104 protein-coding genes (2 of these 104 cut by a window edge) are annotated in these 115,343 nt (G+C 41.8%); 39 read left to right on the top strand and 65 right to left on the bottom strand.

Features of this window, described 5'->3' with window-relative positions:
• A protein-coding gene (locus L3V25_RS03010; RefSeq protein ID WP_237294010.1) for a DUF4238 domain-containing protein crosses the window boundary here: on the top strand, positions 1-224 show its 3' portion. It extends 754 nt beyond the left edge of the window; the window shows 224 of its 978 coding nt (coding positions 755-978); its start codon lies beyond the left edge, outside the window; it ends in the stop codon at positions 222-224.
• Positions 225-294: 70 nt separating this feature from the next.
• On the opposite strand, the gene L3V25_RS03005 is transcribed toward L3V25_RS03010, so the two are convergent.
• The 6 genes from L3V25_RS03005 to L3V25_RS02980 form a co-directional block, all read right to left on the bottom strand.
• Positions 295-1,500: a CBS domain-containing protein gene (locus L3V25_RS03005; protein WP_237294009.1), complete on the bottom strand. Its 1,206-nt coding sequence runs from the start codon at positions 1,498-1,500 to the stop codon at positions 295-297.
• A gap of 94 nt (positions 1,501-1,594) precedes the next feature.
• On the bottom strand, positions 1,595-2,125 hold the full coding sequence (locus L3V25_RS03000; RefSeq protein ID WP_237294008.1) for a GNAT family N-acetyltransferase: 531 nt from the start codon (positions 2,123-2,125) through the stop codon (positions 1,595-1,597).
• Positions 2,126-2,283: 158 nt separating this feature from the next.
• Positions 2,284-3,228, bottom strand: a complete 945-nt coding sequence (locus L3V25_RS02995) for a hypothetical protein (RefSeq protein WP_237294007.1) — start codon at positions 3,226-3,228, stop codon at positions 2,284-2,286.
• A 95-nt stretch (positions 3,229-3,323) separates the two neighbouring features.
• Entirely contained in the window at positions 3,324-3,806 is a 483-nt protein-coding gene (locus L3V25_RS02990; RefSeq protein WP_193000809.1) for a DUF1456 family protein, read from the bottom strand.
• Positions 3,807-3,928: 122 nt separating this feature from the next.
• Complete coding sequence (locus L3V25_RS02985; RefSeq protein ID WP_237294006.1) at positions 3,929-4,339, bottom strand: hypothetical protein; 411 nt, start codon at positions 4,337-4,339, stop codon at positions 3,929-3,931.
• Between the two features lie 189 nt (positions 4,340-4,528).
• Positions 4,529-5,572: a phospholipase A gene (locus L3V25_RS02980; RefSeq protein WP_237294005.1), complete on the bottom strand. Its 1,044-nt coding sequence runs from the start codon at positions 5,570-5,572 to the stop codon at positions 4,529-4,531.
• Positions 5,573-5,806: 234 nt separating this feature from the next.
• Here L3V25_RS02980 and L3V25_RS02975 point away from each other — a divergent pair, with 234 nt between their 5' ends.
• Positions 5,807-6,397, top strand: coding sequence for an outer membrane beta-barrel protein (locus L3V25_RS02975; protein ID WP_237294004.1), 591 nt, complete (start codon positions 5,807-5,809; stop codon positions 6,395-6,397).
• A 37-nt stretch (positions 6,398-6,434) separates the two neighbouring features.
• Here L3V25_RS02975 and guaD read toward each other — a convergent pair whose 3' ends face one another.
• The 12 genes from guaD to gcl all read right to left on the bottom strand — a co-directional run bounded on the left by guaD (position 6,435) and on the right by gcl (position 22,739).
• Complete coding sequence (guaD, locus tag L3V25_RS02970; RefSeq protein WP_237294003.1) at positions 6,435-7,745, bottom strand: guanine deaminase; 1,311 nt, start codon at positions 7,743-7,745, stop codon at positions 6,435-6,437.
• Between the two features lie 56 nt (positions 7,746-7,801).
• Entirely contained in the window at positions 7,802-8,677 is an 876-nt protein-coding gene (xdhC, locus tag L3V25_RS02965; protein ID WP_237294002.1) for a xanthine dehydrogenase accessory protein XdhC, read from the bottom strand.
• Positions 8,678-8,857: 180 nt separating this feature from the next.
• Positions 8,858-11,278 (bottom strand): xanthine dehydrogenase molybdopterin binding subunit, encoded by a 2,421-nt coding sequence (xdhB, locus tag L3V25_RS02960; RefSeq protein WP_237294001.1) that lies wholly within the window; start codon positions 11,276-11,278, stop codon positions 8,858-8,860.
• On the bottom strand, positions 11,271-12,767 hold the full coding sequence (gene xdhA / locus L3V25_RS02955) for a xanthine dehydrogenase small subunit (protein ID WP_267135401.1): 1,497 nt from the start codon (positions 12,765-12,767) through the stop codon (positions 11,271-11,273). The genes xdhB and xdhA overlap by 8 nt, the downstream gene beginning before the upstream one ends.
• A gap of 224 nt (positions 12,768-12,991) precedes the next feature.
• Positions 12,992-14,740 (bottom strand): sodium:solute symporter family protein, encoded by a 1,749-nt coding sequence (locus tag L3V25_RS02950; RefSeq protein WP_237294000.1) that lies wholly within the window; start codon positions 14,738-14,740, stop codon positions 12,992-12,994.
• 317 nt (positions 14,741-15,057) lie between these two features.
• Positions 15,058-16,257, bottom strand: a complete 1,200-nt coding sequence (locus tag L3V25_RS02945) for an aromatic amino acid transport family protein (RefSeq protein WP_237294338.1) — start codon at positions 16,255-16,257, stop codon at positions 15,058-15,060.
• Positions 16,258-16,585: 328 nt separating this feature from the next.
• Positions 16,586-17,476, bottom strand: coding sequence for a lipid kinase YegS (gene yegS, locus L3V25_RS02940; RefSeq protein ID WP_237293999.1), 891 nt, complete (start codon positions 17,474-17,476; stop codon positions 16,586-16,588).
• A 13-nt stretch (positions 17,477-17,489) separates the two neighbouring features.
• Entirely contained in the window at positions 17,490-18,098 is a 609-nt protein-coding gene (locus L3V25_RS02935; RefSeq protein ID WP_237293998.1) for a MarC family protein, read from the bottom strand.
• Between the two features lie 36 nt (positions 18,099-18,134).
• Complete coding sequence (locus L3V25_RS02930) at positions 18,135-18,752, bottom strand: TetR/AcrR family transcriptional regulator (RefSeq protein WP_237293997.1); 618 nt, start codon at positions 18,750-18,752, stop codon at positions 18,135-18,137.
• A 398-nt stretch (positions 18,753-19,150) separates the two neighbouring features.
• Positions 19,151-20,047, bottom strand: a complete 897-nt coding sequence (locus tag L3V25_RS02925) for a 2-hydroxy-3-oxopropionate reductase (RefSeq protein ID WP_237293996.1) — start codon at positions 20,045-20,047, stop codon at positions 19,151-19,153.
• A gap of 57 nt (positions 20,048-20,104) precedes the next feature.
• Positions 20,105-20,881: a hydroxypyruvate isomerase gene (hyi, locus tag L3V25_RS02920; protein ID WP_237293995.1), complete on the bottom strand. Its 777-nt coding sequence runs from the start codon at positions 20,879-20,881 to the stop codon at positions 20,105-20,107.
• An 82-nt stretch (positions 20,882-20,963) separates the two neighbouring features.
• The gene (gene gcl / locus L3V25_RS02915; protein WP_237293994.1) at positions 20,964-22,739 is read right to left on the bottom strand and encodes a glyoxylate carboligase; all 1,776 of its coding nucleotides are present in this window, start codon (positions 22,737-22,739) and stop codon (positions 20,964-20,966) included.
• Positions 22,740-23,155: 416 nt separating this feature from the next.
• Here gcl and aceB point away from each other — a divergent pair, with 416 nt between their 5' ends.
• From aceB to L3V25_RS02900, 3 genes are all read left to right on the top strand, one after another.
• Complete coding sequence (gene aceB / locus L3V25_RS02910) at positions 23,156-24,760, top strand: malate synthase A (RefSeq protein WP_226981027.1); 1,605 nt, start codon at positions 23,156-23,158, stop codon at positions 24,758-24,760.
• 81 nt (positions 24,761-24,841) lie between these two features.
• The gene (locus L3V25_RS02905; RefSeq protein ID WP_237294337.1) at positions 24,842-25,273 is read left to right on the top strand and encodes a heme-binding protein; all 432 of its coding nucleotides are present in this window, start codon (positions 24,842-24,844) and stop codon (positions 25,271-25,273) included.
• A 98-nt stretch (positions 25,274-25,371) separates the two neighbouring features.
• On the top strand, positions 25,372-26,106 hold the full coding sequence (locus tag L3V25_RS02900; protein ID WP_237293993.1) for a GntR family transcriptional regulator: 735 nt from the start codon (positions 25,372-25,374) through the stop codon (positions 26,104-26,106).
• A 145-nt stretch (positions 26,107-26,251) separates the two neighbouring features.
• Here L3V25_RS02900 and L3V25_RS02895 read toward each other — a convergent pair whose 3' ends face one another.
• Entirely contained in the window at positions 26,252-27,064 is an 813-nt protein-coding gene (locus tag L3V25_RS02895) for a hypothetical protein (RefSeq protein ID WP_237293992.1), read from the bottom strand.
• A gap of 788 nt (positions 27,065-27,852) precedes the next feature.
• Positions 27,853-29,001, bottom strand: a complete 1,149-nt coding sequence (gene add, locus L3V25_RS02890) for an adenosine deaminase (RefSeq protein WP_237293991.1) — start codon at positions 28,999-29,001, stop codon at positions 27,853-27,855.
• 199 nt (positions 29,002-29,200) lie between these two features.
• Between add and L3V25_RS02885 the strand changes: the two genes are divergently transcribed.
• The 6 genes from L3V25_RS02885 (at position 29,201) to L3V25_RS02860 (ending at position 32,542) form a co-directional block, all read left to right on the top strand.
• Complete coding sequence (locus L3V25_RS02885) at positions 29,201-29,455, top strand: type II toxin-antitoxin system prevent-host-death family antitoxin (protein WP_237293990.1); 255 nt, start codon at positions 29,201-29,203, stop codon at positions 29,453-29,455.
• On the top strand, positions 29,448-29,717 hold the full coding sequence (locus tag L3V25_RS02880; RefSeq protein WP_237293989.1) for a Txe/YoeB family addiction module toxin: 270 nt from the start codon (positions 29,448-29,450) through the stop codon (positions 29,715-29,717). The genes L3V25_RS02885 and L3V25_RS02880 overlap by 8 nt, the downstream gene beginning before the upstream one ends.
• A 139-nt stretch (positions 29,718-29,856) precedes the next feature.
• Positions 29,857-30,348 (top strand): hypothetical protein, encoded by a 492-nt coding sequence (locus tag L3V25_RS02875; RefSeq protein ID WP_237294336.1) that lies wholly within the window; start codon positions 29,857-29,859, stop codon positions 30,346-30,348.
• 213 nt (positions 30,349-30,561) lie between these two features.
• A complete protein-coding gene (locus L3V25_RS02870; RefSeq protein WP_237293988.1) occupies positions 30,562-30,831 on the top strand; it encodes a PTS sugar transporter subunit IIB in 270 nt (89 codons plus the stop codon).
• Positions 30,832-30,842: 11 nt separating this feature from the next.
• On the top strand, positions 30,843-32,099 hold the full coding sequence (locus L3V25_RS02865; protein WP_237293987.1) for a PTS ascorbate transporter subunit IIC: 1,257 nt from the start codon (positions 30,843-30,845) through the stop codon (positions 32,097-32,099).
• A complete protein-coding gene (locus tag L3V25_RS02860) occupies positions 32,096-32,542 on the top strand; it encodes a PTS sugar transporter subunit IIA (RefSeq protein ID WP_237293986.1) in 447 nt (148 codons plus the stop codon). Before L3V25_RS02865 ends, L3V25_RS02860 begins: the two co-directional genes overlap by 4 nt.
• Before the next feature lie 147 nt (positions 32,543-32,689).
• On the opposite strand, the gene L3V25_RS02855 is transcribed toward L3V25_RS02860, so the two are convergent.
• The gene (locus L3V25_RS02855) at positions 32,690-33,673 is read right to left on the bottom strand and encodes a rhodanese-related sulfurtransferase (RefSeq protein ID WP_237293985.1); all 984 of its coding nucleotides are present in this window, start codon (positions 33,671-33,673) and stop codon (positions 32,690-32,692) included.
• A 252-nt stretch (positions 33,674-33,925) separates the two neighbouring features.
• On the opposite strand from L3V25_RS02855, the gene L3V25_RS02850 reads away from it, so the two are divergent.
• From L3V25_RS02850 to L3V25_RS02840, 3 genes are all read left to right on the top strand, one after another.
• Entirely contained in the window at positions 33,926-34,348 is a 423-nt protein-coding gene (locus tag L3V25_RS02850) for a hypothetical protein (RefSeq protein ID WP_237293984.1), read from the top strand.
• A 351-nt stretch (positions 34,349-34,699) separates the two neighbouring features.
• Positions 34,700-35,029, top strand: a complete 330-nt coding sequence (locus L3V25_RS02845; RefSeq protein WP_237293983.1) for a hypothetical protein — start codon at positions 34,700-34,702, stop codon at positions 35,027-35,029.
• A 13-nt stretch (positions 35,030-35,042) separates the two neighbouring features.
• Complete coding sequence (locus L3V25_RS02840; protein WP_237293982.1) at positions 35,043-35,630, top strand: hypothetical protein; 588 nt, start codon at positions 35,043-35,045, stop codon at positions 35,628-35,630.
• A 56-nt stretch (positions 35,631-35,686) separates the two neighbouring features.
• Here the strand turns inward: L3V25_RS02840 and astE are convergent, their stop codons facing one another.
• From astE to slyA, 7 genes are all read right to left on the bottom strand, one after another.
• Entirely contained in the window at positions 35,687-36,685 is a 999-nt protein-coding gene (gene astE / locus L3V25_RS02835; protein ID WP_237293981.1) for a succinylglutamate desuccinylase, read from the bottom strand.
• An 18-nt stretch (positions 36,686-36,703) separates the two neighbouring features.
• Complete coding sequence (astB, locus tag L3V25_RS02830) at positions 36,704-38,044, bottom strand: N-succinylarginine dihydrolase (protein ID WP_237293980.1); 1,341 nt, start codon at positions 38,042-38,044, stop codon at positions 36,704-36,706.
• Positions 38,045-38,054: 10 nt separating this feature from the next.
• Positions 38,055-39,527: a succinylglutamate-semialdehyde dehydrogenase gene (gene astD / locus L3V25_RS02825; protein ID WP_237293979.1), complete on the bottom strand. Its 1,473-nt coding sequence runs from the start codon at positions 39,525-39,527 to the stop codon at positions 38,055-38,057.
• A complete protein-coding gene (gene astA / locus L3V25_RS02820) occupies positions 39,527-40,576 on the bottom strand; it encodes an arginine N-succinyltransferase (protein WP_237293978.1) in 1,050 nt (349 codons plus the stop codon). Before astA ends, astD begins: the two co-directional genes overlap by 1 nt.
• Positions 40,577-41,009: 433 nt before the next feature.
• Positions 41,010-42,038, bottom strand: a complete 1,029-nt coding sequence (locus L3V25_RS02815; RefSeq protein WP_237294335.1) for a DUF2955 domain-containing protein — start codon at positions 42,036-42,038, stop codon at positions 41,010-41,012.
• A 15-nt stretch (positions 42,039-42,053) separates the two neighbouring features.
• Positions 42,054-43,112 (bottom strand): HlyD family secretion protein, encoded by a 1,059-nt coding sequence (locus L3V25_RS02810; protein ID WP_237293977.1) that lies wholly within the window; start codon positions 43,110-43,112, stop codon positions 42,054-42,056.
• A gap of 25 nt (positions 43,113-43,137) precedes the next feature.
• Positions 43,138-43,602 (bottom strand): transcriptional regulator SlyA, encoded by a 465-nt coding sequence (slyA, locus tag L3V25_RS02805; protein WP_237293976.1) that lies wholly within the window; start codon positions 43,600-43,602, stop codon positions 43,138-43,140.
• 234 nt (positions 43,603-43,836) lie between these two features.
• On the opposite strand from slyA, the gene L3V25_RS02800 reads away from it, so the two are divergent.
• Together L3V25_RS02800 and L3V25_RS02795 are read left to right on the top strand one after the other, a co-directional pair.
• Positions 43,837-46,188 (top strand): glucose/quinate/shikimate family membrane-bound PQQ-dependent dehydrogenase, encoded by a 2,352-nt coding sequence (locus L3V25_RS02800; RefSeq protein ID WP_237293975.1) that lies wholly within the window; start codon positions 43,837-43,839, stop codon positions 46,186-46,188.
• Positions 46,189-46,438: 250 nt separating this feature from the next.
• Positions 46,439-48,382 (top strand): diguanylate cyclase, encoded by a 1,944-nt coding sequence (locus L3V25_RS02795; RefSeq protein WP_237293974.1) that lies wholly within the window; start codon positions 46,439-46,441, stop codon positions 48,380-48,382.
• 74 nt (positions 48,383-48,456) lie between these two features.
• Here L3V25_RS02795 and L3V25_RS02790 read toward each other — a convergent pair whose 3' ends face one another.
• From L3V25_RS02790 to L3V25_RS02755, 8 genes are all read right to left on the bottom strand, one after another.
• Positions 48,457-49,473 (bottom strand): hypothetical protein, encoded by a 1,017-nt coding sequence (locus tag L3V25_RS02790; RefSeq protein ID WP_237293973.1) that lies wholly within the window; start codon positions 49,471-49,473, stop codon positions 48,457-48,459.
• Positions 49,457-49,741, bottom strand: coding sequence for a type VI secretion system PAAR protein (locus L3V25_RS02785; protein ID WP_237293972.1), 285 nt, complete (start codon positions 49,739-49,741; stop codon positions 49,457-49,459). The genes L3V25_RS02790 and L3V25_RS02785 overlap by 17 nt, the downstream gene beginning before the upstream one ends.
• Before the next feature lie 62 nt (positions 49,742-49,803).
• Positions 49,804-51,849 carry a type VI secretion system tip protein TssI/VgrG gene (gene tssI / locus L3V25_RS02780; protein ID WP_237293971.1) on the bottom strand — a complete coding sequence of 682 codons (2,046 nt, stop codon included), beginning with the start codon at positions 51,847-51,849 and terminating at the stop codon, positions 49,804-49,806.
• 154 nt (positions 51,850-52,003) lie between these two features.
• On the bottom strand, positions 52,004-52,522 hold the full coding sequence (locus L3V25_RS02775; protein ID WP_027694943.1) for an Hcp family type VI secretion system effector: 519 nt from the start codon (positions 52,520-52,522) through the stop codon (positions 52,004-52,006).
• 287 nt (positions 52,523-52,809) lie between these two features.
• Positions 52,810-53,862 (bottom strand): Gfo/Idh/MocA family oxidoreductase, encoded by a 1,053-nt coding sequence (locus L3V25_RS02770; RefSeq protein ID WP_237293970.1) that lies wholly within the window; start codon positions 53,860-53,862, stop codon positions 52,810-52,812.
• Positions 53,863-53,883: 21 nt separating this feature from the next.
• Positions 53,884-55,293, bottom strand: coding sequence for an efflux transporter outer membrane subunit (locus L3V25_RS02765; protein WP_237293969.1), 1,410 nt, complete (start codon positions 55,291-55,293; stop codon positions 53,884-53,886).
• Complete coding sequence (locus tag L3V25_RS02760) at positions 55,293-57,281, bottom strand: MacB family efflux pump subunit (RefSeq protein WP_237293968.1); 1,989 nt, start codon at positions 57,279-57,281, stop codon at positions 55,293-55,295. Before L3V25_RS02760 ends, L3V25_RS02765 begins: the two co-directional genes overlap by 1 nt.
• A gap of 2 nt (positions 57,282-57,283) precedes the next feature.
• Positions 57,284-58,450, bottom strand: coding sequence for an efflux RND transporter periplasmic adaptor subunit (locus L3V25_RS02755; RefSeq protein WP_237293967.1), 1,167 nt, complete (start codon positions 58,448-58,450; stop codon positions 57,284-57,286).
• Between the two features lie 359 nt (positions 58,451-58,809).
• On the opposite strand from L3V25_RS02755, the gene L3V25_RS02750 reads away from it, so the two are divergent.
• From L3V25_RS02750 to dctM, 3 genes are read left to right on the top strand one after another with little or no spacing between them, the layout of a single operon-like run.
• Entirely contained in the window at positions 58,810-59,757 is a 948-nt protein-coding gene (locus L3V25_RS02750) for a TRAP transporter substrate-binding protein (RefSeq protein ID WP_237294334.1), read from the top strand.
• 40 nt (positions 59,758-59,797) lie between these two features.
• Positions 59,798-60,496 carry a TRAP transporter small permease gene (locus L3V25_RS02745; RefSeq protein WP_237293966.1) on the top strand — a complete coding sequence of 233 codons (699 nt, stop codon included), beginning with the start codon at positions 59,798-59,800 and terminating at the stop codon, positions 60,494-60,496.
• A complete protein-coding gene (gene dctM / locus L3V25_RS02740) occupies positions 60,496-61,779 on the top strand; it encodes a C4-dicarboxylate TRAP transporter large permease protein DctM (RefSeq protein ID WP_237293965.1) in 1,284 nt (427 codons plus the stop codon). The genes L3V25_RS02745 and dctM overlap by 1 nt, the downstream gene beginning before the upstream one ends.
• Before the next feature lie 123 nt (positions 61,780-61,902).
• Here the strand turns inward: dctM and L3V25_RS02735 are convergent, their stop codons facing one another.
• The 3 genes from L3V25_RS02735 to zigA form a co-directional block, all read right to left on the bottom strand.
• Positions 61,903-63,741 carry a hypothetical protein gene (locus L3V25_RS02735; protein WP_237293964.1) on the bottom strand — a complete coding sequence of 613 codons (1,839 nt, stop codon included), beginning with the start codon at positions 63,739-63,741 and terminating at the stop codon, positions 61,903-61,905.
• A 510-nt stretch (positions 63,742-64,251) separates the two neighbouring features.
• Complete coding sequence (locus tag L3V25_RS02730; RefSeq protein ID WP_237293963.1) at positions 64,252-64,920, bottom strand: DUF1826 domain-containing protein; 669 nt, start codon at positions 64,918-64,920, stop codon at positions 64,252-64,254.
• Positions 64,917-66,122: a zinc metallochaperone GTPase ZigA gene (gene zigA / locus L3V25_RS02725; protein ID WP_237293962.1), complete on the bottom strand. Its 1,206-nt coding sequence runs from the start codon at positions 66,120-66,122 to the stop codon at positions 64,917-64,919. The genes L3V25_RS02730 and zigA overlap by 4 nt, the downstream gene beginning before the upstream one ends.
• Positions 66,123-66,332: 210 nt before the next feature.
• Between zigA and L3V25_RS02720 the strand changes: the two genes are divergently transcribed.
• A complete protein-coding gene (locus L3V25_RS02720; protein WP_237293961.1) occupies positions 66,333-66,479 on the top strand; it encodes a type II toxin-antitoxin system HicA family toxin in 147 nt (48 codons plus the stop codon).
• A gap of 59 nt (positions 66,480-66,538) precedes the next feature.
• On the top strand, positions 66,539-66,952 hold the full coding sequence (locus L3V25_RS02715) for a type II toxin-antitoxin system HicB family antitoxin (protein ID WP_237293960.1): 414 nt from the start codon (positions 66,539-66,541) through the stop codon (positions 66,950-66,952).
• Positions 66,953-67,014: 62 nt separating this feature from the next.
• Here L3V25_RS02715 and cpdB read toward each other — a convergent pair whose 3' ends face one another.
• Both cpdB and L3V25_RS02705 read right to left on the bottom strand, forming a co-directional pair.
• A complete protein-coding gene (cpdB, locus tag L3V25_RS02710) occupies positions 67,015-68,976 on the bottom strand; it encodes a 2',3'-cyclic-nucleotide 2'-phosphodiesterase (protein ID WP_237293959.1) in 1,962 nt (653 codons plus the stop codon).
• Between the two features lie 143 nt (positions 68,977-69,119).
• On the bottom strand, positions 69,120-69,965 hold the full coding sequence (locus tag L3V25_RS02705) for a DUF6279 family lipoprotein (protein ID WP_237293958.1): 846 nt from the start codon (positions 69,963-69,965) through the stop codon (positions 69,120-69,122).
• Between the two features lie 109 nt (positions 69,966-70,074).
• On the opposite strand from L3V25_RS02705, the gene L3V25_RS02700 reads away from it, so the two are divergent.
• The 4 genes from L3V25_RS02700 to L3V25_RS02685 all read left to right on the top strand — a co-directional run bounded on the left by L3V25_RS02700 (position 70,075) and on the right by L3V25_RS02685 (position 72,734).
• Complete coding sequence (locus L3V25_RS02700; protein WP_237293957.1) at positions 70,075-71,007, top strand: M14 family metallocarboxypeptidase; 933 nt, start codon at positions 70,075-70,077, stop codon at positions 71,005-71,007.
• A gap of 45 nt (positions 71,008-71,052) precedes the next feature.
• Positions 71,053-71,568, top strand: a complete 516-nt coding sequence (locus L3V25_RS02695) for a DUF2301 domain-containing membrane protein (RefSeq protein WP_237293956.1) — start codon at positions 71,053-71,055, stop codon at positions 71,566-71,568.
• 161 nt (positions 71,569-71,729) lie between these two features.
• A complete protein-coding gene (locus L3V25_RS02690) occupies positions 71,730-72,119 on the top strand; it encodes a hypothetical protein (protein ID WP_237293955.1) in 390 nt (129 codons plus the stop codon).
• A 78-nt stretch (positions 72,120-72,197) separates the two neighbouring features.
• Entirely contained in the window at positions 72,198-72,734 is a 537-nt protein-coding gene (locus L3V25_RS02685; protein ID WP_237293954.1) for a CueP family metal-binding protein, read from the top strand.
• A gap of 61 nt (positions 72,735-72,795) precedes the next feature.
• On the opposite strand, the gene L3V25_RS02680 is transcribed toward L3V25_RS02685, so the two are convergent.
• The gene (locus L3V25_RS02680; RefSeq protein ID WP_237293953.1) at positions 72,796-73,188 is read right to left on the bottom strand and encodes a carboxymuconolactone decarboxylase family protein; all 393 of its coding nucleotides are present in this window, start codon (positions 73,186-73,188) and stop codon (positions 72,796-72,798) included.
• Between the two features lie 60 nt (positions 73,189-73,248).
• Entirely contained in the window at positions 73,249-73,605 is a 357-nt protein-coding gene (locus L3V25_RS02675) for a MerR family transcriptional regulator (RefSeq protein ID WP_237293952.1), read from the bottom strand.
• A 204-nt stretch (positions 73,606-73,809) separates the two neighbouring features.
• On the opposite strand from L3V25_RS02675, the gene L3V25_RS02670 reads away from it, so the two are divergent.
• Positions 73,810-75,105, top strand: coding sequence for a serine hydrolase (locus L3V25_RS02670; protein WP_237293951.1), 1,296 nt, complete (start codon positions 73,810-73,812; stop codon positions 75,103-75,105).
• Between the two features lie 166 nt (positions 75,106-75,271).
• Complete coding sequence (locus L3V25_RS02665) at positions 75,272-75,670, top strand: MAPEG family protein (protein ID WP_237293950.1); 399 nt, start codon at positions 75,272-75,274, stop codon at positions 75,668-75,670.
• A gap of 99 nt (positions 75,671-75,769) precedes the next feature.
• Here L3V25_RS02665 and L3V25_RS02660 read toward each other — a convergent pair whose 3' ends face one another.
• Positions 75,770-76,642: a 5'-methylthioadenosine/S-adenosylhomocysteine nucleosidase gene (locus L3V25_RS02660; RefSeq protein ID WP_237293949.1), complete on the bottom strand. Its 873-nt coding sequence runs from the start codon at positions 76,640-76,642 to the stop codon at positions 75,770-75,772.
• Positions 76,643-76,970: 328 nt separating this feature from the next.
• Between L3V25_RS02660 and L3V25_RS02655 the strand changes: the two genes are divergently transcribed.
• Entirely contained in the window at positions 76,971-77,996 is a 1,026-nt protein-coding gene (locus L3V25_RS02655; protein ID WP_237293948.1) for an amidohydrolase family protein, read from the top strand.
• Positions 77,997-78,132: 136 nt separating this feature from the next.
• Here L3V25_RS02655 and L3V25_RS02650 read toward each other — a convergent pair whose 3' ends face one another.
• Both L3V25_RS02650 and L3V25_RS02645 read right to left on the bottom strand, forming a co-directional pair.
• Positions 78,133-78,648 (bottom strand): methylated-DNA--[protein]-cysteine S-methyltransferase, encoded by a 516-nt coding sequence (locus L3V25_RS02650; protein WP_237293947.1) that lies wholly within the window; start codon positions 78,646-78,648, stop codon positions 78,133-78,135.
• Between the two features lie 4 nt (positions 78,649-78,652).
• Complete coding sequence (locus tag L3V25_RS02645) at positions 78,653-79,573, bottom strand: AlkA N-terminal domain-containing protein (protein WP_237293946.1); 921 nt, start codon at positions 79,571-79,573, stop codon at positions 78,653-78,655.
• 94 nt (positions 79,574-79,667) lie between these two features.
• On the opposite strand from L3V25_RS02645, the gene L3V25_RS02640 reads away from it, so the two are divergent.
• The 4 genes from L3V25_RS02640 (at position 79,668) to L3V25_RS02625 (ending at position 81,436) form a co-directional block, all read left to right on the top strand.
• The gene (locus tag L3V25_RS02640; RefSeq protein WP_237293945.1) at positions 79,668-80,201 is read left to right on the top strand and encodes a YaeQ family protein; all 534 of its coding nucleotides are present in this window, start codon (positions 79,668-79,670) and stop codon (positions 80,199-80,201) included.
• Positions 80,202-80,297: 96 nt separating this feature from the next.
• Positions 80,298-80,654, top strand: coding sequence for a hypothetical protein (locus tag L3V25_RS02635; protein WP_237293944.1), 357 nt, complete (start codon positions 80,298-80,300; stop codon positions 80,652-80,654).
• 14 nt (positions 80,655-80,668) lie between these two features.
• A complete protein-coding gene (locus L3V25_RS02630) occupies positions 80,669-80,929 on the top strand; it encodes a glutathione S-transferase N-terminal domain-containing protein (RefSeq protein WP_237293943.1) in 261 nt (86 codons plus the stop codon).
• 144 nt (positions 80,930-81,073) lie between these two features.
• Positions 81,074-81,436, top strand: coding sequence for a glutathione S-transferase N-terminal domain-containing protein (locus L3V25_RS02625; RefSeq protein WP_027694973.1), 363 nt, complete (start codon positions 81,074-81,076; stop codon positions 81,434-81,436).
• A gap of 63 nt (positions 81,437-81,499) precedes the next feature.
• On the opposite strand, the gene L3V25_RS02620 is transcribed toward L3V25_RS02625, so the two are convergent.
• Together L3V25_RS02620 and L3V25_RS02615 are read right to left on the bottom strand one after the other, a co-directional pair.
• Positions 81,500-82,345: a hypothetical protein gene (locus L3V25_RS02620; RefSeq protein WP_237293942.1), complete on the bottom strand. Its 846-nt coding sequence runs from the start codon at positions 82,343-82,345 to the stop codon at positions 81,500-81,502.
• Between the two features lie 86 nt (positions 82,346-82,431).
• Positions 82,432-83,343, bottom strand: coding sequence for a DUF808 domain-containing protein (locus L3V25_RS02615; protein WP_237293941.1), 912 nt, complete (start codon positions 83,341-83,343; stop codon positions 82,432-82,434).
• Positions 83,344-83,671: 328 nt separating this feature from the next.
• Here L3V25_RS02615 and nhaC point away from each other — a divergent pair, with 328 nt between their 5' ends.
• Complete coding sequence (gene nhaC, locus L3V25_RS02610) at positions 83,672-85,108, top strand: Na+/H+ antiporter NhaC (protein ID WP_237293940.1); 1,437 nt, start codon at positions 83,672-83,674, stop codon at positions 85,106-85,108.
• Positions 85,109-85,249: 141 nt separating this feature from the next.
• On the opposite strand, the gene L3V25_RS02605 is transcribed toward nhaC, so the two are convergent.
• The 5 genes from L3V25_RS02605 to L3V25_RS02585 form a co-directional block, all read right to left on the bottom strand.
• Complete coding sequence (locus L3V25_RS02605) at positions 85,250-85,576, bottom strand: DUF4198 domain-containing protein (protein ID WP_237293939.1); 327 nt, start codon at positions 85,574-85,576, stop codon at positions 85,250-85,252.
• A gap of 269 nt (positions 85,577-85,845) precedes the next feature.
• Positions 85,846-86,700, bottom strand: a complete 855-nt coding sequence (locus L3V25_RS02600; protein ID WP_237293938.1) for a GGDEF domain-containing protein — start codon at positions 86,698-86,700, stop codon at positions 85,846-85,848.
• Positions 86,701-86,920: 220 nt separating this feature from the next.
• The gene (locus L3V25_RS02595; RefSeq protein WP_237293937.1) at positions 86,921-87,769 is read right to left on the bottom strand and encodes a DmsC/YnfH family molybdoenzyme membrane anchor subunit; all 849 of its coding nucleotides are present in this window, start codon (positions 87,767-87,769) and stop codon (positions 86,921-86,923) included.
• On the bottom strand, positions 87,769-88,434 hold the full coding sequence (locus L3V25_RS02590) for a DMSO/selenate family reductase complex B subunit (protein WP_237293936.1): 666 nt from the start codon (positions 88,432-88,434) through the stop codon (positions 87,769-87,771). Before L3V25_RS02590 ends, L3V25_RS02595 begins: the two co-directional genes overlap by 1 nt.
• Positions 88,431-90,902, bottom strand: a complete 2,472-nt coding sequence (locus tag L3V25_RS02585) for a DmsA/YnfE/YnfF family dimethyl sulfoxide reductase (RefSeq protein WP_237293935.1) — start codon at positions 90,900-90,902, stop codon at positions 88,431-88,433. The genes L3V25_RS02590 and L3V25_RS02585 overlap by 4 nt, the downstream gene beginning before the upstream one ends.
• A gap of 145 nt (positions 90,903-91,047) precedes the next feature.
• On the opposite strand from L3V25_RS02585, the gene L3V25_RS02580 reads away from it, so the two are divergent.
• The 3 genes from L3V25_RS02580 (at position 91,048) to L3V25_RS02570 (ending at position 95,531) form a co-directional block, all read left to right on the top strand.
• Entirely contained in the window at positions 91,048-91,683 is a 636-nt protein-coding gene (locus L3V25_RS02580) for a molecular chaperone TorD family protein (RefSeq protein WP_237293934.1), read from the top strand.
• A 4-nt stretch (positions 91,684-91,687) separates the two neighbouring features.
• Positions 91,688-92,203, top strand: a complete 516-nt coding sequence (napF, locus tag L3V25_RS02575) for a ferredoxin-type protein NapF (protein ID WP_237293933.1) — start codon at positions 91,688-91,690, stop codon at positions 92,201-92,203.
• A gap of 211 nt (positions 92,204-92,414) precedes the next feature.
• The gene (locus L3V25_RS02570) at positions 92,415-95,531 is read left to right on the top strand and encodes a DUF748 domain-containing protein (RefSeq protein WP_237293932.1); all 3,117 of its coding nucleotides are present in this window, start codon (positions 92,415-92,417) and stop codon (positions 95,529-95,531) included.
• A gap of 99 nt (positions 95,532-95,630) precedes the next feature.
• Here L3V25_RS02570 and L3V25_RS02565 read toward each other — a convergent pair whose 3' ends face one another.
• On the bottom strand, positions 95,631-96,173 hold the full coding sequence (locus tag L3V25_RS02565) for a TetR/AcrR family transcriptional regulator (protein WP_237293931.1): 543 nt from the start codon (positions 96,171-96,173) through the stop codon (positions 95,631-95,633).
• 88 nt (positions 96,174-96,261) lie between these two features.
• On the opposite strand from L3V25_RS02565, the gene L3V25_RS02560 reads away from it, so the two are divergent.
• Both L3V25_RS02560 and L3V25_RS02555 read left to right on the top strand, forming a co-directional pair.
• A complete protein-coding gene (locus L3V25_RS02560) occupies positions 96,262-97,335 on the top strand; it encodes an alcohol dehydrogenase family protein (RefSeq protein ID WP_237293930.1) in 1,074 nt (357 codons plus the stop codon).
• A 235-nt stretch (positions 97,336-97,570) separates the two neighbouring features.
• Positions 97,571-99,088, top strand: coding sequence for an EAL domain-containing protein (locus L3V25_RS02555; RefSeq protein ID WP_237293929.1), 1,518 nt, complete (start codon positions 97,571-97,573; stop codon positions 99,086-99,088).
• A gap of 9 nt (positions 99,089-99,097) precedes the next feature.
• Here L3V25_RS02555 and L3V25_RS02550 read toward each other — a convergent pair whose 3' ends face one another.
• The gene (locus L3V25_RS02550) at positions 99,098-99,316 is read right to left on the bottom strand and encodes a DUF6500 family protein (protein WP_237293928.1); all 219 of its coding nucleotides are present in this window, start codon (positions 99,314-99,316) and stop codon (positions 99,098-99,100) included.
• A gap of 250 nt (positions 99,317-99,566) precedes the next feature.
• Positions 99,567-101,936, bottom strand: coding sequence for an ATP-binding protein (locus L3V25_RS02545; RefSeq protein ID WP_237294333.1), 2,370 nt, complete (start codon positions 101,934-101,936; stop codon positions 99,567-99,569).
• A 302-nt stretch (positions 101,937-102,238) separates the two neighbouring features.
• Between L3V25_RS02545 and L3V25_RS02540 the strand changes: the two genes are divergently transcribed.
• Positions 102,239-105,070 carry an FAD-binding and (Fe-S)-binding domain-containing protein gene (locus L3V25_RS02540; RefSeq protein ID WP_237293927.1) on the top strand — a complete coding sequence of 944 codons (2,832 nt, stop codon included), beginning with the start codon at positions 102,239-102,241 and terminating at the stop codon, positions 105,068-105,070.
• A 168-nt stretch (positions 105,071-105,238) separates the two neighbouring features.
• Here the strand turns inward: L3V25_RS02540 and L3V25_RS02535 are convergent, their stop codons facing one another.
• The 9 genes from L3V25_RS02535 to L3V25_RS02495 form a co-directional block, all read right to left on the bottom strand.
• The gene (locus L3V25_RS02535; RefSeq protein ID WP_237293926.1) at positions 105,239-106,555 is read right to left on the bottom strand and encodes a hypothetical protein; all 1,317 of its coding nucleotides are present in this window, start codon (positions 106,553-106,555) and stop codon (positions 105,239-105,241) included.
• A gap of 83 nt (positions 106,556-106,638) precedes the next feature.
• Positions 106,639-107,052: a hypothetical protein gene (locus L3V25_RS02530; protein ID WP_237293925.1), complete on the bottom strand. Its 414-nt coding sequence runs from the start codon at positions 107,050-107,052 to the stop codon at positions 106,639-106,641.
• Between the two features lie 61 nt (positions 107,053-107,113).
• Positions 107,114-108,223 carry a glycosyltransferase family 4 protein gene (locus L3V25_RS02525; protein ID WP_237293924.1) on the bottom strand — a complete coding sequence of 370 codons (1,110 nt, stop codon included), beginning with the start codon at positions 108,221-108,223 and terminating at the stop codon, positions 107,114-107,116.
• Between the two features lie 50 nt (positions 108,224-108,273).
• Entirely contained in the window at positions 108,274-109,479 is a 1,206-nt protein-coding gene (locus tag L3V25_RS02520; RefSeq protein WP_237293923.1) for a glycosyltransferase family 4 protein, read from the bottom strand.
• 14 nt (positions 109,480-109,493) lie between these two features.
• The gene (locus tag L3V25_RS02515) at positions 109,494-110,717 is read right to left on the bottom strand and encodes a glycosyltransferase (RefSeq protein ID WP_237293922.1); all 1,224 of its coding nucleotides are present in this window, start codon (positions 110,715-110,717) and stop codon (positions 109,494-109,496) included.
• Between the two features lie 2 nt (positions 110,718-110,719).
• Positions 110,720-110,908 (bottom strand): hypothetical protein, encoded by a 189-nt coding sequence (locus L3V25_RS02510; RefSeq protein WP_237293921.1) that lies wholly within the window; start codon positions 110,906-110,908, stop codon positions 110,720-110,722.
• A complete protein-coding gene (locus tag L3V25_RS02505) occupies positions 110,901-112,283 on the bottom strand; it encodes a capsular biosynthesis protein (RefSeq protein WP_237293920.1) in 1,383 nt (460 codons plus the stop codon). The genes L3V25_RS02510 and L3V25_RS02505 overlap by 8 nt, the downstream gene beginning before the upstream one ends.
• Entirely contained in the window at positions 112,280-113,491 is a 1,212-nt protein-coding gene (locus tag L3V25_RS02500; protein WP_237293919.1) for a capsular biosynthesis protein, read from the bottom strand. Before L3V25_RS02500 ends, L3V25_RS02505 begins: the two co-directional genes overlap by 4 nt.
• Positions 113,488-115,343, bottom strand: the 3' portion of a protein-coding gene (locus L3V25_RS02495) for a polysaccharide biosynthesis tyrosine autokinase (protein WP_237293918.1). 253 nt of this gene lie beyond the right edge of the window; only the last 1,856 of its 2,109 coding nucleotides appear in the window; its start codon lies off the right edge, out of view; the stop codon is at positions 113,488-113,490. Before L3V25_RS02495 ends, L3V25_RS02500 begins: the two co-directional genes overlap by 4 nt.

Genomic DNA, 115,343 nt, shown 5'->3' with positions numbered 1-115,343 from the left:
TGGACGTGTACTACCCAATTTCACCTCAGTATTCATATATAATTACTGAATCTCACCGATTTGAAAGCGGCTTAATCGAAATAGATGAATCAGTAGCCATTGAATTCAACAAAAAAATCGCCATTAATGCAAATAACCACATTTTCTCATTGAACGAACAAGATATTAAAAACTATAAGTCCTTTGTTGGCGGCGCCCTACGGAAAATTAAAGAGTACTCCTAATTCACACTTAACACTCATACATTCAACGGATTTTATAAACAGTATCAGCTTACTATCCGCTCTTAATACCCTACGATTTCTGATTCACTGAATACAGCGCGCCAATCAGATCCGACTGAGTAATGATGCCACATAACTTCTGCTCAGCATCCAATACCGGAATATGGTGTAAGCCGATATCGGAAAGCAAAGGCACCAGTGCCACGATATGATCGGTATCTTTCACGGCGATTACATCCGTTACCATCAAATCTTTTACTTTATTATTCACTTCTTTTCGGTGCTTACGTTTTACCAGCATGCGGTTCAAGTGTTTCAATAACCCTGCATAGCTTGGTACGGACAAGTTTTTCAAAAAGTCGACACTAGAGATCACGCCAAGTAATTCACGTTCCTCATTCACCACGGGTAGCATGCTGATTTTATGCTTGTGTAAGATCTTCCACGCCATGCCAAGTGGCATATCTTCCCCTACCGTGATGACATCGGCAGACATAATATCTCGACTTAAAATTTCACCACTACGGCGTTGATAAGCGAGTTTCTGTGCTTGTTGGTAAATCGATTCTAATTCTTCTTGGCTGACCGCTAATACACTGTCAAAACTGTTAATGGCCTGCATTAAATCTTCGGATTGCAAACCCAAACGCTTCAGCGGAGTTTGATTATTATGCAGATGTACAGGATCATAATTTGGTTTAGCTGGCAGCCAGCGCCTTTTCATAATCAAGCGATTGAGTATCTGACTCGCGATAAAAAACACCACTATGTTAATCAGAATGGGATAGAGAATATTGATCTCGACATCGGTATGTTGCGCGGCAAGAACAGGCACTAAAGCGGTGGCTGCTGCCGGAGGGTGCATACATTCTAAGATGTACATCACCATCAACACGCAAGCGATGGTTGACGCGGCTAGCAAAGCTAAATCAGACATGAAAAACGTTAAAACAAAACCAATCACCGCCGACATGGAATGCCCCACCAAAAACGGCCAAGGCTTAGCTAATGGACTACTCGGTAGAGCAAACAAGATAACAGAAGAAGCGCCCATCGAACCAAGCAACACCAACATGGCATCTTGATCTTGTACTTGCTGGCTCACCAACACCACGATAAAAATAGCAATGAATGCAGTTAATGCGACTTTCATTCGCTCAGCAAGAGGAATGGTTGAAATTGCCTGACTACTGGCATGATTAATACCAAGTTGTAGCAATAAGCGAGAAAAGACTTTTTGACTATGAGAAGAAAGCTTATGAACGAGAGAGTGCATTTAAATGTATCAATTTATGAATGAAACACCATCTTATACAATCCAGCAACACATCATCAACAACAATGTACAAGAAACGACTAGTCGTTCACTATTACAGCCTCGTTTTGCTGTATATGACGGTATTATCAAGTTCACCGGAGGGTAGTCGGCGTGCATTATATAGCGTCCCTTCTAGCTGATAACCTACACGTTCAGCAACCGCACAGCTTTTTGTATTACTTGCCGCAGCTCGAATCTCAACCCTTTGTGCTTTTAAATTCTCAAATGCATGAATCTCCAACGCTTGTACTGCTTCAGTGATATATCCAAACCCTACACAAGAGCTACGCAACCAATAACCAATTTCAAAATAAGGGACGCCTTTATCTCGAATAATCAGTCCAATCATGCCAACAAACTTTCCTGAATTTTTATCTAACAGGGAGTAGCGCAATTCATTTTCAAAATTATCGAAATCAACCATGGCTTGCTTGGTCGCTTCTATCGATTGTTCTTCAGTTAAAGCAAAAGGCACCCAATCAAGAAACTGACTCAGTTCAGCCTGACTTTCTAAGATCGCTTCAAGCATGGCGGGTTGGTCTTTTAAACGAGGAGGGCTTAGATAGAGTCTTTCAGTTTCCATACCGGTCTAGTCCTATTCCCATACAGATGTTATCGGATTCAATGCTTCAATTTGCCATGTTTTGAAACATAGTACTGTGATGATATTAGGAAAGTGGTTATTAGATTAAAAATGACAATTTTAATGAGTGGCTGCATTAAAAAATAACAGCCACTTATCTATCCCACAAACCACTCGGCATTGGGATCATTATCTTGCACCCATTGCGGGTTTTGTCTTGCTTCGAAATATAACTGCAAGCCGTAATAATTTAAGTAACATTGCGGGCCACCTAGGTGAGCAAATGCATCAAAAAATGCGTCTTCTTGCTGGCATAATACCGGTAATGTCATGATCTGGTTTTTAAGTGCCCATTGGATGGATTCCACTGTTGCGACACCATCTCCCACATGAACGGCTTCTATTCGGGAGTAGTCCCCGGCGAAACTGGCTTGTCTTTCGATCTCTTGTTGATCGTCCAGTTGTTGGCGAACTTCATCAAGAATTTTGTCTCGTTGATAGCCAATAATTGCTTTATTGAGTTTGGCAATTCTTAGCGCGTAATCGAGTTTTTCTGGCCCTAGTAGGCCAACTAAGCTTGGCAATAACTCTTTATCCAAACGCAATGATTTGATCAGGTGTTCGATACAAGTATTAAGCGACATATAACGCACGCCATCGAATTCGAAGCCGTAGGTTTCATCTTCCCCTTCTACCGGAATGCTATCAATCGCGACGGTCCAGCCTTGATAAGAAAGGCGATCTCGGGCGATTTCATACATCTTCCAAGCACTTTCGCCAAAGCCACCAAGTAATGCGCCTGAGAATTCAGATTCTTGCAGTTCTTGTTCGGTCCAATTTTGTCCGATAGCAAGGTGATCTGAATACTTATCCATTAGAGAACGCTTAACGTGATCTCGCACCGCCCAAATCGAAGATACGTCACTGGCAACTCGAACGGCCGCACATTCCTCACAAGCAGGAATGCTCATTGGTTCATGGGCTAAGAAATGAATATTTTTCGGGTTTCTAGGTAAATCAAAAGCCTTGGCAGATGGCTCGCCACAAAACCAACAGGTATGTCTGAAATTGAATGGGATATCGATGTAGGTATATTGAGACATAAGAAAAACCATTGATAGACTGAAATGACAAAGGGCTGAAGTAACCTGAAAAGTGCAGATTATCAGCCCTTAAATTTAGATCCAAGTACTGGTTCTTAGTCTTCAAACTCAGCAGTATGTTCTGGGCGCAATTGACGCTGCACACCAAACAAGAAGTTACGTAAAATTTGGTCTTTACACTCACGGTAATGTTTGTTGTCCGGCTTACGGAAAAATGCGCTTAGCTCGTGCTTGCTTAAATTGAAATCGACCAATTTCAACGTCTCTAAAATATCTTCAGCTTTCATGTTCAATGCAATACGCAACTTCATGAAAATCATATTGTTAGTTAAACGGTTTTCCGGTTGAGGCTGCTCACCTTCTCGCTTACCGCGTTTAGTGTTAATTAAACCATTTAGGAAAATTGCTAACTCTTTATCGGTACACTTTACAAAATCCGCATCTTCTTCTTTCTTTAGCCAAGCGCTTATTTGTGAACGTGAAACTTCATGATCAGCAGCGGCGTAGATGGCAATCATCTCTGCATCTTTAAAATCAAAAGCGTAGCGGATACGGCGTAAAATGTCGTTATTAGTCAAAATCGTTCCTAAGGTTAAATAGTCATTTCAATAAATAAGGGCTGCACATCTGGCAGCCCTAGAATACTCATTCATTTTAGCAGAGTTACAGATAGCCACCTATCTATATTCTCTATCGACCCCTATTTCGCCGTTACTGTCACCATAACTAATTTACCATCGACACGAACGGGGCCATCTTCTTTGGCACCAAGTGTGTACTCAAAAACGCCTGTTTTCATGCCACCTGCTTCACCATGAAGCATCAGCATTAACATATCCCCTGACTTTACAGGCTCAGTTAAGATCGCCGTGACATCATGGTTCTCACCACTTTTCACAGGAGAATAGCCGACAACAGGACCGGGCTTCATGTTTTTATCGGTTCGATGTACCACCAGCCAACCATTGTCATCAGCATGAATTTTCTTCGCAGTGACAGTGCCACTAGACACATCCTGGTCATCGCCCCAAACACGATTATCCGCCAACGCCAAAGGGGTAACACCAAATAATACCGCAGCTAAACTGATCTTTTGTATAAACTGATTCATATTCAATTCCTTGTTTCTAACAAAATGTAAAGAAACGACGGCTGACTGTTTCTCGTTAATCAATAAGCAATACGTACCAGTTAGAAAGCGGTTCACTTTTTATTCAATTACTTCTCTCTTAAATAAAAAAGGCTCGCTATAAGATGTATAGCGAGCCTTCATCAACAATATTAAATGAGCAATATAAACTTATAAGATCCCTGTAATGGCGATCCCTAAACCTACCCTTTGTTGGTTTTGGTTGTAATCAATTAAGCTACTGCCATAACCCGCTGAATATTTCGCATAACCACGGACTTTGCCCCAAATAGGAAAGGTTAAACCTAACTCGGCATAGCCTTTATGGGTCGAAAAGTTCTCACGACCTAAGAAGGAAAACTCTAAATCATTCCATTTATACACACTGGTTAATTCAAAATGCCCCATGAAGTCTTCAATATCTGGATTGTCATCACCACTTGAATCACTAGGGTCATTTTTCTCGCTTTCAGGAATACGCCACCAAGGTTGCAGTGCAATTAAGAAGTTATCTTTCGCAAAGTAAAATTGGGTATAAACGCGGTTCCAGCTACGAGATAAATCCTGCCTTTGTCCATTTGATTCATGCTCTATACCGACGCCAAAAGCCGTGGTGCCGCCAAATGGTGTCCAAGCAGTTGGAGTCACATAGAAAAGTTCTGGTCGGTAGTTGGTTTCACGAAATGGGCGAGAAATGTCATCAGCATAAACCTGCCAGAATGATTTCAATGTCATGCCAAAGAATAAACCATCGCCTTCAAACATTAGATCCGAATAGTTTAAAGGCACTTTAAAGCTAATTTGAAACTCGGCTTCTGCATGCTCAAGCCCTTCAGACCAATCGGTGCCTTCATAAGCTTTGTCATTGATATTATCGCTGTAAGTCACAGGTAAAAGATAATTCAAACGGTGAGCGGTAATAACAAAAGGTTCAAAGGCGGTTTTACGCTCGGTTTCGAGACGGTTAACCGCTAAGTTTTCTTGTTTGTTATCCGGTGAATCGGTTTGGGAAACCATGTCCAATTGACATTCATCACGGATGCTCTGAACCGTTTGATCGTCTTGTTGCTGTTTGATTTTATCTAATAAACACAAATCATAACCGCTCGACACACTACCTTCTGGCACTTGGCCTGATTGTTCAGGATCTTCTGCCCAAACCAATGGCACACAGCACATATTGAACAACAACACTTGCAGCGAATTCAGTCTCATGACTTATCCTTGTTCACTATTTGAAAACCAAATCAGCATACCAAGTTAAATTAATAATTTATATGAATGACAGCTATTTATCACAAAAACCAAACATTATTTTGCCTATTATTAATAGACAAGTTATGAGGTTAATCGCCACTAAAGCACGGCGGATTTACTTCACTCTTCTTTTCAGGCAGATTAAAGCTTGATGGCAAATTAAACACAATGGAATGTGATTAGGATTTCCCAATGAATAATAGAAACTGGTTATTAGTTGTTGCAGCCGCGACAATGACTTCGACAATGGCTTATGCTGATGTGATTATTACGCCAATGGTTGGCTATACCCTAGGTGGCGAAGTCGAAGATTCCAATGGCAATGAATATGACTTAAAGGGAAGCGAAAGCTACGGTTTGTCCATTGAAGTACCGGTTGAAAATGGCCAGATCGGACTGTTCTATTCCTATCAAGATAATGAGTTGGAATCTTTGGATTATGACTCATCAATCCAATATTTGATGATACAAAGTCGCTTAAATATGCCAATCAATAATGATGCATTAGGTTATTTAGGTGTCGGCTTGGGTGGCTCTTATACCGATGTGGATTGGGCAGATAACAAGTATGGTTTTGCAGCAAGTATTTACGCCGGATTAGAGTACAAATTTACCGACAACATTGCGGTAACCGGGCAAATACGTTGGTTAGGCACAATTGTCGATAACGATTCGCAAAGTGCCTGTTATGCAAACCAAAGCTCAAGCAATTGTTATATTAAATTTGAGTCAGACTGGATGAACCAATTCCAGTCTAACGTTGGTATGGTGTTTCGTTTTTAAAGGTTTTCTATTCAACAGACGTTTATACCCAAGTAACTTAGGTATAGGCCTTATAAGCTAAATCACCATAAATATACGTCGCATGTACGGTTCGGTCATCACCTAGGCTCATTAGCACGAATAGCTTCTCTTCCAAGGTTTTGGCCTGCTGCATGCGAAACTTCATTAACGTGGTAGCACTAGGTTCTAGCACTACAAAGTCTGCTTCTTTCCCAACTTCTAAACTACCAATTTTATCATCGAGATATAAAGCTTTTGCGCCGCCTAGAGTCGCTTGATAGAGCGATTTCACCGGGTGTAGTTTCTTTTGTTGTAGCTGCATAATTTTGTAGGCTTCACTCATGGTTTGCATTAGTGAAAATGACGTGCCCGCCCCCACATCCGTACCCATTCCTACTCGAATGCCAAACTCTTCAATGCGGTTTAAATCAAACAAACCTGAGCCTAAAAATAAGTTAGAGGTTGGACAAAACGCAATCGCAGAACCTGTATCTGACAAACGCTGACATTCACAATCCGATAAATGTACTCCGTGAGCAAAGACCGATCTTGGGTGCAATAATCCGTGGTGATCATACACATCCAAATAGCCTTCTCGCTCTGGGAATAAAGATTTCACCCATTCGATTTCTTGTTTGTTTTCCGATAAATGCGTGTGCATGTAGACACTAGGGTATTCTTGCAGCAACTTACCCACCATATCGAGCTGTTCTGGCGAGCTGGTTGGCGCAAAACGTGGCGTTACCGCATAAGATAAACGGCCATTGTCATGCCATTTTTCAATCAGTTCTTTTGAATCTTGGTAACCGCATTCTGGTGTGTCGGTGAGGTAGTCTGGCGCGTTGCGATCCATTAATACTTTACCGGCGATCATTCGCAGATTACGACGTTTGGCTTCTTGGAAAAACACATCAACCGATTGTTTGTGCACCGTACCAAAAACCAATGCGGTAGTAGTACCATTGGTGGCTAGTTCGTCTAAAAATATTTTCGCCACTTTCGCGGCATATTCAGGATCTTTAAAACGCTCTTCTTCGGGAAAAGTGTAGTTTTCTAGCCAATCAAGCAGTTGCTCACCATAAGAAGCAATCATACCGGTTTGAGGATAATGAATATGAGTATCAACAAATCCTGCTGTGATGATTTTATCTTGATAGTTGACCATCTCTAACTCGCCATTTTGCTTAGCCAGCGTTTCAACATAATCACCTACATCGGTAATCAAACCATTTTCAACCACTAGCAAACCGTCATCAAAATAACGATAAGCCTGCTCGACACCCACTTCACTTGGGTCGGCAATCAGTTGAATAATAGAACTGCGATAACCTGTTTTGACTTGTGACATTCATTGATTCCTTTTCTTCAATCCTTTGCCTATTAGGCGTATTCCTTTTTGAACGCTCAACCTGCTAAGACATTATTCTTTAATGAAAGATGATTTAACGGGCGCTTGGCTTCCAGTGCTTCGCCTTGGTAATGAGCAATTAACTCACCCGCCACCGAAACGGCAATTTCCGCAGGATGCTTTCCTTTTACCATTGAAATCCCAATTGGACATTGCATTTTTTCGATCATATCTTGCTCAAAGCCGCGATGAGCTAATCGCATATCAAACTTTTTGCGTTTCGTTTGAGAACCAATCATGCCGAAATAATTAAACTTATCGTGAGTTAAAATTTCACGCGCTAAATCAAAATCAAGCTGATGATTATGCGTCATCACCAGGTAGTAGCTATTGGCTGGCATGTGCTTAATTTCACCCACCGGATCATCACTGACTAACTTATGAACATTCGGCGCAAGCTGCGTTGGGAACTCGGCTTCACGCTCATCGATCCAGGTGATTTTAAACGGCAAGGTTTGCACAATATTCACTAACGCTTTGGCGACATGCCCTGCCCCAAATAGCACGAGATGATGTTGATTAAAACCAATCGGTTCAAAGCTCAAGGTTGCCATACCGCCACAACATTGCCCTAAGCGTGCGCCTAGATTAAAGCGTTCAATATGGATTTTATTATCCGTTTGCCCATTACAAATTTTCATCAACATTTCACGCGCCATTTTTGTGGCAAGGTGCTCTAAGTGACCGCCACCAATCGTGGCATAAAGCTCTTTGCGAGTGACGATCATCTTAGTTCCTGCGTCACGAGGCACTGAGCCTTTGTCTTCCAATACGGAAACCAAAATACACTCTTCACCTTGTTGCTCTAACAAGGCGAGTTGTTGGATCCAAGAGACTTGGCTTGTTGGTTTATGCGATTGATGATTACCCATACTGCATCCTTACAAATATTGATTACCAAACCGAGTTACGAGAGCTGAGGACGCTCCGCTCGGGAGCCGAAAAGAAACTTTGACAACAAGTCTATCGCTGACAAAAATGTCTCGTGTCTCGTGTCTCGTGTCTCGTGTCTCGTGTCTCGTGTCTCGTGTCTCGTGTCTCGTGTCTCGAAGCTAGGCTTTCACACGATGAGTATCCGTCAACACACTTGTCGCCGTAGTTGTATTACCCGCTCTCGCCTTTTCCATTGCCCATAGCACTCGCTCTGGTGTGGCTGGCGTATCAAGGTGTACAGTGACTCTTTCACCTTCTTGAGTATTCTCAAGGGCTACTGCATGTACGGCATCTTTGAGCGCACTCCATACCGACATGCCTAGCATAAACGGTGGCTCACCGACGGCTTTCGAGTTGAACACGGTATCTTCTGGGTTGCTGCGGTTTTGCACGATATTGGTTCTAAAATCGATTGGCATATCGGCAATGGCAGGAATTTTGTAGCTTGCTGGGCCACTGGTCATTAAGCGCCCTTTTTCATTCCACACCAATTCTTCAGTTGTCAGCCAACCGACACCTTGTATAAAGCCGCCCTCTATCTGACCAATATCTATCGCAGGGTTTAGCGATGCGCCAACATCATGCAAAATATCAGTACGTAGAATTTTGTACTCACCGGTTAAGGTATCGACAATCACTTCTGAGCACGACACGCCATAAGCAAAGTAATAGAATGGACGACCGCGAGCTTTTTCATGATCATAATGAATCTTCGGCGTACGGTAGAAGCCCGTACTCGACAGCGATACTTGGTTGAAATACGCCTGCTGGACAAATTCAGCAAACGGGATCAATTGATCGCGTACTTCCACTACTCCATTGTTGAATATGACTTCTTCTGGAGTCACTTTGTAGTGATTTGCAGCGAACTCAACTAAACGTTCTTTAATCGTCATCGCAGCATTTTGCGCCGCTTTACCGTTCAAATCAGTACCCGATGACGCCGCAGTTGGCGAGGTGTTTGGTACTTTGTCAGTATTGGTTGCCGTGATTTGAATTTGGTCGATATCAACACTGAACTCTTGCGCGACAATCTGCGCCACTTTGGTATTCAAACCTTGCCCCATTTCCGTACCACCGTGGTTCAGGTGAATACTGCCATCGGTATAGATATGAATCAGCGCACCGGCTTGGTTTAAGAAGGTCGCGGTAAATGAAATACCAAACTTCACAGGGGTTAATGCAATGCCCTTTTTCAAGATTGGACTATTGGCATTAAATTCCGCTATTTCTTTACGGCGTTTTTGATATTCACTGGTTTTTTCTAGTTCTTCTGTGATTTCTAGTAAGCAGTTATCTTCTACTTTTTGATAGTAGTGAGTGGTATCACGACCTTCTCCGCCGTAGTAGTTTGCTTTACGAATTTCCAACGGATCTTTCCCAAGATAATGGGCAATTTCATCCATGATGTGTTCAATGGTCATCATGCCTTGCGGGCCACCGAAACCACGGTAAGCGGTATTGGAAGCGGTATTGGTTTTACAGCGATTGCCCACGACCTTGGCATCACCTAGATAATAAGCATTGTCTGAGTGGAACATAGCGCGGTCGACGATGGAGTGTGATAAATCAATCGAATAACCACAATCACCTGAGTTGATTAACTCCGCACCATGAATGCGTCCATCATCATCGAAGCCAATACGGTACTGGTTGTAAAATGGGTGACGTTTACCAGTCATGATCATATCGTCATTACGCCATAAACGAATCTTGGTCGGCTTTTGAGTCAAGCTTGCAATCACCGCGGCAATACAAGCTGGCGCATTGGCTTGAGTTTCTTTACCCCCAAAACCGCCGCCCATACGACGCATATCTACCACCACTTTGTGCATCGCAACGCCTAATACTTCTGCCACCACTTTTTGAATTTCAGTTGGGTTTTGCGTTGAGGTATAAACGATCACCCCACCATCTTCGGCAGGAACGACACTACTGGCTTGAGTTTCTAAATAGAAATGCTCTTGACCACCAATATTCAGCTCACCTTCTAATACGTGTTTGGCTGAAGCGAGCGCGGCTTGATAATCACCACGCTGTTGCACATGGGTTTCATGCACGAAGTGTTTTTTCTCAAGCGCTTCTTTCACATCCAAAATAGCCGGTAGTGGTTCAAATTCGATCTCAGCGGCTAAAGCTGCTTTACGTGCGGTTTCCATATCTTTTGCTGCGACCGCAATGATCGGTTGGCCGTAATATTCCACGACACCATCGGCTAATAATGGATCGCCAGGAAAGACTGCACCGATATCTAACTCACCCGGCACATCTTTACTGGTAATGGCAATCTCAACACCATCAAATTCGTAGCAAGGATCGGTATTGATACTGACAATCTTGGCATGCGCTTCGGTGCTTAAACGGCAATAAACATGCAACTGATTCGGGAACTCTAAACGGTCATCGACATAAATCGCTTCGCCAGACACCTGCTTATCGGCACTATCATGTTTAACGGACTTGCCTACGCCAGTTTTCAGATCTTGCTTATATTGTGCGAGTAGCTCGTCGTAGCTTAATTTTGGAGAATGATTAGACATAAGACGTGACCCTCGTTTCAATGCTGTGTTGCTTAAAGTTATTACTATTTTGCTGTGACATGACCTTAGTTTGTTGCTCTAGGAAAAAACGCAGAAGCATATTGCACGCGGTTTTAGAGCGATATTCTTTACTGGCTCTAAAGTCAGACAGTGGTTCAAAATCTTGCGCCAACTGCGCCATCGCCGCTTCGACTGTCGCTTTATCCCATGTTTTACCTATTAAGGCTTTTTCACATAGATCGGCGCGTTTTGGCGTTGCTGCCATTCCACCAAATGCCACGCGAGCATCCACTACCACATCATTTTCAATGGTGAAATTAAACGCACCGCAGACCGCTGAAATATCATCATCGATACGTTTTGATAATTTATAGGCGCTGAAAAACTGCTTATCATTATTATTTTCAAGAGCATCTGGCTTAGGAATAATGATTTGTTCGATGAATTCAGATTCTTGCTGAACCGTCACTTTGTAATTAATAAAGTATTCATCAATTTGAACTTCTCGAACCTGCTGCCCTTTTCGCAATTTGAGGCGGGCATTAAGCGCAATAAGAAGAGGGGGCGTGTCACCAATAGGAGACGCATTGGCAACATTACCCCCAATAGTGCCTTGGTTACGTACTTGCAATGACGCAAAGCGATGCAGTAAGTGACCAAAATCTGGGTAATATTTCGCGAGTGTGGCGTAACAATCGCTGATCGGCATATTGGCACCAATCACGATATCTTGTTCGGTTTCACGAATGGTTTTCATATCCGCGACGCCAGTAACGTTAATCAGTGTTTCAATTTCACGGTGGAATTGCGTAACTTCTAACGCGAGATCAGTACCACCAGCGACCAATTTTGCTTTTGGATGACGCTCATATAATTCAGCTAATTCATCAGTCGTGGTTGGTGAGAAACTGGTTAAATTGCCCAACACTAGAGGTGCGGTTTTAGATTCAATTTTCTCAAGTTTGGCAATGGTTTGTTGCTCAAGCTCGGCAAATTGATCAAGCAAAGGTTGATCTGAGCTTAGTGATAAAGCCGCATCGACAATCGGACGATAACCAGTACAGCGACAAAGATTGCCCGCCAAGGATTCCATCACATCTTCTTTATCGGCACTTGGTTTGTTCTTACTCAAAGCAAACATCGACATAATAAAGCCCGGTGTACAGTAGCCACATTGCGAACCATGAAAGTCCACCAATGCTTGCTGTACTGGGTGAAGTGATTGTTTGTTTTTAAGATCTTCGACCGTAATTAACTGCTTGCCGTGTAATGACGACACAAAGGTCAAACATGAATTGACACTACGATATTGCAACTTGCCATCCACAAGCTCGCCAAGTACCACAGTACATGCGCCACAATCACCAGAACCACACCCTTCTTTGGTGCCGGTTTTATGTAGCTCGGTACGTAGGTAATTTAACACTGTCATATTTGGTGAAATATTGGTTTCACGCTTCAGTGTTTGATTGAGTAAAAACGTAATCAAAGTGCTTCTCCTGTGCTCACTTATCGGCTATTTGTGAACGGTTTTTTTATCGTACCGTTTAACCTATAGCTCACTTCCTGTACATTGAGTATTGGATTTCCTGACCCAACGGTCAAGTTTTTGCGATCACATTTTTTAAACAATTTTGCAACACTATGATTTTAAGATATAAAAAAACCGCTGATAGACAGCGGTTTTGTTGATTGCTCAATTTTTAAGCAATATTACGATTCTGTAACCGTTTGATGTTGTGCTTTTGAGGCATTCACCAACAACACACCAACAACCAGAACAATCGAACCACATAGTAGGAACAACATACGTCCTGTCATTTCATTTGGTAGTAGCGCCATTGCTAAGACACCAAAACCAGCAGTACAGATTAATCGACCTAGCATAGAGCGTTGTTTAGTATCTAAATCATGTTGCGCTTCGCCGCTTGAAACAACCGGAGTGTTCCAGTTTTCGAATAGTCTTTCTACTTCAGCTTCACGCTCTGGAGTACGACCTCTGTAGAAAAGCATCGTCAGTAGGAAGAAGCCACCGGTAAACACAACGTGTGCTGCTAGGCTTAATGCAACTTTCAAGTCAGACCATTCGCGTCCAGTCAGTGCTTGCTCTAAGCCAAAGAAGTGCTCTACATCGTGTGCTTGTAACGAGATACCGAAAATCCAAGAAACGATACCGCCGACAATCAGAGTTGTCCAAGCTGACCAATCTGGTGTTTTGCGGATCCACATACCTAGTAGTACTGGGATTAACATTGGGAAGCCAATCAAAGCACCCACATTTAACACGATATCAAATAGGCTTAAGTGACGTAATGAGTTAATAAACAAACCGATCGCAATGATAATAAAGCCCATCACGATAGTGGTTGTTTTACTCACTACTACCAATTCCTTTTGTGACGCTTGAGGACGAAGAATCGGGCTATAGAAGTTCATCACAAAGATGCCCGCATTACGGTTTAGACCTGAGTCCATTGAAGACATAGTCGCGGCAAACATGGCTGACATTAACAAGCCCACCATACCCGCTGGCATCATGTGTTGTACGAAAGCAAGGTAAGCAGCATCATTGCCCACAGCGCCATACTCAGTCGCAAAGTTAGGCATAAACGCACCAACATACCAAGCAGGTAGGAACCAAATAACAGGACCAATAATCATCAATACACAAGCAAGACCAGCCGCTTTACGCGCATTCTCACTGTCTTTTGCACATAAATAACGATATGCGTTAATCGAGTTATTCATCACACCAAACTGTTTGATGAAGATAAACACAACCCAAAGAACAAAGATGCTCATGTAGTTCAGGTTGTTACCAACAAAGAAATCACCTTGGAAGTTATTTACAATGTTAGTAATACCACCACCTTGGAAGTAGGCTGCAACGGCACATGTAATAGTTACCGCCATAATAACGAGCATTTGCATAAAGTCAGAAGCAACAACCGCCCAAGAGCCGCCGGTTACAGACATCAGCATAAGCACTAAGCCAGTAACGATAATGGTTGCTTCCATTGGGATATCAAAAACGGCTGCAACAAAGATAGCAAGACCATTTAGCCAAATACCCGCAGAAATTAAGCTATCTGGCATGCCACCCCAAGTGAAAAACTGCTCTGAAGTTTTACCAAAACGTTGACGAATGGCTTCAATCGCAGTCACTACACGAAGCTGACGGAATTTAGGTGCGAAGTACATATAGTTAACGAAGTAACCAAATGCGTTTGCTAAGAATAGAATCACGACAACAAAGCCATCGCTATAAGCGCGCCCTGCCGCACCGGTGAAGGTCCAGGCTGAGAATTGAGTCATGAAGGCAGTAGCACCTACCATCCACCATAACATCTTACCTCCCCCCCTAAAGTAATCACTAGTAGAGGTGGTGAAAGTACGGAACATCCAACCAATCGCAATTAGAAAGAGAAAATAGGCAGCAACAACAATAGTATCGACAGTCATTTCTTTTGACCTTTAAAATAATTAAATTAACTGATTGCTAGACTACCTACTTCGCTAACTCTTTTGTAGTACAAATAGCATTAAACATGATCTAGTGCATACTTTTAACGTGCGACAGATCAAGACCTACAAATAAAAGTATCAACAACTTACAAATATATGTGAAATAGATCCCATTAAAATCAAGCATTTATTGTATGACAAATAAGGTGAAATCATCTTAGAAAATATAAATGTATTGACATAAAAAAATCCGATATCAAGTGATTTTTGATATCGGATTCATCATGAAGTTAAGATTAGGATTGTGGATTAAGCTAGTTAAAGAAAGTCGAAATCAGAATAAATGCGCCAAACAAGAATGAAGCGACTAAAGCAATATTGCCACCACCTGTCGTATAAGCACTTGCTTGTGATGCAACTTTAAAGCTTGGTTTTCGTACATTCCAAACCATGGCTAACGGCCCCCAAATCGCTAGGAAGACCAAAGTAATACCCGCGTAGTCCAACATATTGAGGAACTTGTTTGAAAATAAATTGGTCACTAATAGTGGCAAAATGAAAGTCAGAACAAAAATTAATCCTGCCGTTACCTTACCCTTTTCTAGCTTGGTACGATTGACAAGACCCGCAATCGCATCTTTATTTTGATCAAACAATGCCATCGACACGCCAAGGAACGAGGTCACTAAAGCCAAAGCCGAAAAAACAGCGATGATGGTTTTAAGTGTGCCAGATGATCCGCCAAATGCCGCGATAAGCTGAGAAATGTCATCAAACTGACGAATTTCAGCCGTACCTAGATTGCCGATAATCGCGAAAAGCCAAGTTAGGTAACAAATCAGTGGGATCACAGAGCCAAGCAAAACCATATTGCGCATCTGCTTAGGTGTCGCTTCTTTGTTGTACATAACAAGCGATGGAATCACCACCATAGAAGCAAAACTGGTGAAAATAGTGGTGCTGTGTTTCACCACATCTTTCCATAAAAAGTTTGGCGTTTGCTCTAGAAACTCAATGTGAATATTGGTAAACAGTGTCACGACAACCGTGACCAACATAGTGATCATCAAAATGAACAAAACACGGTTTAGCATATCGATATACGATTTACCCGCGATGATCACCACCGCCATGACAAAGGTAAACACCGTATAACAAATCGATTGAGGAACATCAAAACCAATACCAGCCAATAAGTTATGGAATAGGTCACCAATACCGAGAATGTAAGCGACTAAGATACAAATTAGCAGCATATAAAAGAAGAAGTTGATGACGAATTTGCCACTGGTTCCCAAAGAGAGTTGGGCAACGCTATTCATACCGCCATTTTGATCGGTTTTTGTACAGGCTTCTGTTAGTAATAAAGAGCCATAAGTGGTTCCCACAAAGATCACTAACATCAAAATTAAACTGACCGTAAAGCCAAATTGAGCTAATGCCATTGGAATGCCTAACATTCCGGCACCTAGTGCAGTTCCCGACAAAATCAAAGAACTACCGAATAATTTCATATTCACTGCATCGGTCCTTTTACATTGGTTATCCTATATGACAAAGCATCAGCAGAGTAATCCGCTACTTTTCAAAAAATTAAACATATAGGGTATTTTTTAAGACGCGCAGTGTAACAGAATATTTTGATTTATGAGGAGGAGCAGGCAAAAAGGTGGAATTAAACCCTATTTACCTACTTAAATTTGAAATATTAGTATATGAATCTAGATTTAACATATAAATTAGAGCTAATCATTGCCTGTTAACTTAAATTCAGAATCTATATCCAATTTGAATAGCACCATCATTTACCAAATCAATCAATGAAACAAACCCATTCAAGTATTAGATTATTTCAGCACTTGCTGGTAACACTAATTTGATTGCTTTTGGTACTACTTCAAATCGAATTCGCTTAGTTTCTATCGGTTCACCATCCAAATTAATTGGCATAGGTGATTCAGACTCCCATTCAGCCCACGGCACACTAAACCGCTTTACATATTCACCACTCAATTCTGGATTAAACATTTCTTTTATTGTTTGAATCAAGTTTTCTGCAGGTGTTTCAAGCCAAGCAACCACATCCATTAAGCCATCATTAATTTTCGCATTGGGTGCTAATTGTTGCCCGCCCCCAGCTTGACGGCCATTACATACCGCACTGACAATGACTCGGCCAGTTAATGTTTGATCAGGAATTTTTAAGATTCCATCATTTGGTTTGAAATCTAACGTTCGTAATAACCCATGAAGAGTGTATGCGCCACCGCCGAGAAAGTTTTTTAATTCGACAGGAGTATTTGCTGTCACATAAGCACCAAAGCCGCCACTGGCGACATTCATAAAGTGCTCATCATTGGCTTTAATACAATCGACCGGTACGGCTTGACCGTTTAAGGCTAACGACAAGGCTTGAGAATAATCATTAGGAATGTCGCATGCTGTTGCAAAATCATTAGCAGTGCCAAGTGGTAGAATAGCTAATTCAGGACGCTTAGCTTCTTCGAATTTCATCATTGCATCCACGACTTCTTTCACAGAGCCATCACCGCCGCCAATCATGATTCTTTGGCAACCTTCTTGAATGGCTTCACTGACAAAACGTTCAACATCTCCCCCTTCCCAAGTCACTCGGACATCGATACGTCCTGACTCTCTGGCTTGGAAGATTGCTTGCCGCAACATTTCAATGCCTGCTTTTTTGCCATTTAAAATAAGTCGAATATCCATCACGTACCTCGATTTATTATGAGAACAAAAATGCTTTCACGCCTGATAGCATAAACTGAGCACCCATTGCGATCACAATTACCCCCATATAACTGGTAACCATTTTCTTAACCATAGTTGGCTCTTTTTGTTCTTTAGAAAGCGCAATAAATGCCATCAAAACACCCAATAAAACCAGCATAGCAATCGCTACACCGATCACTGCGGTATAAGGGATTAAAGCATCATGATGGGATGCGGCAACAGTAATGACCCCAGTAATGGTGCCAGGGCTTGCGGCAAATAAAACTAATCCGGTGGTTTTATGGCTGCTTGTCGAATGAATATCTGAGGCAGGAAGCGGCTGTCGTTGTGCAGAAATGATCATCTGGACACCAATCCAAATCAAGATACCCCCACCGGCACATGAAAAAGCAGGTAATGAAATGCCAAAAGCTTGAAGAACCGAAGTGCCCGCGAATGCTGCGATCAGTAATACGGTCGCAATGGTTAACACTGACTTTATCGATTCTTTATATTGTTGAGATTTACTCTGTCCACGCGTGGCATCGGCAAACATTTGCGCACAAATGGCGGGGTTGACCAAAGCAAGTATAGTGATGATGGCTTGGGTATAATGCTGCATAACAACCTTTAAGGTATACGGTAAGTAACGACTATTTTAACTATTGTTAGAATTAACACCACAGCCTTTTAAGATCATTGATGTTAAGAACTGTGCTGCTTCATCGTAATCTTTACGAGCCAATTTCTTTTTATTCATCACCCGACAAATCTGCCAACCGAAGTCCGCATACGTTTGCGTCGCCGCCCAAATAGTAAACATTAAGTGGTGTGGAGAAACTGCATCCATTCTGCCCTGCTCAATCCATGACTGAAACTTCGCAATGATCATTTCTGACTGCTGTTGCAATTCATCTTCAATATCTTTGGGTAAAGACTGCCCGCCCGACATCACTTCATTCGCAAATACTTTGGAAGCATAAGCATGATCGCGAGAGATAATCAGTTTGGTCTTAATATATTCGGTTAACGCTTCGATAGGATCATCAAGCTCTTGAATAGGCTTGGACGATTGCAGTAAGGGCACAGTGACGCTTTCAAGTACCGCGCGATAAAGGTTATCTTTGGAATTGTAGTAGTAATAGATATTTGGCTTAGGAATGTTGGCTTCTTTGGCAATGTCTGCCACTTTGGTTGCCGCGTAGCCATATTTAGCAAAATGCTGGCTGGCCGCTTCAATAATGACGCTTTGATTTCGTTCTCTCACCTTTGCCACTTAGTCACTCCCGTCTTGTTACCAAAATCCGTTGTGATTAGTGTTTTATCATAGCGAGCAAGAAATTCATCCTTTTTTTCCAATCCATTAGCTAGAAATGGGGATGTCGCCAGAAATAATCTTTAAGTCACTTGAGTCTCCAATATAGTCATGGGATTAAAAAGTCCCGAGCGGCATCATTACTTCATTAATCCGTCGCACACAAAACTAAGATTAATTTTTCAGCCACTCGGGGCGCACTAAAGGAGACAAAAAGTGCGGTAAAAACTGAGTCCTTGCGGAATGAAGGTTTATTCCCAAATATAAACCAATCATGCCAGTCCAGTGCAAACACTCAGCTATAACGAAAATAGAAATTCAAAGGTATCTAAAGCCTATTCCTCTAGATACCAACCGTACTACTCACCACGAATATTATGCTTACCACGTGCTTCAATCGCTTTGATTAAGGCAGAGTGATCCCAGTTCGAACCATCCATTTCAGCACACTCGCCAAACAATTGTTGAGCGGTTGCAGTATTCGGTAGATCAAGACCTAATTGCTCAGCGCCGGTTAACGCAAGGTTTAAGTCTTTTTGGTGAAGTGCAATTCTAAAGCCTGGGTCGAATGTGCCTTTCACCATGCGCTCGCCATGTACTTCCAAAATCTTCGAGTTAGCAAAGCCGCCCATTAGTGCTTGGCGTACACGTGCAGGATCCGCGCCGGCTTTTGAAGCAAACACAAAGGCTTCGGATACTGCTTCAATATTTAGCGCTACAATAATTTGGTTAGCGACTTTACAGATTTGACCTGCGCCATTGTCACCCACTAGCGTAATGTTTTGTCCCATCACTTCAAATAGAGGTTTGGCACGTTCAAACGCCGCTTCACTACCCCCGACCATAATCGTTAGCGTGGCATTAATTGCCCCCACTTCACCACCAGAAACCGGTGCATCAAGGTACTCTGCGCCACACTCTTTAATTTGTTTCGCAAACTCTTGAGTTTCAATTGGCGCAATCGAGCTCATATCGATCACCAGCTTACCGGCTGATAAACCTTGCGCGATACCGTTGTCGCCAAATAGTGCATCAGCAACATCTGGTGTATTTGGCACCATAGTAATAATCACATCGGCTTGCTGTGCCGCTTCTTTACCACTATGTACAACGGTCGCACCGCCATCAACGAGCTCTTGAGGTGGCGCAACAAAGTGGTCAGAAACCACAATCGAATAACCGGCTTTCTGCAAGTTAACCGCCATTGGTTTGCCCATGATGCCAGTACCGATAAATGCAATTGTTGGTGTAGTCATAATCTCATCCTTAAAATCTGTTTTTCTTAATTGAGTGAAAATTTAAAATTCATCTTTTTAAGCGAGCTCTTTCATCCAGCTCAATCCTTCGACAGTGGTCGTCTTCGGCTTATATTCACAACCAATCCAACCGTCGTAACCAATGCTATCTAAATGGTTGAACAAGAATGGGTAGTTAATCTCTCCAGTGCCCGGTTCATGTCGACCTGGATTATCCGCCAATTGAACATGTTGAATTTGACCAAGATGCTCACTCAAGGTTGGCGCTAAATCGCCTTCCATGATTTGCATGTGATAAATGTCGTATTGGAAGTTCAAGTTATCACTGCCGACCTTCTCGATGACGTCTAGAGCTTGCTTAGTATTGGTTAAGAAAAAGCCGGGAATATCACGAGTATTGATTGCTTCAATAATCAAACTGATGCCATTTTCTTTCAGTGCTCCAGCGGCAAAGCGCAAGTTGCTCACAAAGGTTTCTTCTGCTTGCTGCGCTGTCACGCCATCTGGCACGATACCGGCAAGGCAATTTACTTGGTTACAATCAAGCGCTTTGGCATATTGAATCGCCTTAGTGACGCCTTGTTGAAATTCTTCTACTCGATTTGGATCAACCGCAATACCGCGATCGCCCGCTTGCCAATCACCAGCTGGTAGGTTGAATAACACTTGTTTTAGGTTGTTCGATTCCAATACACCTTTGATGGTGCTGGCTTCAAAATCATAAGGAAATAGGTACTCTACTCCCTGAAAACCGGCTTGTGCGGCTTGTTCAAAGCGTTGTAAAAAATCCACTTCGGTAAATAGCATTGATAGATTTGCCGCAAACTTAGGCATATCCTTCTCCTTTTTCTGCAACTAAAAATAGATATTCAAACATTGAAGAAGCGGCCAATGTGACAGCCCTTCAATGGTGTCATTACTGGTTAAAAGTAATCGCGGTTGGGGCGTCGTCTTGCTCTCCAGCTAAGCTTTCAAACTCATTGATGCCGTCAATTTCCACACCCATTGCGATGTTGGTCACGCGCTCTAGAATGAATTCAACCACGACAGGCACACGGTGTTTTGCCATCAGTGCTTTGGCTTCTTCAAATGCGGCTGGCGCATCTTCAGGATTACGAACACGAATTGCTTTACAACCTAGCCCTTCCACAACCGCCACATGATCGACCCCATAGCCTTCCATTTCTGGTGAATTTTGGTTTTCAAAAGCAAGCTGTACACAGTAATCAATATCAAACTGACGCTGCGCTTGACGAATCAAACCAAGGTAAGAGTTATTCACTACCACATGGATATACGGCAGATTGAACTGCGCACCGGCGGCCAATTCTTCGATCATAAATTGGAAATCGTAGTCACCTGAAATTGCCACAATCGGACGATTTGGATCCGCCGCGCGAACACCTAGCGCAGCCGGAATAGTCCAACCTAGTGGGCCAGCTTGGCCACAATTGATCCAGTGACGTGGTTTATAAACATGTAAGAACTGCGCCGCGGCAATTTGCGACAAGCCAATGGTGCTGACGTAACAAGTATCTTCACCAAACGCCTTGTTCATTTCTTCATAAACGCGCATTGGCTTCATTGGTACTTCTTCAAAGTGAGTTTTACGCAGCATGCTTGATTTGCGTTCAATACACTCACCAACCCAGCTAGAACGATCTTTTAACTTGCCTGCCGCTTGCATTTCTTTCGCCACATCTAAGAACAGCGTTAATGCGGATTTAGCATCTGACACAATGCCAAGATCAGGACAGAACACGCGGCCAATTTGCGTCGGTTCAATATCCACATGCACAAATTTACGACCTTGGGTATACACATCGACCGAACCGGTATGACGGTTTGCCCAACGGTTACCAATGCCTAATACAAAATCAGACGCTAGCATGGTGGCATTACCGTAACGGTGTGAGGTTTGTAGCCCAACCATGCCAGCCATCAGTTCATGGTTATCTGGAATACTGCCCCAGCCCATTAGCGTTGGAATAACCGGAACATTTAAGATCTCGGCAAGTTCTTGCAACTCAGCACTCGCGCCAGCGTTAATCACGCCACCACCAGATACAATCAAAGGCTTGTCTGATTCAGTTAACATAGTCAGCGCTTTTTCTACTTGGTTGCGGGTTGCGGTTGGTTGATACGGCTCAAGCGGCTCATAGGTATCAATATCAAACTCGATTTCAGCTAGCTGCACATCAATCGGTAGATCGATTAAAACTGGGCCCGGACGCCCTGAACGCATAATGTGAAATGCTTGTTGGAATGCTCGTGGCACTAGCGCGGGTTCTAAAACGGTCGTCGCCCATTTGGTTACTGGTTTAGCAATGGATTCAATATCCACCGCTTGGAAATCTTCTTTGTGCAAACGAGCACGTGGGGCTTGACCGGTAATACATAAAATTGGAATCGAATCTGCTGATGCCGAATACAAGCCAGTGATCATATCGGTGCCCGCTGGGCCAGAAGTACCGATACACACGCCAATATTTTTATCATTGGTTCGGGTGTAGCCTTCTGCCATATGCGAAGCACCTTCCACATGGCGCGCCAGTACATGGTCAATTCCACCAATCTTTTTCATCGCTGCATAAAATGGATTGATTGCCGCACCAGGTACACCAAATGCGATATCCACCCCTTCTCTTTTTAATACTTCTACTGCAGCTTCAATCGCTTTCATTTTAGCCATAACTCAATTCCCTTTCGATATTGTATACAATTAAAAATACATTATTCAGTCTAGACGCGACAATTTGAATTGTGCAAATAAAAAACAAAAATATTTTTAAATAAAGTGCTGATATTGAGTTAAGCCACTGCTTGCAAAGCAATTAAAACTGATCCGACCAAGTGTTGTACATTTTGTTTGAGTGCACAAAACGTTAAATAAACTTTGATCTTTTGTGAAAACGAGGATATACCTAGACAAGAAATTAAAACATTAATGTACACAATATTGTTTAGATAAACACAAATATAAGAAATACGTAGATTAAGATAAAAACTCAAAATCGCCCCAACGCTTTTGGGTTTACCCGTATTGACTGCTCGTACATGTTCATAAAGGAGACGATTATGCACAGCACTGAGGACCGTGAAACAGACATGCAATCCCAGCAATCGCGCGCGATTAATGTGGTTGGTGAATTATCAACAGAACAACAAAAGGCCATTCTTTCTGAACCTGCTTTGGATTTTCTGAATGCCTTAGTGACGAAGTTCAGCGCGCCATTAGAGCAAGCGCTGCACCTACGACGTGAACGTCAAAAGCAATTTGATGCTGGCGAGCTGCCTGATTTCCGTGAAGACACCAAAAACATTCGCGAAGATAAAAGCTGGAAAGTCGCTCCGATCCCGAAAACATTGCAGGATCGTCGAGTCGAAATCACCGGCCCTGTTGAGCGCAAGATGGTCATTAACGCCCTCAATTCAGGGGCAAAAATCTTCATGTGCTGTTTTGAAGATGCATCTTCTCCAACGTGGGAGAACATGCTAGATGGGCAAGTCAATTTACGTGATGCCAATGCTGGCACCATCAGTTACTACGATGAGAAAAAAGATAAACAATATGACCTAGTTGCAGAGCCTGCACAGTTACTGGCTCGACCTCGTGGCTTGCATCTACCTGAACGTCATATTGAGTATAACGGCCAGCCAATTGCCGGTTGTTTAATGGATTTTGCTTTGTACTTCTTCCATAACTACCAAACTCGCGCCCAACAAGGCGAAGGCGTGTATTACTACATTCCTAAGTTAGAAAGTATGGAAGAAGCCAAGTGGTGGGATGATGTGTTCCGCTTTACCGAAGAGTACTTCAAGGTAGAAATCGGCACGATTCGCGCGACTGTATTAATTGAAACTCTTCCTGCGGTATTCCAAATGGAAGAGATGCTGTATGTGATGCGTGATCATATTGTGGCAATGAACTGTGGCCGCTGGGATTACATCTTCAGCTACATCAAAACATTGAAAAATCATAAAGATCGCATCTTGCCAGACCGCCACAGCGTAGGTATGGACAAACCGTTCTTGAACGCTTACAGCCAACTATTGGTGAAAACTTGTCACGCTCGCGGTGCATTAGCGATGGGTGGTATGTCAGCGTTTATTCCAAATTCCGATCCTGCGGTTATGCAGCAGGTATTGACCAAGGTAGAAGAAGATAAGAACCGTGAATCTTCTAACGGTCATGATGGTACTTGGGTTGCTCATCCGAAGTTAGTGGATGTGGCAATGGAGATTTTTGATAACAAATTGGGTGGGCAAGTCAATCAAATGGATTTTGACAGCAGCCATGTAGGTAACATTACTGCTGAACAATTACTCGCGCCATGTGAAGGGCCACGTAATGAAGAAGGCTTACGTAAAAATATTCGTATTGCGCTTTATTACATCGAAGCCTGGATCAGCGGTGTAGGTTGTGTACCAATCTACGGCCTAATGGAAGATGCAGCAACGGCGGAAATCTCGCGCGCTAGCATCTGGCAGTGGATTAAACACGGCGTGAAACTAGACGATGGCCAAGTGGTAACAGAGGAGTATTTCCGAACTCTGTTGGCAGAAGAATTAATTACGATTAAACAAGAAGTTGGCGAGCAACGTTATGCTCAAGGACGATTTGAAGAAACGGCCAAGATGTTCGATACCTTATCGACCCAAGACGATTTTGCAGAGTTCTTGACTCTACCGAGCTACCCGCTTCTTTGTTAATAACCAGTGGTGAGTCACGCTTTCTTTATCGAGCCAAAACGTATAAGAACGCGTGATTCATCCTTATTAATGAGGATCCTGATCATGAGTTTGACACTGCAACAAGCATTAAGTATCACCCAAGGTGCGTTTAGCACCGCATTAGACTTAAAAAGTGCTCCACTCACTGTGGCTGTTTTAGACAGTGGTGGCAAACTGGTTTCCCTACAACGGCAAGACGGCTCTAGCATGATGCGGCCCGATATTGCCATTGCAAAAGCGTGGGGAGCCCTTGCATTAGGATGCTCATCAAGAAAGTTGGCGCAAGATGCCGATGCCCGACCTGCCTTTATTTCAGCCATCAATGTGCTGGCTCATGGCAATATGGTCCCTGTTCCAGGTGGTGTATTGGTTCGTAATGAATCGAATCTGGTTTTGGGTGCGGTTGGGATCAGTGGCGATTTATCAGATTTAGATGAAAAATGTGCTCTGGAAGGCATTTTGCATGCAAAGTTGTATTCATCTGACACTTAGATAAACTAAGGTCTATAATGTACAATTAGAAAGTACATCTTAAGGGCGTTGTTATTATTCGTGTTGTTAACGCCCACCACTTTTCAGTAGATTAGGCCATGACTAAATTAAGTAAGTTATCGAATACCAAAATTCAAGCGAAAGCCAATAATCAAACTCAAGATGATGTGGTGTACTGCCACATCTTTGATGCGATTCTAGAGCAACGCTTACCTCCTAGCACCAAACTTAATGAAGAATCGTTAAGTGAAATCTTTGGTGTTAGTCGAACCATTATTCGTCGTGCATTATTACGTCTTTCTCTAGAGCAAGTCGTTGATATCAAACCTAACCGCGGCGCGACCGTTTCTGCTCCAACCATAGATGAAGCAACCCAAATCCTAAAAGCACGTGAAATTGCAGAGCTTGCGGTAACCGAACTGGCAACCGAAAACGCTAACCCTCAACAAATGCAAGTTTTACGTAATCTTGTTACTAGTGAGAATGAAGCGATTGCCAATGGCGATGTCGGCCGTGGTATTCGTTTATCCGGTGAGTTTCATATTGAGCTCGCTAAAATGGCGAAAAACGCGCCGTTATTGCACTTCTTGCGCAGCCTAGTTTCTCAAACCTCACTGTTGATTGCGCAGTATGAAGGCAGTAATAACAGTAACTGTTCTCAAGATGAGCACACCAACCTACTCAATGCTATTGAAGCCGGTGATAAGCAAACCGCTATTCACCTAATGGAACATCACTTACAGCACATCAAAGCCAATTTAAACTTAACCGATGATGCTACTTCGAGTGATTTACACGTAGTGTTCTCCAATGTGATTCGCTCAAGAGCATAATCAAGCGCTTGTTCAGCAAGGTTCCATAAAATTAGAAAGGCAGAGTGATTAAACTCTGCCTTCAGTAATATTAGTTGAAGTATCGCAAAACCACTCATTGACTTAGAAAAAACAAACCCGCTCCTGTTAGGGTTTGCCCTCACTACTATTTCGCATAGGATCTCTCATTAAGAATTACATTTGTATTTGTAAGCCCTACTAATTCCCTCTGCTTCTTATATTCTTGCACTTTCCACTCAAGGTACGCCTCAGTGTTATCATGCTTATCCCATTGGTTGTCATCATCGACGCCTAGATAATATCTATCCAGAACCTTCCCTTCAATCAGACAGCCTACTTCCCAATCTAATATTAGACTTAATTTCAATATCTTATTGAAATGTTGACTTACCGAAAGTGCTACAAGATCCTCTAACGCTATGCTTGCATCTTTAGAAAGTGGTAGTACTTGATTACAATAAGATTCCAACTCATCAATAGCTACTGTCATTTCTAAAATAATATCTATGAGATAAAAATCATCATGGCTGAGGTAAAAAGATGTATGGTTTAATTGCCACCTGATCTGCTTCTCGAAATCATACTGCTTTAAAAGCCTGAACTCATTGTCTGTTATGAATTGATATAGATCGAGCTTAGAAACTTTCCTTAGCTCGCTATACAACTCAACACGCTTGCTTGAAAGCTTATCTAAGGCTTCTAACTGCCTATCTAAAGTTTTATTCCAACGAGCTTCATAAAGCTGATCATCATGCCTTCTATCTTGCTCTCTTTGAGTCCACCAATAACCAAATATGGCTACAATAGCCGCAAACGAATAAACAAATACTTGCTTGAGTACATCCCTCACATCTTGAAGAGAGAATTTGAACGGATTAATAGTAATAAACCAATATGATGCCACTGAAAATATCAATATTAGTACGGCTATCGTTGCCCATTTCTTCCATTTTTTCATCTAGATAATCCGTTCAATAGAAACATTAATGACCATACATCCAATATGAAATCAGGGTCAATAGTTAATCAATGATAGATGATAGAGATACAAAGAAACTTCACGATATTGGGAGGTGTTGATGTGTCATCGAACTAATATATGGACGTGGAAATTCCTAGCACTGCTCATTCCTTAATCAAGCATTCGATTCATAGTGAACATAAGAGTAAAAGCGACAAAGAACAGCCCTTCCCCTTGATAGATGATGTCACTTGGCAGCAGAAGTCGATATAAGGGGAAGCGGGGATGGGGTTGGTTACGCCCAACTAGTTTGGGGCACAAATAAATCACTCACATCAACCCTCCCCCGCCCTCCCTTGGCTGTAAATCTTGATGCCAAGTATTTTTCATTGGTAAAGGGAGGGAGTTATTTGTGATCGCTTGATGTGTAATGGTATCTGCCTAAAGAAATACATTTCAAATATTCAGCGCGTGATAAGTAGATTCCTGCTCTCGCTTAGGCTCGGCTGGAATGACGCGCTAATAATGTGCGGTGAATCTTGGGTAAGCATTGCAACTAAAAGCAGCAAAGATCAGCTCTTCCCCTTGGTAGATAGTGTTACTTGGCAGCAGAAGTCGATATAAGGGGAAGCGGGGATGGGGTTGGTTACGCCTAACTATTTTAAGGCATAAATATTTTAAAAAAGGCAGCTGATCAATGTGAAGTGATCGCTGCCTTTTTGGTCGAAGAGTTAATTACTCTCCCGTGATTTTTATAACGGTTTTTTATTATAGATGACGTGACATTACTTATAATGTAAACGGCTTTGCAAGCGAGTTTTCAATTCACCATCAGCTAAGCCTGCCGCATGGACTTCTAAATCATGCCAATCTTGAGCAGTAAACGCCTGGTAGGTCTTATCTATTAAACCTTGCTTCACATTATCCGACACAAACGCTGCTTCTAGTGCACATAATGTGACATCTAATAATTCAACACGATTAAAGCCAAATACCGTTTCTGCAATGTGGTATTCCTTCGCGACATCTGTACCAAATAAGCCCGCATCATCAGTATTGACCGACAAACGCACGCCCTTTTCATATAAACGACGTAAAGGGTGATTATCGAGTTTTTGTTCAAACTCCGTGACCAGAATTCGGTTACTAGTTGGTGCCACTTCTAAGGTGATGTTTTCTGCGATCAGTTGCTCAATCAAAGCGTCATCTTTAATGGCCGCAATGCCATGACCAATACGCTTTGCGCCAAATTTTAAGGCATCACGAATACTTTCAGGGCCACGAATTTCACCGGCATGATAAGACTTAGGCAATGGGATGTTATCCACCAGCTCATGAACGTAGATGAAATCTTCAAATTCACCCGCCATTTCGTTACCGGCAATATTGAAACCGGTGACAACTTCACGTGTGTTTTTCGCGATAAAGTCCACACTCAAATCTAGATGCTCTAGGCTTAAATGGCGTACACCACAGCCTTGCAGACGTGTTTCTGTGCCATATTCATCTTTTACTTCATTAATCGCACGCTCAATGCCATCCATGAATTCGTGGTATTTATCTGCGTTCAACGACACTGTGCCATTTTCATCTTCTTCACAACATAAGTGGAAGGCTGATGTGATCATTTCACAGTAGATCATCCCTTGCTGCGCATTACGGCTAAGGTAGTCTTTCATGATCAAGTAGTAGTCATCAGCATCACGAACGAGATCAGCCACAACATCATAAGCTTTTACGAACTCACCAAAGTCAGTTTCATCGTATTGATAACGGCCATTCGGAAACTCCGCTTTGTCATAAGCGCCATCGGCATAGAGAAAATCATCAGGCAATGACACCCCATGTTTTTTAGCCAAGATCAAAGCCATTTCAGGCGTTACAGAACCTTCAATATGTTCATGCAAAATTACTTTAGGAAGCGTCGCAGTCATGATGTTATCTCTATTGATTAAACTATTTATCGCACCTTACCGTTCCATTTTATTAATGCAACCGTAGAGTATTAAAAGTTACGTACTGAAACACAGCAAACGTTTTCGGTAGGTCGCACTGCTAACCTGCGCTATTAACTGTACAGGTTAATCACTCAACGCTATACTTGTTCCATTAAATGTACATGTGGAGATTATTATGAGAATCGTATCGTTTACTGAAGCTAGAAATAGCCTCAAAGCCGTTTTAGACGGTGTCGTTAATGATGCCGACACTACCGTAATTACTCGCAGAGATTCTGAAGATGCCGTGGTTATGTCTCTAGACTATTACAATAGCCTAATGGAAACCGTCCACTTACTTCGTTCCCCTAAAAACGCAGAGCATCTAAACCGCTCAATCGAGCAATATCGTTCTGGAAAAACAACAGAACGAGAGTTAATTGATGAGTAGTCAGCAGCGTTTATTATCGTGGACTGATGAGGCTTGGGGTGATTATGTGTACTGGCAACACCAAGACAAAAAAACACTAAAGCGCATAAATAAACTCATTAATGATGTAAAGCGCTCTCCATTTGAGGGCATAGGTAAACCTGAACCGTTGAAAGAGAACTTATCTGGTTTTTGGTCTCGCCGCATTGATGATACAAACAGACTTGTTTATGCCGTAGACGCTCAAGCTATTACGATAATTTCGTGTCGCTATCATTACTAGGTTTGGCTGTATCATAATTAAAAAGTGTGGATCGTGCTTTTCGTTTATATGTCCTTATAGTGTTTAAAATACTCTGCAATGTAATTTGTGCGTATAATTATATAAATAATAGATTTCACGTTGTATACGGAATTAAATGATGTTTGTGAAAAAAATGGAAGCACCCAAAGACATGCAGATTGGTTCTATTTTTGAAACCAAAAAGCATGGCCCTGTTGTGGTGGTTGAATATTACAATACTCATACTGTCATTATAGCCTTTGAAAATACGGGCAATATCAGATCCACAACAGCAGCAAAACTTCGCAATGGGCAAATCATCGACCGCTCTGTGCCTGCACAATCCTCTATGGTTGGTAAGCAATATGAATCACAAAAGCATGGCCTATTAACGGTAAAGCAAGTTGATTCAGGTAATATTGTGGTGCTAGAAGATGAGAATGGCACTGAAATTAGACTAATACTTGCTGCGGTTCAAAAGCTGCGAGAACGAGCAGCAGAAAACGAAGACAGTAATACCAATGCAGAATTAGAACTACCTACATCACTTAGTGCCTTAACAAAAAGAAATAAAAAAACTAAAGACGTAAACTCCCTTCTTAAGAAAATGCTTACCGACTATGGTAAGTAAACCCATTCTCTTGTTTATGACTTCCCCCAATCTATAACGTTGATCAATGTCACGTTAAGTTGTTCATTTCGAAAGTCACACTAATTTAGCCTTAAATTGCGTGATCTGATTCACAAGGTCATTTTGACTTTGTGAGAGAGATCTATATTGATTCGAGGCAATTTCGCTAACATCCTCCCATCAACACAATAAACCCTATAAGAGATAATAATTATGAAAAAGATTATGGTTGTATGCGGAAATGGTCTTGGTACTTCATTAATGATGGAGATGGCAGTAAAAGAGGTTGTTAATAAAATTGGCTTTTCAGCAGAAGTAGAACACGAAGATTTATCCTCAGCGACATCCACTAAAGCCGATATTTGGGTAGCTGCAACAGATATTGCAACTCAATTAAAAGAAATGGGTAAAGAGAACGTTGTAAGCCTTTCAAATATCTTTGATAAAGAATCAATTGAAGAGCAATTAAAAGCATTCATCTGAGGGGGAATATAATGGAAAACTTTTTTGAATTTATGCTGGGCTTATTAAAAGAGCCAGCAATCATGGTCGGTTTAATTGCTTTTATTGGTTTGGTTGCTCAGAAGGCTGATGTTTCAACAGTTCTTAAGGGTACAATAAAAACCGTAATGGGCTTCCTGATTTTAGGGTTTGGTGCTGGAGCATTAGTTGGCGCTTTAAATAACTTTTCAGTCGTATTTACAGAAGCATTTGGTGTCAGTGGTGTCATTCCCAATAACGAAGCTATTGTTGCTATAGCACAAGAAGCTTTTGGGTATGAGATGGCATTGATCATGTTTTTCTCTTTCATCGTCAATATTCTCCTCGCTAGATTCACACCGTTAAAATATATTTTCTTAACGGGTCACCATACTATGTTTATGTCTATGCTAGTTGCGGTGATTTTATCTACCGCTGGTATCACTGGAACATTGCTGGTAGCCATAGGTTCAATTCTTGTTGGTACGCTGATGGTGATCATGCCGGCACTTGCTCAAAAATATACAGAAAAAGTAATGGGAACCGACCAACTAGCAATCGGGCACTTCTCTACTTTCTCTTACTTAATATCTGGCTTTATTGGTAGTAAATTTGGTGATACTTCTAGAACGACTGAGGACATGAATGTACCAAAGAGCTTGATGTTCTTACGTGACACTCCAGTTGCAGTAGCCGTAACAATGGCTATTTTCTTCTTGTTTGCCTCTCTTTTTGCCGGTGGGGATTTTGTTGAAACAGTATCTGGCGGTCAAAATTGGGTAGTATTTACTTTTATTCAATCGCTTACTTTTGCAGGTGGTGTATACATTGTTCTGCAAGGCGTGAAGATGTTGATTGCGGAAATTGTTCCTGCATTTAAAGGGATCTCTGACAAGTTAGTTCCTGGTGCAAAACCTGCGCTTGATTGCCCAATGGTATTCCCAATGGCACCTAATGCTGTATTAATTGGTTTTTTATCATCATTTGCAGCCGGCATTGTCGCTATGGGTATACAAGGCATGTTTGATTGGACAATTATTGTAGCGGGTGTGGTTCCTCACTTCTTTGTTGGTGGTGCTGCCGGAGTATATGGTAATGCAACAGGCGGTTTACGAGGTGCGATTTTAGGTTCCTTTACACAAGGATTATGTATTTCTTTCTTACCAATGCTTCTACTACCTGTATTAGGAAACATCGGCCTAGAAGCCACTACTTTTGCAGATTTTGACTTTGGTGTTGTTGGTTTAATTCTTGGGTGGATTGTGTCATGAGCTTATTAAGTTTAATTGGCGATAATATCATTATCTCAAATGAAGAAAACTTGAGCGTCAATGCTGCACTTAATATCACTTGTCGCAAGCTTCTTGAGCAAGGAAGTATTGAAGCAACATACCTAGAGGCTATTAAGCAAAAGCATCAGGAAATTGGCGCTTATTATGTATTGGCACCTAAAATTGCGATGCCACATGCTAGGCCAGAAGATGGTGTAAATGAAGCGTCTCTTCAGGTAACGGTATTTAAAAATGGTGCTGATTTTGAATCCGAGGACAATGGGCTGGTTTACTTTGCTGTAACACTAGCGGCAATGGATTCCGATAGCCACATACAAACGATAATGGCACTGTCAGAGCTATTTCAAAATGGCAATGACATTGACGCTATCATTTCAGCTAAGACGGTAGAGGAAATTACTGAGATCTTGAAAAAATACTAATGCTTAGGTTGATAAAGTCTTTCCATATATTAAGAGTACTTGACTCCCCCGAAGAGCATAATTAAGTAGTAGTAGCAAAAAACGCAAGCCTAGAGATGAATTTTTCACTCTAGGCTTGAGTTTATTCGAACTATTTACACTGTAAAATCAGCGCTTAGATTGACGTTGTTCTGCTTTCTTCTGAAGCTTTAATTGACGCTTTTGCTCCATCAGTTTTACCGCATCACCGCCAACATGTTCTTCACCGCGTTGCTTTGCTAATTGAACTTGTTTCTCACGTTCGCGGAAGCGTTCGATTTGCTCATCAGAATGCGTACCAAAACATTTAGGGCAGCTTACGCCTTGTTCAAACTTCTCACTTTGTTTGTCTTCATCGGTGATCGGTAAACGACAAGCATTACAAAGCTCATATTCACTTTTTTCTAATTGATGGTTTACGGCTACTCGACCGTCAAATACATAGCAATCCCCTTTCCATAAGCTGTCTTCTTCAGGGACTTCTTCTAAGTATTTCAGAATGCCGCCTTCAAGGTGATAAACCTCATCAAAGCCTTGTTCTTTTAAGTAAGCAGTCGACTTTTCACAACGAATGCCACCAGTACAAAACATCGCGACTTTCTTATGCTTTTCCGGATCGAGGTTTTCTTTTACATAATCTGGAAATTCTCGGAACGTCTCAGTATTAGGGTTAACCGCTCGTTCAAAAGTGCCAAGTTCGATTTCATAATCATTACGCGTATCCACCACAAAAACTTCTGGATCGGCGATTAAGTTATTCCAATCTTGCGGCTTAACGTAGGTTCCAACGACTTGTTTAGGATCGATCCCTTCTACGCCCATGGTGACGATTTCTTTCTTCAATTTCACTTTAGAACGATTGAAAGGCATCTCTTGGTGATAGGACTCTTTGTAGTTAATGTCAGCTAAGCGATCGTCTTGACCAAACCACGCCAGCAAAGCATCAATCCCCTCACGCGAGGCTGCCACCGTGCCATTAATCCCTTCATGAGCCAGTAATAACGTACCGCGAATGGCATGCTTTTCCATCAATTCTAGTAATGGTGATTGCAGCGATTGATGGTTCTTGAGCTCGACAAATTTATACAGAGCACAGACAACAAATTGACTCATGGAATTCCTTACATAACAAAACAGATACAATTTGGCGTCATTGTACTTGAGAAAGATCTCGACAAATACTTACAGTTTATAAGTCTATTAGGCAATTTTAGCCACTTAAGTAAATTTGCCGTCATAAGTTGTTATAAACTCGTTAATTAACCTCATGCGCTATCGTAATTATTTATAAATGAACTAGAGTTAATCCGTACACCGCATTAAAAGAAAATGAATTTCTTATTTCCATTTCACTAAGGAGTGAATATGACTAAAACAAATTGGTTGAAACCATTCGCCATTGCCTCTTTTTTCGCACTAGCTCTTGCTGCTTGTGATAACAACTCAGCCGATAATGCAGAAGAAAATGTTGATACTGCCGTCGAACAAACCCAACAAATGGCTGACGATGCAGGACAACAAATGGATGAAATGGCAACTGATGTACAAGAGTCAGCATCTGAAGCTTCTGATCAAATGGGTGAGCAACTAGACCAAGCAGGCGATGCAATGTCTGATCAAGCTGATGCAGCAGCCGATAAAGTTGATGAAATGAGCAATGACATGTCAGATCATGCCGATAACGCTCAAGATTCAATGGATGATATGGCAACCGACGCTGGTAACGCGATTGAAGATAAATGTGAAGACATCAAAGAAGGCGTTAACGCTGAAGATACGGATTGTTAATCACTCTCAAGTGAACGTATTGTTCTTTTAAATTCCCCCCTAGGGATAAAAAAAGCCACTGTATGCTGCATTTAGCATCAGTGGCTTTTTTATTACATAAATATTCGTTAATGCAATGTGGTATTTAAAATAAAAATGACATTAAATGATATCAAAAGGATCTAATCCTGTTACTTAAAGGTAAAAGTCATACAAAATTTCAATAAATATGCTGTTATTGCTGGATTATTATCCAAAATATAAATATCGTAGTTGTAACTAATTATTACAAACATTGAAGGTACGATGCTAAGAAGACAAAGTTATTCATTTATTTTATTTATGACCCTCATACTTAGTGGATGCTCTTCTATGGCACATTACGGAAAAAGCAGGGCCTTTACACCAGAAAAACCAAACGACCTAAAACACTTCCACGTAGAAAGTGCTACTGGCTGGATATCGCCCAGAGATAATGATTTACAAGTAACCTATAACCTTTCTACTAAGACTCAACTTGATATAAAAACAGTTAAAGGCAGCCATTTTTGTGAAAATCTAAAAGAATCAATATTAACAGCTATTGATTCAACTAGTGATGATGGATGGAATATTAGCTTCACATACAACTTATATTCACCATCTAATGATTTTATAAAATCTTGTTCAATTAACCATATTACGAATAAACCTTATAGATAACTTTGAGTGAACTATGAAAAAATTACTTTTATTAATATTAATACCTTTACTTCCATCTTGTGCGGCATTTAAACCCCAAGAGCATTATGTAATATTGTCCAATAGTATTTTATTACAGCCTTTAGGTATTAATGCAACTGTATCTAACGATTTTGCATACATAGGAACTGATACATATAGTAAATACTTAAAATATAGTAATACTTCGGGTGGAACAACAAATAAATTTAAAGTGTCATTTTATCTTGATAAAAAACATAACAGACTTATATACATTCAAAGTAAACATTTAAATTCTGGCTATTTTACTCCTAAATCTCATTTATTAAAAAACTCTAAATACGAACAATCAAGCTTCGTTGTTGATAATAAACGTTTCTTTAGACTTGAGAGTGATAAAGTTTACCTCACAGCGGATGAGCATGATTATAACTTAGTAGCCCCTCATGATAGTAAAGGCATATTTCAAGCAAGATTATGCGAGGACTCCGTAGCCTTCACCGAAGGTACACAAACTCTTATGACTATGGGGGTTGTATTTCAATGTAACTCAAAGGCTAATTTTGATGACCTAATTCATCTTAAGAAAGTCACCTTATAACGGATGATAGTCATCGGTTACACTCGTATCCGATGACTTTTGATATTGATTATGATTTATAAAAGCTCATCTAGATTCATCCTCACCAACATCAACCCTGCTCTTAAGCCCGGTCTTACTTTAGGATTAGGAAACAGCACCCACTCTGTCGGCTGTTGCACTCGATAGGTTGTTTCACCATCGACAGCTAATACTTCGCCTTGCTCAAAAGCGGTAAAGTTTTTTACATCGTCACTGAAGTTCATTGCAAAGTTTTCAGATAACTTAGTCAGTTGCTGGGAAACTTGGTATACCTTTAACTTCACGTTGGTTGGTGATGATTGCGGTAAACCTTGGTTCACCAACAGTCTTAAGCCGTTATTAATACCTGCAAATTGTGATAGGTCGTTTTGCCCAAAAGGTTTGGCTTTTCCCAACTCTAAAGTACAGCTATCTGCCCCACAGTATTCACTTGAATAATAAGAGAATGTGGCGCTCGGCGCTTGGTTTAATACGATGGCTTCTACACCTGAGCACGACAACCAATCACACACTTGTCGGCTATATTGAGCACTCTCTTTATATGGCAGTAATGCAAAGCGTACATGATGCGACTCTCGAATCGCAGTGTGCAAATCAAAGTGAAGCTTGCGACCTTTAGCTGGTTCAAAAAACTGCGTAGTTAACGCTTCAAGCTGCGACGCTCTTAAGGTTTCAGCGCACGATGGGTAGTTTTGATAGTGTTGGCTAAATAAGCGATTCAAATCAATATCATTGTAACGCTCGCCATTACGCATTGCCTCTGGGTTGCCCAACATCAGCATCAGTTTTACATTGAGTTTTAGCCTACCATTAAGCAAATCATCCACTAGCTGATCGAGCAATTCTATCGGTGCGGTTTCATTACCATGCACGCCAGCAGACAACAAAACATGCTCTCGCTGGCTCACTTCTCCCTCGTTTGGTTCAATCACCATGACGCCATGATCAAGCCAGTGCCAATTAATCTCCCCTACCGTTCCACTGGTAATAGGAGGCGCTTGCTGTTTTAAAGTACTTGCCAGAAAGTTATCCATAACACTCACACCTTTTTGTTACTGCTGAAATGGATAAATACTGCCTAGTGCGAGAATTTTCGTCAGCTCATCTAATGCCTGACGGTTTTCATTCAGCAATTGAGGATCGGCCAAATCAGTTTCGAGTAGTCGGTCTCGATAAAAACGATCGACCCAAGTATTTAAGCTACTAAACAGATCATCATTCATTAGCACTTGTGGCGTCACCGCTTGCAGTTCTGCTTCGGTTAACACTACCCTTTGGCGCAAACATGCTGGCCCACCACCATTGCGCATGCTTTCTCGTAAATCGAACACTTTCACTTCATCAATGGGTCCGTTCGAACTCAATAATTCCGTGAGGTAATTCCACACATTAGTGCTTTGGCGAGACTCTTCCGGCACCACCAGCATCATCTTGCCGTTGGGTTTTGTTAATAACTGGCTATTAAAAAGGTAGGTACTGACGGCATCTTGTACCGATACTTGCTCTGTCGGCACTTCAATCGAAATAAAGTCGGTTTGTTGTAATGAAAGTTTTTGTCTAATTTCATCAAAAGCCGCGGCTTGATTTAAGAACGCTTGATCATGATGAAATAGTACGTTGCCATTACTCACAGAAATTACATCATTATGAAAAACGCCTTGGTCGATAACTTCTGGGTTTTGCTGCACAAATACCGTTTGTTGTTCAGATAAACCATGTAATCGCGCGACGGCTTGGCTGGCTTCTAAGGTTTGCCTTGCCGGGTAACGAGTTGGCTCAACTTGCCCACCGTAGGCTTGTCTACCATAAACAAAGACCTCAACACCTTTCGCACCGTATTCACTACATAAGCGGTTATGGTTGGCGGCACCTTCATCGCCCATTATCGATTGTTGCGGCAAAGCATCGTGATGAGCAAAGTATTGATCGTTATTAAACATGGCTCGAAGCGTGGCACTCGTCGTATCCGCTTCAATAGCACGGTGGAATTTATTATTGAGATTAGCGACGGTAAAATGTGCTCGACCATCCGATGTATCTGCCGAAGGCGACATAGTAGCAGCATTGGCTGTCCACATTGAAGATGCTGAACTTACTGCCGACAACAATTTCGGCGCTTGTTTAGCAACACTGGCAAGCACTTGTTCATCGGTTCCGCTAAAACCCAGCTGTCTTAACGTCGGAATATGCGGACGCTCTTGCGGCGGTAACACGCCTTGCTTAAAGCCCATATCACTCAGGGCTTTCATTTTCAGCAAGCCTTGTTTGGCTGCCAACTTAGGGTTAGATACGGCATTTTGATTGCTGGTTGACGCCACATTACCAAATGACAAACCTGCATAATGGTGAGTTAGCCCCACTAGACCATCAAAATTGACTTCATACGCTTTCATATCGACATCCTTACTCAAACCTTAAGCCGGGAGATAATTGCTCAGGTAACGCAATGCTGTCACTTTCAAGTGATGCCATTGGCCACGCACAATAATCCGCTGCATAATAAGCACTAGGACGATGATTTCCCGATGCTCCCGTGCCACCAAATGGCGCAGCACTTGAAGCGCCAGTTAACGGCTTGTTCCAATTGACAATACCAGCCCGCGATTCAATCAATAATTGCTCGTAATGATCTCGGTTTGGTGAAATTAATCCCATCGATAAACCGTAGCGTGTGTTATTGGCAATTTGCAGCGCTTGGTCAAAATCTTGATAACGAATAATCGTCAGTAGTGGGCCGAAGTGCTCTTCATCAGCAATACCCTCAACACCGGTAATTTCCATGATCCCCGGAGTCAACAACGCCGCTTGGTCATCCACTTGCGTCATTTCTAGTAGCGAGGTGGCACCTTTATCTAGTAGATCTTGTTGAGCCGCGAGTAATTGTTTCGCCGCGTGCAGAGAAATCACACTACCCATAAACGGCGCAGGATCAGCATTCCACTCACCAACGCCAATGTCTTTACTTACTTCAACTAAGCGCTTAATAAAGGCATCCCCTTGCGCGCCTTCTTTCACCAGTAAGCGACGTGCACAGGTACAACGTTGACCCGCTGAAATAAAGGCCGATTGAATCGTTAAATGCACCGCGGCATCCATATCTTCAATGTCTTCAACAATCAGCGCATTGTTACCACCCATTTCGAGTGCTAACACTTTCTCTGGTTGACCGGCCAATTGGCGATGTAAGTGATAGCCGGTATTTGCACTACCAGTAAACAATAATCCGTCAGTACCGCTATGTGAGGCTAGAGCTTCGCCAGTCGTTCTACCGCCTTGTACCAGGTTAATGACACCATCAGGCAAGCCCGCTTTTACCCACAGTTTTAGGGCTTCTTCGGCCGTCCAAGGCGTCAATTCACTAGGCTTAAACACAATGGTATTGCCAGCCAATAACGCAGGAACAATGTGTCCATTGGGTAAATGCCCCGGAAAGTTATAAGGACCAAATACCGCGAGTACACCATGTGGACGATGGCGTAGTACTGCTTGTCCGTCTGGCATATCCGTCGATTTTTCACCGGTTCTTTCATGGTAGGCTTTCAGTGAAATGGCTACTTTGCCGACCATCGCGCCGACTTCAGTTAAGGTTTCCCAATATGGCTTGCCGGTTTCTTGTGAGATCACTTCTGCCAAATGTTGTTTGTTTTCAGCCAGTAATTGAGAAAAGGTTTCTAATAACTCAATACGCTTCTCAAGTGGCGTTCTCGCCCAACTAGGGAAAGCGGTTCGCGCGGCATTAATCGCCTTATCTACATCCTCGGCTGTCGCTTCTTGACCTTGCCAAATCACCGTATTATTCGCAGGATTGGTTTTATCAAATGACTGACCTGTTGCATTACACCACTGGCCATTAATGAATAGATTTGGATGAGACATTACGAATTCTCCTTTGGAAATAAAGTGACAGCGCGGATCACATCGCCCGCTTTTACGCCTAATGCTTCGGCGGCATGAGGGGGAATACAAATAGCTTGGTCTTCAAATGACACTTGGCCTAATACCGCTCGGTAATTTAAGAAATCTTGATTGGCGAGTAAGTAAACGGGGCTATCTTGCGATATCGCGGGAGATTCAATAGAAGGAGATTGAATAGAAACTGGCCACAGCTCACTGTCTCTGACTGCTCGAATATCTTCAATTCTCGCTTCTAAGGTTGGGCCCGCATCGAAGATATCGACACAACCTTCATATTTCATCCCTTCACTATTTAATATAGCGGCTGCTGGTTCAGTTTGAGGATGGACTTTGCCAATGACCTCTTTCGCTTCTTGGGTTAAGAACTCAACGTACATCGGGTGTTTCGGCATAAGTTCTGCAATAAAGGCTTTTTTACCCATGCCAGATAAATGATCGGCTTCGGCAAAATCCATACTGAAAAAATGACGACCTAGGCTTTCCCAAAATGGTGAGCGTCCTTCCTCATCAGAATAGCCACGCATTTCAGCGATTAATTTGTCGGAAAAACGGTCTTGGAAACTCGCCATAAACAGAAAGCGAGCTTTAGATAATAGATAGCCGTTTTGGCTATGACGATAGTCAGGATCTAAGAAAAGTGTACACAGTTCACTGTAACCGGTGTGGTCATTACTGAGGAAAAGCGTTGGCATGCTTCGATAAACACCCAACTTTTTAGAGGCATGTACCGTCGTGCCTACTCGGTAGTTATACCAAGGTTCATCTAGGCCAATGGCCACTTCAATGCCACTCACCCCCACGACCTTGTTCAATTCGGTATCTTCTAGAACAAACAGGTAGCCTTGCTCTTCAAGCTGAGCGTGTTGATGCCAGGTGTTAAGCATGCGTTCAATTCGTTGCTCTACTCGCTCTTCATTTTGTGGGAGTGAAGTAAAACCAACTCCCGTTTTACTGGCAAGCTCTACAATTGCGGCTCGGTCTTCCAATCTGACCGGTCGAATTATCATCATATTAATATCCTTTTACTGCCAAAATTCCATTTAAAAATACAATTATTCTATTGGTTGTCATTCCTACTTTTAGTCTCTCTACGCTCGAACGCTTAATTAGTCACAAATGTCGCATAAAGAATCAAAATACAAAATATACTATCTACAAAATCCTTATTTGCAGAATTTTAAACATATTTATAACATCTTTTATAAACAGAAGAACTAGCAAAACATGATCGAAAACACAGATCAAAACTTTATATTTTTAGGAATTAAAGAGAGAAAGCACGAATGCAGAAAGGTAAAGTAGATATTAATTTACAATAAATGAATAAGATTTCGTTTGATGGGATTTAAAGCCAAGCCTAGTAGAAAGCTTGCCTTATATTGAGCATCACTTTGCGAAAAATAAAGCAAACAAAGCCCGATAAACAAGGCAAGTTACACCATGCTATGCACCAAAGCGTGTCGCTTCAAAACGATTTAAAAACTTATGCAGGAAAAAGCACACCATTAAAGTGATCACAATCGCCACGCCGATACTACTCATTCGATATAAAGCGCTAAATATCAAATCACCATTAGGGCTTAAATACTGGCCAAATAAGATCCCTAGAGTGGTCATTGCGCCAAAACCGGCACCAGATCCACTCGCCTCTTTGACATGAGCCTGGCTAAAAATCATCAAACCAATCCAAAGAAGTGGCACCACGAAGATCAGCATGTTTGACCAATCATATAAAATTACTTGCACTGCGATACCAAAAGTCACACCAAGAATAGTGCCTATCGCCCGCTTGCGCGCATAACCTAACATTCCATCCCAATTCATCGGGAACAACAGCAATAAGCTGGTCGCCTGAGCTGACATTGAATCTTGTAAATCGAGTACCTGAAAAACAATAAAGGACAAGGTTGCCATGATGGATCCTAGTAAGGCTTCATGACGCATGCGATTAGCATTTTTCTCAACCGCAGGTCTTGCAGCTCTAGGTTCGACATCAGGCCACAAATACATCATTAAATAGGCAATCATTAATGAGGTACAAGACGAAACAATATTATCTGAAATCAGTACCTCGATATTAGTGCTCGGAAAACTAGCAAAGTGCAGCATGATACTTAGGTTGATGACCCCGGTCGCGCCAAATAAAAATAAGCTACCTTTGCTCATTGCCATAAAGCGGTAAAGAAACATCAAAAAAGCCATCAGCGTCATCATGGCTGGGCGATCACCAAGCATGCCTGCGATCAATCCAACTTCAACGGCTGAAACACAAGCAGAAGCCAAAACCTGACGCACCACATGCATATTAACTTGCGGAATCAGACCTAATAATAAGATCGGCGTAACGGTATAAAACACCCCGTTTTGCCAACCGAATATTTTACAGATCAAAAAACCTAATGTTGCGCCCGTGGCGATACGCAAACACTGCCTAACATCATTGGCGTTTAATGGATGGTGGCGAAGTAACAACATACTCACCCGCCCTTAGTAAATGTAGTGCAATAAACTAATGAATTTGATTTGTGCCTTAGCTAATAAAGCAAAGAAACCATTATCAGGAATCAATTGAACCGTGGAACGAGCCCCTGCGGCAGCGGGAAAGTCCAATGGATTTACCAGTTTCAAATGCAAACGTAAACGCTGTGCATCTCGCACCCAGCGGTCTGAAGACGTCGGAGTGGCTAACTGACCATTCGCATCAAACTGACCTGAACTTACCCCAGCATCAATGCTTTCCACTATGGCATCAAATAACTGCCCCGGACGGCCATCAAAAGCCACAACCGCATGGTCACCTTGATGGGTGTAGGCAATGTTCTTTTCACGGAAATCGGCAATGACATCCACATTCTGTGACACCAAAGCTAATGCAGGACTACCGGCACTTTTAAAACTGCCTTCCTGTAAATGTAAGTTAGTGACTAGGCCATCTTTCTCCGCTGTTACTCGGGTATAAGAAAGATTTAATTCCGCTTGTTTTAGGTGATTTTGAGCCTGACGAATACTTAAATTATCTTCACCACCAAGTCCACGGCTGACTTTGATTTTTTCAAGCTCAGCTCTTGCTGCAAGCAAATTAGCGCGTGCCGAGCGTGCACTACTAACCGCCTGATCTCGTTCTTGCTGCGACACACCGTGATTTTTCAATAAATTCACCATGCGGTTCGCTTCGCGGTTTCTCTGCTCACTAATGCTTTCTGCGGCATGAACATTCGCTTTCGCTGCCTCAAGTGCTGCATCTAATTCTTGGTTATTTTGTTTGGCTTGCTCTAGTGATAAGCGCGCTTCATCGACTGCCAACTGAAAAGGCGAAGCATCGATTTCAAATAGCACATCACCTTTTTTTACTGTCTGATTATTATGGACATGTACATTCTCTATGCGCCCACTGACTTGAGGGGCAACTTTGATAATCGATCTCGTCGCCATAGACTCAGTGGTCACTGGCATTTTTAAATCGGCAACTAAGAAATAAATGAATATGAAGGCAAAGCCAAACATGGCGATACGCACAAGTCGTGCAAATTGTTGATCTGGGGACATAACTCTCTCTAATTTGTTAAATATTTTACTCTCGGACTTTTAGCTGCTCTAACGCATTACGGCTTATATGCTCAACCACAAATTCAAATTCTTGCAATTGCTGCTCTGATAACCCTGATAATACTTTTTTACGGACATCGAAAATTCTAGTCTCCATCTGCTTCAAGATGGTTTCCCCTTCCTTAGTCAAACAGACTAAACGGGCTCGCTTATCATTTGGGCACGTCTTACGAATAATCAGTTGCTGTTGCTCTAATTGGTTAAGCGTTCGCATCAATGAGGCCAGTTCTATTTCTAACCCTTCGGCTAAACATTTTTGACTAATGCAATCACCGAGTTGACGCAACTTCCATAAAGCACTCCACCTAGGGTGAGTCAGGCCTAGAGGACTTAATTCAGCATCAGCAACCATTCGCCATAAACGAGTTAAACGACCTAATCGCTCTGCAAGAGGTAAGTTTTGAAGATGTTGTGTTTCAGAAGAATTCATAGCATCCATACCTAGTAAGATAAAAGCAGCCAATTTAGTTAGCAGGCTAACTATTTAAGGATTGATATTATAAATAGTTAGCAAGCAAAGTAAACAGGCAACACAAATAAAACAAACAAGCTATTAACAAGCATTTAAATTATAAGGCTTGATTTATTGACATATCTCACACTTTGTTACACTTTGTATTGAGTTGTTTTTATATTGTGATCTTTATCTATACAGGGAGTTTCTATGAAGTTTTTCTCGCTGCTGTTCATCTTGATTGGTCTATGCCTTGCAATTGGTGGTGTATGGCTGGTGTCATTAGGTGGCAGTTTCTATTATTTATTCGCAGGGCTTGCATTGCTTGCTTCTGGCGTGTGTGTTTGGCAACAAAAGCGCACGGCTTCTCACTATATTTACGCAATTTTTCTACTATTCACTACCTTATGGGCGCTATTAGAATCGGGGATTGATTGGTGGCCCTTAGCTACGCGCATGGGTTTACCATTATTACTGGCGATTCCATTATTGGTCACATTTAAGAAAGCAAACCGCCCTTCAACACTTTCTCTTTTGGTTATTTGGGCTGTCAGTAGTGTGATTACTCTAGGTTCAATTTTTAACACCACACACGATATTGAAGGCAATTTATCCACTGAGATTGTAAGTTCCAATCCAGACATGGGCGGGATAAGCGATGATGCGTGGACAAGCTATGGCCGCAGTAATTATGGACAGCGCTATTCTCCTCTAGAACAAATCACTCCCGACAACGTTGCTCAACTTGAACCTGCATGGCAAATCCAAACTGGAGATGTAAAAGGCCCCAATGACATAGGTGAGACCACTTATCAAGCGACGCCACTTAAAGTGGGTAATACGCTTTATCTCTGTACGCCGCATAACTGGCTTGTCGCATTAGATGCCGATACGGGCAAGAAACAATGGATTTTTGATGCCAAAGTACCTGCTGAAAGTCAGCGTCAACATCAAACCTGTCGCGGCGTGTCTTACCTACCAGCAGAAGATCCATCGGAAAGTATGACGATAGCGGCACAAGAACCAAATATGAGTACTCAGGATCTACCAAGTACTCAATGTGATGCCCAGTTATTCTTACCAACCTCAGATGCACGATTGATTGCCATCGACCCTAAAACTGGTGCTCGTTGTAGTAACTTTGCGAAAGATGGCGTACTCGATCTCATGGCGAACATGCCATATAAACAAGATGGCTATTACTACTCAACCTCCCCTCCTATAGTGACTAACGGTGTGGTCGTAGTTGCGGGCGCAGTCAATGATAACTATGACATCAACTCACCATCTGGAGTGATCCGCGCATACGATGATAAAACCGGTAAGCTAATTTGGAACTGGGATTCCGCCAACCCAGATGACACTGCACCAATTGGTGAAGGTGAAACGTATTCAGTCAGCTCACCAAATAGTTGGTCGGTCGCCAGTGCCGATGAAAAGCTTGGCTTAATTTATTTCCCAATGGGGAACCGTACTCCGGATCAACTCGGCATGTATCGCAATGAGAATGAAGAAAAATATTCAAGCTCTGTGGTTGCACTGGATGCCAAAACCGGACAAGCCAAATGGGTACAACAATTTGTTCACCATGACTTATGGGATATGGATACCCCTGCCCAACCAAGCTTAATCGACCTCAACACTAAAGATGGTGTACAGCCTGGTTTGGTAGTTCCAACCAAGCAAGGTGATGTGTATGTATTAAACCGAGCCACTGGTGAACCGATTCAACCAATCACTGAAAGACCTGCTCCACAAGGTGCAATGGAAGGTGATTTCACATCGAAGACTCAACCTGTTTCAGCGCTTAGTTTTAATCCACCCGCATTGACCGAGTCAAACATGTGGGGCGCCACCTTAATTGACCAGATGATTTGTCGAATTCAATTCAAATCATTGCGTTATGAAGGTCGTTACACGCCACCATCAGAACAAGGTACCATTGTTTACCCAGGTAACTTTGGGGTATTCAACTGGGGCGGCATTGCAGTAGACCCTAAGCGTCAAGTAATGTTTGGTATGCCACTTAACCTCGCTTTCGTTTCTACCGTAGTCGATAAAAAAGCGGCTGGTTTCTCAGAAGAAGGCAGCAATACAGGTGAACATGGCGTTAATGCTAACCATGGAGCACCGTATGCCGTAGAACTAAAACCATTCTTATCTCCACTAGGTGTACCTTGTCAGCAGCCACCGTGGGGCTATGTTGCCGGTGCAAATTTGGTAACAGGCAAAACCGCATGGCAGCACAAAAATGGAACCATCTATGATATGACCCCGCTACCGCTTCCAATCAAAATGGGCGTACCGGGAATTGGCGGACCAATCATTACTGGTGGTGGCGTCGCGTTCTTAGGCGCATCGGTTGATAATTACCTTCGAGCCTACGATCTCACATCTGGTGAAGAACTATGGAAAGGCCGACTCCCTGCGGGTGGACAAGCAACACCAATGACTTACCTAAATAGTAAAGGTGAACAAATGGTCGTGATTGTTGCGGGTGGACACGGCTCAATCGGAACAAAACCGGGGGATTATGTGCTTGCTTATAAATTAGCAAATTAAGTTTGACTGCACCCCCTAGTAAACTAACTATTAAGCAGCCTTGGGGTTGCTTAATTTTTATCTATACGATGCAACTTCAGGCTTTAGAACTCATTCAATAAACTAGAACTAATTAAAAAATCAGGTACATTTGTACTGTCTCTATGATTAAAGGAAGTAATCAACCGTGCAGGAACATTCATTTACACTGCTTTATAAGCCACTCGACCCCAAGCAAACTCCAAAAAAGATCTGGCGGCGGTTCGCCTGGATGTGGCCCTGCTTACTTTTCATTACGGCACTTGCTGGCTACTTCCTATATCAAAATTACACTCATAAGCTAGAAGAACAGATACTACGTGGAGAGAGTAGTTTCATCACAACTACCTCACAGTTGCTGCAAAAAGAAATTCAGCAGCAGATGATGATCTTGCAAATGACCTCAAAATCAAAAGTTCTGTCACACTACTTTATGTCGACAACAGAAGCTGAACGAGAGGAGAACCGCCAGCAAGTTGAAGCTTTATTCATCAATCTTTCTAATACCTTCCAAAGCCATGATCAGATCAGGCTAATAAGCCTAAATGGCCAAGAACTGGCCAAGACTTTATACAACTCAAAATTTGAACAAAGTATTGCTTCTAATGATTTACAAGATTTGTCGAATGCACATTATTTCAAAGCAGTTCAGACGCTCCAACCTAATGAAGCCTACATATCTAAAATGGAACTCAGCTTATACAAAGGCAAATTAGAAAAGCCTTATAAACCTATTTTAAGGTTTGCTAGCCCAGTACTTGATGATAGCGGAAATAAAGTTGGCATATTAATGATCAACTACCTCGCACAAGACTTTCTCAACAGTTTTAGCAACCGTTCTAAAAGCGATATTACTAGCCATGCGATGCTCGCTGATAACCAAGGTTTTTGGTTAAACCATTACAATCCTCAATTAGAATGGGGACGAGACCTCAATCAATTAGAAAAAAACATAAAAACCAAACATCCGCAAGCGTGGCAACAAATTCAAAACCACAGTTCAGGCTCACTCCATACTGATGCGGGATTATTTCGTTTCCAATCCATCGAACCATTTGATTTTGAAGATATTCATTTCTTCCCTGCGGTTAAACGATTAACAATAACCCCAGAATCCATCAATAACACCCATTGGAAACTCATATTATTCATTCCGAATGACTTAATACATAAATCATCCTTCTTTTATCAACCTTTAGGAGTGGGGTTGATTGTCAGTGCTTTGATTCTTATATCGGTACTTTTATATTTATTAATTAACTTATACGAACAAAAACGTTATCAACGTGAGTACAATAAAAGAGCAAATTTAGAGCTAACCGATCTCTATGAAAATGCCCCATGTGGCTATAATACGCTTGATAAGCAGGGTTATATCAAGCGAGTCAATAACACACTATCTCAATGGCTTGGCTATAAAAAACTAGAGTTGTTAAACCAGCATTTCAGTGATTTCTTATCTGATGACAGTAAATTACTGTTTAATCACTTGATTGAAGATTTGAATACTAAAGAGCAAGTAGAAGGCGTCACTTTAGAGTTAATCTGCAAAGATGGCCGTAGTTTCCACGTGTCTTTATCCGCAAGTGGTATTAAAGATCGCAATCGCTTGGTCGTCGCAAGAACCACCGTATTTAATATTTCTGACCGCGTGAAACTGGAAAAGAGACTGGAGAAAATTGCTAATACTGATTCTCTTACCGGCATTCATAATCGCCGTTACTTTTTCGAACAAGCGGAAAACTTTTTCCCACCCCATACATCAGAAGCCCACATGCTATCTGCATTAATGTTTGATATTGATTACTTTAAAAATATTAATGACACGTATGGCCATAAAACAGGTGATCTTGTACTGCAAAGTTTTACTCAAGCTATACAAGAACATACTGAGGAAGGGGACATTTTCGCAAGAATGGGCGGAGAAGAGTTTGCCATTTTATGCCACTTAGACTCACCGCAAGCAACCGTCGATAAAGCTGAAAAATTACGTCAAGTTATTGAAGAACTCACTATCAAAATCAACGATAACACGAGTATTTCCATCACCGTTTCAATTGGCTGTTGCCATCAGCGGGCCGATACAAGTGACATTGACCAGCTCATGCATCAAGCCGATACCGCGCTGTATCAAGCAAAGATTGCAGGTAGAAATCAAGTTGCTTTGCACCAATAAAACAAAAAACCATTGTACCCATTCAGGTGTCAACAATCTGAATGGGTACAACGGCATTAAGGTCTATCAATCACTCAAAATTTATTGAAAAAATAACGGTCCACATAAACAAACTTCACGCTATCTAACTGAGAAAGAGTCAGAGTTTCATGCTGTTTACGTTCCGCTTCCGTTAACTTTTCAAATGCTCGGTCATAGTTATTTTTTGCTTTATCATACGTCGAACCCATACGATCTTGCCCTGCAAAGCTTAAATATAAGCTGAGATACTCTAAGCCTAACCTTTCATCAATAAACTCATCATAACCTTCAGCAGAATGTCCTAATAGGATATTTCCCATCGATGCTAGAGACAATAAATCACCTTGTTGTAATAATTTCACTCGCCATTGATAAGCGGTTTTATAATCACCATCAAGCTCATAATTTTTGATCAACTGTCTATAGGCAGGAATGTAGCCTTTATTCGCCGCTTTGATTAACCACTCATTCATCTCTTCAAAACGATTCGATTGAAAGAAATAAAAGCCCTCACCTTTTTGCAAATTAAGCGCTTGTTCATACATAGCTAATGGTTGTTCAGCCTTTAAAGCTTGTTCAAAATATTCTTCGGCTTTTTCTTCATCACCATGGTCTTGGTTATAAAATTGATAAAGATAAAAATCAGCATCACTCGGTTCGGTTTTTGCCAACTCTAATAACGATTCTAAATAACCTTGTTTCCATTCAGCCTGTTCAGCACGACTCAATAACTCTGGTTGGTTATAAAGCTCAAACATTGCAGATCGATTACCACTTTGGGCTGCTTCTAGTAAATATTGAACCGCCACAGGTTGATAGCGTGATGATGGGTGATAAGTTAATAAACTAATGGCATACAAATACTGGGCATTCACATTCCCCTCTTCTGCTGCATATTGTAGATAGCCTCTTGCTTCTTTATCTTTAAACTGAGCTCTCAGTAACTCACCTTTTTCAAACGCCGCCTTTGGTGTCAGTTGATCAATATCGAATGGCTGCTGAGCAACCACACCGAAAGAGCACAAGATTGAAAGTAGAATGCTGGCACCTAATCTAACCGATATTAACACTTGAACCTCCAATAATAACGCCACCACAATCGACAGCATCCCCAACTCTCGCGGCAGGTTTCCCATCAATCATAACAGTAGAAGAACCGCCTTTTATCATCCTAGGATGTGTTGGGTTTTTAGGTTTATCGTGTGGTGCAAGTGGGTCCCCTTGTCTCGCCACCGCTTTACCATCAATTTTGACGGTTGGTGATCCTGCAATAATTGGGGTCGCAGGAAAACCATCATGATCAGAGCCTAAATCTCCGATTAACGCTGCATTTGGCATATTATTTCCCTTTAATTAGATAGCTGATTTATCGCACACCTCAGCGAGGTATTGAACAATGATTATTTCGCCAACGGACACGGCTTCACCGTACTCACACCTGCGGTTTCCGCGGCTATAAAAGATCTTGCTGCAATTGGGAGTGGTGGCTGCGGAGGAGCAACCGGTTCAATGCCTTTAGGAAGCATGGCTGATTGAGCGCTGTATTTCGAAGCAAAGCCTGCACTACCTCCAGAGTTGATATTCACGCTTGCGCCAACTAAATGAACGCCTGCTGCATCCACTTTTACAAAGCTGCCACCGACTTTTAAAGTCACCTCTGATCCAGCCTCAACAACTAGCTTACCACCACTGGTTAAGCTCACTTCTTTTCCCGCTTCCATAACATGAATGGAGCCGACTTTTTGTTGTATCGATCCTACAACCTCTTGAGACAAATCACCTTTTACATAAGTTGCGCTTTCACCTTCTACCGTCAAATTGTGATTGTTTTTGATCTGAGTGAATTGGTCATTTTCAACCGTTAAATGTTGGTCATTGTTCACATCGGTGATGTGGTCGTTAAGCGTTTCGGATTTAAAGTCTTTCTGCGCATGAACATAGATTTGCTCCGAGCCAGATTGGTCTTCAAAGCTGATTTCGTTAAAACCTTCACCCTGGTGAGATTCACTGCGCCATACGGTTTTGGTTTTGTTATCGGGTAGTGTGTAAGGCGGTAGGTTTTGGGCGTTAAAGGCGCGACCTGTCACAATCGGTTGGTCTGGGTCGCCGTTTAAGAATGAGACAATCACTTCATGGCCGATGCGTGGAATGGCGATTTGTCCGTATTGACTACCCGCCCAGCCTTGAGAAACTTGCACCCAACATGAACTATGCTCATCACCGTTGGAATATCTATCCCACGGAAAATGCAGTTTTACCCGACCATATTCATCGCAGAAGATTTCTTCACCTTTTGGGCCGACAACGTAAGCGGTCATTGGGCCATCGATTTGTGGCCGAGTCATTTGCGGCATACGCCATGTTTTCTCCGCGGGTATCGCTTCAAATTGATTGGCGTAAGTCGTGGGTTTACCGCCTGCGGATTCTTCTAACGCTTGCGGTTGCTCGCCTTGATGAGTACTCGCAATCACTAGCCACTTTTTATTAAAGCTGTCATCGGTGTGTTCGCTTAATTTGAACTTCGCGCCGGTTTGTAGCTGTGGCTCATTACTTTTGCCTTTGGCGGTGTGAGCATATCGGCGCAGGCTATCTAGACGCAGTTGGTTGAACTCTTTACCAATTGCGTCATCTTTAAAACGCCCCGGCGCGTCAAAGTGTTGATAAGTGTCACGCTGGTAGTCTATGCCACTCGCGACCGCTTGTTGGCTAAAGCTGTACTGCGGTTTTTTAAAGCTACTATCACTGCTGTGCGTTTCACTGACTTCAAACTGAGTGGTCGTGCTGAATTCTTTTATATATGGCGTTGAGCTGATACCGCTTGCCATGACGTTATAAGGGACAGGAGAGTCTAGCGAGCTAATGACTTGAGAATCATCGGTGAACAGTACGCTGTGTTTACCTTTAGACTGCTCGATGTGATAGACCATGCCTTCTTCGGCGGCGAGACGGTTTATGAACTCAAGGTCTGTTTCACGATATTGCATGCAAAACTCACGCTGTTTTGGCGTGCGAGTTAGCGCAAAGGCAAAGTTTTGAATATCCATCTCTTTAAATAAGGTGGCGATGATATCCGGCGCAGAAATGGATTGGAAAATACAGCTGTTATGACGCAAGGATAAACGCTCAATTTCAGGTACTAGGGTTAGGGAATAAAAGGTGTGGTGATGACCGGTTTCGCCTTGAGTAAAATTGCGAACAATGCCGTTGATGCGTTGCACTATTTCGCCATCGCGATGCATTACAAGCTCGGCGCTTTTATCGACCATGTCTAAAGCGGTTAAATCGGGACGGCGACTGGCAAGCTCAATTTGATAACGAAAACCATGACACCACGTATCATCAGTTTGTTGAACCGAAGAAAAGTTATCTTGTCCTTGATAGCTTCTCACCACTAACGATTCGTCACTGACGCCATCGACGCGAATACTAAATTGCAGCGTAGCCATGCCCTATCCTTTTAATGTTTAACGCTTTACCGGTTTGCTTTGTTCGCGAACAATCGAGTCACACCCAAAGCAAACAGGTAAATATTGAGACGGTAAATAAACAGAAAAAGCTTGGCAGAAAGCTGCCAAGCTAAATGTTTGGTTATCTAAGCAATTATGCTTCAATAGGCTTACGCCAATCATCACCACCTGAAGTACCTGCATTATTGTGGTCCCAAGTGATTTTGCGGTAAGACATTGATACCGTAATGTTTTGTGTGAAGTCTTTCATTGCTGGATCCTGGCAATGTGGCATTTCACAGTTGATATCAATGATGGTTGCGCCTTCAAGTTTGCTGGTAAAGAAGTTCTCTTGCTTACCTTCGATAGACGTGCGGTACCATTTCAGCTCTACTTCATCGAGCTTTTCGCCAGACGTTAATGCGTTGTACATAAGCGGAACGGCTTTGTTTAAGGCAACCGTAAATTTGAAGGGTTTGTGAACACGTTGGCCTGAAGGTTGACCTGATTGTGGATCGGTTGGAATCGTGACAGTGTGGTCAACATGTTGAACCAGCATCTCATCTTCATGGCCTTCTACGTAAGAATCACCAATAGAATCAGCAGTACATGCGCCAGCAGTGATGTTGCCTTGAGTCGCGCCTTTGATTGATAAATAACATGGAGTTGGCATTACTAATATCCTTTTACGTTGTAGTTAATTAATGAGGTCAAATATTTTCCTCGAGTAACATCAACGGTATTAGCAATTAGTATGCCACTTTATATGTACAATAAAATCAACAGGTTAAATTTAAACAAAAAAGAAAGCCAGGCAACTTTTTGCGTACTACTACGTAAAAAGTTGCCTAGTCATATACCCAAGCAACCACTACCAAAGCAACAAAAAAACCGCCAATAAATAATCTATTGGCGGTTTTGTGTTAGTGGAATGTACCTAAAATAATAAAGGTATTTAACTTAATCTTGTAGGTTTAAAGGCACGTATTCCGCTTTATTGGCAATCGTTTCTAAAACATGCATAACCACCAGCGCTTCATTTTTTTCAACCGGTGGATTTAGTCGTTTCCCTTCAACCCAATCTTTAAAGTCATTATAAAATTGGGTGTAGTGTTGGTAGTCTGCCGGCACTTCTTCGACTCGATCTTTAAAGTGGATTTTGCATAAACCTTCCGGCGTATCATGACCAAAAGTTGCTGAATCTAAAAAGATCCCTTGTTTTAAATCACGCTCTTGTTGGTCAATATCGTATTTCTCTACCGTTGCTTCTGTACCATTAATAATCCAGCGTGGCGGATGCTTAACGATTAACTGAGAATGGCGTACACGAATGCGTAAGTTGCCGTAAATCAGCTTAATATCATAGTAGTCTTCTGGCACCGTATCCGAATAGCTCAAGCCTTCACCAATGTAGAAATTCTTCTGGTTACAGACATCATAAATAATGCTGTCTGGCTCACCGTAAAGGCTGACAATTTGGTCGATAAAATGCACCGCGTGGCCATATACACTGCCAGCATATTTATCACCTCGGTTATCCGCACCATCTGGTCGGTAATGAGTATGGTTCGATTCTATCTCCATCACCTTACCAAGATCTTGATGTTGTAAAATCTGCTTAATCGTCAGGAAATCACTGTCATAACGACGATTTTGATACGGCGTGATTTTAACTTTATGTTGTTCTGCTAATTGATAAAGCTCTTTGGCTTCCGCTAGCGTATTGCAAAATGGCTTTTCAACAATCACATGCTTACCAGCCAAAATGCATTGTTTCGCAAATTGGTAATGAGTGCTTGGTGGTGTTGTCACACTGATCGCTTCTACATCGCTTTTTAATAATTGTTCAATATCATCAAAGCGTTGCGGCTCAGTTTTGGTTTTGTATGGCATCTCAAATGATTTAGAGCCTCGTGTATAAAAACCCACAATCTCAAATTGACCAGAAGCCTCGATAAATGGCATATGGTAACGATTAGTACTTTTTCCATAGCCAATAAAACCTAATTTCATGCTTCCCTCTCTAAACTGCTTTTAAATATTTGAATCATCATCTTGATAAGCATCTATATTCGGTGCGACATCTTGCCCACCGAGTGCTTGATACAAGGCGACTTGAGCGACAAATTGATTATAACGATTCTCTAATAAAGACGCTTTAGCATCTCGGGTATTTTCCTGAGAATCGAGTAAATCCATGATGGTGATTGAGCCATATTTGTAACGTGAAATATAGATCTTTTCAGCTTGCTCTGCGGCATCGTATTGTTCTTGCAAGCGATCTTGTTGATAACTTAACTGCTCACGAGCGGATAGCGCATTCTCTACATCCTGAAACGCTGAATACAATACCTGGCGATAACTGACTATTGAAGATTGATAATCTACATCAGCAATATCCTGGTTGTTTTTCATATCATTCCACTGCAAAAATGGCAGGGTTAAATCGGCACCTAGACTACCAATCGGGTTGGATAGCAATTCTTTTAATTCTTGTGATGAGCCACCTAAAGCGCCAGTTAGCGTTAAGGTTGGTAGATATTCCAAATCGACAGAATCTTTACTGGCGAGGCTAGATTTAATCTCATAAATTGCGGCTTTAACATCCGGCCTTCTGATCAATAAATCCGCCGGCACGCCTGATGACACTTCTGGCAAGGTAATATCCGGTAGTTGCTTGACGGTTTTCGTCATATCAAGCGGCGGTTGATTGAACAAAATCGCAAAGGCATTGTTCGCCTCTACTAGTTGTTGATTGAACTGACTTTGCTGCGCTTGCAAACTGGCGAGACTACGCTTGGCTTCCAATACATCAAGCTTAGTCACTGCACCTAATTGATATTGACGAGTGATCAAATCTAAGGTTTTTTGCGCATCGGCCACATCGGTTTCGCTTAATGCAATACGCTGCTTTAAATAGCCGATTTGCCAATAGAGTGACGCGGTAGTTGCTACCAAACTTTGCGCGGTACTTTCGCGATCTTCAAGGCTTGCCATTGCCGCCCATTTAGCTTGGTCGGTATCGGCAGAAATCTTACCCCATAAATCTAACTCATAACTGACTGATAAATTGGTGCTGTAATTGTCGGTTGAATCGCCGCCATCTAACGGTTTTGAAACTCCAGCAGAAGTAGTTGAGCTTAATTGCGGATACAAATCATCATCGGCTAAGCCCATTTGTAGGCGAGCTTTTTTCACCGTGAAGGTGGCAAGCGTTAAATCATTATTGGTGATCAGCGCTTGATCAATAAACTGATTGAGGATGGGATCATTAAACGCGTACCACCACGGATCAACTTTCACATCTTGCGCTAAGTGCTTTTGCTGCCACGCTTCCGGTACTTGAACTGGCGGCGCTTGGTAGTCGGTTCGAGTTAATGTTCCGCAACCACTCAAGACGATCGCGCTTAACACTAGGCTAATTATTTTTCTATTCATCATCATTAATCTCGAGATAACGCATCGACAGGGTCAAGCTTGGCAGCATTTCTGGCCGGTAAAAAGCCAAACACAATGCCAATTAAAGTAGAACACACAAAGGCTGAAACAATGGAAGTAACGGAGTAAATCATTTGGAAGCCGCCGCCGAAAGAGCTTAACAAGCTACCAAAGCCAAACGCTAATCCGATCCCGGCAATACCACCGCATAAACACACTAACACCGCTTCAATTAAGAACTGACGCAAGATATCAATTTGCCTTGCACCGACCGCCATACGTACGCCAATTTCTTTGGTTCGTTCAGTCACCGACACCAACATAATGTTCATTACGCCAATGCCGCCGACTACCAATGAAATCACTGCAATCGCAGAAATAAGTAGCGTCATTGTCGCGGTGGTTTTCTCAATATTCTGGCGAATGGTATCAGTATTAATCGTGAAGAAATCTTCCGTACCGTGACGCATTTTTAGCAAATCAATAATGCCCTGTTCCGCTGCGGTGCTTGGGGCATCTTCATCAATTCGTACCGTAATACTATTCAAATAACGTTGCCCCATCATACGGCCAGACATAGTGGTATAAGGCACCCACACTTTTAAACTATCACTATTTCCAAAGGCACTTTCTTTCGCTTCAGTAACGCCAACGATTCGAACCGGTAAACGTCCTAAGAAAATCACTTTGCCAACCGCATTGGTATTGGGAAATAACTCTTTACGGGTATTATCATCAATCACCGCTTCTTGCGCTAAAGAGTCAATGCTGTCATCTCCCCAAAATTGTCCATGCGCCAATTCATAGCCTTTAACACGAAAAAAATCTGGGCCAACCCCTTCAACAGTGGCAGTGATCGCTTCATTGTCATAACGAATGGTGAGGTTTTTATTGAGTGAAGGCGTCACACTATCGACATAAGATAAATGCGCCAAAGCTTCAGCATCACTGCCGGTTAGTGTTCTGACTCGGCCAGAGCGACGGTCACCAAAGCCCGTTCCCGGTCGAATATCTATGGTATTGGTTCCCATTGAAGCAATATTCGATAGGATTTGTTTTTGCGTACCATTACCAAGGGCTACAACCGAGACAACAGAGGCAATACCAATAATAATGCCTAGCATGGTTAAAAAGGTACGCATTTTATGGCTAGTCATCGCCAATAACGCCATTTTGAGAGCATCAATTAAGCTATCCCAATGCCACCAATGTGACGCTGAATTTCCTCGCGAATTTAGACTCGGATGGTTGACATCTTGAGAGGCTTTCTTTTGAGATTCCGACTCTTGAACATTAAGATCTTGGCTAACATTTACCGTGTCAGCGATGATCTCTCCGTCTTTGATTTCGATAATGCGATCAGCAAAGTGAGCCACATCCATATCGTGGGTAACCAAAATAATGGTATGCCCCATTTGATGAAGCTCTTTTAGCAACGCCATCATGTCTTTACCGCTTTGGCTATCCAATGCCCCCGTGGGTTCATCAGCCAAAATCACATCACCACCATTCATCAAAGCACGCGCCACACTCACGCGCTGTTGTTGACCACCACTTAACTGGCTTGGCTTATGGGTTAAACGATCGCCGAGCCCTAAGCGCGTTAATAACTGTTCTGCACGCTCACTACGTTGTACATGAGGCACTCCTGCATAAACGGCTGGCACTTCAACATTACCGGTGGCCGTTAAATCACTTAGCAAATGATAACGCTGAAAAATAAAGCCAAAATATTCACGTCGAAGCTCGGCAAGTTGATCTGAATCCATGGTCGAAGTGTCTTGACCATTGATCCAATACTGACCTTCTGTTGGCTGATCTAAACAACCTAGAATATTCATTAACGTCGATTTACCAGAGCCCGATGCACCGACAATGGCTACCATCTCACCTTGTTGGATCTCAAGGTTAACTTGTTTGAGTACTGTTAATGATTCTTCACCACTTACGAAACTGCGCGACAAGTTTTCAATTTTTAACAATGCTTGAGTCATGGTTAAAATCTCATCGGTGGTTTACGACCTTTGGTGCCAGTCGTAGCAGATGGCATACCGACAATCACTTCATCACCTTCTTCAAGGCCGGATAATATTTCTGCATTCACTTTATTGTTAATACCCACAGTGACAGGCTTACGAACCACTTCATTATTCTCTAAAACGGGCACCATAAAGTTATCTTTGCCTTTCGCTTTTTTCAGCACTTGAGCGGGGACTAATAACGCATCTTTAGATTCATTAAGAATGATCGACACCTGCGCTGTCATCCCAATACGTAACACCCCTTTCGGGTTTTTCACATCAAATAGCGCGTTGTAATAAATCGCATCGGAATCTGTCACCGCTAATTGGCTATCATCGCCAGTCATAATGGTCGGCCCCGGTTCAATCGCGCGTAATGTACCTTGGTATTTTTTATTCGGCTGACCCAAAATGCTGAAATAAGCGGTTTGACCCGGCTGAACGTGAATCACATCCGCTTCAGAGATTTGCGCTTTAATGGTCATGGTATCAAGCTGAGCCAGCTCAATAATGGTAGGAGTGGTTTGATTGGCGTTAACTGTCTGGCCTGTTTCAACCGAGGTATACACAACCGTGCCATTCATCGGCGCACTAATAGTGGTGTAGCCTAGATCGACTTCGGCACTATCGACATTAATTTTGGCTTTCTCTATTTCAGCGGTTAACTGAGCTAAATCAGCTTGGTAGATCGCCAATGTCGCTTCGGCGCTTTCGTAATCGGCGCGCGAACTGGCTTCGGCCGCTAACATGCCCTTCTGGCGTTTATATTCATATTGCGCTTGTTTGATTTGCGCTTGCTTGGCTCGATATTGCGCATTCAGACTATCTAAAGAGGCTTGTGCTTCTTTAAGATTATTTTGCTGAGTCAGGCTATCAATCTGAGCAATCAAATCCCCTTCTTTAATCTCATCACCCAGTGACACCGCCAAATTTTGAATTTGCCCCGAAACCTGCGCACCGACATTCACCAACTTAGCCGCTTGCAACATACCATTGGCTAACACGGTATTTTCAATATCACCGCGTTGTACTTTTTCAGTAGCATACATTGGCGCAGGCTCAGACTTACCAAAATAGAACCAACCTGCCGCTCCAATCAGAGGAATAGCAACAATAAGAATCCAGCGTGTTTTAATTTTCATCAGCAAAAGGAATATAAAGAAGACATAACTAAGTTATACCGATTCTTTCTCAATCAGCATAGAGCAAGGGGTGTAAAGAAAAGTAAAAGTCGGTAAAGGGGTGGGAATGGCCAACAATTCAAGCTGCAAACGTGACCATTCCCTCACTTCAAACATAAATCATCGACTTAAACGACCAGTTAGCCAAAGGTCGAATAAGCACTTTTGAAATAACGGATTAGGCTTTAATAGCTAAATTATTAATAACACCACACATAACAATTACTCCAAATGGAAGAGGGTTAATTATGTTTTCCTTAATACGTAAAGCTAAAGTCAGCCGGACATTTCTCTGTGCGGCTTCACTTATTTCTACATCTATGATGTTCGCTTTTTCTGCTAATGCTGCCGACCCTATTGTGATCAAATTTTCACACGTAGTGGCTGACAGTACACCTAAAGGCCAAGGCGCATTACTGTTTAAAAAGCTGGTAGAAGAACGCCTAGAGGGCAAAGTTGAAGTACAAGTTTATCCAAACTCATCGCTGTATGGTGATGGTAAAGAAATGGAAGCCCTACTACTTGGTGATGTTCAGTTTATCGCTCCTTCTCTCGCCAAGTTCGGTCAATACACCAAGAAACTGCAAGTTTACGATCTACCTTTCTTATTCCAAGACATTAGCGCGGTCGACAAATTCCAACAAAGCGAAACCGGTAAATCACTACTCAAATCCATGGAAGGTCACAACATTACTGGCCTAGGTTACTGGCACAACGGCATGAAACAGCTTTCTGCCAACAAGCCTCTACATGTGCCGCGTGATGCGCGTGGTCTGAAATTCCGCGTGCAAGCATCGGATGTATTGGATGAACAATTTAAAGCGGTTCGCGCTAACCCAAGAAAAATGAGTTTTGCCGAAGTGTACCAAGGCTTACAAACCGGTGTTGTTAACGGTGCGGAAAACCCTTGGTCGAACATCTACTCGCAAAAATTCAACGAGGTTCAAGACTACATCACCGAATCCAACCACGGTGTATTGGACTACATGTTGATCACCAATACCGAATTTTGGAATGGACTACCGGATGATATTCGCGGGCAATTATCCAGCATTTTGGATGAAGTCACCGAGCACGTAAACTCAGAAGCTGGCGCATTAAACCAAACCGCTAAGCAAGCGATTGTCGATGCGGGTACCTCTGAAATCATTCAATTAAAACCAGAAGAACGTGCTGAATGGGTCAAAGCAATGAAACCGGTTTGGGATAAATTTGAAGAAGATATTGGTTCGGATGTAATCGAAGCGGCATTAGCTGTTGGTAATTAATCATTTCTACCTTTGATTCATTTCAATAAAAGGCCAACCAATGAATGCTGTTTATCATTTATGGTCAAAGTTAGAGGAGGGCCTCGTTGCCTTCCTCTTAGCCGCCATGACCTTAGTAACCTTTGTGTATGTGGTTTTAAATAACCTCTACACCCCTTTCTACGACTTATCTGACTGGTTTTACGATCGTGAGTGGTCAACCACCAGCGATGCCTTTTTGTCGATAGGCGATTTCTTTATCGGCTTCGCTCAAGAAATGACATGGAGTACCGCATTAACCAAAGCCTTATTTGGTTGGTTGATTTTCATCGGTATGTCTTACGGCGTGAGAATTGGCGGGCATATTGGGGTCGATGTGGTAGTTAACCTACTCTCTACTCGCAAACAAAAAGTAGTCGGCATTATCGCGTGTCTAGCTTGTTTAACCTATGCGGGAATGATGACTTACGCCAGCTATGACTGGGTGAGCACTTTATTTCATGCCGATATTTATGCCGAAGATCTGGAAAAAATCGGCATTAAAGTTTGGTATATCGGCGCAGTGGTACCGGTGGGCTTTACTCTACTGTGGATCCGCTTTTTTGAAATCTTCATTCGTATTCTGCGCGGCTTACAACTCGGGCTAGGCATTGCCGATGAAACCAAAGACGCCATGAAACACGCAATGGCCATGATGCCGGATGAACAGCAACCAAACGAGCAGACAAAACAAACACAACAGAATAAGGACAAACCATAATGACGATTCTTTTTCTGTTTTTTAGCTTATTCCTATTAATGTTTATTGGTGTGCCGATTGCTATTTCCTTAGGGTTATCTGGCGCACTGAGCATCTTATTTTTCAGCCAAGATTCAATCCGGTCTTTGGTGATCAAGCTATTTGAAACCTCAGAACACTACACCCTACTCGCGATTCCTTTTTTCTTACTTTCTGGCGCATTTATGACAAGCGGTGGTGTAGCAAAAAGGCTGATCGATTTTGCTAATTCCAGCGTTGGGCATATTCGTGGTGGCCTTGCAATTGCGGCGGTTATGGCATGTATGTTGTTTGCTGCCCTTTCTGGTTCTTCACCGGCAACCGTTGCCGCAGTAGGCTCAATAGCGATTGCCGGCATGGTGCGCTCAGGCTACCCGAAAGAGTTTGGCGCGGGGATAGTGTGTAACGCAGGTACGCTAGGCATTTTGATTCCGCCTTCGATTGTCATGGTTGTCTACGCCGCGGCGACGGAAAGTTCGGTTGGTAAACTGTTTATGGCAGGCGTCATCCCCGGCACACTACTCGGACTAGGTTTAATGACCGCCATCTACATTATTGCGCGTAAAAAAAACCTACCCGCCATGCCAAGAGCAACCTTAAGAGAATGGCTTGCCAGCGGACGTAAAGCCTCATGGGGTTTGCTACTAATGGTGATCATTCTAGGTGGGATTTACAGCGGCATGTTCACCCCAACCGAAGCGGCCGCCGTTGCTGCGGTGTACGCAGGGTTTATCGCGTTATTTGTTTATAAAGACATTACCATCAAGCAATGCCCGAACGTGTTATTGGAAGCGGCCAAACTCACCGTAATGTTGATGTTTATCATCGCCAATGCCATGTTGTTTGCGTTTGTATTAACCACCGAACAAATCCCTCAAACCATTGCAGCGTGGATTATTACCTTAGGTTTATCACCTTGGATGTTCTTATTACTGGTTAACATTATTCTACTGTTGGCAGGTAATTTTATGGAGCCGTCGGCGATAATCTTAATCCTCGCCCCCATCTTGTTCCCCATTGCAATTGAACTAGGCATCGACCCTATTCACTTCGGCATCATCATGGTAGTGAATATGGAAATCGGCTTAATCACGCCCCCCGTCGGCTTGAACTTGTTTGTCACCTCGGCAGTAACCGGAATGCCACTCAGCGCCACCATCCGAGCCGCCCTACCGTGGCTGATGATCTTGTTGGTATTCTTGATGATTATTACCTATATACCAGCGGTGTCGTTGTGGTTACCGGAGGCGTTGGGGATGCCTTAATGATGTAGAAAAATCGGGCCAGTAATACTGATTACTGGCCCGTTTAATGTAACGTAAGCTAGGCATTTTCTATAATAAAAAGAATAGATTGAAAGGAATATCCCTCCCTGCCGACACTGACATTTATAAAGATTTAGATATCAAATCAGCTTTAAGTAAGCCGCCCTTAGTCAACAATTTCGCTGAAAAGTTAGGGTTTCGGCGCTGCTTATATGCAGATAAAATACCTTGTAAACCGCTAGCCTCTAACAATGAGATATTAATTTCCGCATCCATATCAGCTGCATCAATAAAATCAGCAGAAAATGAAGGTGCGATTATCAAAACTTGTGCAACTCGATGACCATTTTGTTCACAGCGTTTCACGTATGATTTTACCTGCCGAGAAGTAGAAGAATACTTTGCAAATTGTCCATTCTTAAATGACTTAACCTCACCAACAATGACATCTGCATTTTCAAGCGAAATAATAATGTCAGCCTTATCCTTCGCTGTATTAATATCTTTTCGAAGATCTTCGTCTATATTCATCCCAAGCTGCTCTAAAATCGATCGCGTAATTTCTTCAAATTTAACACCAATTTCAGCTTCTTTTATATCAATACCAGCCTCTTGTAGACCTTTTAAATCTCTACTTGCTAATAGATGATAATTTTCTATAAAGCGGTCACTAGCACTAGCAAAGCTTTCTATAATCTGACTTCTTGGATTCCCTCGTCTAGGTAGCTTCATTTCTGTTCTAATGGCTTTTATTTCATCATTATTGTACAAATAAAGTATATCAAAGGGAGTAATACTAAGGGCTTTAAGCCTTTCAGGATCTAACGTTTCCTTATTTTCAATTTCAAAATCTTCGCGTATACGTGCTTCAACACTTGGTACCGTCTGGCTCAGGGACTCTAGCAACTCTTTATAACCACTTACACTAAGTACATCAAATTCATCATTTATTGAATTTTTCAAATGGTTAATCAAAACATCTATTCGATCTTGCAATCTAGCACCTATCCTAGGGATATCTAGATTCATATCTTCTATAAGTTGTTTTATTCGTTCTTTACGAGCATTCTGAGGAGAATCGTCAGAGTGAATATCCGTCATTAATATGCTTCTAATTGAAAGCCTTGCATGAGCAATTGTTGCAATTTTTTCTTGTCGGTCAACACCACGGATTTTATACCCATGACTTTTCAAAATATTAGATAGCTCTGAATCTGATAATGAACGCAGAATCCTTAACACATACTTATCATTAATTTCTTTCCCTAATACCTCATGAAGAATTTCTACGATTTCATCCGCAATCATCACTTCAGAACTACGGCGATTTATAAGAATTATTCCATTCTCTCTTAAATATTCCAATGCCGTTTCAATTCCTAGCTCTGGTATCGGATCTATGGAATGCTCTATTGCGTGAGCTTCATCCCTAGAGAGTCCTAGTTGCTGAGCAAGGGTATTTAAAATGCTTCTCTCATCTTCTGTGATTTTTGCTGTTCTATTAGATTTATAATCATTTTCAAAAGCTGTTTTTGCACACTCTTTATAAACATCTAACTTATGCAATCTATTAAAATCATGGATTTCATTACCTTCAATATCAGCAGCGAGTTCCTTACTTAATTTATCAATTTCAGCATATTCTTTCGCATACAAGCTTTCAATCCACTGAGTAGTAGCAATACAGTTTCCATCCCTTGAGAGGATATTTATAAGCAATGATGCTTGAGAACCACCTATTGCGATCTGCTCAATAATATGCTTTTTAAAATGGTCTCGGATCAAGCTAAATAATTGATTAATTTCATTACCAGAGGCTGACTTTAATTGACCATCAATCTTATCTAATTGTTCAGCTAATACTGGATCAGATTTATTATCTTGGCATAGTTTATCGATGCAATTTACAAACTTTGATCTTTCAACCTGATTCGTATGACTTAATACTTGATTTAACTTCATAACGATATGACCTGCATTATTTTTTGAGTAATCTAATCATCATATCCCTACACTCTTAAGGTGTAAATCATACTTAAAGTACATATCTTATTAATTTTCAATAATGTGATTTACAATAAATATCGTCAGCAACAAACCTACTAAATATATAACTATCGATTAAATTAAGATTTCTTTTTCAATAAATAGTATAACTTCCTAAATGGTACTCTAGATAAACTATCCCCCGCCCTCCCTTGGCTGTATATCTTGATGCCAATTATTTTTCATTGGTAAAGGGAGGGAGTTGTTTCGTTGGTGCGGGTAGATAAAAGCAGATTCTAACTAGTGCGAGAAAATCACAAAGCCCGGTCACCCCGTACATGAACTAGGTGAATAAGATACGGGATCTCCTACCATTCGTTAAGAAGTCAATCGCGGTAGGAGATCCTGAACTACGCTCCTTCGTCGCTACTCAGGATGACGCTGTGGTGGGTCACGAGTCACTATAAAATTTACCAAGCTCTCCTATTAGATAAAATCCAGCGTAAGCAGTAAGCGTCGTTCATTAGGCTCTACAGCAGGAGAACGATGGATGAGTCCGTTATCTTCATTGCCTTCCCAACCGCTACCTTTCAGTAAGGCAACATCACCAGCTTGCACTTTTTTGATTGAGCTTTCATTCGAGTACAAACCAGAAAGGTGATCCGGCTGGCCAAGGCTTCCTGCACCAAGCTTGCTACGATCAATCCCTTTATTATCAAGCCATTCCGTTGCAGGACCGGCATAAGTTGTCACCAGTCGGCAAGGCACTCGGTCAAAATGAAATTTGGGGCACATTGGGCTATCTAGTCGAGTCAGTCTCAACCCCACTTCTTTTAAATCAAACAAGCAGCAGAACATATCGACGATCAAGGCAATATCTTCACTCAAGGCTTGGGCGCACGCATAGTCTTCTAATCGAGTGCGAATCCAATCTGCCGTATTATCTGGCGTCAAACTTTGAACCAATGCCAAAGGTTTATCGTCATGGAGCATTTGCTCTATATCTTGCCTCATCTGCTTTGGAAGCGTGCGTTGCCATATCGCAATATTCGATTCAGGCTGATAGATATCGGTCAGTATGCTCGGCGTATTCTCTACCAATGACGAGGATATGGCGTCAACAGGAGCCGGTCTTTCTACTATTTCTAAACTCATTCTTCCGTCTCCCAAGCAGCAAATGGGTCTGCTAAGGTTTGCCAAAACTCTTTCCCTGCAAGTACTTCTTCTTGCGTTAACAAACAATCCTCTAACGCTTGTAGTAATGCCGCTTTGTCGAGCCCTTGGCCGATGAACACCAATTCTTGGCGCCTATCACCAAACGGCTCAATCCAATTTTCTTCAATGGCGGCTAAAGATTCAGGGTCGGTCGGCCATTGTTCCTTAGGAATCGCACTCCAAAACAGTCCAGCAAAACCATAATCGGCAATACCACCCGCTTGGTTCCACTGCCCAGCAAAATCAGGACGAGAGGCTAACCAGAAGTAACCTTTAGAACGAATTAATTTTCCAAAACGAGAAAGATGATGCAAAAGCTGATGAAATTTTTCAGGATGGAATGGACGGCGGGCATGATAACTAAAGCTGCTAATACCATATTCTTCCGTCTCGGGAATGTGCTCACCTCTCAACTCTTTAAGCCAGCCAGGTGCTTGTTCTGCACGTTCAAAGTTAAATAGTTCGGTATCCAATACATCAGAGATATTCACTTGCCCATTCTGGATAGCAATAATACGTGCGTGAGTATTTAAGGTTTTAAGAATCGCCTCCAAACGCTTAATCTCATCAGCCTTTGCAAGGTCGGCTTTGCTGATCAAAATAACATCCGCAAACTCAACTTGATCTATCAGCAAGTCTGAAACACTGCGGTGGTCTTCCTCGCCTAAGTGTTGTCCGGTTTCTTGAAGAGATAGTGCCGCATCATAATCACGCAAGAAGTTCACGCCATCGACCACTGTCACCATCGTATCTAAGGTGGCAATATCCGAAAGCGATACGCCATTTTCGTCAGCAAAAGTAAAGGTTTCCGCAACGGGAAGTGGCTCAGAAATACCGGTTGATTCAATGACTAAATTATCAAATCGACCTTCTTTAGCCAGTTGTGAAACTTCCACAAGTAGATCTTCTCGCAAGGTGCAGCAAATACAGCCATTGCTCATTTCCACCAGCTTTTCTTCTTTATGGTTTAGTGACACTTCATTTTTTACTGTTGCTGAATCAATATTAATTTCGCTCATATCATTCACAATCACCGCTACCCGCTTACCTTCGCGATTATTGAGGATATGGCTAAGTACTGTTGTTTTTCCCGCACCAAGAAACCCCGACAAAACCGTCACGGAAATTTTTTTCGGACTCATTTACCCACTCCAAAGCTCATCTATTTATGCTTTCAGTTAACCATCTATGATTCATCGGCTCTTAAATCTAAGAGATACAGATGGTCCGATTGAATTTTTAGTTATGTTATAACATAACAAAATAAAAGCCAGTAATACTTAAGGCGTGTAAATATTGACCACTAACAAGTGCGGGGTTATAGTAACCCTAAAATGGAATAAGGAGATTCCGTGACAAGTACAGAGCTCATCAAACTTTTAAAAAAGAACGGATGGGAGCTTAAAAGTACTAGAGGAAGCCATCATAAATTTCGGCATCCTAAAAAAGATTTAAAAATAGGACTGGTCAATAAACTGAAAAAACAAGCAGGGCTTTAAGTCCACTTTTTGTACACTGAATCTCACGTGCTTAGCACAAAACAACGAAGGAAATCAATATGTTATATCCAATCGCCATTGAAGTCGGAGACGATACACACGCTTATAGTGTTGTATTTCCTGATTTACCTGGATGCTTTTCTGCAGGTGATAGTTTAGAAGAGGCATTAACTAATGCGAAAGAGGCCGCTCACTTTTACTTAGAAGATTTAGCCGAAGAAGGCAGATTACCACCACAAGCTAAATCATTATCTGAATGGCAAAAAGATGAAGAATATACAGGCTGGGCATGGGCAGTGGTTGAAGTCGACATCGAACCTTACTTAGGTAAATCCAGTAAGTTAAATGTCACACTTCCAAATTTATTGTCTAAAAAGATTGATGAACAAGTAAAAGCGCATCCAGATCTATACAAAAATCGCAGCCACTTTTTACAAGTCGCCGCGACACATGAATTGCAGCAGTCAACATAAAATCAAGCCCACCGATATTTGGTGGGCTTCATTGTTATATCTCTACTATTTAAGTTTGATTATTACTTTTTCAGATCAATCTGATACACCGCAAAACCAACGTCATCTTTGCCAACTTTTTTCATTGGGTATTGCGCTTTATCTGCGATGAACTTCTCTGCAAGATCGCTTGGTGAGGTTTCAAACTGCACTTTTAAGTCTGCTTTAGTATTAACCGGTGCAAATGACCAGTTGTTATCTGCGCTTGGCGTCACTTCACCTTTCTCTTTACTGATGCGAGAGATGTAGTCTGCCAAGATGGTGCGGTTTTCATCTGGTGAATCAAACGCGACGTGATTGGAACCTGTACCAGCGAACGTGCCGCTGTAAGCGCGGTAATTGTTGGTTGCAATAATGAAGGTTTGCTTCGGATTAATTGGTTTGCCTTGGTAGGTTAAGCCCACAATACGGTGCGAATCTTTATTGATAAGCTTACAGCTTGCATCGTATCTTGCAGGTTTGGTGATGTCGATTTGGTAGTTCACACCGTCGATCACATCAAAGTTATAAGTGCGGAATTCATCCCAATTGATCAGAGATTGAACCTTATCGCTGTTTGGATCGATTTGATTGAACTGCCCTGCTGAACATTCCAACCACTCTTGAACTTCTTCGCCCGACACTTTCAAGGCCACTAACGTGTTTGGATAGAGGTATAAATCTGCTGCATTACGGAAAGTTAATTGGCCTGATTCCACTTCAGTAAAGTTTGAAGGATCATTTTTACGACCACCCGCTTTAAACGGTGCAGCAGCGGCAAGTACTGGCAAACCATCTAAGTTTGGATCGCCTTGAATAAAGCGTTCTACGTAATCTTTTTGCGCTAAGTTAACGATTTGAACCGTAGGATCGTCTTGCACTAATGACAAGAAGCTGTACATCACATCGTTGGCTTTACCGATAGGTTGATTAACAAACTCACGCGTCGCTTGATGATCTTTGTCTATCGCATGCTTCACTTCTGGATCTTCTGCTGCCAATGATTTTTGCTTGTTGGCATCATAAATAGGACGTGCGACCGCGGTTCCATCGGCAACGGTCCATTTACCGTCTTTTTGTTCTAGCTCTAAATCAATCACACCAACGTGACTACCCCAACGTCCTGGCATCACAGATGGAATACCGTTAATGGTGCCTTTGGCAATATCTGCGCCATCTACGTTAGAGAAGTCTTTGCTTGGGAAAACCGCATGCGAGTGACCAAAAGTAATCGCATCAATACCTTCAACTTGCGTTAGGTAGTAAACCGAGTTTTCTGCGCCTTGTTGGTATTTCTCAGTCGAAATGCCGGAGTGTGGGATCGCGACAATCACATCGGCTCCTTCGGCTCTCATCTTAGGAATAAAAGCTTCGGCGGTTTGTTTAATATCGTTAACTTGCACTTTACCGGTTAGGTTTTTCTTATCCCACACCATGATTTGTGGCGGTACAAAACCGATGTAACCGACTTTGATTTTGTGAGATTTTCCGTCGGTATCTTTAAATTGGTAGTCCTTGATCACGTAAGGATTGAAATAGTTTTTACCAGACTTAGCATCAACAATATTGGCATTCACATAAGGGAATTTTGCGTCATTAGTGGCTTCAGCAAGAAAGTCTAAACCGTAGTTAAATTCATGGTTACCAAAGTTTGCCACATCATAATTGAGTAGGTTCATCGCTTTATAAGCTGGATGGACATCACCAGATTCTAACCCTTTGGCCGCGACATAATCGCCCATTGGACTACCTTGAATTAAGTCACCGTTATCAATTAATACGCTATTGGTCACTTCTGCACGCGCTTGTTTCACCACGGTTGCAGCACGTACTAAACCAATTTGATCCGATGGCTTATCTTTGTAGTAATCGTAATCCATGATATTGGCGTGAATATCGGTGGTTTCAACGACGCGCAGTTTGATGGTATCGGCAAAAGCAGGATTGGCTATGCTGATCATCCCGACCAGAACAGAAAGCGAAATAGGATGACGGACAAAATTCATGAAACACTCCGGTGTGAATTTTAAAGTTAGTTAAAAGTGTTGAGCTACTTATCAATCAGGCGCAATAATATGATCACTTCAATGAAAAATATGTGACAGGAAACAAGTTTACACCTGCCATTTATCACTTTGTTATTGATAACTTACGATCGGTTATCCGAAATCAAATCACTAAACGTCTCACGCCAATCTCGTAATTTTTCATGGTAATGCTCAAGTTGTTCATCCGACATGGCTTGAATCACTTGGCTAATCATTTGAAATGTCACTTGGCGATTGCGTTTTACCTTCTCAGTAAATTCAGCGGTATAAAGTTGCTCTGGGTTAAGCGTTGTATTCAAAAACTTTTGTTTAAACTCAGGGGAAGGATTGCGTTGTAAAAATAGCACCTGTAACTCAGCTTTATTGGTTTGTTGTTGCAGAAACCAATCTTTCGACATTGCGGGGCGATCTAAACTCCACTGCTGCACCCATTGCTTTTGCTGTTCTGATAAATCCCCCAGCCAAGCTTCTAACGCTTCGGTCATTCGTTCGGCAGATTTTTCACGCATTTCAGATTCTGAGAGATCTTCATAATCGGAAAATTCATCGCGGTATTTTTCATCTAGCGAGGCAAACAATTCATCGGCTTGATCTTGATCGAGCGTCATAAATAACTCATACAATTCCGGCATGGCTTTTTGAGCAACCTCGGCAGAGAAGCCTTTTAAGCGAAAGAACTCCGCTTCGACTTGTTGTGGCGTCACCTCTTTTGGTTGCAAAGTGAGTAGTCTATCAATATGTTCGATATACTTAGGTAGTTCTTGCTCTCGATGCCACTGACGAACGTCAATCACTGATTGCTTTACCATGCTTTCTTGCGCATCATTAAGCGATAAATAGCGGTCGACATATTGTGTGGCTAGCCAATCGAGTCGATTATAAAAAAACTGAGTTGAGCAGCCTGTTAGCACGAGCAAAGTAATCACAATAGTCAGGCGTTTCATCATAATAGCGAACCTACTCAAAAATAAGATAACGTAAACAGTGTAGAAGTAAGATCCGGTTTTCCATACTGTTTTCTTGATATTTAAAGCAAATTTAACCAAAGGACATATCATGAACGCGACCAATGCATTTCCAATTGGCACTCCTGGCCAACCATGGGGCGACGTAGAAAAACGTCAATGGCTTGAACAAACCACGATCAAGCGTTCTTACTCAGAAGAAGTTGTACCTAAGATACAAGCTCTAAGCAGTGATTTTGACGTGGCTCAATATGGTCAATTGCAATACGACAACAACCCTGTCGGTGAATCTCGCTATCCTCTGTTTGTTTTGAAATCGAAAACTTGGAATGATGCCAACCCAACGATTTTAATTACCGGTGGTGTGCACGGTTATGAAACCAGTGGCGTACATGGCGCGTTATTGTTTGCTCAAACCGAAGCGGCGCGTTATCAAGATAAATTCAACATTGTAATTGCGCCATGTATCAGCCCTTGGGGTTATGAAACGATTAACCGCTGGAACCCAGATGCGCTAGATCCAAACCGTAATTTTGTGGCCAATAGCCCGGCGCAAGAATCTGCCGCGGTGATGAAAATGGTCGCCGATCTTGGGGTGTCAATTTTGGCGCATATCGATCTACATGAAACTACCGATACTGATGAATTAGAATTCCGCCCTGCACTGGCGGCGCGTGATGGTATTGAATATGTAAAAGGCTCGATTCCAGATGGTTTCTACACAGTAGGCGATACGGAAAAGCAAGATGATGAATTACAAAAAGCCATCATTGATTCAGTACGTAAAGTGACGCATATTGCGCCGGCAGATGAGAACAATCAGATCATCGGTTCAGATGTCACCCAAGATGGCGTGATTAACTACCCGCTTGTCGCTTTAGGGTTATGTGCCGGCTTCACTGATTGCCAATATTGCACGACCACGGAAGTGTATCCAGATAGCCCGAAAGTCACTGACGATGAATGTAACCGAGCTCAAGTAGCGGCGATTACTGGTGCTTTAGACTACATACTGGCACTCTGATCAACATTCCAAGCCTATAATTAACTAAGCAATAGGAAATAGACCATGGCTGACATTCATTTTGAAGAAAAACTCGACCGCATCGACTACGCTACCGTGGCGGTGTATCGCTCGTGCTTTTTATTGTCAGCCATTGCGATTGCTTTATTAGGATTCGGGCTTGAACAATATGGCGTACCATTACTAATTGTCAGCGCATTAATTGCCAGTGCTTGTGTGCATCTTTATGACAAAACCATTCGCTGGTTTATCCAAAGTAGCGCCCTATTTGCGGTTTGTTTATTAGTTGCGAACTTGTTTACACCGATTGCGGTTGGGGCAAGCCTCGCTGTGTGGTGCGGCCTTTCCATCAAAGAGTACTATTGCTTCCGCATTCGGCTGATTCGAATTACCCCACTGGTATTAATTCTGTTCTGGGTTTGCTTTGCTCTACCAATTTGGTTGCCGGTTTTTTATCTCGCCACTGGCCTATCTGCTGTGCTGCTGTTTACCATTGGCATTGCCAAAATTAGACAGCCGTTTCACTTTGATATTGGCGATAAAAGTAAGTTTCAGATCTAGGCTTGCAATTCTAGTCTCCCAGTGCTTGACCTTCCCCTAGAGGGAAGCTTTATAATCGCCACCTATTCATTGAAACTGTAGCGAGTCGCCTGTTCACTATGTTTTTCACTAGGTTTTGTTTAGCTCGGCTTCACTCTAAACTTCAACACTCGGTTATATTGTTGATGACCTTGATCGCGGTTGTGCTTTCAAGTGTGAGTGTTGCCACGCCAATTTCTGCGATTCAAATGACTCAAGCTGCTATACCTCAAACAACCGTTCAAGACATGAATCACACCACAGCAGTTGAATCTGATTCTCAGCATCATGCGTCACCTTGTGCCAGCTTATCTAAAACTGGCCTAGTCGCCGATTTCCCATGTTCAGATTCGGCTAAACATAGCAATGATCACTGCGCCTCTTGCGCGCCAATCTATGCGACATTACCAACTGCGTTGGATATTGAAAGCAATCCATCAGCTGCTTCAGAATATAATGACCATACCGAATCTATCCCCTCTTTAACGCTACCTAATTTGTCACGACCTCCAATTCAATCTGTTTGGTTTTAATTCAATACATCAACACGATTAAAAAACTTAACTTTTGAATAAATACACGACCAATATTGGAAGTGTTAGGAGAATACAATGAACCTACGTTTAACAGTAACAACACTACTCACTGGCGCATTCGCCGCGGCTTTATCTTTTTCAACTTTGGCCAATGAAGCGGATAAATTTGAAGGCTTAACTGCCCCACAAGCATTAGAAAAAGCGCATGAGTATCACGGCAAAGGCACTGCATCAATTCAAGTAATGCCAGATGTGATCGTGGCGAAATTTGACGACAACAGCCAAATTCAGATCCCAACTAAAGATCAGCATTTATTGTCTATCGCCCCTTATGAAAACCAAACTCACCCATGCGGCTACCATGTACCAACGGGCTGCCAAGGTGAAATGGTCGAAAAAACCATGATGGTTAAAGTCGTCGATTTAGATAATAAGAAGGTGTTGAAATACGGCCAAATCACCACACAAAAAGACGGCTTCATTGATTTATGGATGCCAAAAGATCGTAAAAACCTAGAAGTGACCTTTACTTATAACGGAAAAATCAGTACCGAAGTACTAAGCACTGAAGATAAAGCAAGAACCTGCATTACAACAATGCAGCTGATTTAAGCTTGCCACTACTCTGAGTTTAGAGTTACTTGAAAGCTAATAAGACACAACACCCACAGATTTAGGTCTGTGGGTGTTGTTTGTTTCTGGCGGCTAACACTTCTTTAAATGCAAACATGCCATTTAATGCCGCTGGAAATCCTGCATAACCCGACATTTGAATGAGCACTTCTTTTATTTCATCTTCACTGCATCCAACATTCAATGCTGCGTGTAGGTGAACTTTGAGTTGAGGGGCGCAATTTCCCAAAGCAGTGAGTGCCGCGACTGTGGCAATTTCTCGGGATTTTAAATCAAGGCCAGGGCGTGCATAAATGTCGCCAAAAGGATATTCAATGGTGTACTTAGCAAGATCTGGGCAAATATCTTGCAAGCTTTCGATAACGTTATGTCCGGCTTCGCCATCAATTTCAGACAGTAGTTGTAACCCAATTTCAAAGCGTGATTTTTGCATGGTTTATGTACCTATTTAGTTAAGAATAAGCACACCATACAAGTTAGAGTTCACTCTAAGTCAAATCACTTTTCCATTTTTATATAGGTCAATTTTTTCTTCTAAAGCCGCCATGTGTTTTTGTTGTTCATCAATATGTTTTTTTAAGTTTTGTTGATGCTGTTCCAATAAGTGTTGTCGTTCCAATAGCGACTCCGCCCCCTGCTCTCTTAACTTTGCATACTGTAAAATCTCATCTAGAGGCATCGCGGTGTCTTTTAATCGCTTCACAAAGCCAATCCAGATTAAATCTTTATTGGTATATTCACGATGACCACTACTATTTCGATGAATATTCTTAAGCAAACCGATTTTTTCATAATATCGAAGAGTATGAGAAGACAAGCCGACTAGGCTAGAGAACGCTTTCATATTCATATGTCAGTCCTAAGTTTTGGTTATAAGTAGCCATGAATGTATCGCCTAATCGAATAAACAATTTTATATCACATTCCCTTATTTGTGAGTCATCAAACTTTTATTGTTAATATTATCAATTAATATTGTGCAAATTTTGCACTCACCAAATGGCAGCGGTAGAGGTGCTCTTGGTCATCTTAATCAACATTAGCAGGTATAGACATGAAAAAAAGTTTACTTTTTAGCGCACTACTCAGTGTCGCAGTACCGTCTTTCGCGGCAAACTCGGATGGGTTTGATCCGATAAAAAGCGATCCTGTTTTGCAAGGTTGGATGCAAGGACAGCCGCCAGCTGCAGATAAAGTTATTCGTAAGCAAGATAATAGCTTTTACCACTTTCCTCAATTACGTTGGTCATTTGCGCACTGGAGTGAGTTACAGCCGACTAGCTCAATTTGGCAAGGAACCTCTGTACCATCTAAATTAACAGTTAAAATCGATACCAAAATTAAGCAACTACCTTTCAAAACGATGGATGGTAAATCATCCCTAACCGTCGAGAAAGCCTTAGTTAATACCTACACTGATTCCATATTAGTAATGCATAAAGGTCATGTAGTATTTGAAAACTATTATGGTGTGATGACGCCTCAAACTCGCCATATTGCTTGGTCAGTCACTAAATCTGTCTTTGGTATTTTAGCCGCTACGTTAATTCAAGAAGGTCGACTCGACCCTAATGCCAAAGTGACTCAATATATTCCTGAACTTAAGGGCTCAGGGTTTGCAGACGCCACGGTTCAGCAAGTATTAGATATGCAGACTGGGGTTAAATTTTCAGAAAACTACGCCGATCCTAAAGCAGAAATCTGGGATTACGTGAAAGCAGGTAGTCTGTTCCCACAACCCGAGAACTATAAAGGTCCACAAGGATTTTATAATTACGCTAAAACTGTCACCAGTGCCCAAAAACCTGGCAGTGTTTTTAACTATCAAACCGTCAATGCTGATGTCGCTGGTTGGCTCATTCGACGTGTGACGAATCAGTCGGTAAGTAAAGTGCTATCTGAGCGTGTTTGGCAAAAGCTTGGCGTTGAGCGAGATGCTTATATTTCTCTTGATTCAGAAGGCAATGAATTTGCTGGTGGTGGTTTAAACCTTACCACTCGCGATATGGCTCGTTTTGGGGAGATGATCCGTTTAGATGGTCAATATAATGGGCAGACTATTATTCCTAAAGCGGCCATTGATGATATCAAACAAGGTGGTGATAAAGCCTTATTCGCTAAAGCTGGCTACCAAACCTTACCCGGTTGGAGTTATCGAGATCTTTGGTGGGTTTCTCATGATGATCACGGCGTCTTTGCGGCGCGAGGTGTACATGGTCAAACCATCTATATCGATCCAAAAGCAGAAACAGTTATTGTTCGTTTTGCCTCTCAACCCGTAGCGGCCAATAGCAAATATGACCCAATATTGTTGCCGATGTATCAAGCTATCACCAACTACTTAATGTAATAACATTTTCCTTCTCTACCATTTTTGGTTCAGTGTTAGAGAAGGTATAAATATATTTATTTCCACTAAGTGATCTAAAATCCAATACACTACGTACTGGTTAAGTTGTTCTAAATCTCTTTTATCTAAAATCTGAAGTTAAATAAAAACTCACAAGGAAATATTTATGCTTTATCCAATGGCGGCGATGGTGTTGCTGATTTTTATTGTTGGCTGTGTGACGCTGAAAGTTCGTGTTAATAGTGTGAAAAGCAAACAGGTCAGTGTGAAGTATTTTCAATTGATGCAGGGTGAAAACTTGCCAGAGATGGTGATTAAAACCAATCGACACCTTGCCAATTTGTTTGAAATGCCAGTGCTGTTTTATGTGGTGTGTACTTTATATATCAGCCTACAGATTGATAGTAGCTTTGGAGTTATTGTGGCGTGGTTGTTTGTGATTTTCCGTTATCTACACAGCTATATTCACCTAGGCACTAACAATGTAAGACATCGCATGCTGGCATTTTGGGCTTCATTTATGTGTGTTCTAGCGCTATGGATTAATTTACTGATTCTAGCTTAGTAGTATCGTACTCATTAGAACAATCAAGCCTTGAATGATGGTCTCACTCAAGGCTTAATTTTTATGACTCGCTTAGCGCCGTTCTAAAACTCGTTTTGTTTAGTTCTGTAAGGTCTCGATGTATTTCACCATGACATCTTTTACAAACGCTTGGCATTCTGTTGCGGTATTTGGATCGTAATGACCACCATTGGTAATGTTGTTCGACAAAATACGAATCGATAAGAATGGTACTTTGTAAGCCTCTGCAATTTGTGCCACTGATGCACCTTCCATTTCTTCTACACTAGTACCGAAGTTTTCATGGAACCATGCAATACGGTCGAGTTCGCTATTCCAGAAGTTCGCAGAACCAACCGTGCCTTCTACCACTTTACCGTTCTGGTATTTCACATGCTTAGCAATGGCGAGTAGTTCAGGGCTACCTTCATAATAACGGATTTTGTTAGCATCATCTGAACCCGCACTACCTGAAGAGGCCATGATATCCATTGGGATCCATGTTAGTGAATTCGAACCTTCACCGGCTTTTTTGCTTGGGGTTTTTAGGTTTCCGATATTCACCACACGCTTACCTAGCACGATATCGCCGACGGCCAATTTTGGATCGTGGCCGCCAGAAGTGCCTTGGTTGATAATCGCCAATGGCTTGTAGCGTTCAATCGCAATCGCGGTTGCCGCAGCAGTGTTTTCTAAACCTTTCCCTGTTTGGCTTACAATCACTGGGTAGCCATTTAATGTGCCTTTATAAAAAACAAATGAGCCCGTTTTTTCAATTGAAACGTCTTTTAAAAGTGCCGCAAAATGTTGCGCTTCAATTGGCATTGGCCCTTGAATAATAATCGGCTGTACCGGCTTACTATTGCCAGCAACCGACACACTCGCCATCTCGGTTGCTTGTACTCCAACACTCATAAATGCTGCGCTCAACATAGTGGTAACTACCACCAACATACGAATAAACAATTGCATAACTCACCTAGTTAAGAAAATTAAGCCGGCATTGTAATGCAAAAGCAAACGTTTGCATATTATTGCGATCCATAACCCAATTCTTAGTGAGAGATGCTTATATATGAGCCTTAAAATGAGTTGCAAAAACCACAGCTTTGACAAAAAATAGTTAGAACTCAAAACATTTAATGAAACTATTTAATTTTATTAATGTCCTATTTTTTCCGTTATTCTTAAAGACATAACAACAAGTCAGCCATTGTTTAAATAACGGTACAAAACATTATCAGCCAATTAAATTTAACTACTATTGATAATGCCAATTCATCAAAAACCAGGAGATAGTATGAAACCTTGGTTAGCCACTTTAGCTGCCGCAGCCACTCTTATTAGCAATCCGTTATGGGCGGCAGATCAAAGAGATTACCACTACACTGATGGTCATTTGCATTATGTTAACTTCTTCCAAGAAAGCGAAGGAATGACGAAATTACTCGCCAAAATGGATGAAGGCAACATAGACCATGCGATGATTTCTGGCATTAGCTTAGTAAAGAAGTGGCATAAAGATGAACCTCAACGTCCACCTTACTATATGGGAGATGACGCTAAAGTTTATTGGTACAGCGCAACAGATGAAATCGTCGCGAGAGCCGTTGAATCCTTACCTAAAGAACAGCAATCTCGTTTTCACCCTTTTTTGACTGGCTTCAATCCAACCGATATGAATGCGGTTGATCACATCGAATTAATGCTTAAGTGGCGACCTGATTTTTGGCAAGGTATTGGTGAAGTGTTTACTCGCCATGATGATCTAACCGCCTTAACTTATGGCGAAACTGCACGCGCAGATAGTCCTTCATTAATGAGAGTCTATCGCTTAGCGGCTAAACATGACTTACCAATCATGCTGCATTCCAATATCACCTCTACCCGTGTAAATAGCCCTATTTTTATGCCCGAAATGGAAAGCGCGGTAAAAATGAACCCTAAAACACGTTTTATATGGGCTCACGCCGGTACGAGTTTATCCATTAATCGCCGAATTCATATGCAGTTTTTATATAAAGAAATCAGTCGTATGATCAAAACCTACCCGAACCTTTACATTGATATGTCTTGGAGCTTATTAGATGACTACATGCTTGATGAAAATGGTCACCCTGATGCGCATTGGGTTAAATTAGTAGAGTCTTACCCAGATAAATTCTTTATCGGCTCGGATGTAGTTGGGCAATTTGATTCACTACCAAAACTGGCCAGTGATTTTGACGTTTTTCTTGATGCTTTACCGGCAGATACCGCCAACAAAGTCGCACGAGATAATTTTTTATCGCTGTTACCCAAAAAGCATCAGTCAACAAAACAATAATCCATCAGCAAAAAAGAACTAGCGAAAGGTCAATATCTGACAATAGCGCTAAACTAAAAAGCCACTAACGATTTATTATTTGATCGTTAGTGGCTTTAATTTTTTATGCGTTAGTTTTTATACGTAATACTAGTGACTAGGCTACTTTACAGCCCTCAAGATTAAGCAACATTCGCTTCATATCCAGCCCATGAGCAAAGCCAGTTAAGCTACCATCCGCGCCGACAACTCGGTGGCAGGGAATAATAATCGGAATGGGATTACGCCCTATCGCCGCACCAACTGCACGCACTGCTTTGGGATTATTAATTTGCTGTGCGATATCCATATATCGACATGTACTGCCGGTTTGGATTTGGTTCAACGCATGCCAGACGCTTTGCTGAAAATCGGTTCCTATAGGCTTCAATGGCGTTGTAAAGTCAAACTCTACTCGCTGGCCTGCAAAGTATTCAATCACTTGCTCTTTCACATCAGCAAAGCACGTTGTGTCTTCTACCCAAGTAGGCTCGACTTTAAAGCCATCTTTTTTTCCAGCTCCCGTTTCTAAGTGCAAAATATGCAAACCATCATCGCTGCCGACTAAGGTGACATCACAAGATTGAGTGGCAAAAGTTTGGTAGTACCAAGTATTATCGGTTTTGGTTGTCATTGGGTTAATGTCCTAATCCATTCCATAAACATAATGTAGCGTAAGCTCGAAATGGCTGCCACGCTTTTGCTTGTTGTAAAACGGCTTTTCTCGCGGGATATTTACCTTCGCTTGCTAATGCTTTTAATACCCCAAGATCTTTATCTGGAAAACTGTCTTGAATACCTAAGCCGCGCATTGCCAGATAATTTGCCGTCCAAGGGCCAACGCCTTTTAATGCGGTCCATTGTTCGAGAAAATCTTCAAAGACTTGCGCCTTGTCCAAAGAAATAACCTCATTTCGTAGCGCGCTAATCACGACTTGTAAGGTGGCAATCCGAGATGAGGTTAACCCTAGTCCATCAAAGGTATGGTTAAGTAAATCATCACACTGAGGAAAAAAGAAATCGATACCAGCAGGAAAACTCTCTGGCGTCGTTAATTGAGTAGAATGTGCGATGCGTTTCGCTAATGTCGTTGCCGCTTTTACCGATACTTGTTGGCCGAGAATCGCTCGAATACAAAACTCAAAAGAATCAAACGCTTTAGGCATACGAGGCACTCGGTTATCAACAAACCCTCGCTGTAATACTGAGTCTGATTGTAATTGTCGCTCGATGGCTTGCATATCGGTATCAAGATCAAACATAAAGCGAACACGTTGCTGAACGATCTCAAAACCACACTCATCATCACACACGACTTTAACCACCAGCGCATTCTCTGCTGTTTGGTATTCCACTTCAAAATAACCATTTATATAGCCGTCACCTGTGCTCGGTTTTTCAAAATGGAAACTGCGAGCGTATTTGCCTTGAGTGACACATTCAACGCCTTCGATAATGCGTGGGCTAAGAAAATCGAGCATAAAGTCATAATCAAAGCCTGCCGGACAAGTGATATGGAAATGACGCTGCTGTAAATCTAAAAGGTTTAACGATGACATTTGAATCCTTAGCGGTTAACGATATATTCAATCTGCTTGGGTATTTCTTTTATTCGCGTACAATCACTACACTTTTTCTCAATGTTGATTTCCCATGGCTTTAAAACCCACTATATACAAGTTCCGCATCGCTCTTACTGATATGAATCGTGATTATTATGATTCTTTTAATCTGACTATCGCGCAGCACCCTTCGGAAAGTGAAGAACGTATGATGGCTCGCCTCGTCGCATTTTGTCTTAATGCTAGCCAAGATCTTCAATTCACCAAAGGCTTATCAAGTATTGAAGAACCAGATATTTGGCTAAAGACATTAGATGATCAAATCGAGCTTTGGATTGAAGCCGGTGAACCTGATCCTGAGCGCATCAAGAAAGCCACTCGCCTTGCCAAACAAGTAAAAGTATACAGCTTTAATACCAAATCAGATGTGTGGTGGAAGCAAAATCAATCTAAATTTGCTCAACTCAATGCCACTATCGTGCGCTTAGAACACCAAGGCATTCAAGCATTCAGCCAAATGACTGCTAGAACCTTAGATTTAGGGGTAATGTTGTCGGGCAATACGGCTTATGTATCAAGTGATGATAAGCAATGTGAAATTAGCTGGGAAACCTTGCAAGAATAACAACGTAATGTAAGTCTGGTAATGGTTTTTTAATTCACTTGTTTGATATGATGAACCCAGAAACCCGATGAACTCATTTCATATTAAGGAACACGGATGCTTCGCTCATTAATGGTTCGACTTTTCGCTATTAGCTTTTCTTTTATGCTGGCTTTTTCTAGCCACGCCGCCACCGATGAAAGGCTCTCTGACTCAGATGTCACTCGCTATTTTGTGTGTAGTTACCTTCATACCGAAGACAGCTATAAAATCGGTGCTTATTTAATCAAAAACTATGAAGTTCAATGGTATAGCCATAGTGAAACTTATAAAGCATTAGTGAATGACAGATTAACTGAAATTTCTCGCGACCAAGGCGTGTCTAAGTTTAAAGCGGAAGATGAGCTATCAACCAAATATAACTGTAATAGTGCCTATATCGATTTGATTGGGTTAAGCAATATTAAAATTTAAACTCTTAGGAGAGAATGATGACTGAGAAAAACACTCAAGGATTGGCGTTATACCACTTCGAAACTTGCCCATTTTGTCAAAAAGTACGTCGTGCAATGGCTGAGTTAGGTGTAGAGCTTGAATTGCGTGATACTCGCAAAAACCCAGACTACCGTGAAGAGCAAATCAACGGTGGCGGTAAAGGACAAGTGCCATGCCTACGCATTGAGAAAGCTGGCGAAGTGACTTGGATGTACGAATCAGACGCGATTATTGATTACATTAAAGCGCTGTAAGTTTATAAACATTGAAAAGCTGATCGATATACCGGTCAGCTTTTTTTGTGCCTTGTAACACAAGTTTTTGGTATTCCCTTTTGAATATCCAACACTTGCTTTATTATGCCGCCCACTCTCCAACATCATCAAAGGGACACTAACATGGCCGTTATTCGCTGGATCCTTGGTCGCATCATTTTATTACTCAACTTTATCTTTTCACCACGCGGCGTAAAGCGTACTCCAGAAGCTCAACAAGTTATCAATGAGCGCACTCAACAGCTCGCACTTTACCAATTTGATGCCTGCCCATTTTGCGTCAAAGTTCGCCGCGCAATGAAACGTAATAGCTTAAATATCGAATTAAGAGATGCCAAAACCGAACCACACCGTCAAACCCTACTCGATGGTGGTGGCCGCGTGAAAGTACCTTGCCTACGCATTGAAAAAGAAGGTGAAGTAACCTGGATGTATGAGTCGAATGACATCATCCAATATTTAGAGCAAGAGATCGCACAAGCGTAAGTTAGTTTGATGTTAGCCGAGTGGTTTATTGCTCGGCTGATAGTTTACCCTTTCCAACCTTCCCTAAATCACATTATTCGCCGAAGTTGGCCCTGTTTCAGAGTCAATCGCAAACCACTCTGTTTCGGTTTCTGAGCCGCAATGCTTCATTTTTGCTAAATTAAAACTCGGCACTTCAAGTAGATACAAAGCATCTCCGAACTCTTTTAAACCAGATTGGCAAAACGATTGAATGAAGGTATTGGTCTGCCCGGTGCTTAGCTCACTGACCGACTGCATGTCAGCAAAGGTAAACACGAGTATTGGCACGTATTCATACCAGTCAACATTGCAGTGGAAAGCGTCAGGGTGTTCTTCATCCCATGTACGACATTGATTCAAAAACACCACAAATGGTGAATGAGTAGGCTTTGAGATTGGCTGCCAGTCTTGCCAATGCTTGTTTCGGCAATCGTATTGGCGCTGAATTTGGGTCGCAAAGATAGTGATCATCACACTACCCTCAACTTCATGTAAATTCACGGCCTGACAATAAGGGGAAATTAACCCATGAGATAGCATGATCAAGTATCGTTGAGAGCTCTCATAATGATTAAAAGATAAATCAAGTTGATAAGAATCTGATTGGGTATTCAAGTTACAGTAAATTGGAAGATCCATTGTCGAATCAAGTAATTGACAATGACGTTGTACGGTTTGCATTGCTTCAATTTCAGGCGAGATTAAAGATGCAGGTTTCATTACATTCGATTGAGATGGAAGGCTTTGAGGAGCAGGAGTAGCTTGAGTATCCGAAGGTGGTAAAGGCGAAGTACTGCAACCTAGTGTTGTTATGATCAACAGCAAGGTTGCAGCTTTCCAATAGCTCGTTTTCCAGTAGCTAGCATCAGGCGCAATTACTCCTTTCATCACGCCCTCCTAAACCTAAAGTCTATCTAGTAAGGATAGTTGGTATTTACCGATTTGTAGACCCGAATTAATCCCAGATGAAGCTATTAACTTATGATGCTCTCTTTTACCTTACCAAGTAAAGTAAACACACCTACTAATACCGCGCCAGCCGCTAATCCAAGCACGCCGGTGATAAGGAATGGCAATACAGAACCTATAACTGGCAAACTCACGACCGATTGGAGCATGCCATCCGTCAAATGATGCACAGCGGGAATAGTATGTTCGATAATACCGCCACCGACTAAAAACATCGCGACAGTTCCAACTACGGTTAATACTTTCATTAACTTAGGCGCAGTAGCTACAAGGCCATTACCAATTGAATTCATAATGCCTTGGCCTTCACTTTTACGTTGTAAGTAAAAACCTAGATCATCTAGCTTTACAATCCCAGCCACCAAGCCGTACACACCGCACGTCATAATAAAGGCAATTAAACTCACCACGACAATTTGCGTCAATTGTGGATGTCCTTGAACAATGCCTAACGCAATCACGATAATTTCTAATGAAAGAATAAAGTCGGTACGGATTGCACCTTTAATTTTCTTTTTCTCGTAAGCGACAAGGTCTTGTGGAACGGCCTCTGCATTCTCTTGCTCAAAATGGTGGTGATGCGGTAGATACTTTTCGAGGACTTTTTCTGCACCTTCATAACAAAGATATAAACCACCGAGTAGCAAAACCGGCATGATCAACCAAGGCGCTAACGCACTCACAATCAATGCCGATGGCACTAAAATCAACTTATTACGAAAAGAGCCTTTCGCCACGCCCCATACCACGGGGATCTCTCGTTCTGCCCGTACGCCCGTCACTTGCTGGGCATTTAATGCTAAATCATCACCAAGTACACCGACTGTTTTTTTAGCCGCCACTTTAGACATGACGGCGACATCATCTAGCACTGATGCAATATCATCTAATAACGTTAATAAACTTAAACCAGCCATGTTGTACCTTCTCTCTAATCTTTGAACTCGAACTTTACCACTGAATCTATATCCTAGCCTAGCGCAGTGAATCCAATAACATTTCACCCTCTTGTTTAAAAACAAAAACACATCATAGACTTAACAAAAACTTCAAACATGAGCAAATAAACAACAGTAAATATCAATAAAACTAAATTTGGCAGATTAAAATCACATTATCACTGGTTGTTTTCGATATATTCAGAAACTTCATGTAAAGTGCAGGCCTTTAAAATTACCGGCGTCTTTTTGAGACCGCCGGTAGGAATCTACCATTCCGAATGTATAACATTAATTAGAGGCGACAATGACGTATCAGCCAACGCGCTTACCCAGTTTGACACAAGTCTTTATTTCTCTAGGACTGTTCTTATTACTGGCATTCTCTTTTACTGCTAAATTCAACCTTCCTATCCAGCTAGCGCTTTATATCGGTTGGTTTATCATCATCGGTTTAGGTATCTATCTTGGCCATAAATACAAAGATTTAGAAAAAGCCGCTTTAGACGGAATTTCAAATGGTTTAGGTGCCGTGTTGATCTTACTGGCCGTGGGCGCGCTTGTCGGTACTTGGATCTCTGGCGGTATCGTTCCAACCATTATTTATTATGGTCTGAAAGCAATCCACCCTTCTATTTTCCTTTTAGCGACCATGATCATCTGTTCATTAACCGCTCTTGCTACGGGTACCTCTTGGGGCTCAGCAGGTACCGCGGGTATTGCGATGATGGGTATCGGACAAGGCCTAGGGGTTCCTGCTCCTATTACGGCTGGTGCGGTACTTTCTGGCTGTTACTTTGGTGACAAAATGTCGCCGCTGTCTGATTCTGTGATCTTGGCGTCTTCTATGTCGAATGTAGAAGTCATGGAACACATCAAGGGCATGCTACCGATTGCTTTAATCAGCTATATCATTACGGGTGTATTGTTTACCGCATTTGGTTTTCACTACGCGGGCAAAGTGGATATGTCTCAAGTTCAAGGCGTAATCACGGCTATGGAGCAACAATTTACTATTACCCCACTTTCCTTTGTACCGGTAATTATTGTTCTTGGCTTACTGGCGATGCGTATGCCTTCATTCCCAGTGATTAGCTTTGGCTCCCTACTAGGTATCGTGTGGGCCGTGTATGTGCAAGATATTGATTTCTTAACCGCATTCAATACGGCATGGGCACCTTACAGCATTAGCTCTGGCGTTGATTTCATTGATGCGATCTTAAACCGCGGCGGCATGTCTTCGATGCTAGGTTCGGTGGCGGTAATTGTATTTGGTCTAGGTTTTGGTGGACTGCTTGATAAGGTAGGTCTATTAGAAACAGTAGCCAAATTGTTCGAAAAGCGTATTCAAAGCGCCGGCTCTCTCGCTTCAAGCACTATTGCAACCGCCTTTATGGGTAACGTATTTGGCTCGGCGATGTATGTGTCTTTGATTCTAACGCCGAAGATTTGTGCCAAAAACTACGACCGCTTAGGCTACCAACGTAAGAACCTTTCTCGAAATGCTGAGTTTGGTGGCACGTTAACTTCAGGTATGGTGCCGTGGAGTGATAACGGCATCTACATGGCGAGCATTTTAGGTGTGGCGACACTCTCTTATGCGCCTTTCATGTGGCTAAGCTTTATTTGTATCTTCGTGACAATTCTATGTTCTTACATGGGTTGGTTCGTCGATAAATGCGAGCCAGTTGCACAAGCAGAGCAAGAAGAAACGGTTGAGCTAAAACAGCAAACAGCGTCTTAATCTAGGTTAAATATCTATACCCAAGTAGCTTCAAGCTATAAAAACAACAATGCCGCTAATTTCTCCAAAAGAAAGTTAGCGGCATTTTTATCGCAGTGACTTTTCATTAACTTACCAAGTCATTGATTTATCAAGACCGTATTAACGACGTTTATTCGCTAAAAACGCATCTTCTGAAATTTTGTTCCCTTGCTGATCTTGAACAGTGAAAACATAATTCATACCGGATCCGGCTACATTGCTCACCACAAGCACACCATTCTTATCGGTCATTGCTTGTTTCGCGCCAAAACCTTTAATTTCTACTGGGTAGTTTGCTAGCGGTTCACCATCCTGGGTCACCTTAACTACCGCTTGATCGCCAGTGAGGGAACTCACACTAAGCGTCATTCCGTTTGAAGTAGAAGCCATTGCTGCTGAACTCAGTACTAAAGAAGTCGCAAGCAGTGTTGTCGATAACAATTTCATAATTAGCTCCTTTCTTAAAACAAATTCTGTATTGAACTCATTTACGAAACTAATAATAGCGTGATTTTCATCACAATAAATTGCATGAACCTGCACTAGATCATCGAAAAACTTGAACAAGAAAAGGTGAACTATTTTTTGATGCTTCTACAGCCCTTACCTAGTCTCGGTTTGCAGAAAATAGCGCTTCTTAATATAAAATTAGGGCGCTCAAATTTCTTTCAGCGCCCTAACTTTGAACCTAAATTTTTGACAGTCTATTAACTGACCTAAACGAAGTGAGAGCAATTACGCCCACTTTCTTTGGCTTTATACAGCGCCTCATCGACTCGTTTTACTAGGCCACGTTTTTCATCACCACTGACAATCACAGAAGCACCGATACTAACGGTGACTTTACGATCATCAAGAATGTTATAGCTTTCTACTGCTTGGCGAATGGTTTCGGTACGCTGCTCTAGGTTCGATTTGTCGATCACGTTATCTAAAATAACCACGAACTCTTCACCGCCAATGCGATATATGTTGCCAGAATCCGCCACAACTTCTTTCAATACAGCGCTTAGACGAACTAAAGCATCATCACCTTTATCGTGACCGAGTTCATCGTTAATCAGCTTAAAGAAGTCGATATCAAGTAGTACTAGGCCGCATTTTGCAGTATCGCCTTTTTCTAGTACTTCTTGTAAGTCTGTTTCATATTTTCTTCGGTTATTGACTTTAGTTAGCGCATCGGTGTTCGAAAGCTCTTCTAGTCGCTTCTCTGCGGTGATATCAACCACAACGCCAGTAAAACCAATAATTTCACCATCTTCATATAATGGTTTATAGACCGCATGGTAGTGATGAGGGTTGCCATCTGCCTTGAGAAAGAAAGAATCATATTTAATGCTTTCCCCTTGCAAGACTTTCTTATAGTGCGGCAGGTTATTATTAAAGCCTTCATCGCCAATCACTTCAGACATGTGCATACCAACCGCCTGTTGTTGATCGATATTATGCACTTCAGCAAAAAATGGATTGATGTAGCTATAGGTCAAATCACGACCCACAGAGAAAAATAGCAAAGGTGCAGAGTCAATCAATTGTTCAAAAACTTCAGGCGTTGAAGGCGTTCCTGGCATAACAACCTCGTTAGATAAGCTTATAAATCATTGTTAATAATAGACTCAGTATATACTCAAGTCTCTCTAAAGTGCAGCCGAACAATACCTCCGGCTTGTAAGATAATGATACCCCCGAATTCAACTCCGAACTGCAACCTTATTGGATATATTAAAAAACCCCTGAAACTTTTCAGCTTCAGGGGTTTGAGTTTTATATTTTACTTTGGGCGATTGTTGATTAAATCAAACCAAAGGTAAAGTGCATTCCGTAGAACACGCCACGGCCAAAGATTTCTGCGCCAATTAACGCAACTAAAGCCAGTAAGCTATAAAAGCGAACTTTGTTGTTTTCTTGGTGAGCCGATACTGACCACAATACCGCTGCAATTAACATCAATACGCATTGCGTCATGATCATGCTTGAGTATTCAGTTAATACCGTTGTGCCTTGGTGAACAGATGTCACAACCGTTGAGAAATCCAACACGCGAGAAATCATCACTACAAAGTGCACAGCAATCAACAGTACGCCTACGCCAGCAATGATTTTGTTTGATTTGACTGAACGCACATCAAAGGCATTCAACAAAACATAACCAAACAATAGACCAGCGGTGATCACGGTAAAAGTGAACTCGATTGGCGTGTAGATGCTATCCCATAACGGCACAGTATTGATCAAATACACTTTGATCATCGCTGCCATGAAAACCACACCCGCTAGCGAACCTAAGTGACGTAAACCGGTACGTAGTGAACGAGTACCAAGATTCAACACTTCGGTTAACCAGTAAATACCAGCAATGGCAAAGAAGATTGAGCCAGTTAGGATCTCATTCGATAGCCCTGATGCGCCAACGCGGTTAAACGAGTTAAACGCGCGGAACGGTGAACCTAAGTGCAAAGTCGATGCAGCAAAACCAATCGCCATAAAGCCCAACACAAAGAACAAAGCTTTAATCGCTAGATTCTTACTTTCTTCTTCACCAGTCACACACATTAAGCGGGTGCTAATTAGCAAATAAGCACCCACTGCACATTGCGCTAATACGGTAAAGATAACTAAAGGGAGTTCTAAAAAGTGCATTAGATCACCTCCTTCGGATTTTGTAAGAAGCCTGAAGTATCCCCTAATGGTCTCGCATTCGGGTTTAACTTCACGATAAGGTTTGGACTGGTTAAGCGAGAATCCGGTAATGGTGCACAATCTGCGTTATTACCGTATTTAGCGCGTAGCTCATCAATTGGACCAAACTCAATCGCACGGAGTGGGCATGAATCCACACACACTGGCATTAAGCCTTCTGCAACACGCTCATGGCAACCATCACACTTCGTCATGTGACCTTTTTCTTCGCTGTATTGTGGTGCGCCGTAAGGGCAAGCCATGTGACAGTATTTACAACCAATACATACTTCTTCGTTTACCACCACTAGACCATCTTCTTCACGCTTATGCATTGCGCCAGATGGACAAACCTTAGTACAAGCTGGGTTTGAACAATGGTTACACGCAATCGATAGGTAGTATGCGTATACGTCTTGACGGTAAACACCGTTATTTTCAGACCAGTTACCGCCTACGTATTCGTAAATACGACGGAAGTTACGTTTAACGTCTAAGTCTTTGTTGTCTTTGCATGAAAGCTGACAAGTTTTACAGCCAGTACATTTGCTTGAATCAATGTAGAAGCCGTACTGTTTTTTTACGTTTATTGGGCTGTTAGCCGCCGTTGAAGTCGTTACGCTCATGCCTTAACTCCCATGCTTTTCAGTAGTTTAATTTCAACTAAGTTAGTGTGCGATGGATTCGCTTTCGCCAGTGGAGTTGGACGAGCGGTAGTCAATACGTTGATTGAACCATTCATGTCAGTACCTTCACGGTTTGGCGCATACCAAGCACCTTCACCAAGCGCAGTCGTATGAGGGATGATGCGTGGTGTCACTTTGGCGCACACTTGCAACTTACCGAATTCACTTTCTACTTGAACTAGATCGCCGTTTTTGATGCCACGAGGCTCTGCATCAATTGGGTTAATCCAGATCTCTTGTGGCGCCGCCGCTTTCAATAATTCTACGTTGCCGTAAGTTGAGTGAGCGCGAGCTTTGTAGTGGAAGCCAGTCATTTGCAGTGGGAATTGTTCACGCTTCGGTGAATCCCAGCCATCAAACGTTGGGTGGTATTCAGGGATCGGCGTAATGTGCTCATCTTCATCTAGCTCCCAAGTCGCTGCGATGTTTGCTAGCTGCTCAGAGTAGATTTCAATTTTGCCCGATGGTGACGGTAATGGGTTAGCAATTGGATCTTTACGGAAGTCTTCAAGCTCAACATAAGGACGATCATGTTGTTTTTTGTAGATACCTTGCTTACGCATTGTGTCGTAGTCAGGTAGATCCGCATCGTTATTTTGCTTCACCGTTTGTGCGTACATCCACTGTAGCCATTCTTCTTGAGTACGGCCTTCGGTGAATTCTTTTTCTACGCCTAAACGCTTCGATAAATCCGCCATCATGTCGTAGATTGGACGACACTCAAAACGCGGTTTGATCGCTTGGCTTGCAAAGATGAAGTAAGGCATTGAACCTGCCGCGCCATCCATACAGAAATCCGATTGCTCAGAAGTGGTACAGTCTGGCAGTACGATATCAGCATATTTTGCAGATGACGTCATGTGGTTATCGATCACAACGATCATTTCACACGCTTTCTCATCTTGCAGGATTTTATGAGTACGGTTGATGTCTGAGTGTTGGTTAATCAAACAGTTACCTGCATAGTTCCAGATAAATTTGATTGGGTTTTGCAGACGCTCAACACCACGAATACCGTCCGTTTTGTCGGTCATTTCGTGAGCACGGTAAATTGCATCCGTCCATAAGAACATTGGGATAGAGGCTTTTACTGGGTTTGGCACTTTCGGGAAACGTTGGAATGGGTAGCTATGGTCGCCTTCACGCATACCAGTACCACCACCTTGTAGACCAACTTGGCCACGAAGTAGTGAAAGCATACCGATCGCTTTACATGCTTGCTCACCGCTTGCAGAACGTTGTAAGCCCCAACCTTGGGTGATGTAGATGCGATCTGCATTACCAATTTCACGCGCCAGTTTGATGATGTCTTCTGCCGGTACACCGGTAATTGGTGCTGCCCACTCAGGCGTCTTAGGCGTTTTATCGTTGCCGTTACCTAGGATGTAATCTTTATAGCTACCATTTTTTGGTGCTGATGCAGGTAGAGTTTTCGCATCATAACCAACACAGTAAGTGTCTAAGAATGCTTGATCGACTTTATCTTCTGAGATCAGTACGTGCGCAATCGCTGCACATAATGCGGCATCGGTACCGTGACGTAATGGAACCCATTGGTCTTCACGGCCACCAGCAGTATCGGTGTAACGAGGATCGATAATAATAGTGCGAGTACGGTTCTTTTGCTGACCTTCTACATAGTTATGCGTTTGGCCACCACCAGACATACGTGTCTCAGCTGGGTTATTACCAAAGAAGATAGCAAGATCAGCATTTTGAATATCATCCATGCTGTTGTTAGCAACCCAACCGCCGTAGAAGAAATCCGTCATACATTCGATGGCTGCTGCTGAATAGTCACCATAGTGGTTTAGGTAACCACCTTTTAGATTCATTAAGCGTGCAATCAGTGTTGAGCTTGGATCCCAACTTTTGGTAACTGTACCACCAAGCGTACCTGTACCGTAGTTAAGATAAACGGCATCATTGCCATAATTTTTAATCGTGTCATCCAGACTTGCTGCAATTGTATCTAGCGCTTCATCCCAGCTGATGCGTTTGAATTTACCTTCGCCACGTTTACCAACACGTTTTAGAGGGTATTTTAAGCGATCAGGGTTATATACGCGGCGACGCATAGAGCGACCACGCAAACACGCACGCACTTGGTGAGTATTGTTAAACTCATCTAAGCCAGTGTTGTCAGTTTCAACCCACTTAATTTCACCATCAACCACATGCATACGTAATGGACAACGGCTACCGCAGTTTACGGTACATGCCGACCATACGATCTTTTCATCTGGTTTCGCTGGAGTTTCAATCGCAAGCGCTTTCTTGCTAAACGGTAATGTTAAGCCACTAGCCACAGTTGCTAAGGCACCTAACGTGGCACTACCTTTTACAAAGCCACGACGTGTGACTGCAAATGCGTCGTTCTTATTTGTCTGTTTATTATTAACTGACACGACTTTTCCTCATTTTATACTTCGAGTGATGGCCGCGATTATGGACTTACCCCTATAGAGGTACTTTGTTCTAAATCAAAGTCTATCGACTCTATTCACCGTATATTACGTGCCACTTAGAATGAGACCTAGAGCACACTTTAAAATGACGAGTTTTTACACAGAATCAGCATTAATCACTAAAATTCTTGGCGCGTTAATCTATTTCCGACCAAGTGAATTTAGCGACAACGGCCTCGATCGAGTCTTAACTTTACAAGTTGAATCACAAGAAAGCAGCGCTCTGATTAAAACGTTTCAAAGCGTGCTTGATCAATTTAACCGTACCGATATCGATACCTTGAATATGGCTCACGATGAATTTTTCTCAGGTATTGGCGATATGCCAGTGCCACCTTGGGGTTCAGTGTATTTAGATCGTGAGTGTGTGCTGTTTGGTGAATCAACTTCTGAATATAAGCAGTTTTTAGTGCAGCAAGGTTTTGAGTTTGAAACGCACAACAATGATCCGCTCGACCACATTGGCCTAATGCTAATGACGCTGGGCGCATTACTTGAAAATCAAACCGCAGATGAAGCATCAGCCGCACTAGAAGAGCTATTAAGTCATCACTTACTGCCTTGGGCGCCGCATTACTTGCGACAAGTTGCCCCATTGATTTCTGAGCCCGCTTACGCACAAGCCATCGCGCTGACGCAAACCTTATTCAATGATCTACAAACGGCGTTTAACCTAGCCGTTAAGCCAAGACAGATTTACTTTAAGATTGCGCAACAATAAGCCAATGACTGAACGTAAGAACAAAACACAAGAACCGCAACCAAGCCGCCGTGCCTTATTTACTGGCATGGCGAAACGCAGCTATCAAGCGGTACAAGTAGAAGAAAAGGTACAGCGCACTGTGCCGCGTCCGCCGAATGCGGTTGATGAAGATATTTTTACTCGTTTGTGCAACCAATGCGGAGAATGTGAAAAGGTTTGCCCTGAATCGGTTATTCGTATGCAAAACGGCTTTCCAACGTTAGATGTCGAATATTCTCATTGCACCTTGTGTGGCAAATGCCAAGCCGCTTGCCCGACGATTGCTTTATCCAATAAACAGCAAGATACCGGACTGCGAGCCAAAGCGTCTGAAACCTGTATCAATCTTTATGGCTATTGCGATTCTTGCGCCCAATCTTGCCCAAGCCAAGCACTAGAGTGGAAAGACAGCCAGATCCCAACCATCGATGCTAGTAAATGCACAGGTTGCGGCATCTGTAAAAGCGACTGTTTTATTGGTGCGATTCAACTGAACTAACCGTACACAAACACAATTAATCTGGCGCTGTCATTAAACCTACCGGTGTAACAAAAACCTGACATTCAATTAAGAAAAAACCTGCAAATACACCTTTGCTATTATCAATTGAGCGATATAATAGCCACTCTTCAAACAGGCATTTGAAAATACATTTTGTAGCTTGATGCCTGCCCTTTGAAATTGAATCGTAATAGGATACACACCCCGTATGCTCAGCAAAGTCAAAACCGCTTGTTCTCGCTTTAAACAAGCCCCTCGTTCTATTCGAATTACGTCTTATTTAGGCGCAGCTTATGCGACTTACGCTCTGATCTTAGGGTTAATTGTTCCTGCTGTGGTTCAATCACAAGTTCCAACCACACTTTCTGAACTACTTGGCAGACAAGTGAATATTGAGAAAGTCCGTATCAATCCATTTTTATTGCGCTTTAGAGTCGATGGTTTTGAAATTAAAGAAGCGGATGACAGCCAATCTTTTGTCAGCTTTGAGCGCTTAGATCTACAAATTGGTTTCTGGCGTAGTGTGCTGCATTTCACTCCCAGCTTAGATCACCTTTACTTGCAACAACCTGATGTGAAGATGGTGCGTGTCGATAACCTTGGTAACTTCAACTTTACCGATATTATTGAGTCTGTTGCGAACGCTTCAAAACCAACCGAAGAAACCAAAGAAACAGATGAGCCTTCTTCTGGCCTTCCTCCGTTTCACGCGCGTGATATTCAACTAACCAATGGCCAATTCGATTTTATCGATAACCCAACTGGCGCACATTTAAAATACCAGGGCTTAAATATTCGTTTGCCACAATTGGATTCTCAAGCCGAAACGATTGTGAAAAGTAACGAAAGCCAATCATCCGATTCAAGCCAAGAAAACCATTTCGCTATCAATGTAACGGGGGCAGATAACGGCTCGTTAGATCTAGAAGGTAAGTTCCAATTTGAACCTTTTGCTATCGAAGGCAAATTGGGCATGAACAATATTACCTTATCGAACTTCTGGCCATTTGCCGAAAAGCAACTGGATGCCAAACTGACTAACGGTAAATTCAACTTCTCAACTGAATTCCAAGCTAAAAATGAACCTACGCGTTTTGACTACTCCACCAGCAAAGGTCGCTTTGAACTACTAGACCTTAATTTTACTGACGGTGAAAAAGACAAAATTAAACTACCTAGCTTAACGTTAGATGCTATCGCTCTTACCAATAAAGACCATGCGGTTGATATTGGCTCACTGACCCTTGATGGATTGTGGATTGATGCGTTATTCGACAAGCAAGGACTCGACCTACAACGCTTATTTACACCAAAACAAGAAGCGCCAAAACCGACCGTAAGTGTGAAAGCCGCCGATACGGATAAAAGCAAGCCTGTAGAATCAGAAGAAGTCGTGCAACCTAGCGTAACCGTCAGCAAGCAACCTACTCAAAATGACACGGCTTGGATTGTACGTTTACACAAATTCGCCATGATCAATAACGATATTAATATCAACGAGAAAATGGTCAGCAGTGGCGTACATTGGCGCATCAACCCTTTCAATATTGAAGCTAATAACATCATCAGCGATTTATCGCAGCCAATTGATTACGATGTTGATTTAGAAGTGAACTCATGGGTGAAAAGCCCACTCGATCACACCCGTGGCAGTTTCTCTAGCCAAGGTAAAATTAATGCCAAAGATCTTACCTTTAATGGTGATATCAACCTAGATCAACTAGAACTAAGCCAATTCCAAGCTTATATCGACCCATACCTTAATGTGCGCTTACAAGATGGTAAGTTGTCCACCAAAGGTCAATTCAGCGCCGATACTCAAGGCCATGCAACCTACGCCGGACAAGCGAATATAACAAGCTTGTTAGTGCGTGATAAATTGGAATATCAACCGCTGATCAAATGGTCGAATATGGCGGTGAATAACCTACGTTTCGATCTTGGACAAAAGAGCATCAAAATCAATTCGATTAACTTTAACTCTCTTTACAGCAAAGTCTTGATCGATAAACAACAGCGCACCAATATTGGCAGCTTAGTCAAACCTCAACCTGCTTCGGCATCACAAGGCACATCAAGCAGCCAAAACAGCAAGCCCTACTCTGTGGATGTCGGCAGCATTAACATCAGCAATGGTTCCGCTTACTTTGCCGATTATTCATTAACGCCAAGCTTCGCCTCTGGCATTGAATCACTTAATGGTTCGATTAAACACCTCTCATCTACACCGGGTACCAAAGCAAGCGTGGACTTAAACGGTAAAATCAATAAATACGCACCGGTTACCTTAAAAGGTGATATTAACCCATTGATTAAAAACCCGTATTTGGACTTAGATTTAATCTTTAAGAGTGTGGAATTGACTTCGGTAAACCCATACTCAGGCACCTATGCCGGTTATTACATCGACAAAGGTCAGCTGTCTCTGGCACTAAAATACCAATTGGAAAACAACCACTTAATTGGTGAAAATCACGTAGTGATTGATCAGCTAAAACTGGGCGAGCCAAGTGATTCGGATCTCGCCACTGGCCTACCGTTATCACTTGCGATTGCACTACTACAAGATCGCAATGGCGTGATTGATTTAGGCGTTCAAGTGACCGGTGATGTCAACGATCCCGACTTTAGTTTTGGTAGTGTGCTATGGGGTGCATTTGCTAACATTATTACTAAAGCCGTGACCTCACCGTTCTCGATGATTGCAGGTATTGCGGGCAGTGATGAAGAGCTAAACCACATTATCTTTGATGCTGGTGCCGCTACGATCACCGAAGAAGAACAAGGCAAATTGGATATCGTTGCTAAGGCACTACAAGAAAGACCAAAACTACAACTCAGCATTGTAGGTTCAGTTCAAGAAGCAGAAGATACCAGAGCAATTGCCGAGCAAAAACTTCAAACCTTACTACTTAAAGAAAGTGGTGATGATGCGATTCCTGAAGGTTTAACTGCCGACAACTTCCCTGCTGATAGTGATTTATCCGACGCTTTAGAAGATCTCTTTAAAGCCCAATTCAATATCCGTATTGGTACTGAAGAAGATAAAGTAGAAGAGCAATTAAAAGCAGAAACGGGCAAACAAGACATTGACGATGACGTTCTAGAGCAAGCTCTCAATGCTAGTATGTATAACCAATTGGTTGAAGTACAAGACGTTAACCATGATGAACTCGGTAGTCTCGCTGTAGAACGCGCGCGCGCAATCAAAGCCTACTTAGTCGATGTTCAGCAAATTGAACCGGCTCGTGTCTTCATTCTAGACAGTAAGACCAAACTGAAAACCGAAGATCGCTCTGCTGAGTTATCTTTAGATGGTAGTTGATTAAATAACCCATTCAGCTACGATTGACTTGATTACGGTTAACTTGATAATAAAAGCTCAAATTTCAGATGAAGTTTGAGCTTTTTTGTTTGAGACCAATCACCTATCCATCAGCAATTGTGAAATATGCGCAAGTGTCTTTTCCCAAGTTGACTCTGAAATGCCAAGTGCAGAAGAAGCGGTAATTCCTTCATAAATTAACATCAACAGCGAAGCTAAATCGGGTTGAAATATTCCATCTTTTTCCAGCCGATTAACTAAGTCATCTTCTCGTCGCTGCTTGTAATCTCGAACATATTGAACGATATCGTCATCTTTTCCTTGGTATTCAGACAAGGCATTTAAATAAAAACAGCCTCCGTGGTTTTGCTTCTCAAACCAATCTTTCAGTGCATAAAACGGCACTAACGACCATCTACCTTGTGAATAAGCCTCATCCAACCGCTTAATTTCTTGCCAATATCTACTTTCTCTTTGCTCCATAATCGCCAAAATCAACGCCTCTTTAGTTGCAAAGTGCTTGTACAGCGTGCGCTGAGTGGTATTAGCGTGCTCGGCTATTTTGGCGACACCCGTTCGATGAAAACCTTCCTGATAAAACAAGATCTCTGCAGATTGGAGTAAGTCATCTTTCTTTGACATTTATGCCTCACAATGAAAGTATAGTGATCACTATACCTAGGTTATCAACTCAACATTATATTGCAAATTTATCTAAAGGACTAAAGAGATGAAACAAGATAAAACGATGAAAGCCGTTGTAACAATGGAGCAAGGCGGTCTCGATAAACTTGTCTATCAGGACGTAGCGATTCCTGAGCTTTCCGATGGAGAGGTTTTAATCAAAGTACTTGCTGCCGGAGTCAACAACACTGAAATCAACACTCGAATGGGCTGGTACTCTGGTGATGTAAACACCTCAACCAATGACATGGCCGACCAAGGCGATTTTAATACTTTAAAAGATGGCGGCTGGAGTAAAGAAACCCCTTTCCCTCTAATTCAAGGAACGGATTGCTGCGGTATCGTGGTTGATGCTGCAAACGACACACACAAAAAGCTTATCGATCAACGTGTCTTAGTCAGACCTTGCATGAGAACTAACGGCTTTAACGATGTCGACAACATCTGGATGGCATCGGACTTTGATGGTGCCTTTGCCGAGTATGTAAAAGTACCGGCAAGTGAAGTCTTTCCGGTTCAATCTCAATGGAATGATGAGCAACTTGCCAGCATACCTTGTGCATACGGCACTGCTGAGAACATGCTACATAGAGCTAGCGTGAAAGAATCGGATACCGTTTTAGTCATGGGCGCTTCTGGTGGCATTGGTTCAGCAGCCGTTCAACTGGCTAAGCGTCGTGGCGCCACTGTTTTTGCTGTGGCTTCCAAGGCTAACCACGCATCCGTGCAAACGTTAGGTGCTGATAAGATTTTAGATCGTAATGACGATCTCATTCAGGCTTTAGGTGAAAACAGTGTCGATATTGTCATCGATAATGTGGCTGGTGAGAACTTTGGATTACAATTAACAATACTTAAACGCGGTGGACGCCTTGCAACATCAGGAGCTATCGCCGGGCCAGTTGTCAACATCGACCTTCGAAAGTTATACCTAAAAGACATCACTCTGATTGGAACAACCGCATGGGATGAACCCGTATTCCCTAACCTAGTTCAATACATAGAGAACAACGAAATTAAGCCACTAGTCGCGAAAACCTTCCCTCTTGAACAAATCGCCCAAGCCCAAACTGAGTTTTTACAAAAGAACCACTTTGGGAAGTTTGTATTGATCCCTTAGATCTAGCGTGATTAAACGGGTAACGAAAGCGTAAACTAGCCTACTTTGTATATATCTAATAAACGAAAAATCTCAAGCTTCATATGAAGTTTGAGGTTTTTATACATTTCTACTAAATATGAAATTGATCTTACACAAATTAAACTGTAACTAATTTTAATTTAAACGATGCAGGATGTATGATAAAAGTTAATAAGTTTCTAGTCTTGAATTATCCTCTTAAAAGGTATGTAGAATGCGTTATTATCAAAACTTCATTCACAATGGCGCAAAATCAGCACCTTGCATATCTTTCCTGTTACTAATTATTGGCTGCTCACTTTTTATTTATCAAACGGTTTATGGCGTTAAAGCGCAAACAGAAAGACGGCTCAATATAGGTACCGCCTTAATTGATAATATTCTTGATAATTCATATTCGGCACTAGATAAAGTAGAGCTGTACCTTTCTGAATCATGTGATGAAAGCTTGCCTATCATGAAAAACTTAGTCGACATTGTGCAAGGTCTTCAAAGCTTTAATATTGAAGATCATAATGGTGTCATTGTATGTTCAACAAGCGATAAGTTACTTGGCTATAAATTTAACTTAGACTCTTTTGAAGATTCCGATTTATTCATTAAGAAATCCGACACGCTTACCCCTGGACATCCTCTGTTAATTTTGAAGCGTCACGTTAGAGGGAAAATATTATTTTTGACCATAGCAGGCAGTAATATTTATAACTCTCTTGATGTCGTTAAAAATCTAGATAAATTTTCCATAGAAACTGAAGACTTCTATTTAGATAACCAAGGCAATCTAACAGAGAACGATGGTCGCTACCCAATTACACACGCTTCAGAAAATCACCCATTCAAACTAAGCACCAAAATAACGTTAGATGACTACATCGCATACGGTCTCAAGGAAAACCTTTTTTTACTCATCATATTTGCACTCTTAGCACTCAGCTATGCCTGCTTGAGTTTTATTAAAACACGTAGCCCATCGTCCGTTCATCAAATGAAAAAAGCGTTAATCAATAATGAGTTTGTGCCTTATGTACAGCCAATAATGAACGCGAAAGGAGAGCTGGCAGGCTTAGAGGTGTTAATACGTTGGTTAAAGCCTCATGGAATGATTTATCCAGATACTTTTATTCCAGCGGCAGAGCAATCTGGGTTAATTATCCCTATCACTGAACAATTAATGGGAAATGTCGCCAAGGAACTAAATCCTATCGCGAACCAACTTCCAAAAGATTTTCATGTTGGTGTCAATATTAGTGCAAAACACTTTGATGAAAACCACCAACAGTCTTTAATCAAATGTTGCGAAGAATTTAAAGGCACACCAACAGGTAAGCATTCTGAACTGTTAATCGAAATAACAGAGCGTGAGTTGATTACTGACTATGAACAAACAAATCATGCTATTTCTGCTCTACAGGTTATGGGGGCAAAATTAGCAATCGATGATTTTGGTACTGGCCACTCAACCTTAGATTACATAAAGAATTTAAGCATCGATACCATCAAAATTGATAAATCTTTTGTTGATTTAATCGATACGGGGGCAATAACAGCCCAACTTGTAGATAACATCATCGATCTATCACAGCGATTAAATGTCAGTATTATTGCAGAAGGGGTTGAGAGTGAGCTTCAAGTCCAGTATTTAAGTGAAAGAGGCGTTGATTACTTACAAGGCTATTACTTCGCCAAACCAATGCCAATACAGGATTTCATTGACCAGTACTTCAAACCATAATCCAAAGGGCTACTTTCCCGCTTTCACCATCTCAATGATCTTGGTGGCTTTCTCAAAGTGATCTAGCTTATGCGTTTGGATCCACCAAGTTGCGGCTTCCATTAAAAGCTCTGGATTATCGTTTTTATTGGCGAAAAAGGCGTAAAATGACACACCGACATTATCGCCCTTTTGTTCTATTTTCTTAGTACAAACAACAATAACCTTCTCTCGTAATGACTCTCGCATTAAAACACTTCCTTTCGAATCATCTACTTGTATTGATTCAGCTTTGAATTAACCAAAAATGACCACCAGCACGAGTACGACTAAGGCGATGATCCCAAACACTTTCATCGCCATTTTTAAGTCACCGCCGCCGTTTGGCGCTTGATTACAACATCCCATTGATTTGTCCTCCACAAAATAAAAGCTTTACCAATTAACTGGATCAAATGATAAAGCTTCCTGTTACTAGAAGGTCAATGCTTGTGCCGTATTATTTTCTTAGTGCATTGAGTTTGGCTTGGGTAATACCAAAAATACTGCCCGCTGGATAGGTGAAATCATCTTCCAATTCTCCGGCTTCTATTCCGGTGAAAATCGACAAGGCTTGCGTCACATGCTCGATTGCCCAGATATGAAACTCGCCTTTGTGTACCGCTTCAACAATATCTTTACGTAGCATCAGGTTATGGACATTCGATTGAGGAATGATCACCCCTTGAGTTGAACTTCTACCTTTAATGGCACAGACATCAAAGAAGCCTTCGATCTTCTCATTCACACCACCAATGGGCTGCGATTCACCAAACTGATTCATCGAGCCAGTAATCGCGATATCTTGCCGTAGTGGGAGTTTCGAAAATGCTGAAACAATCGCGCACACTTCCGCCATCGAGGCACTGTCTCCATCGACGCCCCCATAAGATTGCTCAAAAGTGATATGAGTAGTCAGCGGAATCTTAGCGCTGCGACCTAAAATCGAGGCTAGATAAGCAGATAAAATCATTACACCTTTAGAGTGAATGCTTCCGCCGAGATCAACATTGCGTTCAATATCTAAAATATCGCCATCACCAAATGCGGTGGTAGCGGTAATACGATTAGGCGCACCGAACATGTGGTCGCTGGTTGAGAGTACTGACAACGCATTTACCTGGCCAACCGCACTACCCTCGGTTTTAATTAAGGTGGTACCGTTGGTGAAGGTTTCCATCACGTTATCTTGTAAACGACTCACGCGCATTTGTTGGTTATTCAACGCTTGTTCAACATGCGAAGCTCGAATCAAACTCGATTTTGCGCTTCTAGCAACGTAGTTAGACTCACGCAATAAGTTAGCAATATGCGCCGAATGGAGCGACAACTTATTCTGATCGCCCGCGTTACGTGAACTGTGCTCAATGATCTTAGCAATCGCTTTTTTATCGCAATGCAGCATATTGTTGTCATGCACAATACTAGAAATAAAGCGTGCATAATGCATCTCTGCTTCTGGGGTACGCTTCATTTCATCTTCAAAATCGGCCGTAACACGGAATAGTTCGCTAAATTCTGGATCGTAGTGCTGCAGCAATTGGTAAGTGCGATAATCACCAAACAGAATGATTTTCACATCTAGCGGAATAGGCTCAGGATCCAGCGAAACCGCACCAGTTAACGTGACCTCTTTTTCCAGCGACGTTAAGCTCAACTGGCGGGCACGTAGCGCACGTTTAATTCCATCCCACACATAAGGTTGTTCAAGTACCTTAATCGCATCCATCAGCAATACACCGCCATTGGCTTTGTGCATGCTACCGGCGCGAATTAGTGAGAAGTCGGTAAACACAGTGCCTTTGTAGGTCGCGGTTTCCACACAGCCAAATAGCGAATGATAATTCGGGTTGTCTTCGACTATGATTGGAAACGAATCTTTAGCCTGACTGACCAACACATTAATGGAATAACGACGCGGTAATTTACTATCTAAAGAGGCGGAGGCAATTTCATTTTGCTCATTCGACTCTTGTAAAAACTGGTCGACATTTTCAACAATATCTTTTTGTAGATCGGTCAGATATTGCTTAATTTCTGGATACTTTGAATAGCTTTTTTTCAGTGCTTTGATCAGATGAGAAAAAACTTCGAGCGCGGTTTCATCGTTTAGCTTTTTCATCTTTTCGCTAAACGCTTCTTCCCACTCCGTTAATTGACGGATCATGCCACGCAACTGAATTTCTAACGCATCAATCGTACTGTGGAATTTTTCCTGATCTTTTTTGCTTAATTCCAGAAAGCTTTCTTCAGTATGGACTTCTTCTTCATTTTGCATGGCGATAAACTCATAGTCACCTTGCAAGGTAATAGTCAGACTTACCCCTTTCTCTTTCGCTATCTTGCTGATTTCTTCAAGCGCCGATTGCTGCTTTTGATTAAGCTGATTTTTCAACTTTTCAGAACGGGTGAAATACACTTCATTATCAAACGCCAGCGGAATCGCTTTTACCAATTTCGCCAGTAGTTTTTCCATATCTTGACGAAATGCTTTGCCGATACCGCTTGGTAGTTTAAGTACTTTCGGCTGGCGGATATCTTCAAAGTTGGCGACATAACACCAGTCAAACACTTGCATATCGTCAGGTTGATGGCGATTCAAATAGCGCAAGATCATGGTGCGTTTACCTAGGCCATTTTGCCCAGTCGCATATATGTTGTAGCCCTTGTCTTTAATCGACATCGCAAATTCCACCGCTTTTTGCGCGCGTTCTTGGCCGACGATTTCATCAATCGGCGGAATATCTTTGGTCGATTTACAAGGCAGCTGTTCGAGTTCAGCAGGGTGATATAGCTTGTCGCTTGATAAGCTGAGGGAGGAAGAATACATCGTCATAAGCAATCCCTACTTTAAAGTTTGTTATTAGAGAATAGCCGATTTTTATTTCAATTTGAGTGATTTAAGTACCTTTCCTGTTTAAGCGCTTATAAAACATACAATGAAAATCATTCCCTTGAGGTTGTGATTACGCTTGTAATGTAATTTCACCCTCACAAAAGGCAGTGCTCGCTACCTTTTTTGTTTTACACGATCCATTCCGACAAATTCTGTCACTATCACTTTTGTTAGCTTCCGTCACACCCTATACTTGCTCACAACCTCGTTAATATATTGATAATAAAGCAGGAAGCATGGGCATCTATTCTCAACTTGAGCACGCATTAGTTAAACGCATTGATAGCGATCGCATCATTACTCAGCAAGATAAATGCCTTGCTTATGGCACCGATGCCAGTTTTTATCGCTTAGTGCCTAAGTTGGTGTTGAGATTAAAAGATTTAGAAGAAGTACTGTATGCCATGCGCTGCTGTCGAACGCTTGAACTACCCTTCACTTTTCGCGCCGCAGGTACCAGTTTATCTGGCCAAGCGGTTTCTGATTCCGTTCTCATTACCCTAACCGACGATTGGCGTACCCATCAGATTCACGATAATGGTCAACAAATCACGCTCCAACCGGGAGTTATTGGTGCTGATGCTAATAAATACCTTGCACCTTTTGCACGAAAAATCGGCCCCGATCCGGCATCTATTAACGCTTGTAAGATAGGTGGTATCGCCGCCAACAATTCCAGTGGCATGTGCTGTGGCACCGCGCAAAACTCTTACCAAACGTTAGAAAGCATGAAAATCGTGTTTGCCAACGGCTCGATTTTAGACACTGGTAATCCAAGTAGTGTGGAAGCCTTTAAAAAGTCCAATGCAACCTTTATTAGTAAAATTGGCGCTCTTGCCCAAGCCACTAAAGCCAATCACGAACTGGCACACCTTATTCAACACAAATACCGTTTAAAAAACACCACCGGTTATTCAATTAATGCTTTAGTGGATTTCAGTGACCCGATTCAGATCATTCAACATTTGATGATCGGCTCTGAAGGCACATTAGGCTTTATTGCCGAAATCACTTACAACACGGTAGAAGAGCACGCTAATAAAGCCTCTGCCCTGTTGGTATTTGAAAATATTGAACAAGCTAGCCAAGCAGTAACCGTTCTATCGAATTCTCCGGTTGCCGCGGTTGAGATGATGGATGGACGATCTTTACGTTCGGTCGCCAATAAACCGGGCATGCCTAGCTTTATTAAAGACCTAGACTTAGAAGCGGCAGCATTATTGATTGAGTCCCACGCCAACGACCAAGAAAAACTACAGCAACAATGCGATACCATTTTAGAGCGTGTGGCTTCATTTGAAATTATTGAATCGGTTCCCTTTACCTCCGATCCCAAAACTGTTGCAGGCTTGTGGGATATCCGTAAAGGTTTATTCCCCGCAGTAGGCGCGGTAAGAGAATCAGGTACTACCGTCATTATTGAAGATGTGGCTTTTCCAGTGGAACACTTAGCGCAAGGCGTTCGTGAACTGCAGCAGTTGTTTGAAAAGTATGACTACTCTGAAGGCATTATTTTCGGACATGCCTTAGATGGCAACTTACACTTTGTATTTACCCAAGGATTTGACGCGCAAACCGAAATTGATCGCTATGGTCAATTTATGGATGAAGTGACTCAACTGGTTGCGGTGAAGTACCAAGGTTCACTCAAAGCAGAACACGGCACTGGACGCAATATGGCGCCGTATGTTGAACTTGAATGGGGCAAACAAGGCTACCGTTTGATGCAAGAAATTAAGCAGCTATTTGATCCTCAAAGTTTACTGAATCCCGGTGTGATTATTAACGATAATCCCCACGCCCATTTAAGCGATCTCAAACCTATGCCAAAAGCCGATGAGTTAGTCGACCGCTGCATTGAATGTGGTTTCTGTGAACCGGTTTGTCCTTCGCGCACTTTAAGTTTATCGCCCCGCCAACGCATTGTGTTGTACCGAGAATTACAGCAACAAAAGCGCGATGGTAAAGCAACTGCGCCGGAACTAGAAAAACTGTTTAACTACCAGGGTATTGAAACCTGTGCCGCGACAGGGTTATGCGAACAACGTTGTCCGGTTGGGATAAATACTGGCGATTTAATAAAGAAATTACGCTCCGAACACCACACAGGCAAAGCACCTCTAATCGCTCGTTGGACTCATGAACATTTCAGCCGATCTACAAAATGGGTTAAACATGGGCTCACCATTAACCACATTATTTCTAAATTGTTGCCCAATGCGCTGGTGTCCAAAGTCGCCAACGGTACTCGTCGAGTAAGCGGCAATCGACTACCTTTATGGCTACCAGAGATCCCAAACGCTAACCATCATAAATTGCCGATGGATACTCAAAAACAAGCGCAACAAGATCTATTTAAAATCGCCGATGTTCAACACCGTAAAGTGGTTTACTTTCCATCATGCATCAGCCGAACCTCTACATCGAATCATAGTAAGCAATCACTAACAGAAGTCACGATGTCGCTACTCACCAAAGCGGGCTTCGATATTATTCTCCCTAAAGATTTGGATAATCAATGCTGCGGTATGCCTTATAAGAGCAAAGGATTAAACCAATTAGGTGACAGTAAGGCGAAAGATTTAGAAGACAGTTTATGGCAAGCAAGCCATCAAGGTTTATACCCAATTTTGATGGATACCAGTCCGTGTGTAAAACAAAGCCAAGAGCAGTTTACTAAGCCGTTACACCTGTTTGAACCTTCTGAATTTGTCATGCAACATGTGACACCTCATCTCAACCTAAAGCCAATTAATGAAACGGTTATGCTTCATGTGACTTGTAGTGCGCGTACGCTAGGGCTGGAAAGCACCATGATTGAACTGGCACAACGTTGCGCCAAGAAAGTAATAGTGCCTGAGCATATTCAATGTTGCGGCTGGGCTGGCGATAAAGGCTTTAACACCCCAGAGCTTAATGCCGCTGCCCTATCCCCACTTAAAGGGCAAGTCCCCGTACATTGCAGCCGAGGTTTTAGTAATAGTTTAACCTGTGAAATCGGCTTATCTCATCACAGCGGCCTGCCTTATCAATCAATTTTGTATTTGGTGGATGAGGCGACGAAGTGAGGTAATATCTGCCATCTATAACCTTTAACTTTAGTTGACCACTACCATTAGTTTTAACCTATTACCAATAACTAAAAAGCTCCACCTTTCAAGCTGAAGAAATTCAAGCAAGAAAAGTGGAGCTTTTTAATAGTTATCGACGAAAATTTATCGCGTTAATACCCGTCGTTAAAGTGGCGCATCAAGCTCTTGATATTCGCCACCATCACTTTCATTCAGCGTATAAGGCGTATTCGGATCAAAGCTAGTCACCTTATAACCTTGGATCAAACTGTTTGCCCCTGTAGCATTCAGTGTATTGAGAATTTGTACATTATCTAAATACATCTGACCGCCAGATATTGCCATTGGTGCTTCTGCGGTTGAGTCTTTAATCGTGTAAGTACCGACTGGCGAGATATCTCGTCCATACATTCTTGGATCGACCAAATAAGAATTCATCACTGTTAAATCAACATCACCTTCCAAATCAGGCCAAGTTGTAGACACTTTTGAATTACGCAGGGTTAAAGAGCTATTACCACATGTCCAAGTTTTATCATCAACCACTTTAGCAGCATCACGGCCGTCCGGGCTACCGAGTCCATCTAGTGTACAGCTATGATCGGGCATTGAGCTATCAAAAGACTCTGGACTTATTTCCCAGCCGAGACCAAACCCATCAGTAGCATTTTCAACCGTTAAGTTTACTTCCTGTTTTAGTGCGATATCTTGCTCATAGATATAAGAATCCGTGATATCAAAGGTTGTGTTCAACCACATGCTATCTAGGTTTAAATCACTCCAAACATGGTTTTTAGCGAGCTCAAGCGTACTATCCCCAGACATCGGATACATCTCTAACCAAATACTATGTGATTGGTCAACATTCACATCCGCACCGTTCACAGAGTTTAAAATCGTCATATGTACCGTTGAATAATTAACGGCAGAATAGGTCACAGGCCCATTAATGGTTGTCCACGGCGTACCTTGAAAGTGGTCAAAGTTAATCACACTATTTCCTAAGAAATCCCAAGCAATCCAACTTCCTGTGTGTGAAAAAGCATAAGAATCGGTAATGTCTAGTTGGCCGGTTACTTTGAATTTAAGCTGCTCTTCAACATACTGATCCCACAGCAATAAACAGTTTGTAAAGCTCAAGGAACCTTTAATATTCAGCTCATGAAGCGTTTCATCACCCTCTGCTGCTCGGATATAAATAATTTTATTTTCATAGCTTTGGCTTTCACCTGCAGCAATATTGAGTTGCTCAGGGCTAAGTACGATTTGCTCACGAGTATCGGTTGGCTTCGGCTCATAACCACCCACACCATTATTTAAGCTTTGATTCCATTGTGGCGCATTAGGATCATCGCTATTCACAATGTAGTCAAATGGGTTTTCCATTGCATATTGTTCACGATTATCACTAGTCGAGGAATTATCTTGCTTCCATGGGTATTCATTATTACCACAGCCCGCTGTAAATAGAGCGATTGTCATACTAATTACAAAAACAGAAATAAATGATTTTCTTTTAAACATAAATAAATATTAAAACCTATGACTCATACGACCGATTAAATTTAATTTAAAAAATGACTTTGGAAGTAATCCCATACACCAAAAGAAAAATGCTGAAAAATATCAATACCCAATGCCGATTTAATTAAATACATGACTAAAACAGCACAAGCAAAAAGCACAAAAATACTCGCAAGAATAAACAGTGATTTTAGCATCATGGATAATGAGCTTGATCGCTCTGGAGTCTTACGTCGGTCTTTACCTAGCAAAAATACCGCATAATAACGCCAGCGACCAAAACCGATTACTGGTCGAAAATCAACATAGTGATCATTTCTTACATTGTTAACGGCAACAGCCATTTCAATCGCGTCTCGTTGCTTACTATCAAAGCTATTAAGAACCTCTTGAGGTATTGCTCGCATCACACGAGAAATGACCTGTCGCTGTTCTTCAGTGTACTTTTGCTCCACGCTTATCGCCTCTTTACAGCAATCAATGCTGCCTGTAACTTTATCAAAGGATTAGTAGACGTTACTTCTCATCAGCCGCAAGCAAGTAAACGTCATAGGTCTGCTGTGCGATTAAATCCCAGTCATACCTTTTTAGATATTCATCATAAGACACAGGAGCTTGATCAACCTGATCTATCAACATCTCAGCTAGGCGCTGGCTGTCACCACACGGGAAGTAGTAACTATCAGGTAAATGCACGGCTTTATTAGCTGGAATATCACTAACAATAGCAGGCAGAGAAAAAGACATCGCTTCTAATAGCGCTATCGGTAAACCTTCACTAAATGAGGGTAAAACGAAAGTATCCGCTTGTGAAAAGATGCTTTGTAATTCGTCACCAGATAAAAATCCAGTCAATACCACACCTTCGGTATTTCTAGCGGCTTCTTTTAACGATTCACTGTAATCCGTCGGGTGGTCATTATCCCCTACCAAGACTAACTTTTTATTGATCCCACTACGCTTGTATGCCTCTAATAAAACGTCTAAGCCTTTTTCTTGCGAGAATCTGCCAACCGCCACGACATACTCTCTCGCTTGCAGGCCGTGTTTTGATAGATACTCAGCCACCTTGTCTTGATCGGGCAGTTGCGGCGGATTAACACCATTAAAGATGAGATGGCAGTTATCACGGCCATATTTCTCACTCATTAAATCCTGCATAAAATCTGAAATAACAATCACTTCAGAGGCAAACTTCATTGCAAATTTTTCACCTAGCCGTAGGATAAATTTAGCTAACTTACCCCATTTCTGGTGATCATAATTTTGGCTGTGATGGGTAAACACCACTTTCTTGCCAAATAAACGTAATAATGGCGTGACTAAACCTGGGCCGATGGCATGCACATGAACAATGTCCGCTTTGCTTTTTATCGCATAAAGTGCCGCCAGCAATGAATGGACTGGCGCTTCAAGGGACTTATTAGTGAGTGCAGGCAACGCTTTGAGCTTAACGCCATGATATGAGCTTTCACTATAAGAAACATAAGGTTTACGGGCGGTGACCGTGATATCTAAACCATATTTCTCAACCAGTAATGGGTACAAGGATTGGCAATGAGACTCAACCCCACCGAGAAGGTTCGGGATGCCACGCGTCCCCAATACCAAAATTGATTTATTCACAATAAAGCCCCGTTTAATTGCTCACACTTAATCACGATGACTAACATAAATTATTGAGCCAGTAACGAAGTGTACAGATCCATAAGATCAGTTTTATGTTTTTCTAAGGAGTATTTTTCTAGCAGTCTTGCTCGCGATTTTTGTCCCATTTCCCTGACAAGATTTTCATCATCCGCAAGTAATTGCATTTTATTCGCAAGTTCATCAGCATTACCGGCCTCAAATAAGTACCCCGTCTCGCCATCAATAATTTGTTCTGGAATACCACCGATATTGGCACCAATCACCGGTTTGCCATAACTCATCGCTTCAAGCACAGACATGGAGCAATTCTCATTCACTTCAGAAGGCACAATAACCGCTTTAGCATTTTTGATAAGATTAAGTAGAGTTTCTCCTGTTTGAAAACCTAGCAGTTCAACATTTGTATATTGCTGTTCAATATGTTCAAACAAAGGGCCAGTTCCCAATACTTTTAGTGGCGTATCGGTACCTAACTGCTGATGTGCTTTAGCAAGAGTTTCTATACCTTTTTCTTCAATTAATCGTCCACAATAAAGAAAATATCCGCCATCTTCGCCTATTTCGGTGGTAGAAGTGTCAATGCCATTGGGAATAATATGTATATTCGCTGAAGGCATTTGATGTAAAAGCATGGATTTCATAAATTCGGAAGGTGCAATAAATGCATCTAAACTTTCATACGTTTTTTTAATGCGATGAAAAAGGGTTTCAAATGACAATAAAAAGCTTCTCGGCCAAGATCCGTCTTGCCATTGATACTTGAATAAGCTGAGGTAGCGACCCGATATTTTCTCTAAATCCACGGTTTTGCCAGCAGCTAGCATTCCATAATTAGGGCAAACTGAACGGTAATCATGTGCGGTTAACACAGTCTTACACCCTAGATTATTTGCCACGGTTATGACTGACGGAGTGATCTGGTGATAGATATTATGAAAATGAACAATATCTGGCTTTTCTTGTTTAATTAGTTTTTCTATTTGATCACAAGCATACTGGTTATGTATAAAGTTAAACGCCACTTTTAAGCTATTAAAAACTGAATGCTTACCATGGTAGTCAACATTTTCAACAAAAAACTCAGCTTGTTTTGATGGTACGTTTTTTTCATGTTGCATTGAAAAATCAATTACTTGATAGCCTTCATTCTTCACCATTTCTCTCTCTTGAAAGAAAACGGTTTCGGCACCACCATGAGGAAAAAAGAATTTATTAACAAACAGTACTTTCATTACATCACCAGCCACTAAGAATTTTGTTGTTGAATAATATATTTAATATCAGAAGCGACTTGCTGCCCGATAAATGCATAAGAGCGGTTACTTTTAATGTATTGATAGCCAGCCTCTAATTCAGACTCAGCCATTGGTTTTTGTGCTAGTTCAATCATGGCTGCTGCATAAGCTTCGCTGGAGCCATCGGTCACTCGACCACACCCCGATTGCTCAATAACAAACTGTTGATCTGGAGAGTCATTGCAAATCATCGGCTTTTTCAATGCCATGTATTCCATTGCCTTGGTCGGGGTAGATACATCTAATAATAACCCACGGTTCATAAAGCCAATTACCATATCAACGCCTTTTAAGTAAGCCCACGCTTCTTCGGTTTTGACCCAACCGGTAATATGGAAATCTTCAGTTAGGCCCATCTCATCAGCGGTTTTTTGAAGGAACTCTCGGTCCATTGCCACTTCAGAATCGCCAACAAATAACAGCTTTAAGTCTGGCACGATTTCTTTCGCTTGCTTGAATGCGTCGATAATTACTTCTAGTTTGCGTAAACGATCTAAGCTACCTAAATAACCAATGACCGGAGCGCTTCCCCAACGTTCGATCTGCTTAGCTTGGGTATCTGAAAAGCTTTCTACCTTCTCGAAATCCACCCCCATAGGTACAACAACCATATTGTCAGGATCGATACCCTTTTCTTGCATATAGTTGAGCATAAAGTCACTTTGCACATACACGCGATCAGAATGCGGTAAGATAATGCGATAAAGGATAAATTCTTCCAGTAAACCTCGAACTAAAATAATTGGCCGCTTCCAACTAGGGATATTCTCACTTTTATCTTTCGCTCGCATAGTACGACTTTCAGCATAAAGAAAAGACACCCAATAAGTGGTCGGCAACTTGATTAACTTGGCAATTAACATGCACACAAGACCTACCCAAACCATATCGCGCACTTGAATAAGGTCAAAGCCACTCTTCTTCGCTTGAAAGGTAAGTTTGATGGCATTAAAGAAATAAACCAATGAATCCAAATGGCGATTACTGGTCTTCTTACTAGTTAGTAGCCGAGTATTCTTACCTTCTAGGTGAAGTGTTTCTTTATCTGGCACCCCAACGATCGTAGTATCAACATCTTGTTTTGGGAGCTCTTTTGAATACAGCACATCAACATCAGGGCGATAAGATGGCAACTCTTCTGGTACAAAATTGATTACCTTAATTTTCTTGTCCATGCTTAGCACTCCTTAACCACTCTAGCGAGAGTGTCTGTCACAATTGAATCAGTAGCGATATCTTTAACCACAGAGACTTCTTTCAATACTCCCTTACGGTAAAACCACGACGCTAAACGGAAGTTAACGATAAATAGCTTCATCGTTAAACTAAGGTTTAAAGCTAATTCTTTGCTAATAGTTTTAAGCATAATAAGTCTCTAGTTTTGTCAATGTGGCTTTCCTAATAATCAAAATAGCACCCAGTGCAAAATAGAACTGGAACTGAAAAACCGGTATTAAAGCCAATAATGGCGAATAAGGTAAGGTAATAAAACCAACAATAATAAATGCCCTAAACGCCGATTGATAAGAAAGTAATTTCATATCAGCAAGCGAAAGGTCCTTAGCAGAAAAATATGGTTGTGGTTTCGAATATTTGAAAATCAAATAAACCATTAACATAAGTAATGCTGTGCCAATTAAACCTATTTCCCATAAGAAAATAGCAATCGCCGTAGATCCTAGACCTAAATTAAAGTGTCTTGCTAAAAATCCCGGATCGGCCCCACCGGCATTAGAACTGTTCAAGCCGTAACCAAACAGCTGACTAGCTAAACCATGTGCATCAGAATGTTGCCCCCAGAAATATAGTGCAGTCAATCGGCCCAGCTCATCCAAATTGCCGTCAAGCCCTGCTACTACTAACGTTGGGTCGAAAATATATTTCGTACTATCTAGAAACATCTCAAATACCCCCATATTAGCTTGGTATTGGGTAGCATAAGTTAACGACGAGACAACAATGATAATTAACAATAATATAACCGCACCTAAAAATAGAAATAATATTGTTTTCGTACTAATAACCCGGACTTCTTTTATGTAACTTGAACTGACATAGACAACAAGGAAAAATATGGGAGCTAATAATATAGCGAATTTAACTTCAGCTAAGGTACAGATACTCAGACCAATCACAACATGTGCAGTAGCTGAAAATAATGTCGTGGCTCCATTTTTAAATTCAGATACTTTCATCAACATAACAAGTAAGCAAAATAGCCCCATAGAGGCGCCATTACCGCCTGCACTCATGCTGCCACCGAAAGTACCGACTACTGAATCAAATTTATCCATAGGACCTTGTGCAGCAACACGAGCAGGAACCACTACAATGAACTGATAAAGTACTAATGGTATTTGAGCATAAAACACCCAATATAATTTTTGGCAAATCCGATATAATTGAGACTCACGGCAAAAACCTAAAAATAAGCACGGTAATAATAAAGAAATGCCGATGCCATTTTTAATACCAACAATGGTTGCTTTAATTCCGACTTGAATCACGGATGGTATTAAAGCCAAACAGAAAAAACCTAAAAATAAAACTAGGATAGAAATCTCTACATGGTCGAGCTGTTTAAAATTATAACGTGTCAATAATGGCAACAAAGCCACCATTCCCATCGTCATAATAAAAGGTAACCAAAGAAATGCCTGTACTTCAGTGAAATACTGAGCAGTACCACTAAATACTAGTGTGATAAATACATAGACTTGAAAAAAAAGCCCTGTATTCATTTCTCGACAACGCCTTCACGCAACTTAGCCGCATTTTTATTGATCTTGAGATAAACCATAAAGTATCGGCCAGCCGTCAGCGTCGTGAAAGCTAACAATGATAGTGCGTAGTCTTTATGGAAAAATGGCAATAGCACAAACGCTAAGAAGACAATAAATAACTGCTCACATTGGATACGTAAGAAAGAACTTGGAGTACCAAAAATCAGCTCTACCACGGTTAATGGTACAAAGGCGAGCATGGCAAATACGTAAGGCAGCATCAGACGTGACGTTTCTATTGATTGTATCCATTGATGATTACCAAAGTATTCCGTGATTAATGGGTATACAAAGTAGATTCCAGCGACCGTCATAGCGGCGATTGACACAAGAAATAATCGAACTTGCTTAAACTCGGCGTAATTAAACGTTTTATTGCGGAAATCTTCTGACCATTTTGAGAACGTATAATTTCTAACGGATTGACCTAGTATTAAAACTGGCGATAAACAGAAGCGATTCACTACCGCAAAGTAACCAGCAACTAATGGACTAAACCAGTAGTTAATCAGTACAGTAGGCAGTTGTAAACTCGCATTCGCCACAACCTCAGCAGTCCCAATACGTGATAAGTGATTCTTATGCTCAGAGAAGAATGATTTTTGAGTTGTGAATTTAAAATCTTGTTTGGAAAAGTAGCTAAAATCCATGCCCTTATACAGCCAGGTTAGAATTAACACTAAGTGAGAGCATGCCCAAATATAATAGAAATAGTCTACTTTGGGTGAAGCGAGTAAAGACAGAAAAACCACTAATGGCACTGAAATACGCTGTATCGCCAAAGTATTGAATGCCTTATGACGTAGAAACATATATTCAGATATAATCATCATAGAATAGCTTGCAGTTAGCAGGTATACAGAAATAATTGGAAGGGAAAAGAAAAAACTCACTGCAAACACATATACAGCACTCACACACCATGATTGTAGCATGCAAAAGATCACGGCTTTTCCAACCTCATCCTGTTCCACTTTGGGCAGTAAAAAATGAGAACCATATAGTGATACTTGAGTACCAATCATCACTATACTGAGTGTCAGAGCATAATTACCAACATCTGCCATTCCAAATTGAGAGGACATCAACAAAATAGTAAACGCACCAAACGCTTGAGATATCACAGAGGACGCCCCAATAATGGAAGCACCTTTAATCAAACTCATAGAATAATATCCTCAACCGTAGGCAAGTTTAAATTTTCGTTTAACTCTAAATGTTTATCATCGACCTTATTAAGAACTCCTCCTAACATTTGGATGTCTTTTAGCTGTTCTAAACCTTCAAGTAAAATATTAGCCGAGTTATAATTTGACTCGACAACCAATATCCCGGCATCAACCAATTGGCTAATTAAAACAGTATCTTTCTGATCTGCAATAGCAGGGGTATCAACAACAATGTAATCATAATCTTGACGTAAGTCTTGATACAATTCTGCTAGCTTTTGATTGGTTAGCACTACTAATGGTGAACGAGACACATCACCCGCTGGCAGGAAGTCAAACCAAGGTTGAGTGGTAATCAAGCTCTGTACAGAGTCATCACCATATAAGGCATCGATTAATCCTTTCTCATCTTCAGTACCAAATGACTGGCTTAAGCTTGGCTGCCTTAAATTCATATCAACCAACAACACTTTAAAATCAATCGCCATTGACTGAGCCATTAAGCTTGATATCAAGGATTTACCTTCCGCTTGTGTGGCCGATGTTACCGCAATAACTTGGGCTTCACTCTTAAGCAATAAAAGCTGACTACGCATACCCAAAGACGCCGCTTCTAAAGCAGGATATTTAACGCTATTTTCCAGTGCATCTTTCACCGTCATCTCGGGCGCATCTTTAGTTTCGGGTTTATAGAGCCTAAATTCTCCCAACACGTTCAACCCTAGACGTTTGCCTATATCCCTAACCGTCATGATCTTATTATTTAACGCTGCAACAATAACCACCAACATCACCGCAATTAATAACGACATAATAGCAACGACGATGATTAGTAATGGTTTATTGGGTTTAGTTGGATTTTCAGGAACCATAGCAACATCAATCGATTTAGTCGTTGATTCCGAAAACTGATTATTCACTTTCGTTTCATTCAAACGTTGCAGTAGCTTGTTATATAGAGAACGAGTATGAGTAATGTCATCCATCATATTGTCGTATTGCGTTTTTTTGACGCCTAATAAATGGAAGCCTTGTGCATTTTTATCAACTGCAGCTTGTAATTGGTTCTCTTTAAATACTGCAGCGTTATATTGGTCTTTAATCCCTTCGGCTATTTCTTTGACTAGTTGATTTGATTGCTTTTCCAAGATCGCCAGCTGTGCGCGAGCTTGAATAACTCGTTCATGTTTAGGGCCGTATCGCTTTTCTAAATCAGATAATACTGTTCTCTGATCCGTCAGCATTTGCCGTATATTTTCAATATTCGGATGCCGAGATACATCAGGAATTGCCATAAGATCAATTAAATCACCCTTTTGATATTTGCGTACAATATTATAAAGAGATTCAAGACTAATTCGCTGTGCTCTTGCTGTGGCTAAATCCTCAGACAACAAAGTTAATTTTTTCGATTGTAGGCCATCTACACCATAAAAGTTAATCAGGTTTTCACGCTTCAAAAAAGCATTCAAATCATTTTCTTTTTGCTTTAATTTAGAATGAGTATCATCAACCTGTTGCTGCAGAAAACCTATTACCTTTGAATTGGCCTGATTATTATCTTCTATAGAAAAGTCAATAAACACCTTCACAATACCATTCGCAACATCTGCTGCATCTTGAGCATTTTTTGCTTCAAAACCAATGGTAACTAATTGCGTTTTTCGGATTGGCAAAATACTCATGTGCTCAAAGACATATTCGATACTTTTTTCTTTGCGCTTATCTAAGGTGTCACTATTAATATCGATGCCACCAATAAATTCAGGTTTTTCGTATAATTTTAATTCCTCGGCTACCTTTGCAACAACACGACGAGATTTTAAAAGCTCATATTGAGTCTCGTAAT

It is taken from the genome of Vibrio sp. CK2-1 (assembly GCF_021726515.1).
GTDB lineage: Bacteria > Pseudomonadota > Gammaproteobacteria > Enterobacterales > Vibrionaceae > Vibrio.
This window is presented reverse-complemented; position numbering and strand designations above follow the sequence as displayed.

Coding starts and splice junctions, on each gene's coding strand:
- L3V25_RS02590 (WP_237293936.1), bottom strand. CDS start 88,434: ATGAGCGTAACGACTTCAACGGCGGCTAACAGCCCAATAAACGTAAAA.
- L3V25_RS02650 (WP_237293947.1), bottom strand. CDS start 78,648: ATGACAACCAAAACCGATAATACTTGGTACTACCAAACTTTTGCCACT.
- L3V25_RS02520 (WP_237293923.1), bottom strand. CDS start 109,479: ATGAAAGTACTGTTTGTTAATAAATTCTTTTTTCCTCATGGTGGTGCC.
- L3V25_RS02615 (WP_237293941.1), bottom strand. CDS start 83,343: ATGGCTGGTTTAAGTTTATTAACGTTATTAGATGATATTGCATCAGTG.
- L3V25_RS02800 (WP_237293975.1), top strand. CDS start 43,837: ATGAAGTTTTTCTCGCTGCTGTTCATCTTGATTGGTCTATGCCTTGCA.
- L3V25_RS02550 (WP_237293928.1), bottom strand. CDS start 99,316: ATGCGAGAGTCATTACGAGAGAAGGTTATTGTTGTTTGTACTAAGAAA.
- L3V25_RS02655 (WP_237293948.1), top strand. CDS start 76,971: ATGAAACCTTGGTTAGCCACTTTAGCTGCCGCAGCCACTCTTATTAGC.
- L3V25_RS02845 (WP_237293983.1), top strand. CDS start 34,700: ATGGCACATTACGGAAAAAGCAGGGCCTTTACACCAGAAAAACCAAAC.
- L3V25_RS02505 (WP_237293920.1), bottom strand. CDS start 112,283: ATGAATACAGGGCTTTTTTTTCAAGTCTATGTATTTATCACACTAGTA.
- L3V25_RS02540 (WP_237293927.1), top strand. CDS start 102,239: ATGGGCATCTATTCTCAACTTGAGCACGCATTAGTTAAACGCATTGAT.
- L3V25_RS02565 (WP_237293931.1), bottom strand. CDS start 96,173: ATGTCAAAGAAAGATGACTTACTCCAATCTGCAGAGATCTTGTTTTAT.
- L3V25_RS02730 (WP_237293963.1), bottom strand. CDS start 64,920: ATGAGTTTAGAAATAGTAGAAAGACCGGCTCCTGTTGACGCCATATCC.
- hyi (WP_237293995.1), bottom strand. CDS start 20,881: ATGCCTAAGTTTGCGGCAAATCTATCAATGCTATTTACCGAAGTGGAT.
- nhaC (WP_237293940.1), top strand. CDS start 83,672: ATGACGTATCAGCCAACGCGCTTACCCAGTTTGACACAAGTCTTTATT.
- L3V25_RS02735 (WP_237293964.1), bottom strand. CDS start 63,741: ATGAAGTTAAATCAAGTATTAAGTCATACGAATCAGGTTGAAAGATCA.
- slyA (WP_237293976.1), bottom strand. CDS start 43,602: ATGAATTCTTCTGAAACACAACATCTTCAAAACTTACCTCTTGCAGAG.
- astD (WP_237293979.1), bottom strand. CDS start 39,527: ATGTCTCATCCAAATCTATTCATTAATGGCCAGTGGTGTAATGCAACA.
- L3V25_RS03000 (WP_237294008.1), bottom strand. CDS start 2,125: ATGGAAACTGAAAGACTCTATCTAAGCCCTCCTCGTTTAAAAGACCAA.
- L3V25_RS02500 (WP_237293919.1), bottom strand. CDS start 113,491: ATGAGTTTGATTAAAGGTGCTTCCATTATTGGGGCGTCCTCTGTGATA.
- L3V25_RS02755 (WP_237293967.1), bottom strand. CDS start 58,450: ATGAAAATTAAAACACGCTGGATTCTTATTGTTGCTATTCCTCTGATT.
- L3V25_RS02950 (WP_237294000.1), bottom strand. CDS start 14,740: ATGACTGTCGATACTATTGTTGTTGCTGCCTATTTTCTCTTTCTAATT.
- L3V25_RS02640 (WP_237293945.1), top strand. CDS start 79,668: ATGGCTTTAAAACCCACTATATACAAGTTCCGCATCGCTCTTACTGAT.
- L3V25_RS02980 (WP_237294005.1), bottom strand. CDS start 5,572: ATGAGACTGAATTCGCTGCAAGTGTTGTTGTTCAATATGTGCTGTGTG.
- L3V25_RS02555 (WP_237293929.1), top strand. CDS start 97,571: ATGCGTTATTATCAAAACTTCATTCACAATGGCGCAAAATCAGCACCT.
- L3V25_RS02680 (WP_237293953.1), bottom strand. CDS start 73,188: ATGCAAAAATCACGCTTTGAAATTGGGTTACAACTACTGTCTGAAATT.
- L3V25_RS02560 (WP_237293930.1), top strand. CDS start 96,262: ATGAAACAAGATAAAACGATGAAAGCCGTTGTAACAATGGAGCAAGGC.
- tssI (WP_237293971.1), bottom strand. CDS start 51,849: ATGGCTACGCTGCAATTTAGTATTCGCGTCGATGGCGTCAGTGACGAA.
- L3V25_RS02995 (WP_237294007.1), bottom strand. CDS start 3,228: ATGTCTCAATATACCTACATCGATATCCCATTCAATTTCAGACATACC.
- L3V25_RS02605 (WP_237293939.1), bottom strand. CDS start 85,576: ATGAAATTGTTATCGACAACACTGCTTGCGACTTCTTTAGTACTGAGT.
- aceB (WP_226981027.1), top strand. CDS start 23,156: ATGCAATCCCAGCAATCGCGCGCGATTAATGTGGTTGGTGAATTATCA.
- L3V25_RS03005 (WP_237294009.1), bottom strand. CDS start 1,500: ATGCACTCTCTCGTTCATAAGCTTTCTTCTCATAGTCAAAAAGTCTTT.
- L3V25_RS02625 (WP_027694973.1), top strand. CDS start 81,074: ATGGCCGTTATTCGCTGGATCCTTGGTCGCATCATTTTATTACTCAAC.
- L3V25_RS02775 (WP_027694943.1), bottom strand. CDS start 52,522: ATGCCAACTCCATGTTATTTATCAATCAAAGGCGCGACTCAAGGCAAC.
- L3V25_RS02675 (WP_237293952.1), bottom strand. CDS start 73,605: ATGAATATGAAAGCGTTCTCTAGCCTAGTCGGCTTGTCTTCTCATACT.
- napF (WP_237293933.1), top strand. CDS start 91,688: ATGACTGAACGTAAGAACAAAACACAAGAACCGCAACCAAGCCGCCGT.
- L3V25_RS02880 (WP_237293989.1), top strand. CDS start 29,448: ATGAGTAGTCAGCAGCGTTTATTATCGTGGACTGATGAGGCTTGGGGT.
- L3V25_RS02875 (WP_237294336.1), top strand. CDS start 29,857: ATGTTTGTGAAAAAAATGGAAGCACCCAAAGACATGCAGATTGGTTCT.
- L3V25_RS02865 (WP_237293987.1), top strand. CDS start 30,843: ATGGAAAACTTTTTTGAATTTATGCTGGGCTTATTAAAAGAGCCAGCA.
- L3V25_RS02515 (WP_237293922.1), bottom strand. CDS start 110,717: ATGGACAAGAAAATTAAGGTAATCAATTTTGTACCAGAAGAGTTGCCA.
- L3V25_RS02895 (WP_237293992.1), bottom strand. CDS start 27,064: ATGAAAAAATGGAAGAAATGGGCAACGATAGCCGTACTAATATTGATA.
- L3V25_RS02660 (WP_237293949.1), bottom strand. CDS start 76,642: ATGCAATTGTTTATTCGTATGTTGGTGGTAGTTACCACTATGTTGAGC.
- dctM (WP_237293965.1), top strand. CDS start 60,496: ATGACGATTCTTTTTCTGTTTTTTAGCTTATTCCTATTAATGTTTATT.
- L3V25_RS02705 (WP_237293958.1), bottom strand. CDS start 69,965: ATGATGAAACGCCTGACTATTGTGATTACTTTGCTCGTGCTAACAGGC.
- L3V25_RS02580 (WP_237293934.1), top strand. CDS start 91,048: ATGACGAGTTTTTACACAGAATCAGCATTAATCACTAAAATTCTTGGC.
- L3V25_RS02770 (WP_237293970.1), bottom strand. CDS start 53,862: ATGAAATTAGGTTTTATTGGCTATGGAAAAAGTACTAATCGTTACCAT.
- L3V25_RS02665 (WP_237293950.1), top strand. CDS start 75,272: ATGCTTTATCCAATGGCGGCGATGGTGTTGCTGATTTTTATTGTTGGC.
- L3V25_RS02595 (WP_237293937.1), bottom strand. CDS start 87,769: ATGCACTTTTTAGAACTCCCTTTAGTTATCTTTACCGTATTAGCGCAA.
- L3V25_RS02985 (WP_237294006.1), bottom strand. CDS start 4,339: ATGAATCAGTTTATACAAAAGATCAGTTTAGCTGCGGTATTATTTGGT.
- guaD (WP_237294003.1), bottom strand. CDS start 7,745: ATGTCACAAGTCAAAACAGGTTATCGCAGTTCTATTATTCAACTGATT.
- L3V25_RS02785 (WP_237293972.1), bottom strand. CDS start 49,741: ATGCCAAATGCAGCGTTAATCGGAGATTTAGGCTCTGATCATGATGGT.
- astB (WP_237293980.1), bottom strand. CDS start 38,044: ATGAAAGCGTATGAAGTCAATTTTGATGGTCTAGTGGGGCTAACTCAC.
- L3V25_RS02945 (WP_237294338.1), bottom strand. CDS start 16,257: ATGAAATTATTCGGTAGTTCTTTGATTTTGTCGGGAACTGCACTAGGT.
- L3V25_RS02750 (WP_237294334.1), top strand. CDS start 58,810: ATGATGTTCGCTTTTTCTGCTAATGCTGCCGACCCTATTGTGATCAAA.
- L3V25_RS02685 (WP_237293954.1), top strand. CDS start 72,198: ATGAACCTACGTTTAACAGTAACAACACTACTCACTGGCGCATTCGCC.
- xdhB (WP_237294001.1), bottom strand. CDS start 11,278: ATGTCTAATCATTCTCCAAAATTAAGCTACGACGAGCTACTCGCACAA.
- L3V25_RS02885 (WP_237293990.1), top strand. CDS start 29,201: ATGAGAATCGTATCGTTTACTGAAGCTAGAAATAGCCTCAAAGCCGTT.
- L3V25_RS02715 (WP_237293960.1), top strand. CDS start 66,539: ATGTTATATCCAATCGCCATTGAAGTCGGAGACGATACACACGCTTAT.
- L3V25_RS02870 (WP_237293988.1), top strand. CDS start 30,562: ATGAAAAAGATTATGGTTGTATGCGGAAATGGTCTTGGTACTTCATTA.
- L3V25_RS02630 (WP_237293943.1), top strand. CDS start 80,669: ATGATGACTGAGAAAAACACTCAAGGATTGGCGTTATACCACTTCGAA.
- gcl (WP_237293994.1), bottom strand. CDS start 22,739: ATGGCTAAAATGAAAGCGATTGAAGCTGCAGTAGAAGTATTAAAAAGA.
- L3V25_RS02840 (WP_237293982.1), top strand. CDS start 35,043: ATGAAAAAATTACTTTTATTAATATTAATACCTTTACTTCCATCTTGT.
- L3V25_RS02570 (WP_237293932.1), top strand. CDS start 92,415: ATGCTCAGCAAAGTCAAAACCGCTTGTTCTCGCTTTAAACAAGCCCCT.
- L3V25_RS02900 (WP_237293993.1), top strand. CDS start 25,372: ATGACTAAATTAAGTAAGTTATCGAATACCAAAATTCAAGCGAAAGCC.
- astE (WP_237293981.1), bottom strand. CDS start 36,685: ATGGATAACTTTCTGGCAAGTACTTTAAAACAGCAAGCGCCTCCTATT.
- L3V25_RS02925 (WP_237293996.1), bottom strand. CDS start 20,047: ATGACTACACCAACAATTGCATTTATCGGTACTGGCATCATGGGCAAA.
- L3V25_RS02860 (WP_237293986.1), top strand. CDS start 32,096: ATGAGCTTATTAAGTTTAATTGGCGATAATATCATTATCTCAAATGAA.
- cpdB (WP_237293959.1), bottom strand. CDS start 68,976: ATGAATTTTGTCCGTCATCCTATTTCGCTTTCTGTTCTGGTCGGGATG.
- L3V25_RS02935 (WP_237293998.1), bottom strand. CDS start 18,098: ATGCAGCATTATACCCAAGCCATCATCACTATACTTGCTTTGGTCAAC.
- zigA (WP_237293962.1), bottom strand. CDS start 66,122: ATGAGTCCGAAAAAAATTTCCGTGACGGTTTTGTCGGGGTTTCTTGGT.
- L3V25_RS02850 (WP_237293984.1), top strand. CDS start 33,926: ATGACTAAAACAAATTGGTTGAAACCATTCGCCATTGCCTCTTTTTTC.
- L3V25_RS02510 (WP_237293921.1), bottom strand. CDS start 110,908: ATGCTTAAAACTATTAGCAAAGAATTAGCTTTAAACCTTAGTTTAACG.
- L3V25_RS02635 (WP_237293944.1), top strand. CDS start 80,298: ATGCTTCGCTCATTAATGGTTCGACTTTTCGCTATTAGCTTTTCTTTT.
- L3V25_RS02670 (WP_237293951.1), top strand. CDS start 73,810: ATGAAAAAAAGTTTACTTTTTAGCGCACTACTCAGTGTCGCAGTACCG.
- add (WP_237293991.1), bottom strand. CDS start 29,001: ATGACTGCGACGCTTCCTAAAGTAATTTTGCATGAACATATTGAAGGT.
- L3V25_RS02975 (WP_237294004.1), top strand. CDS start 5,807: ATGAATAATAGAAACTGGTTATTAGTTGTTGCAGCCGCGACAATGACT.
- L3V25_RS02600 (WP_237293938.1), bottom strand. CDS start 86,700: ATGCCAGGAACGCCTTCAACGCCTGAAGTTTTTGAACAATTGATTGAC.
- L3V25_RS02695 (WP_237293956.1), top strand. CDS start 71,053: ATGGCTGACATTCATTTTGAAGAAAAACTCGACCGCATCGACTACGCT.
- L3V25_RS02760 (WP_237293968.1), bottom strand. CDS start 57,281: ATGACTCAAGCATTGTTAAAAATTGAAAACTTGTCGCGCAGTTTCGTA.
- L3V25_RS02855 (WP_237293985.1), bottom strand. CDS start 33,673: ATGAGTCAATTTGTTGTCTGTGCTCTGTATAAATTTGTCGAGCTCAAG.
- L3V25_RS02765 (WP_237293969.1), bottom strand. CDS start 55,293: ATGATGATGAATAGAAAAATAATTAGCCTAGTGTTAAGCGCGATCGTC.
- L3V25_RS02700 (WP_237293957.1), top strand. CDS start 70,075: ATGAACGCGACCAATGCATTTCCAATTGGCACTCCTGGCCAACCATGG.
- L3V25_RS02745 (WP_237293966.1), top strand. CDS start 59,798: ATGAATGCTGTTTATCATTTATGGTCAAAGTTAGAGGAGGGCCTCGTT.
- xdhC (WP_237294002.1), bottom strand. CDS start 8,677: ATGGGTAATCATCAATCGCATAAACCAACAAGCCAAGTCTCTTGGATC.
- L3V25_RS02620 (WP_237293942.1), bottom strand. CDS start 82,345: ATGAAAGGAGTAATTGCGCCTGATGCTAGCTACTGGAAAACGAGCTAT.
- L3V25_RS02810 (WP_237293977.1), bottom strand. CDS start 43,112: ATGTCCCCAGATCAACAATTTGCACGACTTGTGCGTATCGCCATGTTT.
- L3V25_RS02795 (WP_237293974.1), top strand. CDS start 46,439: ATGTGGCCCTGCTTACTTTTCATTACGGCACTTGCTGGCTACTTCCTA.
- L3V25_RS02545 (WP_237294333.1), bottom strand. CDS start 101,936: ATGTATTCTTCCTCCCTCAGCTTATCAAGCGACAAGCTATATCACCCT.
- astA (WP_237293978.1), bottom strand. CDS start 40,576: ATGATGATAATTCGACCGGTCAGATTGGAAGACCGAGCCGCAATTGTA.
- L3V25_RS02645 (WP_237293946.1), bottom strand. CDS start 79,573: ATGTCATCGTTAAACCTTTTAGATTTACAGCAGCGTCATTTCCATATC.
- L3V25_RS02535 (WP_237293926.1), bottom strand. CDS start 106,555: ATGACAATCGCTCTATTTACAGCGGGCTGTGGTAATAATGAATACCCA.